Raw genomic sequence first — 102,379 nt, forward strand, 5'->3', positions numbered from 1 at the left:
AAACGCCCGGTTACATTTCGAACCCGGAAGCTAAGCCTTACAGCGCCGATGGTACTGCAGGGGGGACCCTGTGGGAGAGTAGGACACCGCCGAACTCCTTTTAGAGCTCCGGCTCTTGGGCACCAGCCCAAGAGCCGGAGCTTTTTTGCGTTGAGGTAGGGTCAGGGAGCATCGTCGGCACATTTCCCACAGGAGGCTCCCGGGTGGAGGTCCAGGAGACCCGGGTCCAGACGGACCGGGTCCTCACCATCCCCAACATCCTCAGCATGGCGCGGCTCGCTGGGGTGCCGCTCTTCCTGTGGCTGATCCTCAGGCCCGAGTTCGGAGGGCCCAAGAGTGACACCTGGGCGCTGCTGGTACTGGCGCTGAGCGGGATCAGCGACTACCTGGATGGCAAGCTCGCCCGGCGGTGGAACCAGATCAGCAGCCTCGGCCGGCTGCTCGACCCCGCGGCCGACCGCCTCTACATTCTCTCGACTCTGGTCGGCCTCACCTGGCGCGAGATTCTGCCAATCTGGTTGACGGCTGCACTGCTCTTGCGAGAGCTGATGCTCCTGGTGATGGTGGGCATCCTCAGGCGTCACGGTTATCCGCCGCCGCAGGTGAACTTCCTCGGCAAGGCCGCCACCTTCAACCTGATGTACGCGTTCCCGCTGCTCCTGCTCAGTGACGGAACTGGATGGATCTCGTCACTCGCTGCTATTTTCGGATGGGCGTTCGCCGGATGGGGTACAACGCTGTACTGGTGGGCAGGAGTGCTCTACGTGGTACAAGTCCGCCGCCTGGTCCGTGCGGACGCCAAGGCCGACTGAACTCGCCCATTGGCACGGCCGTAGCGGCTCGATGGCCCCCGGCATAAAAGTGCGGGACAATCTGGACGGGTGAAGTCGGCTAGACCGTATCTCTTAAGGAGGACGCTTCCGACATGAAGGCCGTCGTGATGGCCGGAGGCGAAGGCACACGCCTTCGTCCCATGACCTCGAGCATGCCCAAGCCGCTCCTGCCGGTGGTGAACCGGCCGATCATGGAGCACGTGCTGCGGCTGCTCAAAAGGCATGGGCTCAACGAGACCGTCGTCACCGTTCAGTTCCTGGCCTCGCTGGTCAAGAACTACTTCGGTGACGGTGAAGAGCTCGGAATGGAGCTCACCTATGCCAATGAGGAGAAGCCACTCGGTACCGCCGGAAGCGTCAAGAACGCCGAAGAGGCGTTGAAGGACGATGCTTTCCTCGTCATCTCCGGTGATGCCCTGACCGACTTCGACCTCACCGAGCTCATCAACTTCCACAAGGAAAAGGGCGCGCTCGTCACCGTCTGTCTGACCCGCGTGCCCAACCCCCTCGAATTCGGCATCACCATCGTCGACGAGGAAGGCAAGGTCGAGCGCTTCCTGGAGAAGCCGACCTGGGGCCAGGTCTTCTCGGACACCGTGAACACGGGCATCTACGTCATGGAGCCCGAGGTCTTCGACTACGTCGACCCCGATGTGCCCGTGGACTGGTCCGGCGATGTCTTCCCGCAGCTGATGAAGGAAGGCAAGCCGGTCTACGGCTATGTCGCAGAAGGCTACTGGGAGGACGTCGGCACCCACGAGAGCTATGTGAAGGCACAGGCCGACGTCCTGGAGGGCAAGGTCGACGTCGAGATCGACGGCTTCGAGCTCTCCCCGGGCGTATGGGTGGCCGAGGGCGCCGAGGTGCATCCCGACGCCGTTCTCCGTGGTCCGCTGTATATCGGCGACTATGCCAAGGTCGAGGCCGGCGCGGAGATCCGCGAACACTCCGTCGTGGGCTCGAACGTCGTCGTGAAGAGCGGAGCCTTTCTGCACAAGGCCGTTGTGCACGACAACGTGTACGTGGGCCAGCAGAGCAATCTCCGTGGCTGTGTCGTCGGGAAGAACACCGACATCATGCGCGCGGCTCGTATCGAGGACGGCGCGGTCATCGGTGACGAGTGCCTCATCGGCGAGGAATCGATCATTCAGGGGAATGTGCGGGTCTACCCGTTCAAGACCATCGAAGCCGGTGCCTTCGTCAACACCTCGGTCATCTGGGAGTCCCGGGGCCAGGCGCATCTCTTCGGCGCCCGTGGCGTCTCCGGCATCCTCAACGTCGAGATCACCCCGGAACTCGCGGTCCGGCTGGCAGGCGCCTACGCGACGACCCTCAAGAAGGGTTCGACCGTCACCACCGCCCGTGACCACTCCCGCGGCGCGCGGGCACTGAAGCGGGCGGTGATCTCCGCACTGCAGACCAGCGCCATCGACGTACGCGACCTGGAGAACGTACCGCTGCCCGTGGCGCGGCAGCAGACCGCGCGGGGGAGTGCCGGCGGAATCATGATCCGGACCACGCCCGGGGTGCCGGACTCCGTGGACATCATGTTCTTCGACGGCCAGGGTGCGGACCTTTCGCAGGGCAGTCAGCGAAAGCTGGACCGGGTGTTCGCGCGGCAGGAGTACCGGCGGGCGTTCCCCGGCGAGATCGGGGACCTGCACTTCCCCGCCAGCGTCTTCGATTCGTACACCGGTTCACTGCTGCGGAACGTCGACATCACCGGGATCTCCGAGGCCGGGTTGAAGGTCGTCGTGGACGCGTCGAACGGCAGCGCCGGTTTGGTGCTGCCGAGCCTGCTCGGGAAGCTCGGCGTGGACTCCCTGACGATCAACCCGGGGCTCGACGAGTCCAGGCCGACGGAGACGGCGGATGCCCGGCGGTCGGGGCTGGTGCGGCTCGGTGAGATCGTGGCGTCCGCGCGGGCCGCGTTCGGCGTGCGGTTCGACCCGGTGGGTGAGCGGTTGTCCCTCGTCGACGAGAAGGGGCGGATCATCGAGGACGACCGGGCGCTGCTCGTCATGCTCGATCTGGTCGCCGCTGAGCGGCGCAGCGGCCGGGTGGCGCTGCCGGTGACCACCACGCGGATCGGCGAGCAGGTGGCGGCGTACCACGGCACGCAGGTCGAGTGGACGACCACCTCGCCCGACGATCTGACCAGGGTCGGACGCGACGACTCGACGATCTTCGGTGGTGACGGCAAGGGTGCCTTCATCATCCCGGAGTTCAGCAGCGTCTTCGACGGTACGGCGGCCTTCGTACGGCTGATCGGACTGGTCGCACGGACCCAGCTGACGCTCAGCCAGATCGACGCGCGGATTCCGCGGGCGCATGTCCTGAAGCGGGATCTGGCGACCCCGTGGGCCGTCAAGGGGCTGGTGATGCGCAGGGTCGTGGAGGCGGCGGGCGATCGCTTTGTCGACACGACCGACGGTGTCCGGGTCGTCGAGACCGACGGACGCTGGGTGATGGTCCTGCCGGACCCTGCGGAGGCGGTAACGCATCTGTGGGCCGAGGGTCCCGACGACGCGTCCGCGCAGGCCCTGCTGGACGAGTGGTCGGCGGTCGTGGACAGCGCCGGCCGCTGAACCACGCACGCGTGCGTGCCGGACATGTGTCCCCAAGGGGGCCTGTCCGGCACGCCGATGGGGCCATTCGGAGGTAGGGGCCGCGACGTGCGACGATGTGCGGCATGCCGCAGCAGCCCCCCATTCGGAGCACCCCCACGCGCCCGTCGCGCCCGGACGCCTCCATGTCGCTGCTCACCAACGTCATGGACCACAGCCTCGACGACGGGTACGCCGAGGCCGCGGCCCGCAAGATGGCCGCCGGTGACGCCAAGTTGCCCAGGACATTGCGGGCGAGACTGGGGCTGGCCGTCGGCCTGGTGCTCGCCGCTCTCGTGGTCACCGTCGGGGCGGCGCAGGCGCGGGTGGCCGCCCCGGTCGTGGCCAAGGAGCGCGAGGAGCTCATCGACCGTATCGACCGCGAGACCGAGACGGCGGACAAGCTCGAGGAGAGCGTCGACAAGCTGCGTGACGACGTCAGCACCCGGCAGCGCGAGGCTCTCAAGCAGAGTGGTGACACTGGCCAGGCCGATCTCGTTGACATCCTGTCGGGCGCCGTGGAGGTGCACGGCCCCGGCGTCAAACTGGTCGTGAACGACGCCAAGGAAGCCAGCACGGGCGGCGACGGGAACCCGCGTGAGACGTCGGGGTTCTCCGACACCGGGCGGGTGCGCGACCGTGACATGCAGCGGGTCGTGAACGGGCTGTGGGAGTCCGGCGCCGAGGCCGTCTCCGTCAACGGGCAGCGGCTGACCGCGCTGTCGGCGATCAGGGCCGCGGGTGACGCGATACTGGTCGACAACAAGCCGCTGGTTCCGCCCTATACGGTGCTTGCCGTGGGGGACGGGCAGCGGCTGAGCACCAGATTCCAGGACAGTGCCGACGGGCTGTATCTGCACGCCCTGGAAGAGAATTACGGCATCCGGACCGCCATCTCCGTGGAGGACGACCTCCGGCTGCCGGCCGCACCGAGTGTGATCGTACGTACAGCAGAGCCGAGAACTGAGAAGGGCACATCGTGATCGCCGTACTGGGCCTCGTCGTGGGAGTCGTGGCCGGCCTGTTGGTCCGGCCTGAGGTTCCGGCGGTTGTCGAGCCTTATCTGCCGATCGCCGTGGTGGCGGCGCTCGACGCCGTCTTCGGGGGACTGCGGGCCATGCTGGACGGCATCTTCGACGACAAGGTGTTCGTCGTGTCGTTCCTGTCGAACGTGGTCGTGGCCGCGCTGATCGTGTTCCTGGGCGACAAGTTGGGCGTGGGCGCCCAGCTGTCGACGGGTGTCGTCGTCGTGCTCGGCATCCGGATCTTCTCGAACGCCGCGGCGATCCGCCGGCACGTCTTCCGGGCGTGAGGCCGATGAGCGAACCGGAAGAGACGCCCGGAAACAGGTTGCGCAAGGAACTGCCCGAGGAACTGCCGGCGACCTCTCCCGCGGAAGCGGAGGCTCAGGAGCCGGAAGCCGGGCTCACCGGCCGGCAGAGGCTGGTGAACGGGCTGTGGCCGCCGCGTGTGACGCGGGCCCAACTCATCGTCGCGGTACTGCTGTTCGGCCTCGGATTCGGCCTGGCGGTCCAGGTGGCGTCCAACAGCGACAGCGACAGTGCGCTGCGGGGGGCGCGCCAGGAGGATCTCGTACGCATCCTCGATGAACTGGACGACCGTACTCAGCGTCTTGAAGACGAGAAGCAGGGCCTCGAGAAGCAGCGGGACGAGCTGGAGAACAGCTCTGACCAGGCAGAGGAGGCCCGCAAGCAGACGGTCGAGAAGGAGCGGCAACTCGGCATTCTCGCGGGCACCGTGGCCGCGCAGGGGCCGGGCATCACGATGACGATCGAGGACACCAAGGGGACGGTCGAGGCGGACATGCTGCTCGACGCGATCCAGGAACTGCGAGCGGCCGGGGCGGAGGCGATCCAGGTGAACGGCGTACGGGTCGTCGCGGGCACCTATCTGTCGGATTCGGACAAGAGCGTGAGCGTCGACGGGAACAAGATCACCGCGCCGTTTCGTTTCAAGGTCATCGGCAATCCGCAGGACCTCGAACCGGCGCTGAACATCCCTGGAGGTGTGGTGCAGACTCTCGAGAAGGAGCAGGCCACCGTCGCCGTCGAGCGGTCGGACAAGATCGTCGTGGACGCCTTGCGAGCGGTGAAGCGGCCTGACTACGCTCGGTCGTCCTCCCGGTGAACCGGCGGCGCATGGGGGGCAATCGGCCAGGGCATGAGGTTGCGGGGGGTCGGCGCACCGAATGGGTGGTGCGTGGTGGAAACTGTCTGGTGGAAACGGACGTTGTGAGGGTGTCCGGGTCGACCGGTGTGTTCAATCAGGGTTCGTCCTGCCCCACGGGCGGGTCTGTTTCGGTCAAGGGGAATCGCCCGTGAAGTTGTTTGCGAAGTTGTTCGGCAAGAGCGCGCGAGAAGGTGGCGACAACGCGACCGCTCGTCATCGCGCACAGCCCGACGCCGAGGGTCAGCGCCCGCTGTTCCGGGACCAGGTCGCCGGTCAGGGTGGTGACGTTTCCGGAGGTCAGGGCGTGCCGTCTGTTGACCCTGCCCAATCCGGCGGCATAGGTTTCGGGCAGCCGTCAACCTCAAGTACGGGTGGAGGGTTTTCCCCTATGTCGGCCCTGGTGTGTACGAGGTGCGGTAACCGCAACGCGGAGAACAGCCGCTTCTGCTCCAACTGCGGCGCTCCGCTGCGGGCCGGGGCCGTGCCCGAGCGTCCCTCGGAGACGACCTCCACCATCTCCATCTCGGGACTCGAGGCCTACGACTCCGAGGTCACCGGCCAGACGCAGATGCCGGCGCTCTCGCCGGAGGCACAGGCGGCTGTCGACGCGCTTCCGCTGGGCTCCGCGCTCCTGGTGGTGCGCCGCGGGCCGAACTCGGGCAGCCGCTTCCTGCTGGACGGCGAGCTGACCACGGCCGGCCGCCACCCGCAGAGCGACATCTTCCTCGACGACGTCACGGTCTCGCGCCGGCACGTGGAGTTCCGCCGCGGTCAGGACGGCTCGTTCACGGTGTCCGACGTGGGCAGTCTCAACGGCACGTACGTCAACCGTGAGCGGATCGACTCGGTCGCTCTGAACAACGGCGACGAGGTGCAGATCGGCAAGTACCGGCTGGTGTTCTACGCGAGCCAGCAGGGCTACTGACCCTCCCAGGGAAGGTCCATGCTTCAAACACCGAGCGGCGGTGCCGGACACGGCACCGCCGCCACGGACAGTGGGCTGATGAGCATCGGCACAGTGCTGAACGTGCTGCGCGACGAGTTCCCCGAAGTCACGATCTCCAAGATCCGTTTCCTGGAGTCCGAGGGCCTCATCGAGCCGCAGCGGACCCCCTCCGGGTACCGCAAGTTCAGCAACCGGGACGTCGAGCGCCTCGGCCACGTCCTGAGGATGCAGCGGGACCACTATCTGCCGCTCAAGGTGATCCGGGAGCACCTGGACGCCATGGAGCGCGGCGAGGCCGTCGCCCTGCCCACAGTGGGCCGCCAGCGGGACGGAGAAACGGTCCTGGAGGTCTCCGAGGGCCCCACCGTGGCCCGGATCGGCCGGGCCGAGCTGCTCGCCGCCGCCGAGATCGACGAGCCGCAGCTGGCGGAGTGGGAGGCGTACGGCCTCATCACGCCGCTGCCGGACGGGGCCTACGACGCCGAGGCGGTGACGGTGGCGGCACTTGTCGTGGAGCTCGGGCGGTTCGGGATCGAGCCGCGGCATCTGCGCGCGATGAAGGCGGCCGCCGACCGTGAGGCCGGCCTTGTGGACCAGGTGGTGGCCCCGCTGAAGCGCCACCGCAACCCGCAGACCCGCGCACACGCCGAAGCCCGCGCCAAGGAACTCGCGGGGCTGACCGTGAAGCTGCACGCGGCACTTGTGCAGACCGCGCTCGGCGTGCGCCTGCCCTGAGGGTGCCGGGGGCCGGATCGTCACCCGTTTCCTGCCCGACTACCCAAACGTCCCGGGCACGGCCTAGGGTTGCTGTGTGAACGAGCTCGATGTCGTAGGTGTCCGGGTCGAAATGCCCTCCAACCAACCGATCGTGCTCCTGCGTGAAGTGGGAGGCGACCGCTACCTCCCCATCTGGATCGGGCCGGGGGAGGCGACGGCCATCGCCTTCGCGCAGCAGGGCATGGCCCCCGCACGACCGCTGACCCACGACCTGTTCAAGGACGTGCTGGAGGCGGTCGGCCAGGAGCTCACCGAAGTGCGCATCACGGACCTGCGTGAGGGCGTCTTCTACGCGGAGCTGGTCTTCGCCAGCGGGGTCGAGGTGAGCGCGCGGCCGTCCGACGCCATAGCGCTGGCCCTGCGCACCGGGACGCCCATCTACGGCAGCGACGGAGTGCTCGACGACGCCGGTATCGCCATTCCGGACGAGCAGGAGGACGAGGTGGAGAAGTTCCGCGAGTTCCTCGACCAGATCTCCCCCGAGGACTTCGGCACCAGCAGTCAGTGAGACGGATGCGACCGAGCCGGCGGATCAGTGGTCCGTGACGGCTCGGCCGTGTCCGGTCGTCACGGAAATGCCGGCATTTGCCACCGGCGCGTGAGAGCGTCCTGCGGCCCGTTCGGAGCGCAACCCGCTAGCCTTTCCCCGCGGTGGGGCACGGGAAACCACTCCTAGGGTGATTATCACTCGGCGTGCCGAGTGTGGCGATCGTTGACGCACCCCTGGTGACTGCCTACCGTCGAGAAGGCAGGTCAAGGACGGAGGTCGGCGTGAGAAGCAGCGGCGACGGTACGGCTGGGGGTGCCCCCGGACGGAGTCTCGGGGCAAGCGGTCCGTACCCTCCCCCAAGCTCTCAACTGCGTTCGAGTTGGGGGGATCCCCATCACGGCAGCCCGTTTCAGGGCAGCGCGGCCGATCACGCTCCGCAGCGACCGGCGGCCGTGCCGAGCAGCGGAGGGGCGACGTCCATGGCGTCCGAGGAGATCGGCTATCGCGGCCCTACGGCCTGTGCGGCGGCCGGCATCACCTACCGGCAACTCGACTACTGGGCGCGCACCGGGCTCGTGGAGCCGAGCGTGCGGCCTGCTCACGGGTCGGGGACGCAGCGGCTCTACAGCTTCCGGGACGTCGTCGTCCTGAAGATCGTCAAGCGGTTCCTCGACACCGGTGTGTCGCTGCAGAACATCCGCACCACGGTCCAGCACCTGCGTGAGCGCGGTTTCCAGGACCTGGAGCGCATGACGCTCATGAGCGACGGGGCCACGGTCTACGAGTGCACCTCGCCCGACGAGGTGCACGCGCTGCTCCAGGGCGGCCAGGGGATCTTCGGGATCGCCGTGGGCGTGGTGTGGCGGGATGTCGAGAGCGCCCTGTCGCAGCTGCACGGGGAGCGCATCGACACCGGCGAGACGCTCATCGGACACAACCCGGCGGACGAGCTGGCCAGGCGCCGGAACCGGGCGGTCTGACGTCTGCCCCGCTCGCATCGGCGGTGCATTGTCAGTGGCGTAGGGCAGCATCGGACATGTGAGAAAAGCGCCCACGATCCTGCATCTCGACATGGATGCCTTCTACGCCTCGGCGGAGCAGGCATCCAAGCCGAGTCTGCGCGGGAAGGCGGTCGTCGTGGGCGGGCTGGGGCCGCGCGGTGTGGTGGCCACCGCGTCCTACGAGGCCCGGGTGTTCGGGGTGCATTCGGCGATGCCCATGGCCCAGGCGAGACGGCTCGCGCCGAACGCCGCGTATCTCGTGCCGCGCTTCGGGTTCTACAAGGCGATCAGCGAGCAGGTGATGGCGCTGCTGCGGGCGTTGTCGCCGCTGGTGGAGCCACTGAGCCTGGACGAGGCGTTCGTCGATCTGGAGGCCGGTGGAGCGGCCTGGGACGAGGCGTCGGCGCGGCTGGTCGGGGCGAAGCTGCGGGCCGACATACGGGCCGGGACAGGCCTCACGGGGTCGGTGGGGCTGGCCGCGTCCAAGATGCTCGCGAAGATCGCTTCCGAGCAGGCCAAGCCGGACGGGCTGGTGGCGATCGAGCCGGGCACCGAGCGGGCGCTGCTCGGGCCGATGTCGGTGCGGACCCTGCCCGGGGTGGGGCCGGCCACCGGGGACCATCTGCGGCGGGCCGGGATCCATACCGTCGACGAGATCGTCGAGGCGGGGGAGGACGAGCTCGTACGGCTGCTCGGGAAGGCACATGGCCACGGCCTGTACGCCATGGCGCTGGCGCGGGACGAGCGGGCCGTGGTGGCGGAGCGGGAGACGAAGTCGGTGTCGGTGGAGGACACGTACGACGTGGACATCCATGACCGGGTTCGGGTGGGGCTCGAGGTGCAGCGGTTGGCGGACCGGTGTGTGCGCAGGTTGCGGGAGGCCGGTCTGTCGGGGCGGACCATCGTGCTGAAGGTGCGGCGGTACGACTTCTCGACGCTGACGCGGTCCGAGACCCTGCGGGGGCCCACGGATGATCCTGCGGTGGTGAAGGAGGCCGCCCTGCGGTTGCTGGAGGGCGTGGACTCGACGGGGGGTGTGCGGTTGCTGGGGGTGGGGGTTTCCGGGCTTGCCGACTTCACTCAGGAGGATCTGTTCGCCCAGGCGGCGGGGGAGGCAGCGGATCCGGGGGGCGAGGAGGTGGCTGATGACGTTCCAGTCGAGGAGCGGGACGTGGTGGTCGAGCGGCGGTGGGTCGCCGGACATGACGTGCGGCATGCCGAGTACGGGCACGGGTGGGTGCAGGGGAGCGGGCTGGGGAGGGTGACCGTGCGGTTCGAGACGCCGGATTCGGAGCCGGGGCGCGTGCGGACGTTCCGTGTCGATGATCCTCGGCTTGAGCCGGCCGAGCCGTTGCCGTTGGTCGAAGTGACGGGTTCACGTCCGCAACACGCATGACGGGTTCGTTGGCGGGCGCGGATGGCCCCAGTGGGGCTGACCGCCGTCGGTGGCCGACGGGGCCGCGGTGAGGCGGTGAAAGGGGTCAGGCCTCCGCGTCTCCCGTGCCGGCCAGCTTGCCGAAGTCCCGGTCCGGGAACGGGGGTGGGGCCGCCAGGTCGAGGCCGTAGTGGTGGTAGAGCTGGAGTTCCTGCTCGGGGGAGAGGTGGCGGCCCACGCCGAAGTCGGGGGCGTCCTTGATGAGGCTGCGGTCGAAGGGGACGTGCAGGGCGCCGTCGACCAGCTCGCTCGGCTCCAGGGGGACGAAGGCGTCCCGGGAGAAGAGGCCGGTGCGTATGGCAGCCCACTCCGGCACGCCCGTCGCGTCGTCGAGGTAGACCTCGTCGACGGTGCCGATCTTGGTGCCGTTGCGGTCGAACGCCTTGCGGCCGATCAGGTTGCGCGGATCGATGTCGGTCTGCACGGGCCCTCCACTTGGTCGCAACTCATCCGAAGCGGTCGTAAGCACTACGAAAGAGCACATCGGGGTGTGCGGCCACTCGAAGACCCGTGCGGCGACCTCGCTGGTAGGCTTGCCAGCGGCTGCTGATCCCGTGCGGGAGAGTCCTCCGGAACCATCGGAGGCGCCGAAGGAGCAAATCCTCCCCGGAATCTCTCAGGCTCACGTACCGCACGGACGAGGTCACTCTGGAAAGCAGGGCGGGTGTCGACGGCTTCCGCTCTCACCGACGGTGAAAGCCGGCGGCCTTCGGGCGGCCGGTGAAGCTCTCAGGTCGAGATGACAGAGGGGGAGGCCGTCGGGGTACCCGTGCCGGGGTACCCCTCGAAGGTCGCGTCAGACCAGGAGGCCTCCGCAATGACCGCCCACCGCATTCCGCTCTCCGAGCTCGAACAGGGAATTCCCTTCGAGCAGCGCCACATCGGCCCTGACCACGAGGCTTGCGCCAAGATGCTCGCGCAGGTCGGCTACGGCTCGCTGGACGAGCTCACGGCCGCCGCCGTGCCCGATGTGATCAAGAACGCCGATGCGCTGGAACTGCCCGGTGCGCGCACCGAGGCCGAGGTGCTGGCCGAGCTGCGGTCGCTGGCCGACCGGAACCAGGTGCTCGACTCCATGATCGGGCTCGGGTACTACGGCACCTTCACTCCGCCCGTCATCCTCCGTAACGTCATGGAGAACCCGGCGTGGTACACGGCCTACACGCCGTACCAGCCGGAGATCTCGCAGGGACGGCTCGAGGCTCTGCTCAACTTCCAGACCATGGTGGCCGACCTCACCGGGCTGCCGACCTCCGGTGCCTCGCTGCTCGACGAGGGGACCGCGGCGGCCGAGGCCATGGCACTGTCCCGCCGGATGGGGAAGAACAAGAAGGGCCTCTTCCTCGTCGACGCCGACGCGCTGCCGCAGACCATCGCCGTGATCCGGACCCGCGCCGAGCCGACCGGTCTGGAGGTCGTCGTCGCCGACCTCAGCAACGGGATCCCGGCCGAGGTCGCCGCACGTGAGATCAACGGGGTGCTCGTCCAGTACCCCGGCGCCTCCGGGGTCGTACGGGACATCAAGCCGCTCATCGACCAGGCTCACGAGCTCGGCGCGCTCGTGACCGTGGCCGCCGATCTGCTCGCGCTGACCCTGCTGAAGTCGCCGGGCGAGCTCGGGGCGGACATCGCGGTCGGGACCACGCAGCGGTTCGGCGTGCCGATGGGATTCGGCGGGCCGCACGCCGGATACATGGCCGTCCAGGAGAAGTTCGCCAGGAGCCTGCCCGGGCGGCTCGTGGGCGTGTCCGTGGACGCCGACGGCAACAAGGCCTACCGGCTCGCGCTGCAGACGCGTGAGCAGCACATCCGCCGGGAGAAGGCGACCAGCAACATCTGCACCGCGCAGGTGCTGCTCGCGGTCATGGCCGGGATGTACGCCGTGTACCACGGGCCCGACGGGCTGAAGGGCATCGCGCGGCGGACGCACCGGTACGCGAACATCCTCGCCGCGGGGCTGACGGCCGGCGGGGTCGAGGTCGTGCACGGGTCCTACTTCGACACGCTGACCGTGCGGGTGCCGGCGAAGGCCGCCGAGATCGTGGCCGCGGCGCGGCGGAACGGCGTCAACCTCCACCTCGTCGACGCCGACCACGTGTCCATCGCGTGTGACGAGACCACCGCGCGGGCCCAGCTGAGTGCCGTGTGGAACGCCTTCGGGGTCGAGGCCGACATCGAGACGCTGGACGCGGCCACCGCGGAGGCGCTGCCGGACGCGCTGCTGCGCGGCGACGCCGTCCTCACCCACCCCGTCTTCCACCAGCACCGCTCCGAGACCGCGATGCTGCGCTACCTGCGCAGGCTGGCCGACCGGGACTACGCGCTGGACCGCGGCATGATCCCGCTGGGCTCCTGCACCATGAAGCTCAACGCGACCACGGAGATGGAGCCGGTCACCTGGCCCGAGTTCGGGCAGCTGCACCCCTTCGCGCCCGCCGAGCAGGCGCAGGGCTACCTCACGCTCATCCGCGAGCTGGAGGAACAGCTCGCGGAGGTCACCGGGTACGACAAGGTGTCGCTGCAGCCCAACGCCGGGTCGCAGGGCGAACTGGCCGGGCTGCTCGCCGTACGCGGGTACCACCGGGCCAACGGTGACGAGCAGCGGACCGTGTGTCTGATCCCGTCGTCCGCGCACGGGACCAATGCCGCCAGTGCCGTGATGGCGGGCATGAAGGTCGTCGTCGTCAAGACCGCCGAGGACGGTGAGATCGATGTCGAGGACCTGCGGGCCAAGATCGAGCAGTACCGCGACGAGCTGTCGGTGCTGATGATCACGTACCCCTCGACGCACGGGGTGTTCGAGGAGCACGTCGCCGACATCTGCGCGCAGGTGCACGAGGCGGGCGGGCAGGTCTACGTCGACGGGGCCAACCTCAACGCTCTGGTGGGGCTGGCCAAGCCGGGGCACTTCGGCGGTGACGTCTCCCACCTGAACCTGCACAAGACCTTCTGCATCCCGCACGGGGGCGGCGGTCCGGGCGTCGGCCCGGTCGGCGTACGGGCGCACCTGGCGCCGTACCTGCCGAACCACCCGATGCAGCCCGCGGCCGGCCCGGAGACGGGCGTGGGGCCCATCTCGGCCGCTCCCTGGGGCTCCGCGGGCATTCTGCCGATCTCCTGGGCGTACGTCCGGCTCATGGGCGGTGAGGGGCTCAAGCGGGCCACGCAGGTGGCGGTGCTCTCCGCCAACTACATCGCCAAGCGGCTCGAGCCGCATTACCCCGTGCTCTACACCGGCCCCGGCGGGCTGGTCGCGCACGAGTGCATCATCGACCTGCGGCCGCTGACCAAGGCGACCGGGGTCAGCGTCGACGACGTGGCCAAGCGGCTCATCGACTACGGCTTCCACGCGCCGACCATGTCGTTCCCGGTCGCCGGGACCCTGATGATCGAGCCGACGGAGTCCGAGGACCTGACCGAACTCGACCGGTTCTGCGAGGCGATGATCGCCATTCGTGGGGAGATCGAGAAGGTCGGCACCGGGGAGTGGGCGGCCGACGACAACCCGCTGCGCAACGCCCCGCACACCGCCGGTGCGCTGGGCGGCGAGTGGGAGCACGCGTACACGCGCGAGGAGGCCGTGTTCCCGGCCGGGGTGTCGGTCGCGGACAAGTACTGGCCGCCGGTGCGGCGGATCGACCAGGCCTTCGGTGACCGGAACCTGGTGTGTTCGTGCCCGCCGCTGGACGCGTACGAGGACTGACCCGATGCGATGAGGGCCCCGTTTCGGCGGGGCCCTTTTTCGTTGTGGTGGGGTCTACTCCTTCGCCAGTGACACCTCGGTCGACTTGATGAGGGCGACGACGGGGGTGCCGACGGCCAGGGCGAGGTCCGTCGCGGAGTCCGCGGTGATCGCGGAGGTGAACTCGCCGCCCTCGACGGCGATCTTCACCGTGGCCATGGCGGCGCCGGTGGCCACGGCGGTGACCGTGCCCGGGAGCTGGTTGCGGATGGACAGGCCCCGGACCGGGGCGGTGGCGAGGGAGACCTCCGTCGACTTCACCAGGGCGCGCACGGCAGAACCCTGGGCGAGGCCGAGATCCTCCACGGCATCGAGGGTGATCGCGGCCGTGAGGTCCTGCCCACCGTCGAGGCGGATCTTGACCGTCGCCATGGCCTCGCCCCGGGTGACGGTGGTGACGGTGCCGGGGAGCTGGTTGCGGATGCTCAGGATCATGGGCATCAACTTAGGGCTGTACGCGGCGCATGTCGGGTATGTGCGGGTCAGCCGGTGTGGACGCGGGGACGGCGGGCGCGGTCGGGTTCCGCCTCGCGCAGGACCTCCCGGGTGACGGGGGCGACCTCGCCCTGGCCGAAGAGGAAGAAGCGCAGGAACTGGTGGAAGGGGCTGCCCTCGGTCCATTCGAAGTAGATGTGGGGGGTGCAGCCGGTGATGTCGCGGACATGCAGGAGGAGGGCGGCCAGGGCGTTCGGGATGGAGGAGGACTCCAGGGTCAGGACGCGGTAGCGGCCGTGCAGGACCTCCCCGCGGACGGTCAGGCCCGCCTCGAACTCGGAGGGGTCCAGGACGGTGACCTCGACGAAGACGAAGTCCTCGCCGGCAATGTCGTTGTCGGCCCGGATCTGTTCGACCTTGTCGCGGTATTCGGCCTGGTCACGCTGGTCGGGTTCGTTGGCGATGAAGCGGATCTTGCGGCTGGCGACGTCCCGGATGAAACGTTCCGCCATAGTGTCCAGCCGCACGCTGGTCACGCGCAGCTCGAAGGCACGGGCCAGCCGGGAGAGCAGGGAGACGAGGATGATGCCGGCGATGAAGCAGGCGCCGATCTTGACGCCGTCGGGGCGTTCGATGACGTTCGCGACGGTGACGTAGAGGAAGACCGCCGAGATGACCGCGAAGCCGATCGTCCAGCCCCGCTGGCCGGCCTTGCGGGCCGCGATGGTCACCGCGATTGCCGCGGAGCTGATGAGGACCAGGACGCCGGTGGCGTAGGCGCCGCCCTGGGCGTCGACGTCGGCATCGAAGATCCAGGTGACCAGGAAGCCGATGAGGGTGAAGACGATGACCATGGGGCGTACGGCGCGGGCCCAGTGCGGGGCCATGCCGTAGCGGGGCAGGTAGCGGGGCATCAGGTTGAGCAGGCCGGCCATCGCGGAGGCACCGGCGAACCACAGGATGGCGATGGTCGAGATGTCGTAGACCGTGCCGAAGACGCCGCCCAGGTAGTCGTGGGCGAGGTACGCGAGGGCGCGGCCGTTGGCCTGGCCGCCCGACTCGAACTCCTTCTCCGGGATCAGGAGGGTGGTGATGAAGCTGGTGGCGATCAGGAAGACGCTCATGATCAGGGCGGCGGCGGTGAGCAGTTTCTTGGTGTCGCGGATCCGGCCGGTCGGACGCTCCTCGGTGTCGCCGGCCTCGCCCTTGACGTGCGGCATGACGGCGACGCCGGTCTCGAATCCGGACAGGCCGAGCGCGAGCTTGGGGAAGACGAGCAGGGCCACGCCGACCATGGCGAACACGTTGCCGTGCTCGGCGGTCAGGGCGCTGGACCAGTCCGTGATCACATGCCCTGCTGTGATGACGTGCCACAGACCGACCGCGACCACCACGACGTTGAGACCGAGATACAGGCCGACCAGGGCGACCGCGACACCGATCGCCTCCAGGAACCCCTTGAGGAAGACCGCGCCGAGCAGGGCGACCAGGACGAGGGTGATCAGCATCTTCTGGTCGTGCAGGGCGCCGGTCAGATGGGGGTTCTCGATCAGGTGGGTCGAGGCGTCCGCCGCGGACAGCGTGATGGTGATCAGGAAGTCGGTGGCGGCGAAGCCGAGCAGGGTCAGGACGAAGAGCTTGCCCTGCCAGAAGGACAGCAGGCGCTCCAGCATCGCGATGGAGCCCTCGCCGTGGGGGCTCTCCTCGGCCACGCGGCGGTAGACCGGCAGGGCGCCGGCCAGGGTGACCAGGACGAGCACGATGGTGGCGACGGGGGAGAGGAGGCCGGCCGCGAGGGCGGCGATGCCGGGCTGGTAGCCGAGGGTGGAGAAGTAGTCGACGCCGGTCAGGCACATCACCCGGTACCAGGACTGGCCCTGGTGCGGGGGTTCGGGCTGGGCGTGCGGGCCCGTGTGGCCGCCGCCCTTGCCCATGTCGGACAGACCCTCCAGCATCCACGCACGCAGACGACCGGAGGGAGGGTCTTCGGTGAGGGCCATCGGCGGTGCTCCTGGGGTGCTGCTCGGCTCGGATCCGGCCGCCCGTCTGACGGCGGGAACAGCGTAAGCGGAGAGTGACGTTCGGGCCTCTGGCTGGAGGGCCTACGGGCGTCAAACTTCCGTTAAGACTCGGGTCGTGGGGTCCGGCGGCGGGTGATCAGCCAGATGAGGGGGACGCGCGTTCCCGCGCGAGCCGTGTGGGTGGGACGGCGGCGGTGGACACGCAGAGTCATGGCGGGGCCGGGGAATTACGGCGGGCGCGAAGGCGTGGAGGGGCTGCATGAACCCGGGCCCGAAACCTGGCAGCGCCGAGAGTCCGGGACGGCGACGTCGGCGCGCACGGACGGCGACGCCGCCGCGCACGGACGGGGACGTCACTGCCGGTCACCCCGGCCCCTAGCCGGTGCAAGAGTTCTGGGCCCAGGTGATGCCGTCCGTGGGGAATCTTCGCGCGGAGGGCTTCGTAATGTTCGCCCGTGCTACCGAATGTTTCGGCTGTTTGGGCGGGTCGGATGGCGTCAGATGTGCGGCGCCCCGGCCATCGGAGGTTACCCCCGGCCGGGTGTGCTGCGGGCCGATCCGGTCCTTGTCACGGGCTCGGTGCGTGGTCGTCGCGGGGTGCCCGCGCCCGGATGTCCCGGCGCCGGAGGGAGTCCCGTGAAGCGCCGCGGATCGGCGCCCGCACGGCAAGTGTTCGTACGGCAAGCGGTCCTGTTCTCCGAAGCAAGCCCGTCCGGGGGTGAGTTGGCGACTCGATCCGCGAACATTCCCCCCGCACAGGGGGTTGCCACCGTTCCGTAGCTGTCTCTAGGGTGCGGCAGCAGCGAAGCTTTCTGGATCTATTCCGAAACTTTCGGACCGCAGGACGGACAAGGACGGCTCCGTCCCGTACTCAAGGAGCGCATCATGGGCGACCCGGCACTGTCCCGCCGTGGCTTTCTGGCGGCGTCCGCCGCGGCCGGTCTGGGCATGACGACACTGACCGGCTGTGGCGGCGACTCGGACGGAGGATCGTCCGACGGGACGACCACGGTGGAGTGGTGGAACATCTCCACCACCGAGCCGTCGAAGAGTGTCTGGGCGGCCCTCGCCAAGAAGTTCGAGGCTGCGAACCCCAAGGTCAAGATAAAGATCGTTCAGCTGGAGAACGACGCCTACAAGTCGAAGATGACGGCGCTGACCGCCTCCGGGAAGCTCCCCGACATCTTCCACACCTGGGGCGGCGGCGTCCTGAAGCAGCAGGTCGACGCGGGGCTCGTCGAGGACCTGACCGACCGGACCAAGCCGTGGGCCGACGGTCTGCTGAAGGTCACCAAGGAGCCGTACATCCTCGACGACAAGGTCTACGGCATTCCTTTCGACATGGGCATGATCGGCTTCTGGTACAACAAGAAGCTCTTCCAGCAGGCCGGTGTCAGCGAGCCCCCCACCACCTGGGGCGGCTTCCTGGAGGCCGTGAGCAAGCTGAAGGCGAAGAACATCACGCCCATCGCCCTGGCCGGCAAGGAGAAGTGGCCCGGCATGTACTACTGGGCCTACCTCGCGATGCGCACCGCCGGTATCGACGCCCTCCAGAAGGCCAGCGAGGACAAGGACTTCACCGGCGCCGGGTTCGTCGAGGCCGGCCGGCACCTCAAGGAACTCGTCGCCCTCCAGCCCTTCCAGAAGGGCTTCCTCAACGCCGCCTACTCCACGCCCACCGGCCAGGCGGCGGCCGTCGGCAACGGCAAGGCGGCCATGGAACTCATGGGCCAGTGGGCCCCGTCCGTGGAGGCCGACTCGGGCAAGGGGCTCGGTAACGACCTGGGCTTCTTCCCCTTCCCCGCGGTCGAGGGCGGCAAGGGCGCCATCACCGAGGTGTTCGGCGGCGGCGGCGGACACGCCCTGCGCCGGGGTGCCCCGCAGGCGGCGGTCGACTTCCTGAAGTTCTTCGCCTCCGAGGCGACCGAGCTGGAACTGGTCAAGAAGACCAGCGTCCTTCCCGTGCTCCCGAACGCGGAGAAGGCCATGACCGACCCCAACCTCAAGCTCGTGCAGGCCCAGTTGAAGGCCGCCACCGGCTTCCAGCTCTATCTCGACCAGGCGTACGCGCCCGCCGTGGGCCAGGAGGTCAACGACAGCGTGGCCGCGCTGATCGCCGGCTCCAAGTCCCCGGAACAGGTCGCCCAGTCGATCACGCAGACGGCGAAGGAAGAGCAGTAGCCCGAGATGACCTCCACGTTCCTCGCAGACAAGCGGAGCGGTCCGGGCACCGAACTCCCGCCCCCGGAATCGGTCAGGGCCCGGGGGCGGGGCCGTCGGCGCGTACTGCACTGGCTCACCGCGGTCGGCTTCCAACTGCCCGCGCTGGTCCTGTTCATCGGCATGGTCCTGCTGCCGATGCTGTTCGCGCTGTACGCCGCGTTCTTCCGCTGGGGCGGCTTCGGCATGCCCTCCGACTACGTCGGCATGGACAACTTCACGGATCTCTTCGACAACCCGGTCTTCCTGGGCGACCTGTGGCGCTGCCTGGTCCTGGTCGTGCTGTCCCTCGCGTTCCAGCTGCCGTTCGCGCTCGCCATGGCGGTCCTGCTCAACCAGAAGCTGCGCGGCAGAGCCGTCTACCGGATGCTGTTCTTCGCCCCCTACGTCCTGTCCGAGGCGATCACCGGCGTGCTGTTCAGCATGGTCTTCGCCCCGGACTCCGGTCTCGCCGACCACATCTTCGGCGCGGTCGGCCTGGACGGCTTGGGCGGGCTGTGGTTCGCCGATCCCTCCTACGTCATGGCGACGCTCTTCCTGGTCATGATGTGGAAGTACTTCGGCTTCCACATGATGCTCTACCTGGCCGGACTCCAGTCCATCCCAAGGGAGTTGACCGAGGCGGCCCTCATCGACGGCGCCAGTCCCTGGCAGCGTTTCCGCAACGTCACCCTGCCGCTCCTCGCGCCCACCCTGCGGATCAGCGTCTTCCTGTCCGTCATCGGTTCCATCCAGCTCTTCGACCTGGTGTGGGTGGTCACCCAGGGCGGCCCCGACCACCACTCCGAGACCATGGCCGTGACCATGTTCCAGTACGGCTTCAAGCGCTACCAGGTCGGCTACGCGAGCGCGATCAGCGTGGTCATGTTCGGCATCTGCCTCGTCTTCGCCCTCGCCTACCAGCGGTTCGTGCTCCGCCGCGACCTCGAAGGGGCCACCACGACGATGAGGGGGGACGGCCGATGACCGCCCGCAACAGCACCGCTCGGACCCTGCCCCTGCACCTGGTCCTCATCGCCGTCGGCGCGGTGATGGTCGTACCCCTCGTGTACGCGGTCCTCTCTGGGTTCAAGTCCACCGACGAGCTCTCCAGCAACCCCTTCGGACTGCCGAAGCACTGGCGGACCGGCAATTACACCGACATTCTCGCCGGCTCGGACTTCTGGCGGCTGCTCGGCAGCAGCACCCTGATCGCGGTCGGTACGACCGTGCTGGTGGTCGCCGCGTCCGCGCTGGCCGCGTTCTCCTTCGCGCGGTTCGCCTTCCGCGGCCGGGAGGCGCTGTTCACGCTCTTCACGATGGGGCTGATGTTCCCCTTCGCGGTGGCGGTGCTCCCGCTGTTCCTGCTCCTGCGCTCACTCGGTCTGCTGGACAACCCACTGGGCGTGATCCTTCCGCAGGCCGCCTTCGGACTGCCGATGACGATCATCATCCTGCGGGCCTTCTTCCGGGAGATCCCCGGTGAGCTGGAGGAGGCGGCCACCCTCGACGGGTGCAGCCCCTTCGGCTTCTTCTGGCGGGTGCTGCTGCCCATGGCACGGCCCGCGCTCGGCACGGTCTCGGTGCTCGCCGTCGTCACCAGCTGGAACAACTTCATGCTGCCGCTGCTGGTGTTCACCGACAACACCTGGTGGACGCTGCCCATCGGCGTGCAGCAGTTCCAGGGCCAGTACTCCGCGGAGTACGCCCGTGTCTTCGCCTATCTCGTCCTGGCGATGGTTCCCGCCCTCGCCTTCTACTCGGTCGCCGAGCGCCAGCTCGTCGGCGGCCTCACCGCGGGCGCGACGAAGGGATGACCCCGGCGCCCTCGACAGTACGGCTCACACCCACCCGCACGTGAGGAGTCGCACCACATGCGCAAGAACCGTCTCAGACTCGCCGGAGCCCTCGCGGCCGTCCTGGTCGCCGCGGGCATCGCCACCGGGCCCGCCGCCCAGGCCCACGGCAAGCCGCAGACCCTCGCCGACCTCGCCCAGCGTCACGGCCGCTACTTCGGCAGTGCCACCGACAACCCCGAGCTCGTCGACGAGCCGTACAAGAAGATCCTCGGCAGCGAGTTCGACCAGATCACGCCCGGCAACGGCATGAAGTGGTACGCCACCGAACCCCAGCAGGGCGTCTTCGACTGGACCGCGGGCGACGAGATCGTCAACCTCGCCCGCGCGCACCACCAGAAGGTGCGCGGCCACACCCTCGTCTGGCACAGCCAGCTGCCCGACTGGATCACCTCGCGGGAGTGGACGGCGGCCGAGCTGAGGCCCGTACTGAAGAAGCACATCCAGACCGAGGTACGGCACTACCGGGGCAAGGTGTTCGCCTGGGACGTCGTCAACGAGGCCTTCAACGAGGACGGCACCTACCGGGAGAGCGTCTTCTACAAGACCCTCGGCCCCGGTTACATCGCCGACGCCCTGCGCTGGGCCCGCCAGGCCGACCCCAAGGTCAAGCTCTACCTCAACGACTACAACATCGAGGGCGTGGGCCCGAAGAGCGACGCCTACTACAACCTGGCCAAGCAGCTGAAGGCGCAGGGCGTCCCGCTCGACGGCATCGGCCTCCAGGCCCATCTGGCGCTCCAGTATGGCTATCCGACCACGCTGGAGGACAACCTGCGCCGCTTCTCCAAGCTGGGCCTCGACACCGCGCTCACCGAGGTCGACATCCGGATGATCCTGCCCGCGACCGAGGAGAAGCTGGCCCAACAGGCCGACTGGTACGCCGACGTGACCGACGCGTGCCTCGCGGTGCGACGGTGCGTCGGCATCACCATCTGGGACTACACCGACAAGTATTCCTGGATCCCGGCGTTCTTCGACGGCGAGGGCGCCGCGCTGCCCTGGGACGAGCAGTTCCAGCCGAAGCCGGCGTACTACGCGATCCGGGCGGCGCTGAAGTAGGGGGCGGGTGGCTGCGGCGTCTCCGCTGTCCTGCCGGGGCGCCGCCGCCGACTCGGACTGACGGTCCGAGGAGGAGCGCAGGGACCCGGGCTGCGCCCAGCCGGCCGGGCGGGGTTCGCTGGATGGGGGAGTGCCTGGGTGCCGGGCGAGCCGGTGCGTGGCGATGCCCTCCGCACGGGTTCTGGGCTCGGTCCGGGTGGGTTGCGGGGGAGTCGTTCGTTCGCAGCTCCCCTCGGTCGGCAATCGTTCTGGCTCGGCCTGATCGGGTTGGGTAAGAGCCGGACGCTCGCGCCGCTTGGGCGGGAGGGGGCGTTTTGCCCTGTCCCGGTCAGGCGGAGTGGGAACCGTCCGCTGGCTTCCGGCGGCGGGAGACGTGCATTCTGGCTCGGGCCGGTCGGGCTGCGCGGCAAGTGTCTGCCTGTGGCGGCTCCGGGGGAGCCGATCGTTCTGGCCTGGCCGGGAAAGGCCGCGCCAGAAAAGCCTGCCCGTCCCAAGTCGGCGGGGGCCGATCCGTCTGGTCCGGTCGGGCTGCGCCGGAAGTGCCCGCTGCCGCGGCTCGGAGGGAGCCGATCGTTCTGGCCTGGCCCGGAAAGGCCGCGCCAGAAATACCTGTCCGGCCCAGGTCGGTGGGGGCCGAGCGTTCTCGCCTGGTCCGGTCAGGCCGGGCGAGGTCGGCCGTCCGCACCCACTCGGCGGGAGCCGGCCGCCGTATTGGGCTCGCCCTCTGGATGGCTTGGCGGATCGGTCGGGTACCGCTTCAGCTGCCCGGTGTGTGATGGACCGTCGTCGGCGGGGCCGCTTCGCGCGGGTGGGTGTGGCGGTGTCGGGGGGGCATCACCCTGGGCCGTTGGGCAGTGGCCGGTGGTGTCGTGTTCGACCGCACCATCAGAGGCGCGTCCGCGCTGCCGGCCCGGTCCCGGGTTCCAACGCCGTGCGACCCCACCGCCAGTTCGCTCCGGTCTCGCGCACGATGAGTCCCAGGAGTACCTCGCGGGCCGGTTCGGGGACTCTGCCGGCATGTCAGGCCGTGGCCGGTGGGGCCGTGCTGGAGCGGATCACCAGCTCGGTGCCCAGTTCCACGCGGGGTGAGTGGGGGTGTTCGGCGCGGGCCAGTTCGAGGACTGTGCGGGCGGCCAGCTTGCCCATGTCGGCGAGAGGTTGGCGCACGGTCGTCAGCGGGGGTGCCGACCAGCGGACTTCCGGAAGGTCGTCGAAACCCACCACGCTCATGTCCTCCGGCACCCGCAGACCCCGCCTCCTCAGCGCCTCGATCGCGCCGAGGGCCATCTGGTCGCTGGCCGCGAACACGGCGGTCGGCGGGTCGGGCAGGTCGAGGAGCTTCTCGCACCCCGCGAAACCGGACTCCGGGTGGAAGTCGCCCGGCACGACCAGCGCCTCGTCGAGGGTGAGCCCGGCGCCTTCGAGGGCCGCGCGGTAGCCGTCGAGGCGGGCCCGGGAGCACAGCAGCCTCGGCGGTCCTGCGATCAGGCCGATCCTGCGGTGGCCCAGCGACAGCAGGTGTTCGGTGGCCGCGAGCCCTCCCGACCAGTTGGCGGCGCCGATGGTCGGGGCGTCCAGCGCGGGTGAGCCGGCCGGGTCGACGACCACCAACGGGACGCCGAGCGCGCGCAGTTCGTCATGGAGGACCGTGTCCAGCGCCGAGGTGACCAGGATGACCCCGCCGGAGGCGCGGGCGCGCAGGTTGCGCATCCACTCGCGGGCGTCGCCCGAGCGGCCGTGGATCGCGGAGACCACCGTGCCGACGCCCTCCGCGTGGGCGACCTCCTCGACCCCGCGGATGATCTCCACGGCCCAGGGGCTGTCGAGGTCGTTGAAGACCAGGTCGAGCAGGGCGACACGGGCGCCGGGGGCCGGGGGACGCTTCCGGTAGCCGTAGCGCTGGAGCAGTTCCTCGATCCGGGCGCGGGTGTGCGGGGACACGTCCGACCGGCCGTTGACCACCCGGGACACCGTCGGCACCGAGACTCCGGCCTGCCGGGCGATCTCCGTGATGGTGACTCTGGCCCGGGGCTCGGCGCCGGCCTCGCCTGCTGTCACTTGCCCACCTCCGCGTCGGAGCCTCGAAAGCGTCGAGCTCGAAACTTCCAGGAGTCTTCCGGAAAAGTGGCCCCATACACAAGGCGTCACAGCGAGTGATCGCCGAGGAACATGCGTCGGGGCCGGTGCGCAGACGGTGCTGCGAGCCGGCCCCTCAAGGTCTCCGGACGGTACGCGGCCCGCCCGGGCGTGCTCAGGCGGCCGTGGCCCCCGCGAGCGGGCGGTGCGGGGCGATGACCCGACCGTCGGGCAGGAGCTCACCGGTGTCCTCGAAGAGCAGAACGCCGTTGCACAACAGGCTCCAGCCCTGCTCCGGGTGGTGCGCCACGAGGCGGGCGGATTCCCGGTCGGCGGAGTCGGCTGTCGGACACGGTGACTGGTGCTGGCACATTGGTGGGATCTTTCGCTGTGTTGTGGTCATGACGTCCCCCGTCGTGATTACTCAGTCTGAACCCAGTGTTGCCCTACGGGCGCCAATCCGCAGGTATTTCGCATCACCACTTCTTCACAGGTTGGAGACGCATCACCCAGCCGGACGGTTCATCTCAACCACACTGTCCCTTCGGATGGTTGGAGGGGGCCGGAAAGGGCTAGTCCACCTGGATCGAGTCCCGCGTTCGGCTCGTCCGAGCCATTGTGCGCTCGTACGAGCAAATGCTTTCCGAGTGATGCTTGCGGATTTTCTACGGCCGCAATGGCGCCCCGTACAGAGTCGTACCCCGCTACCCGGAATTCCGGGGCGGGGTACGAGCGTCCGGGGCGAGGTTTCAAGCGGGCGAGCCGAGCAGCGGGGCCGGGGTCACCCGATGGGTCAGGACCGGGAGCAGTTCGTCGGCCCGGTGCGGACGGTGGGCCGCGATGCCGGGCGGGGCCGGCGCCAGCGGGACGAGCAGGTCGGTGGCGGCGAGGCGGCCCGTGCCGGCGTCCGCCGCGCAGTCGCCGTGCAGCCACAGCGCGAGCATGTACAGGCCCGGGATGGACAGCAGGCGCGGTTGGTAGGACTGCTGCATCACCTCCGCCTGACGCAGCGCGCGCTCGGTGGACGCGATGTAGGGGCCCTCGAAGAAGTGCGAGAAGGCCCAGCCGTCCGGGGTGAGCATGGTCTCCGCCGCGGCCACCGAGCGCTCGCCGCAGCGGATCAGGAAACGCCACCCGGTCAGCCTGGTGGCGGTGCCGTCCAGGACGTGCACGGGCAGGGGGAGCTCGGGTGTGACGGGTCCCTGGGCGCGCAACAGGGAAGGGGTCCGGGCCTCGCGGACCGCGGTGGGCGAGGCGAGTGCGGTGAGGACGGAGCGAAGTGCGGGTGCGGGAGCCGGAGGGACATGCAGCGGCATGGTGGGTCGCCTCTCATTCGACAGGCACGGTGGCACGAGGGCGGGGGCGGACGACGCTGTCAGCTCACGGGTCAGAGAGGCGGGGGCCGGGGTCCGGTGACGCAGGTGCGGGTGAGGACTGCCGTACGTCACCCGACGGCAGGATCCAGGACCGCGGGTGCCAACCCTCTGCCTTGTTCGCGGAGTTTATACGACATGTGTTGAGATGGTGTTTCGGCTAGCCGTTTCCGCTGTATCGGGCAAGGAGCCATTCGGTCGGCGATACGCGGGAATCATCCCGATACCGCGGCTGCTTCGCGGCGGTGACCTCGGGGAAGGTGCGGGAAGCGGTCGGCCAATTCTCGTCGGCGTTTTTCACGAGTTCTTCGGGGCACTCGAAACTGCTGACGGCCCCATGCCGAGTGAATGTGCCACCGGTCACATCCAACAGGGTAACGGGTCCGGGGACCCGGCGGGACGTTACCGATCGTTCCGGCGGGGCATCATCCCACCTGACTCATGACGCGACGAGGAAGGACCCTTCCATGGGGGAGAAGGTCGTGGCAGGCCAGTTCGACCTGTCCGATCGCCAGCGCTACCGCGACAAGCTCCGCACTTGCCTGACGGGGCTGGAGCGGCTTCTGGCGGAGCAGCGGTTCGATGGTCCCAAGAACCTGATGGGGCTGGAGATCGAATTGAATCTGGTCGGCACCGACGGTATGCCGAGAATGCTGAATGGAGAGGTCCTCGCACGCATCGCAAGCCGAGATTTCCAAACAGAACTCGCCATGTTCAACCTGGAAGTCAACATAGCCCCACACCGGCTGGGCGGCAGGGTATTCGACCGGCTGGCGGAGGAACTCCGTACTTCGCTGGCATATGCCGACCGTAAAGCGGGCGAGCTCGACGCCGGAATCGTGATGATCGGCATTCTGCCGACCCTCGACCGGGACGACGTCGTCTCCTCCAACCTGTCCGACGTCGACCGCTACACCCTGCTCAACGACCAGATCGTGGCCGCGCGCGGTGAGGACTTCGTCCTCGACATCGAGGGGGTGGAACGCCTCACCTGCACCTCGAAGTCCATCGCCCCGGAGGCCGCCTGCACCTCCGTGCAGCTGCACCTCCAGGTGACCCCGGGGCGCTTCGCCGACGTGTGGAACGCCGCGCAGGCGGTGGCCGGGGTGCAGATAGCCGTCGGCGCCAACTCGCCCTTCCTGTTCGGCCGTGAGCTGTGGAGCGAGTCCCGGCCGCCGCTCTTCCAGCAGTCCACGGACACCCGCCCGCCGGAGCTCCAGGCTCAGGGCGTGCGGCCGCGCACCTGGTTCGGGGAACGGTGGATCTCCTCGGCGTACGACCTCTTCGAGGAGAACCTGCGCTACTTCCCGGCCCTGCTGCCGATCTGTGACGACGAGGACCCGCTGAAGGTGCTCGACGAGGGCGGCGTGCCCTCGCTCGCCGAACTCGTCCTGCACAACGGCACGGTGTACCGCTGGAACCGGCCCGTATACGACATCGCCGACGGTGTCCCGCACCTGCGCGTCGAGAACCGTGTGCTGCCCGCCGGCCCCACCATCACCGACGTCGTCGCCAACGCGGCCTTCTACTACGGCCTCGTTCGCGCCCTCGCCGAGGAGCCGCGGCCGGTGTGGACCCGGTTGCCCTTCGAGGCGGCCGCGGCCAACTTCGACGCCGCCTGCCGGCACGGCATCGACGCGCGCATGGTCTGGCCCCGGCGCGGTCGGCACGGCGGCACGGTCGAGGTCGACGCGGTGAGCCTCGTACGCGAGGAACTGCTGCCGCTGGCCGAGGCGGGGCTCGCGGCGTGGGGCGTCGAGCCCGCCGACCGGGACCTGTATCTCGGGGTGATCGAGGAGCGATGCCGGCGCCGGGCCAACGGGGCGTCCTGGCAGGCGGCGACGTTCCACCGGGCACTGGAGGCGGGACTGTCGCGGGACGCGGCGCTGGCGGCCACGACGCGGCGGTACGGCGAGCTGATGCGCCAGGGGGAGCCGGTGCACACCTGGCCGGTGGGGCTGCCGGAGCCGGTGCCGCTGGGGTGAGGGCCGCCGCGGCGGGCGCAGTCAGCCGCTGCCGCCCCGGGCACCCGCGGCCACGATCGCCTTCAGGATCACCGTGTGGATCTGGGCCGGGTCGTTGACCTGCTGACCGGACCCGCCGGTGGCCTCGGCGAGCTGCTCGGCTTCCGCGCGGTCGGCGTCGGGGCCCACCGCGATCACGATGAGCGGGACCGGGCGTGCGGGGTTGGAGAGTTTCTCCAGTTGGGAGACCAGCGCCCCGCGCGAGATGCTGCCGGGGTCCTGATTGACGCCGTCGGTCAGTACCACCAGCGCGTTGAACTTTCCCTCGGCGTACGAGCCGGTCGCCTCCTTGTACGCGGCGAGCGTGGTGTCGTACAACCCCGTCGCGCCGCCCGGCACCGGTTCCAGGCCGCCGAAGGCCGCCGACAGCCGCTCTCGTTGGGTGCCGCCCGCCGCCGTGCTGTCGCCGAGTCGGTCGGTCGGCACGAGGATCTTGTAGTCCTTGTCGCCGTCGAGCTTGGTGGAGAACTCCCACAGGCCGATCTCGTCCTCCTGGGTGAAGGTGGCGAGGGCCTGGAGGAGGGACGCCTTGGTCACGTCCATCCGGGAGCGGCCGGTGCCCGGCACGGCCTCCGACATGGAGGAGGACGCGTCCACGACCGTGGTGATCCGCGCGCTCTGCACGGTGATCGTCCAGGTGCCGAGCGCCTCCTGGAGCGCTGTCGCGGAGGGGGCCTCACCGGCCTCCGCCGTGTACGGCTGCGGCACCTTGCCCCCGGCCTTCGCGACGAGTGAGGCCGACACCTGGTCGCCGGAGGTCCTGAATCCCCGGTCCGTCAGCAGTTGCGCTTGCTCCGGCTTGCGCAGATACGTCATGAAGCGGATCGCGGCCCGGCTCTCGTCAGTGCTCAACCGTGTCTGGTCGACGAGCGCGTACGGGTAGTCCAGCCGCGGGGAACCGTCCTTCGGGTAGAAGAAGTCCAGACCGTCCCCGGACTCCGCCGAGGAGTTGTACGCGAAGGCCGCCTGCTCGGACAGGACCAGCGCCTGGTTGCGCTTGGGGTTGCCCTGCTCGGTGCCCGAGGAGTCCCGCGGCAGCGTCTCCACGAGCTGGCCGTCGCTGTCGGAGATGCGCTGCGAGAGCGACTTCATCATCGCCGCGGCCTGCGTCGCCCCGCCCTCGACCCGGCCCGCCGCACTGCTGAGCCGGGTCAGGGCGAGCAGCCCGGACGCGCTGCGCGCGGGGTCGGCGGCGCCCAGCTTGAGCGAGTCGTCCCGCAGGGTGGCGCCCGCCAGTTCGAGCCAGCCGTACGTCTTCTTCGGCCAGCCCAGCGACTTCGCGGCGGCCGGCACCATCGCCATCCCGACCGGACTGGAGGCCACGTTGCCGACGCGGGCCACCTTCGTCGCGCCCGCGTCCGCGGAGATCTGGTCCAGCCACACGCCCGAGTCCGGCACCCACACCTGCGCACCGGGGTCCTTGCCGGCCGCGAGCGTGTCCCTGACCTTGTACGACTCGCGCGCGGTCACCGAGATGTCGACGCAGCGCCCGTCGGAGGTGAGGTTCTCGTCGCCGGCCCGCTCGGCCGCGGCGCGCAGCGCGGGGGCCACGTCGGGGGAGGCGGCGACCTCGATCCGTACCGCCTCGTCCCGGCAGGAGGAGCCGAAGGAGAACAGACCGCCCTGGACGGCGGCGGCCGTACCGCCGGCGACGGTCAGGACGAGCACCGTCGCGACGGCCACCGTGCGGCGGCGCGCACGTGGGCGGGGGTCGCTGCCGCCCGCCCCATACTGATCGGGCAAGCTGTGACGTCCCATGACGGTGGTGCCCTCCCCTGATGCTCGTGCCGGCACAGCCGTGTACGGCAGGAAGGAGGGAGGTACGCCCCCGTACGGCGTCCGTCCCCCCGACGGCCATGCGCACGATCTTCGTTATTTCTTTCGAAGGACCCTAGCGGGGCGGCGATGGGCATGAGGCTGGATTACTCAACTGGAGGCAGGTGTGCAGGCGGAGGAAGGGGCAGTGGCCGATTCTTTTCCGCAGAGGGCGCTCTCACGGAAGTTCTTCCGTGACGAGACGCTGCTCGTTCTGGGGCTTTCGCTCGGTGCGAGCGGTGTGTCCGCGCTGATCAGTTTTGTCGGATCGGTCACCAAACCGGGGGGTCTCAAGGACCAGGCGGCGACCCTCAACGCCTCGGCCGCGCCCGGCCGCCCCTGGCTGGATCTCGCCTGGCAGCTCTTCGGGATCGCGTCGGCCCTGGTGCCCGTTCTCCTGGTCGCGCACTTCCTGCTGCGCGAGGGACAGAGCCTGAGGACCCTCGGCTTCGACCGGACCCGGCCCGGGCCCGACCTCGCCCGCGGGGCCGGGATCGCGGCCATGATCGGCAGCACCGGAATCGCGTTCTACCTGGCCGCACGGGGACTGGGCTTCAACCTCACCGTGGTGCCCGAGGCGCTGCCCGACGTGTGGTGGAAGTACCCCGTGCTGATCCTCTCGGCGATGCAGAACGCGATCCTGGAAGAGGTGATCGTCGTCGGCTATCTGCTGCGCCGGCTCCACCAGTTGGGCTGGACCCCGGGCACCGCCCTGGTGGCCAGTTCCGTACTGCGCGGCAGCTACCACCTCTACCAGGGCATCGGCGGCTTCATCGGCAACATGGTCATGGGCGTGGTGTTCGTGTACCTGTACCGGCGGTGGGGCCGGGTGGGCCCCCTGGTGGTGGCGCATTCCCTGCTCGACATCGGGGCGTTCGTGGGATACGCGCTGCTCGCGGGCAAGGTGGGCTGGCTGCCCACGGCGTGAAGCCCTTGGGGCGTGAAGCCCTTGGTCAGACGAGCAGCTCGCCCTCGATGACCGTGACCGCGCGGCCCGTCAGCAGAGTGCGCTCACCGCGCAGCGCGGTGCGGATCCGGCCGGAGCGGGGCGAGGCCTGCAGTCCGGTGAGATCGGTACGGCCGAGCCGCTGCGACCAGTAGGGCGCCAGGGCCGTGTGCGCGCTGCCGGTGACCGGGTCCTCGTCGATGCCGACGTTCGGGAAGAAGCAGCGGGAGACGAAGTCGTAGCCCAGGTCCGGGTTCTCGGCTCGGGCGGTGGCGATGACGCCGCGCTCGGAGTAGGCGGCCAGGGCCTTGAGGTCGGGTCGCAGGGCGTGCACGGTCTTCTCGTCGGCCAGTTCCAGCAGCAGGTCACCGATGTTCGGCCCGGTGTCGAAGGCGGTCAGCGGCTCGGCACCCAGCGCCTCGGCGACACCCTCGGGAAGTGCGACCTGGGTCAGCGGGGCGGTCGGGAAGTCCAGGGTGATCGAGCCGTCCTCGCCGGGTGTGGCGATGAGGACCCCGCTGCGGGTGGCGAAGCGCACCGGGCCCCGGTGGGCACCGGTGCTGGACAGGACGTGGGCCGTGGCGAGCGTCGCGTGCCCGCACATGTTCACCTCGGTGGCGGGTGTGAACCACCGCAGCGCCCAGTCGGCCCCGGCGTCTGCGGGGAGCCGGTGGGCGAAGGCCGTCTCGGCATGGTTCACCTCCAGGGCGATGTTCTGGAGCCGGTCGTCGTCCGGGAAGGCGTCGTCCAGGAGCAGGACCCCGGCCGGGTTGCCGGCGAACGGGCGGTCGGTGAAGGCGTCGACGATTCGGATACGCATGCGCTGACGGTACGGCGTGATCTTGCGCTCGGGACAAGGCCAATCGCGGGCCGCTGGACCGATTTCCCGGAGACTGCGCCGACCGTCCGTCCGGCGTCGACGAGGGGAGTGGCGCTCCGCCCATTGCGCTCTCGTCGATGAGGACTCATTATCAGGAATCCTGTTTGTTTAAACTTGTAGCGATGGGTGCTCAGTCATGCTTTTCAGCCCCGGAATCCAGGCCAGGGGGATCCAGCTCCTGCTCGGCCGTGTGATGTCCCGCGTACACGACGACCTGCGCTTCACCGACATCCCGGCGCGTACCGAGACGCTCCGGGTGCAGACCGGTGCCGGGCCGGTGACGTGCACCGTCTACCGCCCGCCCGTCACCACCGAGACCCCCGCCCCGGTGTACGTCAACTTCCACGGCGGCGGCTTCGTGGTGGCCCGCCCCGAGCAGGACGACCACATCTGCCGCTACATCGCCGCCACGGCCGGCTGTGTCGTGATCAACGTCGACTACGCGGTCGCACCGCAGCGGCCGTACCCCGTACCCGTCACCCAGGCCTACGACGTCACCGCGTGGGTCGCCGAGAACGGCGCCGCCGGCGGCTGGGACGGTTCGCGGCTCGCCGTGGGCGGACACAGTGCCGGGGCCAATCTCACCGCGGCTGTCTGCCTGCTGGCCCGGGATCGCGGCACCTTCACGCCCCGCCTCCAGATTCTGGACTCGGCACTGCTGGACCAGGTCGCCGACCCGGCCACCAAACGGTCCCTCATCGCCAAGCCGCTGCTCGGCCCGCGGCTCATGCGGATCTTCACCGCCGCCTACGTCCCCGACCCCGCGGACCGCGCCCACCCCCACGCCTCGCCCGCCCTTGCCGACGATCTCACCGGACTTCCCCCCGCCCTGGTCATCACCGCGGAGAACGACCGCCTGCGCGACGAGGGGGACGCCTACGCCAAGGCGCTGGAGGCCGCCGGCGTCCCGGTCACCCACCGCGTCTTCGAGGGTGTCGACCACTACTTCACCCACACGGGCCCGGTGGCGGCCGGAAGGGAAGCCATCGACCTGATGGCCACCGCGTTGGGCGCTGCCTTGGGGTGAGGTCCTGTCTCAACGATTCGTTCGGTCGCTGCTGCACCCTGGCTGATGGGAGAGGGTGCATGCGTCCTGTCCTGGCGCTTGCGACGCCCAAGTCGTCCAGGTAGTCGCTCCCGGTAGCGGGCGCGCACGGCCTCACGCCCCGCGAAGCTCGGGGGGAAGCCGGGTGAGGGGTGCGTCCCGCGCCGGCCGACGCCGAGCGACCTAGGGGCGCATCCTCGACAGCGCCCGGGAGCTGTTCGCCGAGACGGGTTTCAAGCGCACCACCATTCGCGCCGTGGCGACCGCGGCGAGTGTCGATCCGGCTCTGGTCATGCAGTACTCGGCTCGAAGCGGGAGCGGTTCAGCCAAGCCGTGCAGGCGTTGCCCGCCCCGCTGACGGCCGCTGATGCCGACGAGCTCGTCGATCAGCTGCCGGCCTTGCTCGGCCTCAAGCGAGGCGGCCATCCCGAGGGCGCGCCGGCGATGAGGCGATCGATGCTCACCGACCAGGGCTGTCGATACGTCCGTGCCGTTCTCGGTCGGCAGATCGGCAGCGTCGGTGCCGCCGCATTTGCTGGGCTTGACCATCGGCCACCAGCTCCTCGGCCTGGCCGCGCTTCGTGACGCTCCTGCGGATCACATCGCCGCGTTGCTCCGCCCGGCCGTGAATGTGAGCGCGCTGCACTCAAGGCCTTGTCATGCGATCGGTTCCGATATATCGTTGACGCATCGCGACAGATCAACGATGGATGGAGTGATTGCTATGCGTTCCCACGGATTCGAGCGTGGACATGGTGGAGCCGGTCGTCGGGGCCGTGGTGGTCCCGAGAGCCTGCGAGGTGCCTTCGGGCCCTTCGGGCCGGGCGGTCCCGGTGGCCCCGGCTTCGGAGGGCCGGGCTTCGGCCCCGGGCCCTGGGGGCCGAGGGGGCGGGGCGGACCCCGGGGGAGGGCGCGGCGCGGAGACGTGCGCGCCTCGATCCTGGCGCTGCTCAAGGACCGGCCGATGCACGGTTACGAGATGATCCAGGAGATCGCCGAGCGCAGTGGCGGGGCGTGGAAGCCCAGCCCCGGCTCGGTGTACCCCACCCTTCAGTTGCTGGAGGACGAGGGGCTGATCGCCAGTGCGACCGAGGGCGGCAAGAAGCTGTTCTCGCTCACCGAGGCGGGCCGTACCGCGGCCGAGGAGGGCCCCGAGGCGCCCTGGGAGGAAGCCTCCCGCGGGATCGACTTCGAGGCACTCGGCGAGATCCGGCAGGCCGGCTTCGGTCTGATGGAAGCCTTCGGGCAGGTCTGGAAGACCGGCAGCAAGGAACAGCGCGAGAAGGCGGTGGCCGTCATCAACGAGGCCCGCAAGAAGCTGTACCTCATCCTCGCCGACGAGGGCTGAGACGAGCCCCCGGACGGGGGCCGGCAGCCGTACGGCGATCAGAAGGCGCCCCGTGGAGCGATCCGCGGGGCGCCTTCGTGCGCTCGGCGGGCGCCTGCGCGGCACTCACCCGTGCGTTGGTGCGGCGCTCACACCACCAGTCCGGCAAGCTTTCGCAGCGACTCGTTCAGTGCGGCGGTCCCCGAGTCCTTCAGCTTGCCCGCCATCAGGGAGACGGCTGCGCCCGTGAACTCACCGTCGATGCGGACCGTGGTGGCGTCGCCGTCGGGCGTCAGGGTGTAGCGCGTGGCCACGCTCACCGCCATCGGCCCCTTGCCCCGGATGGCGAACAGCCGGGCCGGCTCCACCTGGTCGATGGTCCACTCGACCTCGGCGGGGAAACCCATCAGCTTCATGTTCTCCTGGAAGGTCCCGCCCGGTTCGAGGACCGTCGGGCCGCCCTTGGGGAAGCTGGTGTGGGTCGCGTTCCACTCGCCGTACGCGGACCAGTCGGTGAGCTGGGCCCAGACCTTCTCCGCGGGTGCCGGGATGCGTGCCTCCGCGCTGATTTCCGCCATGCGGCCACCTCTTCGTATCGGTCTGTGGTGTCGCGGAAAGTAGCCGCAGCGAGCCCAACATTCAATACTGATGAACCGTCAGGAAGTGGAGTGTGGAGCCATGTTCAAAGGGGGCGTTCAGTCCACCCGCCGTATCACCGCCGCCTCGAACAGGTCCCACGCGCGCGGGAACGCGCTCTCGTCGTGACAGTGCCACGCCTCCCAGAACAGGTCGGCGAGCAGTGCGTCCTCCGGGGCGTACACCCGGTACACGTACTGCTTGCCGTCCACGGCCGGCAGCACCACCAGCCAGCTCCTGCCCTCCACGCCTGTGTGGGACGAATGACGTCGTGGGGCGGTTGCACCAGGGGTGCACGACAAGGCGGCGCGCGCCCACCGGGACACAAACGCCTGATGTCATCCGCAAGGAGGAGATCCCGGCTCCGCCGTCCGCTCTCCGTGGGACGCGAAGATGCTTCCCCTCGGGGATGTCAGGAAGCGGTGGGACTGATGGGGTGGGGATGTGCACCCCCGTATCCCCCGGCAGTCGGCCCGCGAACAGAGCGGCCAGCCGCCGGCCCGTCCGGACGGCGATGTCAGGCTCAGCGCGGAACTGGCAGCGGTGGTGTCCGGCGCCCGCAGGCGCGCGCTCAGGGACGGGGACCGGCAGATCGACACGGCCCATCTGCTGCACTCGCTGCTGGACGCCGACGCCGAGGCGTACGCCGTCCTCGACGCGGAACCCCAGCTGCCACGGCTCCTCGGGTATCTCGTGCAGCGCAGCATCGGCTACGGACTGCGCTGGCAGGGCACCGTCGAGGACTCCGGCGCAGTGCCTGTCGTGACGGCGGCCGAGGGCTTCTCACCGCTCGCCGCGGGCGCCATGGACCACGCCTGCGCCCGGGCCGAGCACCGCGCCGACGGACCCGCCCGCGGGATGGACCTGCTCGCGGCGATCCTGGCGGACCCCGAGTCCCGGGCCGTCGAGGTGCTGACCCGTGCGGGAATCGACGCGCGGGCCGTGTCCGCGCGGATCGACGGCCGCCTGCCCGGAGGGCTGTGGGGCGACCCGCCGCGGTCCAGCCGCTGAGACAGGAGTCAACGGGGGTGACGCTCATGTCGTGCCCTGTCATCATGGGTCGGTGCATACGTCTGAGAGCAGCAGGGCCGGTGGCGGCAAGGGAGTCGGGCTCGGTCTCGCGCTGGTGTCCGCACTCGCCTTCGGCGGATCCGGGGTCGCGGCCAAGCCGTTGATCGAGGCGGGTCTCGATCCGCTCCACGTGGTGTGGCTGCGCGTGGCGGGCGCCGCCCTGGTGATGCTGCCGCTCGCCGTCCGCCACCGCGCGCTCCTGCGCAGCCGTCCCGCCCTGCTCGCCGGCTTCGGACTGCTCGGCGTGGCGGGCGTCCAGGCCTTCTACTTCGCCTCGATCTCCCGCATCCCGGTCGGTGTGGCCCTGCTCGTCGAGTACCTCGCCCCGGCCCTGGTGCTCGGGTGGGTGCGGTTCGTGCAGCGACGGCCGGTCACCCGTGCCGCCGCGCTCGGTGTGGTCCTCGCGGTCGGCGGGCTCGCCTGTGTCGTCGAGGTCTGGTCGGGCCTGAGCTTCGACGCCCTCGGACTGCTCCTCGCGCTCGGCGCCGCCTGCTGCCAGGTCGGCTACTTCGTCCTGTCCGACCAGGGCAGCGACTCCGGGGACCAGGCCCCCGACCCGCTCGGTGTGATCGCGTACGGCCTCCTCGTCGGCACCGTCGTCCTGACCGCCGTGGCCCACCCGTGGACCATGGACTTCTCCGTCCTCGCGCAGCGCGCCGGCATGAACGGCACCCCGGTCGCGGCCGGACTGCTGCTCGGCTGGATCGTGCTGATCGCCACCGTCCTCGCCTACGTCACCGGCGTGGTCTCGGTACGCAGGCTCTCGCCCGCGATAGCCGGAGTGGTGGCCTGTCTCGAAGCGGTCGTCGCGACCGTCCTCGCCTGGGTGCTGCTCGGCGAGCACCTCTCGGCCCCGCAGATCGTGGGCGGCGCGATCGTCCTCCTCGGCGCCTTCATCGCGCAGTCCTCGACCCCGGCCAAGGGTTCCGCGGAGCCGGTCGCGGGCGGCGGCGCCGAAAGTCGGTTGTCCGCCCGGGAGAACGCCGCCTAGGCTCCCGGACCATGCATACGCGCACGCTCATCGTCTCTCCGCCGGCCGCCTGAGGCGGGCCCTCCGGAGACCATGCCCGGCCATGCAGCCGGGCTGAACGGTGCTGCCCGCAGACGAAGTCCGCGGACCCCGCCACCGAGCGGGCGTCCTCTTCCGAACTTCCGCGCCTCGGCGCGACTGCGGAGAGAACACGTGTCGCATGCTTCCTCAGGCCTGCCCGTCGGGCGAGGCCTCGTCTACCTGATCGTCGCCGGTGTCACCTGGGGCACCGCGGGAGCGGTCGCCGCCCTGGTCTACCGGACCAGTGACCTGGGCCCGGTGTCCCTGTCCTTCTGGCGCTGCGCGGCCGGCCTGGCGGTGCTGCTCGCGGTCCGACCCGTACGGCCGCGCGCGCGTACGGCCGTCTCGGAACCGCTGGGGCGCAGGGCCCTGCGGGTCGGCGCGTCGGGCGTCGGGCTCGCGGTGTTCCAGACCGCCTACTTCGCCGCCGTACGGTTCACCGGGCTCGCCGTGGCCACCGTCGTCACCCTCGGCGCCGGTCCCGTGCTCATCGCGCTCGGGGCACGCCTCACTCTCGGGGAGCGGCTCGGGCGGGGCGGAGCCGTCGCCGTCGCCGGAGCACTCGCCGGACTCGCTGTGCTGACGCTGGGCGGTGCGGAGGCCTCCGTACACCCCCTGGGTGTGCTGCTCGGGCTGCTCTCGGCGGCCGGCTGCTGTGTGATGACCCTGATCACCCGCGCTGCCCGGGCGGAGTCCGCCGGGACGTCCGTGGCGGTGTTCGCGGTCACCAGCATCTGTCTGCTGCCCCTCGCGCTGGCCGAAGGGCTGCTTCCGCACACGGCCCGCCCCGCCCTGCTGCTGTGCCTGCTGGCCTACCTGGCGACCGTCCCGACGGCACTCGCCTACGGCCTCTACTTCGCGGCCGCCGCGGTCGTCCGCTCCACCACCGTCGCCGTGATCATGCTGCTCGAACCGGTGAGCGCGGCGGTGCTGGCCGTCGTGGTGTTCGGCGAGCGCCTGACCCCGGCCGTCCTCCTCGGCACCCTGCTGATGCTGGGCGCGGTCGGGGGACTCGCGGTGACGGAGGCGCGCGCGGCCGCCTGACGGGCGAAGGGGCCCTTCTCCGTGAAGGGCCCCATTCTCAGCCTCAGGCGCGCTGCCGCCGCAGCAGATGCTCGCGCGCCGCCGCGTCCCCGGGACCGCCCCGGTCCGCGAGCCCGTCCGCGATCCGCTCCCGGACCTCGGCGGTTCTCTTGCCGGCGTACTTGAACTTCGCCCGCACACCGGTCACTTCGAGCCGCAGCCCGCGGATCCCCGACAGCATTCGCCCGTACGGAACCTCGCCCACCGCCACCCGTGCGGAGCCGCCCTCCGGCTGGAAGTGGCCGACCTGGTGGTTCAGGAGTACGGCCTTCTCTGCCGGGTCGTCCACCACGTGCGCCCGGCAGCGCAGTTGGACCGCCGCGTAGAAACTCGTGGGTGTGCCGTGCTCGGCCGGGCCGCCCGGGTCGGCCTGCCACGGACCCGGGACGTACGCGTAGTCGTCGACGACGCTCAGCAGACAGTCCGGACTCGCCTCCAGCGCACCCCACAGCGGGTTCGGCCGCGCGAGGTGGGTGAGGGCCTCGCCCCGCGAGGGGTCGTAGACGAAGTGCAGCGGCTGGACGAACGGCGGCTCGCCCTCGGGGCCGTTGACGGCGAGCTGCCCGAAGTCGTGGACGGCGAGCCACTGCTGCCACTCGGCGTCGTCACGGGCCGCGTCCCAGGGGTGGATCAGCATCACAGCACCGCCAGGTAGTCCGGGACCTCGGTGCCGGGGTCCAGGTCTCCGTCGGCGACCGGGGTGCCGTAGCCCTTGCGCAGCGGGACCACGCCGGCCCAGTGGGGCAGGGCGAGGTCCTCGGGCTCGTCGTTGACGCCGCCGGTGCGGAGCTTGGCGGAGACCTCGTCGAGGTCCAGGCGGATGACGGCGGTGGCGGCCAGCTCCTTCTTGTTCGCCGGGCGGGAGTCGCGAGCCCGCCCGGGGACCACATGGTCGACCAGCGCGTCGAGGGCGAGGCGCTTCTCCTCGGGGTCCGTGACGTCGTACGCGAGGCCGTGCACCACCACCGACCGGTAGTTCATCGAGTGGTGGAAGGCCGAGCGGGCCAGGATCAGCGCGTCGACATGCGTGACCGTCAGGCACACCGCCAGGCCGGGGTCTGCCTCGCCGGTCATCCGCAGCGGGCGCGAACCCGTCGAGCCGTGGACGTAGAGCCGCTCGCCCACCCGGCCGTACAGCGTGGGCAGCACGACCGGGGCGCCGTCCCGGACGAAGCCGAGATGGCAGACGTACCCCTCGTCGAGTATCGAGTGCACCAGTTCCCTGTCGTACGAGGCCCGGCCGGGGGAGCGGGTCGGGATGGTGCGGTCGGTCGGCGCGTAGGCGGTCGGCTCCGGCGTGGTCGCTGCGGTCCCCTGCATTGCGTTCTCCATTGCACTAGTGCATAATCTGCTTTGTGCTAGGAGAATATCGGATCGAAGGGCGACGCGCAGCGGAGATTGCGGCGAGCGTCGAGCGCGCGGTGGGTTCCGGTGAGCTGGAGCCCGGCCAACTGCTCCCGCCCATGCGGGAGTTGGCGACCGAGCTCGGCGTGAATCCCAACACCGTCGCGGCCGCGTACCGCACCCTGCGTGAGCGCGGGGTCATCGAGACCGCCGGGCGCAGGGGCAGCCGGGTCCGGTCGAAGCCGGCGACCACGGGCCGCGACTACATCCGGGTGGACGTACCGGAGGGCGTGCGGGACGTGGCGAACGGCAACCCGGACCCGGCGCTGCTCCCCCTGCTGGCGCCGGCCTTCGCGGCGGCCGCCGAACGGGGCGACCGGGAGCCGGTCCTGTACGGAGAGGTGACCGTGGACCCCGAACTGGCCCGCCTGGCACGGAAGTCGCTGGATGCGGACGGCGTCCCGGGCGGCCCGCTCGCCGTGGCCTCCGGATCCCTCGACGTGATCGAGCGCGTCCTGGCCGCCCACCTCAAGCCGGGCGACACGGTCGCCGTGGAGGACCCCGGCTGGGGCAGCCTCCTCGACCTGGTCCCGGCACTCGGTCTGCGCATCGCCCCGGTGGGCGTGGACGACGAGGGGCCGCGGGCCGCAGGCGTACGCCGCGCCCTGGAGTCGGGCGCCCGAGCCCTGATCGTCACCGACCGGGCCCAGAATCCGACCGGCGCCTCGGTGACCGCCACGCGCGCGCGTGCCCTTCGCGCGGTCCTGGAGGACCACCCGGACACCCTCCTCATCGAGGACGACCACGGCCACGGCATCGTCGACCTTCCCCTGCATCCGCTGGCCGCAGTCACCCGCCACTGGGCCTTCGTGCGCTCGGTGGCCAAGGCATACGGCCCCGATCTGCGCCTGGCCGTCCTCACCGGCGACGAGGTCACAGTCGACCGCGTCCACGGCCGTCACCGCCTGGGCCCCGGCTGGGTCAGCCGCGTCACCCAGCGGGCGGTGGTGCACCTGTGGGCGGACGGCGTCCTGGACACGGCGGAGGTGGCGGCCGCCTACCGTGAGCGCCGCGACCGGCTGATCGACGCGCTCGCCGAACGCGGAGTCGAGGCCCACGGCCGCAGCGGCCTCAACGTATGGATCCCGGTCCCGGACGAGACGGGTGCGGTCTCCCGCCTCCTGCACGCAGGCTGGGCGGTGGCCCCGGGCGCCCGCTTCAGGATGGGCGCACCGCAGGGAATCCGGGTGACCGTGGCGACCATGACGGCAGCCGAGGTCACCCCCTTGGCGGACGCGATCGCGAGGGCCTTGGGCCCCTCACCTGCCCGGAATTACGTGTAAGGGGAGGGTGAGCCACCTTCAGGGGCGCGGGGAACTGCGCGACCAGCCACAACGAACCCGCGGCCGCCACCGATCCGCACCCCCCACCTCGCTAGGCACCCCGCCGCACCTGAGTCAACGCGGCCCCCGCGAGAACGACCACCGCCCCCACCGGCGTCGACCAACTCACCGACTCCCCGAGCACCGCGATCCCCGCCCCCGTGGCGATGACCGGAATGAAGTACATGACCATCTGCGCGGTCGTCGGCCCCACCTCCGCCACCAGCCCGTACTGCAGGAGCACGGCCAGTCCCGTACCGAGCGCACCCAGGCCGGCGACGGCAAGCAGGGGAAGCACCTCGATGTGCGTCGGTATCCCGGCGAACAACGGCGTGACGACCGCCAGCTGAAGCGTGGCCAGCAACAACTGCGCCCCCGTCAGGGATATGTGGGAGTACCCCACCCCGGCCAGGGTCCGGCGCACGTAGATCCACCCGACCGGATAGCTGAGCGAGGCCAGCAGCGCCATGGCCGTCCCCCTGGCGTCCAGCCCGCTGAACCCCTGCCAGGCGCCGAGAACCGTCAGCACCCCCAGAAACCCGAGGCCGAGCCCGGCGACACGCACGCGCGTGGGCCGGTCCTCGGACAGTGCGACGAGGGACAGAACCATCCCCCACAACGGCGAGGTCGCATTGCAGATCCCCGCCAGCGTGGACGGGATCGTCAGCTCCGCGTAGGCGAAGAGCGAGAACGGCAGCGCGTTCAGCAGGAGACCCGCGACCGCCAGATGCCCCCACGTGCGCACCCCGCGAGGGAACCGCTCCCGCTTCACCACCATCGCCGCCGCGAGCACCAGCGTCCCGAACACCAGCCGTCCGAGCGTCACCTGGAAAGGCGCGTACGCCTCGGTGCCCACCTTGATGAGCAGAAAGCTGAACCCCCAGATCAGGGAGAGCACGCCGAAGCGCAGACGCCAGTCCAGGGCGGGGCGGCGGGAGGCCCGAACCGGGGCTTCGGTGACGGTCGCGGTGGTCATGCCGACCACGATCCAGCACACGATCTCGTAGCACAAGCGAGTTTTTTAGCGAGATATCTCGTAGCATTGCTTACATGTTGAACCTGGAGCGCCTGCGCACCCTCGACGCCCTCGCCCGGCACGGCTCGGTCAGCGGCGCCGCCGAGGGCCTGCACATCACGACCTCGGCCGTCTCGCAGCAGATGTCCAAGCTGGAGCGCGAGGTCGGCCAGCAGCTCCTCGCCAAGAACGGCCGGGGGGTGCGGCTCACCGACGCCGGCCGGCTCCTCGCCGACCACGCGGCCCGCATCCTGTCCCAGGTCGAGCTCGCCCAGTCCGACCTGGAGGCCCAGCGCGGCCAGGTGGTGGGGGAGTTGAGGCTCGCCGCGTTCCCGACAGCGGTGCGCGGACTGTTCCCGGCCGCGATCAGCGCTCTGCGCTCGGCGCATCCGGGCCTGCGGATCGGCTCGCGCGAGATGGATCCGGAAGCCGCGGTCCTCGCCGTGATCCGCGGTGACTTCGACCTCGCGGTCGTCCTGGACTGGTACAACAAGCCGCTGCCCATGCCGGAGGGGCTGGTGAAGGCCTCGATCGTCGACGACACGGCCGACGTGGCGATGCCCGTGACCCACCAGCACGCGCAGCGCGGCGAGGTCGATCTGGAGGACTTCGCCGACGACGACTGGATCACCTGGGGCGAGGGCGAGTTCTGCGACGAGTGGCTGATGCACACCCTGCGTTCCAAGGGCATCGAACCGCGCGTCGCGCACCGCGCGGAGGAGCACCCGACCCAGCTCGCCCTGGTGGGCGCCGGACTCGGTGTGTGCGTGGCGCCCCGGCTCGGGCGCGGGCCGGTCCCGGAGGGCGTGCGGACCGTGCCCGTACGGCAGTCGGTCAGCCGGCACATCTACGCCGTGTGGCGCGCGGACGCCGACCGCCGCCCGTCGATCCGGGCGGCGGTCGAGGCGCTGAAGTCGGCGGCGGAGAAAGCCGTTTGAGTCCGTCCGGCGGAGCGAGTCGACGGCGAGGCCCCCCGTTGAGACGTCCTCGCCGTCGGGCCCCGTCCGCCGGACGGCCTACGCGGGGCCCAGCTTGCGGAAGTCCCAGGAGACGATCTTCTCCGGGGTCAGCCGTATCCACGCGTGCCGTCCGTCGTGCGGCATCTCCTCCAGGCGGAAGTTCTTGCGGGCGAACAGCGTTTCGGGGACGTCGAGTTCGGCGCGGAGCTCGCCGGTGCGCGGCGCCTCGCCCACGAAGTCCACGGTCCCGGACAGCTCGACACCCTGCAAGTCGTCGTACTCCTCGCCCGTGTCGACCACGATCGCTACCCGGGGATCGCGGCGCAGGTCGGTCCAGCGCTTGCTTTTCACCACGGAGTACAACCACATCGAGGTGCCGTCCCAGGCGAACCAGAGCGTGCTCACATGCGGAGCGCCATCGGCGGAAACCGTGGCGACCCGGCAGGTGCGCTGGCTGGTGAGGAACTCGTCCAGCTCGCCCGGCGTCATCATGATCTTCCGGCCCCGACGCTGAGTGACGGTCATACGTCCCCCTCTTTCTCTCACGTCGTGTCAGAGGAGAGATCCTCTGACATCACGTCAGAAAAGGATGGGTCGTCTTCCGTCCCCACGCAATGGTGACTACTGTCACCGGCTCCGGACCACCGGCGACGAGGAGCCACCGTGCCGTCGTACGAACGACTCAGCGAACTGCTCGATCCCGAAGCCACCGTACTGCTCACCGTCGAGTGCCAGCAGGGCGTCGTCGGACCGGACAGCGCCCTGCCCGAACTCGCCCGGGCGGCACGGACCTCGGGCGCACTGGCCAACGTCGCCCGACTGGTCGCCGCCGCGCACGGCAGCGGGGTCCAGGTGATCCACGCGATCGCCGAACGCCGTCCGGACGGACGCGGCGCCAACCGCAACGCCCGCCTCTTCCACGCCGCCGAACGCCTGCCCGTCCAGCAGCTGTCCGGGACCACCGCGGTGCGGGTCGCGGCCCCGATCGAGGTGCGCGAGGAGGACTTCGTCGTACGACGGCTGCACGGACTGTCGCCGATCCAGGGCACCGAGGTCGACGCGCTGCTGCGCAACCTCGGCTGCCGCACCCTGGTCGTGACCGGGGTCTCCGCCAACGTGGCGGTCCCCAACGCCGTCTTCGACGCGGTGAACCGCGGCTACCGCGCCGTGGTGGTGACGGACGCCATCGCAGGGGTGCCCTCCGACTACACCCCGGCGATGATCCGTCACACGCTCGCCCTCGTCGCCACCCTCGCGACCACGGACGAGGTGCTGGCCGGCTTTCGGCACACCCGGCGCACACCGGTCACGCCAGCGTGATCGAGTCCCCGCTCACGGTGATCTGCTCGGCCGGCAGCGCCTTGGTCGCGGGCCCCTTCTTGACGCTGCCGTCCTCGACCGAGAACTCGCTGTTGTGGCACGGACAGTGGATGACGCCGTTGGCCACGCTGCCCACCGCGCAGCCCGCGTGCGTGCACTTGGACGAGAAGGCCTTGTAGGTGCCCGCCGCCGGCTGGGTCACCACGACACCCTGGTCCTTGAAGATCTTCCCGCCGCCCTCGGGGATGTCGGAGGTCTTCGCCAGGACGGTGCCGCCGGAGCCACTGCCGGAGCTCGAGCTCGAACCCCCACCGCTCGCATTCGCACCCGCCTGGGTGCTCGCGGAGGAGTCGGAGGAATCGTCGCCCGATCCGCACGCGGTCAGCGCGACGGCGAGTCCCGCCGCGCCCACCGCGGCCACGACGGTACGGCGAGCAGGAGCCGGAACGGGATGGGGCAGTTCGCTGGTCATGCTGACATTCCTTCCAACGCGGACGTGGTGGAGCTGTCCATGGGTACGGTCGCCCGACTCGGGGTGTTCAGACGATGTCGAGATCTAAACGCGTTCGAGACCAGCGCCGGGTAAAGCGGAGCTATCGCTTCGCTGTCGGCCAGTAACCTGGGGCGATGCTCAAGGAAGCCATCGCGACCCGCTACATCACGCCCCTGCGTGAGGGTGGCTCGCTGCCGGGGCTCGTCGAGGCCGACGACCACGGGACGTACGTCATCAAGTTCACCGGGGCAGGCCAGGGCCGCAAGACGCTGGTCGCCGAGGTGGTGGCCGGGGAACTCGCCCGCCGGCTCGGCTTCCGGGTGCCACGGCTGCTGACGCTCGACCTCGACCCGGACCTGGGGCTCGGCGAGCCCGACGAGCGGGTGCAGGAGCTCCTCAAGTCCAGCGGCGGCACCAACCTCGGCATGGACTTCCTCTCCGGAGCGCTCGGCTTCGACCCGCTCGCCTTCCCGGTGGACGCCGAGGAGGCCGGCCGGATCGTCTGGTTCGACGCGCTGGTCAACAACGTCGACCGCTCCTGGCGCAACCCCAACCTGCTGTGGTGGCGGCGCGAGGTGTGGCTCATCGACCACGGCGCGACCATGATCTGGCAGCACAACTGGCCCGGCGCCGAGAAGTCCGCCGCCCGCCCCTACGACGCCTCGGACCACGTCCTCAAGCCCTTCGCGCCGGATGTCGCCGCTGCCGCCGCCGAACTGGCCCCCCGGGTCACCGAGGACCTGCTCGCCGAGGTCACCGCCGAGATCCCGGACGCCTGGCTGGCGGACGAGCCCGGTTTCGAGTCGCCGGACGAACTCCGACGGACCTACGCACGGCCGCTGCTCGCGCGCGCGGCCGTCGTCCACCAGCGGATCGAGGGGATCAAGTGACCGAGCGCCACATCATCAGGGGCGGCCGCACCGACGACCGCGAGGTCTTCGAGTACGCCCTGCTGCGGGTCGTCCCCCGGATCGAACGCGGCGAGGGCATCAACGCCGGGGTGCTCGTGTACTGCCGCGCCAAGGCCTACGTCGGCGTGCGCACCCACCTCGACGAGGCCCGGCTGCGAGCGCTCGACCCGCACGCGGACGTGGCCGGCGTGCGGGCCGCGCTCCAGGCCGTCGAAGGGGTCTGCGCCGGGGGAGCGGCGGCCGGGCAGGCAGCGCGCGACGACGCCGGACGGCGCTTCCGCTGGCTGATCGCGCCCCGCTCCACCGTCGTCCAGCCGGGCCCCGTGCACACCGGGCTCACCACCGATCCGGCCGCCGAGCCGGAGCGTCTGCTCGAGCTGCTGGTCAGGTAATGGATCACACCCCGCTCGTGTGACGTTGACACCGCGTGCCATGGCTTCTAGCGTCACGGGTGCTGAAGGTACTAAGCGGTCGCTCACTGAATGGGCCGTACCTTCTCAGGTCGTTTTCCCCAGATCGATTCTCAAGGGCGATTTCTCAAGGGCGAGGAGAACCAGCAATGTCCACCACTGAGCAGCGGGTAGCCGTGGTCACGGGCGCCGCGCGCGGCATCGGCGCGGCCACCGCCGTACGACTGGCGGCCGAGGGCCGCGCGGTCGCCGTGATCGATCTCGACGAGGCCGCCTGCAAGGACACCGTGGAGAAGATCACCGCGGCCGGCGGCCGGGCGATCGCGGTCGGCGCGGACGTCTCCGACGAGGCCCAGGTGCAGGCCGCCATCGCGCGCGTGGCCGAGGAGCTCGGCGCGCCGACGATCCTCGTGAACAACGCGGGCGTGCTCCGCGACAACCTGCTGTTCAAGATGAGCGTCTCCGACTGGGACACCGTCCTGAACGTGCACCTCAGGGGCTCCTTCCTGGTGACCAAGGCCGTCCAGAAGCACATGGTGGACGCGGGCTTCGGCCGGATCGTGAACCTGTCGTCGTCCTCGGCGCTCGGCAACCGCGGCCAGGCCAACTACTCCGCCGCCAAGGCCGGACTCCAGGGCTTCACCAAGACCCTCGCCATCGAGCTCGGCAAGTTCGGCATCACCGCCAACGCCGTCGCCCCCGGCTTCATCGCCACCGACATGACCGCCGCGACCGCCGAGCGCGTCGGCATGGGCTTCGAGGAGTTCAAGGCCGCGGCCGCCACCCAGATCCCGGTCGCGCGCGTGGGCGAGCCCGACGACATCGCCAACGCCATCGCCTTCTTCACGGGCGAGGCGGCCGGCTTCGTCTCCGGCCAGGTGCTGTACGTCGCCGGCGGACCGCTGAACTAGGGAAACGGGACCATGACTTCGCAACTCCCCGAGCTTTCGGGCAAGGTCGCGCTCATCACGGGCGCCAGCCGCGGTATCGGCTTCGGCGTCGCCGAGGCGCTCGTCGCGCGCGGTGACCGGGTGGTCATCACCGGTCGCACCGAGGACGCGCTCAAGGAGGCCGTCGAGCAGCTCGGCGCCGAGCGCGCCGTCTACGTCGCCGGCAAGGCGCACGACGAGGAACACCAGGCCGTCGCCGTCGAGCGGGCCATGGAGGCCTTCGGCCGGGTCGACTACCTGATCAACAACGCCGGCACCAACCCGGTGTTCGGTCCCATCGCCGACCTCGACCTGAACGTGGCGCGCAAGGTCTTCGAGACCAACGTGATCTCCGCGCTCGGCTTCGCCCAGAGGACCTGGCACGCCTGGCAGAAGGACAACGGCGGCGCGATCGTCAACATCGCCTCCGTCGCGGGCATCGCGCCCTCGCCCTTCATCGCCGCGTACGGCGTCAGCAAGGCCGCGATGATCAACCTCACCCAGCAGCTCGCGCACGAGTTCGCCCCCAAGGTGCGGGTCAACGCGATCGCCCCGGCCGTGGTGAAGACCAAGTTCGCGCAGGCCCTGTACGAGGGCCGGGAGGAGGAGGCCGCCGCGTCCTACCCGCTGGCCCGGCTCGGCGTGCCCTCCGACATCGGCGGCGCCGCGGCCTTCCTCACCTCGGCGCAGTCCGACTGGGTCACCGGCCAGACGCTCGTCGTCGACGGCGGCATCTTCCTCAACGCCGGCGTGGGCTGACCCTCGTCGCCTCGGCACGGGCGCCCGTTGACACCTACGGCGCCCGTGTCGACGCACAAAAGCCTCACAGCGGCCTTACAGGGTCATCACCGGTGAGATGATCTAGCCGCCTGTGACCGAACCGGTTGAGTGTGCGTGGTGCTGCGGTATGTTTTGCCGACTCTCGGCACGGCATTTCGAGGAGCAAGCGCGTGTTCAAGCGGAACCGATACCTGCCGCCTCTCGCGGCGCTCGTGTCCATATCCACGGTGGCCGGCTGCGGTGTGTTCTCCTCGGACTCCTCCGACAGCGGGAAGGCGATCGTCGTGGGCACCACCAGCGCCCCGGCCACCCTGGACCCCGCGGCCTCGTGGGACAACTCCTGGGAGCTGTTCCGCAACGTCTACCAGACGCTCCTGAACTACTCGCCCGGGGTGTCCGACCCCGAGCCCGACGCCGCCGAGCGCTGTGAGTTCACGGACGCGACCAGCACCGTGTACAGCTGCACGCTGCGCGAGGGCCTGAAGTTCTCCAACGGGCACACCCTGGACGCCAAGGCCGTCAAGTACTCGATCGACCGGATCAAGAAGATCAACGTCAACGGCGGCCCCGCCGGTCTGCTGGGCACGCTCTCCCGGGTGCAGACGAAGGGCGACCGCGAGGTCGTCTTCCACCTCAGCCAGCCCGACGCCACCTTCCCCCTCGTGCTCACCACGCCGGCCATGTCGATCGTGGACCCCGCGGAGTACTCCGCGAACTCGATCCGCAAGGACGGGAAGATCAGCGGCTCGGGGCCCTACAGCCTCGACTCCTACCAGGAGGGCGAGAAGGCCGAGCTCGTCCGCAACGACAACTACAAGGGCATAGCGGACCTCAAGAACAAGTCCGTCACCATCCGCTACTTCCAGCAGTCGGACGAGATGGTCAAGGCCCTCAAGGACAAGGAGATCTCGGTCGTGTACCGGGGTCTCGGCGCCTCCGACACCGTGGACATCGAGGTCAACCAGCAGAAGGAGGGGCTCCAGCTCGTCGAGAACCCCACCACCGAGATCAGTTACCTGGTGTTCAACCCCAGCGACCCGTGGTCCGCGAAGCCCGCGGTCCGCAAGGCCGTCGCCCAGATCGTCGACCGTCCGGCGCTCGTGCACTACGTCTACAAGGACACCGTCGAGCCGCTGTACTCCATGGTCCCGGCCGGACTCACCGGCCACACCACGGGCTTCTTCGACGACTTCGGAGACCCCAGCGTGGCCAAGGCCAGGAAGTTCCTCAAGGAAGCGGGGATCACCGAGCGCGTCCCGCTGACCCTCTGGTACACCAGCGACCGCTACGGCTCGACGACCAAGCCCGCCTTCCAGGAGCTCAAGCGGCAGCTGGAGGCCTCCGGTCTCTTCACGATCACGCTCAAGAGCCGCCCGTGGAAGACCTACGTCGAGGGCTACCAGAACGGCGAGTACCCGGTGTTCGGGCGCGGCTGGTTCCCCGACTTCCACGACGCCGACAACTTCATCGCGCCCTTCGTGGGCAAGCAGAACGCGCTCGGCACCCCGTACGACGCCCCCGAGATCACCGGCAAGCTGCTCCCGGAGTCGCGCGCGGAGAGCGACCGCGGGGCCGTCGCGCCGCAGATCAAGGAAGCCCAGCAGGTCTTCGTGAACGACGCACGGCTGGTGCCGCTGTGGCAGGGCAAGCAGTACGTGGCCGCCAACGAGGAGATCGGCGGCCTCGAGAAGGTCATCGACCCGGCGACCATGATGACGATGTGGGAGCTGTACTGGAAGACCAGCTGGTAGCAGCGGTTGTCAGTGGGCGCCTGTAGGTTCTGAAGCCTGCAAGTGACCGCACATCGTGAGGAATTGACGTGACCGACATCGCCATGCTGCCCGAGTCCTGGCGCGGGGTTCTGGGCGACGAGCTGCAGCAGCCGTACTTCAAGGAGCTGACGGACTTCGTCGAGGACGAGCGGGCGAGGGGTCCCGTCTACCCGCCGCGCGAGGAGGTCTTCGCCGCGCTCGACGCGACGCCGTACGACCGGGTGAAGGTCCTGATCCTCGGTCAGGACCCGTACCACGGCGAGGGCCAGGGACACGGGCTGTGCTTCTCGGTCCGCCCGGGCGTCCGGACCCCGCCCTCCCTCCGGAACATCTACAAGGAGATGAAGGAGGAGCTGGGCCTCGAGATCCCGGACAACGGCTACCTCATGCCGTGGGCCCGCCAGGGCGTCCTGCTGCTCAACGCGGTGCTCACGGTCCGTGCCGGCGAGGCCAACTCGCACAAGGGCAAGGGCTGGGAGAAGTTCACCGACGCGGTGATCCGCGCGGTGGCCGAGCGGCCCGACCCCGCGGTCTTCGTGCTGTGGGGCAACTACGCGCAGAAGAAGCTCCCCCTGATCGACGAGAGCCGGCACGTGGTGGTCAAGGGCGCGCACCCCTCCCCGCTGTCGGCGAAGAAGTTCTTCGGCTCCCGCCCGTTCACGCAGATCAACGAGGCGATCGCCCAGCAGGGCCACGAGCCCGTGGACTGGACGATCCCGCACCTCGGCTGACCCCGCCACCGGCGACCGGTCCGGTGCCGCACCTGACCGGCCCGGTCCCGCCTGACCGGGATTGTCAGTGGCGGCGGCTAGCGTCGGGAGGGACAGCGACGAGGGTCGGCCAGGGGCATGGAGGACGCGTGACGGAGCGACAGGAGCGGACGGCGCCGGATGCCGTGATGACACGGATCGGGCAGGTCGTCATGCTGTGTCACGCGGGGGACCGGGAGGAGGCCCGCCACCGCTTTCTGGCCCTGTGGGCGGAGATCGGTGAGGACGGCGACCCGCTGCACCGCTGCACCCTGGCCCACTACATGGCCGACGCCCAGGACGACCCCTGCGACGAACTCGCCTGGGATCTCAGGGCGTTGACGGCCGCCGAGGAGCTCACCGACGACCGGCCGGCCCGGCACGAGAGCGCGCTCGCCGTGCGCGCCCTGTATCCCACGCTGCACCTCAATCTGGCCGCCGACTATGTGCGGCTCGCCCGCGCGGACGCCGCCCGCACCCATCTGCGCCGGGCCCGCAGGGCGGCGGACGCCCTGGGGGAGGACAGCTACAGCGACGGTGTGCGGGCGGCGATCAGCAGACTGGAGCTGCGACTCGGCGACGGCGGATCCGGCGGTCACGGACGGTGGGGGCCGCCGCGGCAGCGGCCCTGAGACCCAGGGGTCTCAACGCCCGTAGGTCTGCTCGCAGATGACCGTCTGCGGGCTGCCCTCCTGCCAGCGGCCGTACTTCCTGCCGAGCGCGCAGACATCCTTCGCACCCTTGGGAACCGACTTGGGGACCGACCTGGCCACGTCCGGGATCTCGACGCGTGGCTGCCGGTGGTGCGAGGGGCCCCGGTGCCACGGCTCCGGATGGGCCCGCCGCCCGGGTCGCTCGGGGTGCGCCGGATGCGCGTGGGCCGGCTGTCGGTCCCGCGGCTGCGCGGGGGCCGCCGCGGTCCCCGGGGCCCTGTCGCGAGGCGCGGTTCTCCCCGGCTTCGAGGACGGGGACGGGGACGGGTCGATCATGGACAGCGCCTCCTGGGCCGGGGCCTGCACGATCTGCGGCTCCGCCCGACCGTCCGGACGGGCGTCCACCGGCCCCGGCAGCTGCGACGGCGCCGTCGTCGGCGGCGGCCCGGACACGGGTGGACGCTGGACGGTCACACAGCCGGTGAGGGCCGAGACAGCCACGGTGACCAGGAGCGTTGCGGTAGTCGTGGTTCGATGCACCCGCGTCACTCTGCTGGTTCGGGCGACCTCGGCGACAGCGGACGAGCGGAGGTTGCCCCGCACGGGTGATCTCCGTCCCCGTACGGCGTGCTCCCGCCTCCCGGTGCTGACGTCAGTCGCCGGTGGCGCCGTCGATGCGCTCGCGGATCAGGTCGGCGTGCCCGTTGTGACGGGCGTACTCCTCGATCATGTGGGTGTAGAGCCAGCGCAGGTTGAACCGCTCGCCGGTGCGGCGGTGCTTGCCCACGGTGACGTCGTCCAGGCCGAAGCGGGCCGCGTTCTCCCGGCTCCTGTCGATCTCGGCCTGCCAGGTGCCGTACGCCTCCTGCCAGGTGTCGGCCTCGGTGAGACGGAACTCGCCGTCCGGGTCGGCCTCGGTGTAGTAGATCGGCCCCGCGTCCTCGTCGGTCAGGACCCGGCGGAACCAGCTGCGCTCCACCTCCGCCATGTGCCGTACCAGGCCCATCAGGGACAGCGTGGACGGCTCCACCGAGGCGGTCCTCAGCTGGGCGTCGGTCAGTCCCTCGCACTTCCAGGCGAGGGTGCTCCGGTGGTACTCCAGCCAGCCCTCCAGCATGCTGCGTTCGTCGGCGGTGGTCGCGGGTTCGGGGCGCTGAGTCGTCATGCTCGCATCCTGACCCACCTCACCCCTCACCACCAGCGAATTCCCGGGCGCCGGCCGGGTCCCGCCGCGGCCGCCGTATGCTTCCGGCAAGGCCCTGGCCGGACAACCTGGAGGAGTCCACGTGAAGGTCGGCTGCATCGGACTCGGTGACATCGCGCAGAAGGCGTATCTGCCGGTGCTCGGCGGTCGGCCCGACGTCGAACTGCATGTGCAAACGCGGACGCCGGCCACCCTGACCCGGGTCGCCGACGGGCTCCACCTGCCCGCGGGACAACGGCACCGGGACCTCGACTCGCTGCTCGCCCAGGACCTCGACGCCGCGTTCGTGCACGCGCCGACGATCGTGCACCCCGAGATCGTCGCGCGGTTGCTGGAGGCGGGCGTACCGACCTTCGTCGACAAGCCACTCGCCTACGAACTCGCCGACTCCGAACGGCTGGTGGCGCTCGCCGAGCAGCGGAACGTGAGTCTGGCCGTCGGGTTCAACCGGCGGTTCGCCCCCGGGTACGCGCAGTGCGCCGACCATCCGCGCGAGCTGATCCTCATGCAGAAGAACCGGATCGGGCTCCCGGAGGAGCCGCGCGCGATGATCCTCGACGACTTCATCCACGTCGTGGACACCCTGCGCTTCCTGGTGCCGGGGCCGGTCGACGACGTCACGGTACGCGCGCGGGTGGCGGGCGGCCTGCTGCACCACGTCGTGCTCCAGCTCACCGGGGACGGCTTCACCGCGCTCGGGGTGATGAACCGGCTCAGCGGCTCGGCCGAGGAGATCCTGGAGGTGTCCGGGCAGGACACCAAGCGGCAGGTGCTCAACCTCGCCGAGGTGATCGACCACAAGGGCCAGCCGACCGTGCGCAGGCGCGGCGACTGGGTGCCGGTGGCCCGGCAGCGCGGCATCGAGCAGGCGGTGCTCGCCTTCCTCGACGCCGTGCGCGCGGGGAAGGTGCTCAGCGCCCGGGACGCGCTGGCGACCCATGAGCTGTGCGAGCGGGTGGTACAAGCGGTTCTGGAGCGGTCCGCCTGAGCCGGAGCGCGCGCAGGCCGTCGGTGGCGCACCATGCCAGGAGGATCAGCAGGGCCGCGTGCACGGTCCAGTCCCCGAAGCGGACGTACGGCGTCGTGCCGGTCGCCAGCGGTACGTCGTACACGCGGGAGGCGCCGGCATCGGTGCCGAGCCACCGGCCCACGCGCCGGCCGCTCGCGTCGTACACGGCGGAGACGCCGGTCAGGGTCGAGTGCACCATCGGGCGGCCCGTCTCGGCGGCGCGCAGGGCGGCGAGCGAGGCGTGCTGTTCGGGGGCCCAGCTCTGCTGGAAGGACGAGGTCGACGACTGGGCGATCAGCACCTGGGCGCCGTCCTCGGCGAGATGACGGCTCATGTCGGGGAACGCCGACTCGAAGCACACCATCGGGCCGACCTTCAGCCCGTGGCCGACGTCCATCACGACCTGCTCGGAGCCGTGCCTGCGGTTCTCGCCCGCCGCCTTGCCGACCGAGGTGGCCCAGCCGAGCAGCGAGCGGGCCGGGATGTACTCGCCGAAGGGGACCAGCCGCATCTTGTCGTAGCGGTCACCGGTGAGCCCCCCGGGGCCGACCAGCACGGAACTCTTGTAGATGCCGGGCTTGTCGGAGCGGCGGGCGTCCACGTTGACGAGGATGTCGGCGCCGGTCTCCTCGGAGAGCGCCGCGATCCGCTTCGCCAGGTCGGGCCGGTCCCCGAGGTCGAAGCCGACACTGCTCTCGCCCCAGACGACGAGATCGACGTCCTGCGCGGCGAGGTCGCGGGTCAGCTGCTCCTCGCGGGCGAAGCGCCGGTCCGGGCCGTCGACGACACCGGGCTGGACGACGGCGATCCGTGTGCTGCCCCCCGTGTCGGGGCGCGGTGACCACATCCAGGCCGCCGAGGCCACCGCGGCCGCGGTGACCAGGCCCGCCACCGCGGGGACCCGGGACGCACGGACCGTCACCAGGACGGCGACCGCCACATTGACGGCCACGAGCAGGAAGCTGATCAGCCACACCCCGCCCACCGAGGCCAGCCGCAGCGCCGGTGCGACCTCCCACTGGCTGGCACCGAGCACGCCCCAGGGGCCGCCGAGCCCCTGCCAGGAGCGGATGAGCTCGATGCCGAGCCAGCCCGACGGCAGTACGGCCAGGGCGGCGGCGATCCGGCCGCGTGAGGGCGTCCCGGCCAGGAAGTGCCGGACCAGCGCGCCCCACGGCGCCCACAGCGCGCCGAGCAGGGCGCCGATGACGAAGATGAACACGCTCAGGGTCGGCAGCAGCCAGTGGTGCATGCCCACCATGAACCCGAAACCGCCGGCCCAGCCGTCGAACGCCGCCCGTTTCGCCGTGGGCGCCGAGCGGATCAGCGCGATCCACGGGACGAGGGCGACATAGGCGAACCGCCACAGGGACGGTGCCGGGAAGGCGAGGAGGGGGAGGGCGCCTGCCAGCGCGGCGACGACGGAGCGTCGCCAGGGGGAGGCAAGCCAGTGGCCGAACGTGTTCATACGGCGCCTCCTACCCCGTGTGGGTCCCGGTGCTGCGTGCGGTTGACCACCCGAGGGCGTCGGCTCAGTTGATCACAGGTGCGGGCCGGGGGTCCGGCAGACGCCGCCACTTCTCCCGCACCACGACCTCGCGCAGCCGCCAGCCGTCGTCCGTGCGCAGCAGGGCGAAGGCGTAGCGGCCGCCGCAGACGAAGTCGGGGGCGGTGGCGGAGGTGTCGCCGGCGAGGCGCATGGGGTTGATGTAGTCGGCCTGGACGCGGGCCGTGTCGGGGTCCTGGTTCACGACGCCGAACCGGATGCGGCGGTTGACGATCAGATGCTGGCGCATCGAGAACAGCCGCAGGCTCTCCGCGAGCCATGCGGCGACGTCGTGCGCGTCCCCCTCGATCCCGCCCGCCGAGCGGTAGTCGGCCCGCCCGTCGGCGGTGAACAGTCCCCGGTACGCCTCCCAGTCGCCGTCGTCCACGGCCACGGCGTAGTCGGTGACGAGTGCGTCCACGGCCAGCCGGTCCATCACGGTCGCGAGCTCTACACGCTGCGTCATCGGCTCAGTGTTGGGCATGGGGCGGGCCGCGCCAAGGGGCGTGCGGTGACATTCGGAGGGCGGGGCGGGGGCGGCCGGGGATCGCCGGAACGGGCGGTCAGCCGTCGGCCAGGACGTCGACCGGCCAGGCGGCCGAGTGCGGGCCGAACCTGTTCTCGGCCGCGAGGGCGACCAGGCGGGCGTTGCGCGCCTCGGCCTCGGGGCCGTCGGGCACGTGGTAGTCGTGGCCCGCACGGGCGGAACTGGTCTGTACGGCCGTGGCGGCCGGAGCCCGCCTGCGGACGTACCGGTCCAGCGCCTCGGGCACCTCGTCCGGTGCCGTGCCGGTGAGGCAGTCGCCGAGCACGGCCGCGTCCATGATGGCCTGGGCCGCGCCCTGGGCCTGGAAGGGCACCATCGCGTGGGCGCTGTCGCCGAGGAGGGTGACCCGGCCGACGTTCCAGCGGGGGAGCGGGGCGCGGGTGTGGATGCCGTACCGGAAGACCTGGCCCGCGCGGTCGAGGACGGTCAGCAGCCGGGGGTCCCAGCCGGCGAAGGTGCGCAGCTGCTCGCCGGGTTCCGCCCGCGCGGTCCACGACTCCTGGGCCGCCCGGTCCGTCACGAACACGGCCACGAAGTTGAGGAGTTCACCGCCGCGCAGCCAGTAGTGGACCACGTGGCGGTCCGGGCCGAGCCAGCCGGCGTACTCCGGGAGGTCCAGGTCGGCGACCTCGGCGGCGGGGAGCAGGGCCCGGTAGGCGGCGGTGTGCGAGAACACCGCCTCGTCCGCGCCGAAGAGCCACCGGCGGGCGGCGGAGCGGATGCCGTCGGCGGCCACGACCAGGTCGGCGTCCAGGCGTTCCCCGCTCGCCGTGGTCACGTGGGCCGCCCTGTCGTCCTGGTCGATCCCGACGACGGCGGTGTCCAGGCGGAGCGCATCGGGCGGTACGGCGGTGACGAGTGCACGTTGGAGATCGGCCCGGTGGAGCTGGAGGTACGGCGCTCCGAACTCCTCCTCGGCCTCCCTGCCGATGACATAGCGGCAGATCTCGGAGCCGTCGGACCAGGTGCGGAAGCTGATGTGGGCCGGGCGCGTGGCGTGTTCCGCGACGGCGTCGAGCAGGTCGAGGCGGCGAAGTACACGGGTGGCGTTGGGGGCGAGCTGGATGCCGGCGCCGATCTCGTTGAGCCGCCGCGACTGCTCGACGAGGGTCACGTCATGGCCGGCCCGGCGCAGGCTCAGCGTGGCGGTCAGTCCTCCGATGCCCGCGCCCACGACGATCGCTCTCATGGCATGACCTCACTTCGAGGGAGACTCGACGGTGGGTCCGGGCAGGCTACCGGAGGCAACCCCGGGGCCGTACAAGGAGTTTCGGCCTCCGTGCGGCTCAGGCCGCCTCGATGATGTCGGCGCGGATCGCGGCCGCCCACTCGACCACCAGCTGTTCGTACTCCGCGCGCTCCTGGGAGGACAGGGTGCCGCCGGCGCGCATCCACAGCGCCCGGATCTGCTCGTTCACCTCGGCGGCGGAGCGCACGGAACCAGGGGTCAGGGAATCGGGGGACATGCGGACAAGCCTAGGCGCAAGCACTGACAGTGCGCTACCGGACGGCTACACAGAAGGTATGCGATGCGTCACGGGTTTTGGGGCGGGTGCGCGGGTCAGCCGGCCGACTCCGCCGCGTGGGGGCTCAGGGCGCCCGTCATCGACCCGACGATGACGCTGCTGCTCAACGCGATCAAGGCGACCGCGAAGGGCGGCATCGGCAAACTCAGGCAGCCAAACCGGGGCAAGGCGGTGTGCTACGAGCCGTGGCCGGCGCTGAAGCGGGAGACGTGCCACCCTGACATCCGGGCTGCCGTGCTCGCCACCGTCCGGGTCGGCATGTACCGCAAGCTGATGAGAACCGCCGCCGCGGCCGGCCGCTACCCGGTCGCGATCGGCACCGACGCCATCGTCTACCGCTCTGCCGGCCCAAGTTCGCTGGACTTCCTGCCGTACGCGGACGAGGGCAAGCCCACGCCCGGCACGTTCCGGCTCGGGGTGCTCTGAAGCGAGTCCTGGGTGCCTACGTGAGCTCAAAGCGCACGTCGTCGCTTTCGCGGAGGATGTAGACGGTGTCCGTGTCGGTCGGGACGGCGCCGAACCTCGGTATGGGCGGCCCGCGCGCAGAGCCACCCGTGCGCACGACAGCCGCCCGCGCCGGTGGACCCGGCACGGGCGGCTGAGGTGCGCTCTGCGGCGGAGCGTCACCGTACGTCGAACCGGTCGACGACCAGCCAGCTGCCTCCCGTCTTGGTCAGGGTGAGGGTGTGCCGTTCGAGCGGCAGGCCGCTGACGGAGTACACGATCTGTTGGGCCTGGCGGCTCGCGGAGGACGCGTCGACAGTGCCCTGGGAGGCCCCGTCGAGAGAGACCGCGATCGTGCCCTCGTCGGATGCGGATGGGGGCGTTGGAGTCGGCGGTGTCCCACAGCACGCCGGCCTGGTTGTCGATGTAGCCGGCCGTGGAGGGCAGCGTCCAGGTGGTGTACGCGAACGTCAGGCCCTGGAAGGTGATGTCGTGCGCGGGCGTGATCGCGTCCGGCACGACGGTGAAGCCGTCGAGGACCATGTACGTCCCGCCGGTCTTGACCAGCTTGATGGTGTGCCGGCCCTTGGCGAGGCCGCTGACGGAGGCGACGACCTGCTGGGCGAGGCGCGAGGAGGCTGCGGCGGACACGCTCTGGACCTTGGTGCCGTCGACGTAGACGTCGATGCCGCCCTCGTCGCTGTTGGTCTCCGACAGCACGTCGATCCCGGTACCGGTGAAGGTGTAGCTCACCGAGTCGCCGTTGGCCTGCGTGGTGTGCACGTCGTCGTAGAGGTCGCCCAGCGAACGCCCACTGGAGCGGCTCCAGGAACCGGTGTACGTGATGGCCGGGTCCGTGTCGTTGACCGGGGTGAGGTGGCCGGGAGTGCCTTTCACGTTCAGCAGCGTCTCGGTGGTGGGCAGTTCCACGTCGGCGGTGCTGAGGTTCTCACCGCTGCGCGGCTTGTAGTACAGCCGGCCTGCCGAGCTGTCCAGATAGAACTCGCCCGGCGAGTCGAGCAGCTGGTACGCGTTCTCCACGAAGCTGATCGCGCTCAGCTTCGGCAGTCCGGCGCCGTTGAACGGGAACTGCCGGTTGGGCACCGAGGTGTTGTTGTTCGCGAAGCACGTCGGGTCGACATTGAGGCTGGACCCGCCATTACTGGGCGCGGTGATGCTCGCCAGCGGGCAGCGCATCTGCTTCCACGCGTTGTTGTCGACGACCTCCACGGAGGAGGCGTTGGTGAAGGAGGCGTAGGAGGAGTCGCTGGTGGTGAAGCTGGGCCCGGAGAGGGTGAAGCCCGACGGGTTCAGCGGACCACGTGCACGCTGGGCCCGCACACCGTCGACGAACAGTTGTCGGCTCTGTGTGCCGGCCGGCACGGAGGCGCGGTAGATGCCCTTCGAACTGTCCGGGAACGGCGGCAACCAGTACTGCAACGGTGCCTGTCCAAGCCCGCGCCCGCACCGCTACCTGACCCTCAGCCAAAGACCTGTACAACCACGGCACTTGAAGCCGCCTGGTTTCAGCCTGCGAAGGTTTCTGCCCGCGGATCTTGCGAGAAGTATTGACGTCATTCATGGGATGTCTAGCATTCTCCCGATCGACTCTTCGGCCACTGTTTGATATCTCGAACAGTCGGAGTTCCGTCACACCGGCAACCGGGCAGCCCTTGACGGCCGAACCGGTGTCGCTTGCCCAGGGATGACGAGGTCCTTATGCGCAGACGTAGTTTCAGCCGCAGACGTCCGTCGGTGGTGTTCGCCGCCGTGGTCGCGGCCCTGGCCGCGTTCGCGGCGCTGCTTGTGGCCGGCCCGGCTCAGGCGGCCACCACCAGCGCCGTGCGCGGTGTTGATTCTGGCAAGTGTCTCGATGTGTCGGGCTTCAGCCAGACCGACGGCGCGAACGTGCAGATCTGGGACTGCCACGGTGGGATCAACCAGCAGTGGACGTTGACGGACAGCAGCCAGTTGACCGTGTACGGCAACACGTGCCTGGATGTCCGGGGCGGCGCCACCACGGCCGGGACCCCGGTGCAGATCTGGACGTGCAACGGCAGCGACAACCAGCAGTGGCGGGTGAACCCCGACGGCACGATCGTCGGCGTGCGGTCCGGGCTGTGCCTGGAGGTCTCGGGCTGGGGCAAGGTCAACGGCACGGAGGTGCGGCTCTGGTCGTGCACCGGCGGCGCCAACCAGAAGTGGACCGGTCTGTCAGGGGCGAACAACGTGTGTGCTCTTCCGTCGACGTACCACTGGACATCGACCGGCCCGCTGGCGGAGCCGAAGGCGGGGTGGGCCTCGCTCAAGGACTTCACCAGCGTCGTCTACAACGGCAAGCACGTCGTCTATGCCACGTCGCACAACAACCTCGCCGGTAACGACGGCCGCTGGGGATTGGCGACCTTCAGCCCCTTCACGAACTGGTCCGACATGGCCACCGCCACCCAGACCACGATCCCCTTCGACGGCATCGCGCCGACGCTGTTCTACTTCGCCCCGAAGAACCTCTGGGTGCTCGCCTACAACGGGGCTTGGCCATACAGCTTCGGCTACCGCACCTCGAGCGACCCCACCGACCCCAACGGCTGGTCCGCGCAGCAGGAGCTGTTCACGGGCACCCTCCCGAAGGGTGGCCCCCTCGATGTGACCCTCATCGGCGACAACACGAACATGTACATGTTCTTCGCCGACGACGAGGGCGGCATCTACCGCGCCAACATGCCCATCGGCAACTTCCCGGGCACCTTCGGTTCGTTCACGAAGATCATGAGCGACACGCCGCTCAACCTGTTCGAGGCGCCGGAGGTCTACAAGGTCCAGGGTCAGAACCAGTACCTCATGATCGTCGAGGCCCAGAATTACACAGGGTACGGTCGCTACTTCCGCGCGTTCACGGCCACCAGCCTCGACGGCACGTGGACACCGCAGGCGGGGGCCGACACCGTGACCAGCCCCTTCGCCGGCAGTGCCAACAGCGGCGCGACCTGGACCAGGGACATCAGCCACGGCGATCTGGTTCGCACCAACCCCGACCAGACCAAGACCATCGACCCTTGCAATCTGCAGTTCCTCTACCAGGGGCGCGACCCCAGCACCGACGGCGGGGACTACGGCCTCCTGCCGTACCGGCCGGGGGTACTGACACTGCAGCGCTAACCGGCGGCGTGACGCAGGTCCTGCTATTCCTGACGTTCGCGGGCAACGACGTGCGCCGAACCGGATGAGCGCCACAGCGAGCGAACAGGAACGGATGGATGTGGAGCGGCGGGCTCGGTGCAAGGCCGAGCCCGCCCGTGCGCGCGGAGACCCCGGATGGCGGCGGCCTCGTCCTGGTCGACCGAGGATGTCCTGTTCCTGGAACGGCTCTCGGCCCCCAACGCGGTGATCAACTACACCCGCATCGCTGGGCGTCTGTCCCTGCACGCATCCTCCAGCGGACTGGTGCTGCTGGCCTACGGCCCCACATCCCTGAAGGAAGCTGTCCTTTCGGGCCCGTTGATCGCCTACACGTCGGCCACTCCGGCCGCGCCCGCCCGGTTGCGTGAGGTCCTGGCCGAAGTCCGGCAGCAGGGATACGCCTATTGCCCCGGATACGTCCATCAAGAGGCTCTCGGAATCGCCGCTCCGGTACGCGGAGCCGAGGGTGCGGTGGTCGCGGCGCCGTCGGTCATCGTGCCCAACGAGTCGAGCGCTCATGCCGTCGTTCCCGTGGTCCGGAGTGCGGCCGGCGCGGCGGCCCTGGAGCACGAGCTCCACGGCCGCGCGCCGGATGAGGTCCTCACGACCAACGGGGACATGAGGGAAGTCGCCCCTACGTTGCGGACGCACACGCCCTAAGAGGGCGTATCTCGCCTCCCCGGTGGGAGACAAGTGGGAGATGATCATGGCGTGGTGCTGCATTCAGGCGCTAGGAAATGCTGGATAGCGCTACCTGCGCGGCCCTGGTTCAGCCGCCGATTTCGCCCGCGTGCGGGCTCAGCGCGCCCATGCTGACCAGCACAATCACCACCACACCGAGGGCGATGCGGTACCAGACGAAGGGCATGAAGCTCTTGGTCGAGATGTATTTCATGAACCAGGCGATGACCACGTAACCGACCACGAAGGCGATCACCGTGGCGAAGATCGTGGGACCCCAGGAGACGTGGTCGCTCTCCAGCGCGTCCTTCAACTCGAAGAGACCGGAGGCCAGTACGGCGGGGACGGCGAGGAGGAAGGAGTAGCGGGCCGCGGACTCGCGGCGGTAGCCCATGAAGAGGCCGCCGCTGATGGTGGCGCCGGAGCGGGAGACCCCGGGGACGAGGGCCATGGACTGGCACAGGCCGAAGATCAGGCCGTCCTTGACGCCGAGGTCCTCAAGTCCCTTGCGCTGCTTGGGCGCGCGGTGCCGCCCGCCGGTCTCGTCACGTGCCGCCAGCCGGTCGGCGACGCCGATGACGATGCCGACGACGATCAACATCGTGGCGGTGATGCGCAGATCGCGGAACGGCCCCTCGATCTGGTCCTTGAACAGCAGCCCCAGCACCCCGATGGGGATGGATCCGACGATCACCAGCCAGCCCATCTGCGCGTCGTGGTCGCTGCGCAGCTCCTTCTTGACGAGGGAACGGCTCCATGTCGAGATGATCCGCCCGATGTCCTTGCGGAAGTAGATCAGCACGGCGGCCTCGGTGCCGATCTGGGTGATCGCGGTGAAGGCCGCCCCGGGGTCCTTCCAGCCCGAGAAGGCCGCGGTCAGGCGCAGATGCGCGCTGGAGGAGACGGGAAGGAACTCGGTCAGCCCCTGGACGAGTCCGAGGATGAGTGATTCGAACCAAGACATGAAGTTACGGCGTCCAAGTGCTGGTCGTGTGAAGGGAGTCGGGCGCGCCACATCACCGGGCGCGGTGATCGGGGTGCGAGGGCAGCGTAACGCCCGGCGGTGACGGCCCGGCCAGGGGGGCGGGCCCGCCGGGGCCCGCGGCCGGTGGCGCCTACGCGGCCGTCGGGCCCGTCACCGTCCAGCCGGGAGCCTGTGGGTGGGAGGTCAGGTCCTCGTGCAGCACCGTGGTGCCGCAGGCGGAGCAGACGACGACGGGCTCCAGTTCATGGCCGCAGCTGTGCTCCAGGACCATGGGCCGGTCGTCGTCCTCGCGCAGGTGCCGGTCGCCCCACGCCATGAGCGTCAGCAGCACCGGCTCCAGTTCGAGCCCCGCCTGTGTGGGCCGGTACTCGAAGCGCTGCGGCCGCTCGCTGTAGACCCGCTTGGTCAGGATCCCGGCGTCCACGAGCCGGCGCAGCCGGGTGGCCAGGATGTCGCGCGGGGCCCCGATGTTGCGTACGAGCTGGTCGAAGCGGCCGTTGCCCAGGCAGACCTCCCGCAGCACCAGCAGGGAGTACTTCTCGCCCACCAGCGTCAGGGCGTCGGCGATCGAGCAGGGGCGCGGGTCCTTGGTGGCGGCCATACGCCCAGTCTAGGTGAGGGTTTGTTTTTCCAACTCACCGAGCTATGGTGAGTTTGGATTTCCTACTCACTGGTAGCCGTGGAGGCCCACAGCATGCGTGACGCAGTGATCGTCGAAGCCGTACGCACTCCCATGGGCAAGGGCAAGCCAGGCGGCGCCCTCGCGCACGTGCATCCCGTAGAACTCCTCGCCCACACCCTTCGCGCCCTCGTGGAGCGCTCCGGCGTCGACCCGGCGCTCATCGACGACGTCATCGGCGGCACCGTCGACCAGGTCGGCGAGCAGGCCATGAACACCACCCGCTACGCGGCCCTGTCGGCCGGCTTTCCGGAGACGGTCCCGGCGACCACCGTGGACCGCCAGTGCGGCTCCTCGCAGCAGGCCGTGCACTTCGCCGCGCAGGGCGTGATCGCGGGCGCGTACGACATCGTCGTCGCCTGCGGGGTCGAGTCGATGAGCCGCGTGCCGATGTGGTCGAACGTGCCCGAGGGCAAGGACCCCTTCGGCCCAGGCATCGCCGAGCGCTACAAGGACGGCCTGGTCCCGCAGGGCATCAGCGCCGAACTCATCGCCGCCAAGTGGTCGATCGGCCGCGAACAGATGGACGCCTTCGCCGTCTCCTCGCACCAGAAGGCCGCGGCGGCCTGGGAAAAGGGCCTCTTCGATGCCGAAGTGGCCCCCTTGGACGGGGTCTCCCGCGACGAGTGCGTCCGCCCGGGCAGCACGCCCGAGATCCTCGCCGGCCTCAAGCCCGCCTACTACGACCCGAACTTCGCCGAACGCTTCCCGCAGCTCGAGTGGAACGTCACGGCGGGCAACGCCAGCCCGATCAACGACGGCGCCTCGGCGGTCCTCATCACGTCGGGCGAGACCGCCGAACACCTGGGCCTGCGCCCCCTGGCCCGGCTGCACAGCTTCGCCGTCACCGGCTCCGACCCCGTCCTCATGCTCACCGGCGTCATCCCGGCCACCGAGCAGGTCCTGCGCCGGGCCCGCCTCACCCTCGACGACATCGACCTGTTCGAGGTCAACGAGGCGTTCTCCAGCGTGGTCCTGGCCTGGCAGCAGGAGACGAGCGCGGACCCGGCCAAGGTCAACGTCCACGGCGGGGCCATAGCGATCGGCCACCCCCTGGGCGCGAGCGGCACCCGTCTGACGACGACTCTGGTCCACGCGATGCGCGAACGCGGGGCCCGTTACGCCCTGCAGACGATGTGTGAGGCGGGCGGACTGGCCAACGCGATGGTTCTGGAAAGCGTGTGACCGGCGTGATCGGCGGGTGACCGGAGCGCGTCAGGGGCGCCGCAGATGATGCCGCTTGCGCCACGCCACCACCGCACCCGCAAGCCCCGGCAGGGCGATCGCGGCCATGGCGATCAGGAACGCCGGCGAGGTCGGGGCGGAAGCCCGCGCCCCGGCCACCACGTACGCGGCGGTGTTCGGAATCGACCCGAGCGCCGTCGCGGCGAGGAACGGCACATATCCCATACGGGACACGGAGGCGCAGTAGTTGGCCGCCCAGAAGGGCACCCCGGGAAACAGCCGCGCCACCAGCATCGAGCGGAAGCCGTGCCGGCTGAGCTGCCCGTCCGCCGCCTTCAGCCACCGGCCCCGCAGCAACGGCCGCAGCGCGTCCTGCCCGAGCACCCGGCCCAGACCGAACGCGATGCCGGCCCCGAGCACCGTCCCGGCGAGCGCCGAGGCGAGTCCGAGCTGGGACCCGAAGAGCGCGCCGGCGGCGAGATTGAGCAGCGGCCGCGGCACGAACGCCACTGTGCACAGTCCGTACGCCACCCCGAACACGACCGCGGCCGCGACCCCGCCGAGCTGGGGCGGCCAGCCGTCGGAGAGCAGTCTCTGGGGCTCGAAGAGCAGCACCGTGGACGCGGCGCCCGCGAGCAGCGCGACGAGCAGGGAGAGCCGGAACCACGGGGACAGCAGCGCTCTCGTGCAGCGGGCGGTGAGACGCACCGGAGCGGGGACGGGGAGAGCGAACTCCGTGGCGATGGCCGGGGGAGTGGCCGTGGCGGTGCCCCCAGAGCGGGTGGTGGCATCGAGCATCCAGTGACGGTAACCGACATGGATGTGTGATCGCCGTATGGATGCCGCCGCTCGCGTGGACGGGCGGCCACAAAAACCGTTCGACGTGGGACGACACGTCGGACATGATCTGCGTCATGTTCCGGTACGCCTTCGCTCTCGCAGCATCCGCAGTCGCGGATGCGCCGAAGGCTGCCGTTCCCGTGTTCCTGGCCGCCGCAGACGGCGCCCGAAGCTGACCCTTCCCGGATCGTCCGGCGGACCCCGCAGGGGGAGGGTCGGCAAGTCCTTGGGGTCCCCGTTCTTCCGCGAACACGAAGAGGCTTCGAGGTACAGCCATGTCCAAGACCGCTTACGTGCGCACCAAGCCGCACCTGAACATCGGCACGATGGGCCACGTCGACCACGGCAAGACCACCCTGACCGCCGCCATCACCAAGGTCCTGTCCGAGCGCGGCAGCGGCACGTTCGTGCCGTTCGACCGCATCGACCGCGCCCCGGAGGAGGCCGCGCGCGGGATCACCATCAACATCGCGCACGTCGAGTACGAGACCGACACCCGGCACTACGCGCACGTGGACATGCCGGGCCACGCCGACTACGTCAAGAACATGGTCACCGGGGCCGCGCAGCTCGACGGGGCGATCCTCGTCGTGTCCGCGCTCGACGGGATCATGCCGCAGACCGCCGAACACGTGCTGCTCGCGCGGCAGGTGGGCGTCGACCACGTGGTGGTCGCCCTCAACAAGGCGGACGCGGCCGACGAGGAACTGGTCGAGCTCGTCGAGCTGGAGGTCCGTGAACTGCTCACCGCGCACGGCTACGGCGGCGACGCCGTGCCCGTCGTACGGGTCTCCGGGCTCAAGGCCCTGGAGGGGGACCCGCGCTGGACGGCGTCGATCGAGGCGCTGCTCGACGCGGTGGACACGTACGTGCCCATCCCCGAAAGGTATCTGGACGCCCCGTTCCTGATGCCCGTCGAGAACGTGCTGACCATCACCGGCCGGGGGACCGTGGTGACCGGCGCGGTCGAGCGGGGCACCGTGCGGGTCGGTGACCGGGTCGACGTGCTCGGGGCCGCCGTGGAGACGGTGGTGACCGGGGTCGAGACCTTCGGCAAGCCGATGGAAGAGGCGCAGGCCGGGGACAACGTGGCGTTGCTGCTGCGGGGCGTTCCCCGGGACGCGGTCCGGCGGGGGCATGTCGTGGCCGCGCCCGGCAGTGTGGTGCCGAGCCGTCGCTTCACCGCGCAGGTGTATGTGCTGTCGGCGCGTGAGGGTGGGCGTACGACGCCCGTCTCCACGGGGTATCGGCCGCAGTTCTACATCCGTACGGCGGATGTCGTGGGGGACGTGGACCTCGGTGAGGTCGCTGTCGCGCGGCCGGGGGAGAAGGTCGTCATGACGGTGGAGTTGGGCCGGGACGTGCCTCTTGAGCCCGGGCTCGGGTTCGCCATCCGTGAGGGTGGGCGGACCGTGGGGGCGGGGACCGTCACTGCCCTTGGGTGAGGGGGGTTTCGGTTCGTGGGGGACTGCGCGGTCGTTGTGGCTGGTCGCGCAGTTCCCCGCGCCCCTGAGGGGCGCTGCGGCACAGGCACAATGTACAGATGACCGAGTCCCTGCCCGTCGCCCGTGCCGTCGATCACGGGTTCGCCAAGCTGATGCCTGATGTCGATCGGGAGCGGGCCTGGTTGTTGACCGTGGACGGGGCTCCGCAGTCGTACGTCGATCTCGACGAGCCGACGTATCTGGAGTTCGAGTACGCGCAGCGGCTCGGACACGTTCTGGACGGCCTGGGGGAGGCGGGGCGGGCGCTGGACGTCGTACATCTCGGTGGGGGTGCGCTGACGCTGCCGCGGTATCTGGCCGCCACCCGGCCGGGCTCCCGGCAGGACGTCGTCGAGGCCGACCGGGCTCTGCTGGAGCTGGTGGTCGAGCATCTGCCGCTTCCCGAGGGGGCCGGGATCGCGCTGCACGCGGCCGATGCCCGAGTCTGGCTGGAAAACGCCCCCGCTGACTGTGCCGACGTGCTGGTCGCCGACGTCTTCGGAGGGTCGCGGGTCCCGGCGCACCTGACGTCCCTGGAGTACGCCCGCGAGGTCGCGCGCGTGCTCCGGGGCGACGGTGTCTATCTCGCGAACCTCGCCGACGCGGCGCCCTTCGCCTTTCTGCGGTCCCAACTCGCGAACTTCGCCGAGGTGTTCGAGGAGCTCGTGCTGATCGCCGAACCGGCGGTGCTGCGCGGGCGGCGGTTCGGGAACGCGGTGCTCGTCGCCGCGCGGCTGCCTCTCGACACGGCGGCTCTGGCACGGCGTACGGCGGCCGACGCCTTCCCCGCCCGGGTCGAACACGGCGCCGGGCTGCGGACGTTCATCGGTGCGGCACGGCCGGTGCGGGACACGGAGGCCGTGGCGTCACCCGAGCCCCCCGACGGAGCGTTCGGTATCGGCTGAGTCGGTCACGGCGACCTGTGCGACCCGCTTGGTGCTCCGGCGCAGGTTCCGGACGTCGGGTACGAACAGGACGGCTGCCGTGACCGCCGCGATCAGGCCCGAGCAGCCCCACAGGGCCGCGGAGCGTCCGAACGCCGACTCCGCCGGGCCCGCCAGCGCGGCCGCGAGCGGCACGAGGGCCACCGAGCCGAACCAGTCGTAGGCCGAGACCCGGGAGAGCTTGTCTTCCGGTATCTCCTGGTGCAGGGCGGTCATCCAGGAGACACCGAACACCTCGACGGTCGCGCCGGCCACGAACATCGCCGTGCACAGAAGAGGCACCGAGACCGGTACGGCCAGCGCGGCGGACGGCAGCGCCAACGGGAACACGCACAGGATGCCCACGAACAGCAGCCGCTGCGGCTTCCACCGGGTCATGAGGAGGGCGCCGACGACCGTGCCGGCGCCGAAGAAGCCGAGGGCCACGCCCCAGGGGCCCGCGCCGCCCAGGTCGTCGCGGGCGACGAGGGGGCCGTAGACCGCGTCGGCGGCGCCCAGAACGGCGTTGGCGAGGGAGAACTGCACGACGATGGCCCACAGCCACGGCCTGCCCGAGACCTCCCGCCAGCCGTCGCGGAGGTCGGCGAGCACGCCGGCCCCCGGTGGGCGGGCCGGGATGTGACTGACGTCCAGGAAGGAGCGCAGCGAACCGGCGACCGCGAACGCCACGGCGTCCCCCGCGAGCACCCAGCCGGGGCCGACCGCGGCGACCATCGCCCCGCCGAGCGCGGCGCCGCCCAGCGCCGCGCCCTGCATCGCCATCCGGAACACCGCGAAGGCCCGGCCGGCCTGTTCGCCGCTCACCGAGGACAGCAGCATGCCCTCGGCCGCCGGGCTGAAGAACGCCTGGCCCGTTCCGCCGAGCGCGGTGAGCAGCATCATCTGCCACAGCCGGGGTTCACCGGTCAGGACGAGGACGGCGAACGCGGCCTGGGACAGACAGTTGAGGGTGTTGGCCGCGACCATCACGCGGTGCCGGGGCACGCGGTCCGCCACGGCGCCGCCGATCAGCAGGAACACCACCAGCGGGAGCGTGCGCGCGGCGGCCACCAGGCCCACGTCACCGCTGTCGCCGCCCGCCTCCAGGACGGCGAACGCGGCGGCGATGAGGGCGCCGTTGCTGCCGAGGTTGGTCACGAACGCGGCGGCGGTCAGCAGGCCGTAGTTGCGGCTCGCCCAGGCGGGTCTGCGGGCGCGGGAGGAGTCGGCGGAGGGGGTCACCGGGCGACTATCGCCGCCGGGGTGGCGACTTGCCAAACCCTTTGAGGGGCGGATCGGGATGCGGCACCGCGCGCAAGGAGACGTCGATCACTGGTCCCGGCCCTGGTCAGCGCGATCTACTCGTGGGTAACCTCGCGGACATGAGCGCAGACCAGATGTCCGTCGGTGAGATGCTCGCCGTCACCGTGCCCATGGTCCGGACCCTGAACCTCGAGTTCCTGGAGACCGGCCCGGAGAAGGTCGTGGTCGCCCTGCCCGACCAGGGGGAGTTCCACAACCACGTGGGCGGACCGCACGCCGGGGCGATGTTCACGCTCGGCGAGTCGGCCAGTGGGGCGGTCGTCCTGGCCGCGTTCGGCGACCAGCTCTCGCGCGCGGTACCGCTCGCCGTCCACGCGGAGATCGCCTACCGCAAGCTCGCGATGGGCCCGGTGACCGCCACGGCGACCCTGGGCCGCCCGGCCTCCGACATCGTCGCCCAGCTCGACGCGGGCGAGCGCCCCGAGTTCCCGGTCACCATCGAGATCCGCCGCGCGGACGGGGCGGTCACGGGTGAGATGACGGTGGTGTGGACACTGCGGCCCAACGGCTGAGTCCGGGGAACTCGCCGGGCGTGGCCCGGGGCGCCGGAGGGTGTGGCAGGGCGGGGGCCCGGCCTCGCCCTGCCTCCCTCGCTCAAGCCGCCCACCGTCGCCCCCGTCCGAGCCCCTCTCCCCGCTCCAGCTCCGCCACGAACCCCTTGAGCCAGTCGATGAACTCCGGGCCCAGGTCGGTGCGGGTGCAGGCCAGGCGGACCACCGTGCGGAGGTAGTCCGCCCTGTCGCCGGTGTCGTAGCGGAGGCCGTCGAAGACGACGCCGTGGACGGTGCCGCCGGTCGCGAGGGTGTGGAGGGCGTCGGTGAGCTGGATCTCGCCGCCGCGGCCCGGCGGGGTGCGGTCCAGGACGCCGAAGACCGCGGGGTCGAGGACATAGCGGCCGATGACCGCGTAGGCGCTGGGGGCATTCTCGGGGGAGGGCTTCTCCACGAGGCCGGTCACCCGGACCACGCCCTCCTCCTCCGTCGGCTCCACCGCCGCGCAGCCGTAGAGGTGGATCTGCTCGCGCGGCACCTCCATGAGGGCGACCACGCTCCCGGCGTACCGTTCGCGGACGTCGAGCATCGTGCTGAGCAGGGTCTCGCGCGGGTCGATCAGGTCGTCGCCGAGCAGGACGGCGAACGGCTGGTCGCCGACGTGGCGGCGGGCGCACAGCACCGCGTGGCCGAGACCGAGCGGCTCGCCCTGACGGATGTGGTGGATGTCGGCCAGGCGCGCGGGATCGCGTACGGCGTCGAGCCGTACCGAGTCGCCCTTGGCCGCGAGGGCCTGCTCCAGTTCGAAGGCGCTGTCGAAGTGGTCCTCGATGGCCCGCTTGTGGCGGCCGGTGACCATCAGGATGTCCTCGAGCCCGGCCGCGGCGGCCTCCTCGACGACGTACTGGATGGCCGGCTTGTCGACGACCGGGAGCATCTCCTTCGGCGTCGCCTTGGTCGCCGGCAGGAACCTGGTGCCGAGCCCGGCGGCCGGGACGACCGCCTTGCGGACCGTGCGGGCGGGGGCGGTGGTGTCGGTCGTGTGGGGAACGATCATGCGGGCCATGCTGCGTCAGCGAGATGAGAACGCACCGTAAGACGCCTGGGAGCCCGCTGTGGACCTGGCCGGGAGCGGGAGACGTATATTTCGAATAAGGGTGCGGCTACCGGCGGTAACATTTCTGAACTCGCTTCTTTTTGAACATGGGTCACTCCATGTTCTTGTTTGCTGTACGTAAATTGTGCGAAGGTGATCGCCCCCCCGAAGGCCGGGTCACATCTGACGCGGCATAGGTATGCACCAATCAGGCGCCTGCTTTCCGAGGACCGCATATTCCATGCGGTCCTGCGGCTTGGAAGGAATTGGTCCCGTGCAATCCGCTTACCCCCCACGACCCCCTTACCCCCCACGCCCCGGATCGAGTCCGGCGGAGTCCGACCGCGATCTCCTGGCCCGGCTGGGAGAGAACAGCGTGGACGGCCATGCCGTCGCGCTGCTGATGGCGCGGCACTGGCAGGCGACCTACGAGTACTCGGTCATCTGCCTCGCCTCCTGGTCGGGTTCGGCCTCGATGGCGGCCGCGGCCGCATTTCACCGCGTGCTCGACCGGGCGGGTGATGGTGCACTGCGGCCCCAACTTCTCGTCGCGGTGAGGGAGTTCGTCAAGGAGTGGGCCGCGGACGACGAAATATCCGCCGTGCTGCCGGAACTTCGCAAGACGATCGGTGGCCGTGGTCTCCGTGCGGCGAGGTCCGTCACCCCAGAAAGGCGATTGCTCGCCGAGCGCGCATTCCGGGCACTTCCCGGTGCTTCTCAATGCCTGTTGTGGCATGCCGAAGTCGAGGCCGAACCCATATCCGTACCGGCCGGTCTACTGGGTGTGGACGCCTCCCGGGCGGCGACCGCCCTCGAGCAGGCGCGCGAGCAATTCCGCACCGGGTGCGTCCGTGCCCACCGGGAACTGGCGCCCACCAGTGAATGCCGTTTCTACAACCGACTCCTGGATGTACCGATTCGTCGGGGCGGGGGGCTTCTGCCCGATGTCCGCAAACATCTGACGGAATGCCGGTACTGCCGTCACGCCGCCGAACAGCTCAGCCATTTCGAGGGCGGTCTCGAGGTGCTGCTCGCCGAGACGGTCCTCGGCTGGGGCGCCCACCGCTATCTCGACTCCCGGCCCGCGCGTGCCGCCGAGCCTCCGGCCGCGGCCCAGCCCGGCTCGGCCCGTACGAAGCCCGGCGGGCGCCACCGCCCCGTCCCGGCAGGCCTGCGCGCCCAGCCGCGCAAGAGCGCCCGGGCCGTTCTCGTGGGCGCCGGTCTGACCTCCCTGGCCCTGCTCGCGACGGTACTGGTCACCAAGGGCTGGTCCGACGACGGCGGTGTCCCCACGACCGGCGTCACCTGGGGCGCGGTGAGCGGCAACACCGTGCTGCCGAGCCCGTCGGCGGCCTCGCAGAGCGTCGGATCCCCGTCCACGGCGTCCATGGGCAACCCCGTCGCGGTGGGCCACGGCAGGCTCCGCAACGCCGACGCCGGCCTGTGCCTCGACACCCACGACGCTCGGATCGCGAACGGTGCGAAGGCCGTGCTGGCCCAGTGCTCCTCCGCCGGGTCCCAGCAGTGGACGTACCAGGAGGACGGACTGCTGCGCAGCGCGGCCGACCCCGGGCTCTGCCTCGACTCGGACGCCGAGAAGCGGTCGGTCGTGGTCGCGGACTGCCTGACCCGCACGGGAGAGCTCCGCTACGACCTCACCGTGCGCGGCGAACTGTTGCTGCGCCGCGGGAAGGGGCTCCTGGTCGCGCCCGGCAAGCCCGGCGAGGGGGAGGCCGTCGTGCTCGCCGAGCGGAGCGGTTCGAAGGGGCAGCGCTGGCTGCTGGAGTCCGCCGACGAGAGCGCGCCCGCCCAGCAGGGCACCGGGTCGCCGCAGGACACCGAGCCGGTACGCCCCTCCGGGGGGCCCGGCGGGGATCCGGGCGCGCCTTCTCTCGCCCCGGCGTCGCCTCCCGGTTCCGACGCCGACCGCGACGGGAGTCCCGGCCGGTCGCCGGACCCGCAAGGAACCCCGCGCGAGCAGTACGGGACACGGGTGGCCCAGGTCGACCACAGCGATGCCCAGTCGGCCCTTCCGCCGCTCCCTGCCGCACCGGTCGAGCAGGCCGGATCGGCGGCGGGCGCGGTCGTGGACACCGTGACCTCGGTGACGGCACCCGGTGCATCGGCCCTTGGCGTACTCGTCGCCGGTATGGGGCGGGGCGTCGGCCGCTGAGCCGGTGATCCGGACGCCGGCTCTCGTGAACCGGTAGGCTGCCCCGGCGTGCGTCGGCAGTTGGCGCGCGCCGGGAACGCGACTCAGGAGGAACCGGCGTTGCACGTCCAGGAATGGCTCGACACCGTGCCCCCGGCTGCCGTCTACGCCCTGGTGGCCCTGGTCATCGGCCTGGAGAGCCTGGGCATTCCGCTGCCGGGCGAGATCATCCTGGTCTCCGCCGCGCTGCTGTCCTCGCAGCACGCGGGGATCAACCCCCTCGTGCTCGGCGCGTGCGCCAGCGCCGGGGCGGTGATCGGTGACTCCATCGGCTATGCGATCGGACGCAAGGGCGGCCGGCCGTTGCTCACCTGGCTGGGCGACAGGTTCCCGAGACACTTCAGCGAGGGCCATGTCGCCACGGCGGAGCGGTCCTTCGAGAAGTGGGGCATGTGGGCGGTGTTCTTCGGCCGCTTCGTCGCCCTGCTGAGGATCTTCGCCGGGCCGCTCGCCGGTGTGCTGCGGATGCCGTACTGGAAGTTCCTGACCGCCAACGTGCTGGGCGGCATCGTCTGGGCGGGCGGTACGACGGCGGTCATCTACTACGTCGGGATCGTCGCCGAGTCCTGGCTGAAGAAGTTCTCCTGGCTCGGACTGGTGCTGGCCGTGCTGATCGGACTGACCTCGATGCTGGTGCTGAAGCGCAAGGCGAAGAAGGCGACGGCACAGATGCAGGCGGCCGAACCGGAGACCGTCCCGGCCGCCGACTGACCCTACGGTGCCTCGTGCACCTCGCTGTGGGCCTTGGACAGGTCCGCGTAGAGCGTTCCGTTCAGGGTGACCCCCTGACGCTCCTCCTCCGTCAGCTCCCGGCGCACCTTCGCCGGCACGCCCGCCACCAGCGAACCGGGCGGGACCCGCATGCCCTGCGGTACCAGTGCCTGGGCCGCCACCAGGGAACCCGCCCCGATCACCGCGCCGTTGAGCACCGTCGCGCCCATGCCGATCAGGCAGTCGTCCTCGACCGTCGCGCCGTGGACGACGGCGTTGTGCCCCACCGACACCCGCTCGCCGATCGTCACCGGGAACCCGGGGTCGGCGTGCAGGGTGCAGTTGTCCTGGATGTTGCTCTGGGCGCCGACTGAGATGCGTTCTACGTCGCCGCGGGCCACCGCGCCGTACCAGAGGCTCGCCCCCGCCTGGAGCGTCACCTCCCCGATCACCGACGCGGTGGGCGCCACGAAGGCCTCCCCGTCGATCTTCGGTTCTCTTCCGCCGATGCCCGTGATCAACGCCTTGTGCGCCATTTCGCCTCCTGGTTCCTGATGTCCCCGAACCGTACGCCACCCGGTGGGGCGTAGATCACAAGCCCTCGGGCTCATGCGGGCGGTGTGTGCTCAGTACGGTGAGGTCGTGCCGAAGAGTAAGAACACGTTCTCATCCTGGCGGGGCCGTCTCGTACAGCGTGCCGTGCACTCGGGCTGGGCCTGGGTGCAGCGCACGGGCTCCGTCACCGCCGAGCGCCCGGGGCGCTTCCGCTTCGGCGCGCTGGGGGCGCACACCCGGCTGGCGTTTCCGCTCGGCACGGTGTTCGGTGAGCCGTGGATCCACGTCGGTTCCCACTGCATCGTCGGCGAGCAGGTCACCCTGACCGCCGGCCTGATGCCCGACCTCGACCTGGGCCCCGAGCCCATCCTGCGCATCGGCGACGGGGTCGTGCTCGGGCGCGGCAGCCACGTCATCGCCGACACCACGGTCACCATCGGCAGCGACTGCTACTTCGGGCCGTACGTCTATGTCACGTCCACGAATCACTCCTACGACGATCCGCACGAGCCCATCGGCAAGCAGTGGCCGCGGATGGAGGCGGTGGAGATCGGGCCGGGGTGCTGGATCGGAACCGGGGCGGTGATTCTGCCGGGGGCGCGGATCGGACGGAACGTCGTGGTCGCCGCCGGGGCCGTGGTCCGGGGTGTGGTGCCGGACCACGCCGTGGTGGCGGGGGCGCCCGCCCGGGTCGTACGCCGATGGACCGCCGAGGACGGCTGGCAGCCACCGCTCAGGACCCCGGCCCCGGTGCCGATACCCGAGGGAGCCACGGCGGAACAGCTCAACGCCCTGGCCGGCCTGGACGAGGAGACAGCGGCGAAGCTCGCCGAACTGACCGAGGACGGGGCGAAGCGACTGGCGGGGCTGGACTGAGGGGGCGTCGTGCTCGGTCGGCTGTCGTGAGTGGGGGGCCAGGCTCGTGCCCGCCGTGGGGTCGGCAGGCAGGCGGGCGGCCGTTCCGGCCAGGCCGCGCCCGTGCGCGCCGTAGGGGCATCGGGTGGGCGGGGCGGCTCGGCGCGGTGCGCAGACAGCCCGGTTGCGAGGGGCGGAGTGGTGCCGGCCAGGGCCTGGCTCGCGGCCGCCGTTGGGCCCGGCCGTGGGGTCAACGCGCGGGCGGCCGGTTGGGTGGACGTGGTGCCGGGTCGGTCTGTTGCGAAGAGCAGGGTGCTGCCAGGGTCGGGCCCACGCGCGCCGTTGGGGCATCGGGTGGGCGGGGCGGTTCGACGTGGTGCGAAGTGGGGCCGACCGTGGCCCGGCCCGCGGCCGTCGCCCCGCCGGGGGTCAGCAGGCGTGGTGCAGGGTCAGCCCGTCGCGAGGAGCAGGGTGCCGATCAGGGCCAGGCCCGCGCCTGCCGCCTGGAGGGTGCGGAGGCGTTCGCTGAGGAAGCCACGGGCGGCCAGGGCCGTGACCACCGGGTAGAGCGAGGCGAGGACGGCGGCCACGGTGACCGGGCCGTGCTGTGCGGCCACCGCGTACGTGCCGTTCGCCGCCACGTCCGCGAGGCCGACGAAGGCGAGCGCGGGGAGGGACGGCCAGGGAAAGCCGGTGGCCGGGAGGGCGGGGACGCCCCGTCGCACCGAGACGTACAGCGCGGCGCCCCCTGCCGCCACGCTGACCATGCGCTGCACGAACAGGGCCAGGAACAGACCGGTCACGGTCGTGGACGCCTCCGCGATCAGGGCGAACACCGTGCCGAAGCCGAGCGCCGCGATCAGGGTGAGGACGATCGCCCGGCGTTGCACCGGAGCTCCGCGCAGCTGTGGGCCGCCCGCCAGGACCACTCCGGTGACGGCCACCGCGATGCCCGCGATCTGCACCGGCCCGGGACGCTCGCCGAGGAGGAGGCCGAGGCCGACCGGGACCGCCACGCTCAGCGTGCCCAGCGGGGAGACGACCCCCATCGGGCCCAGCGCGAGCGCCTTGTAGAAGCAGATCAGGGCGACCGGGCCGGCCAGCCCCGCGGCGAACGCGAACCACAGCCGGGGACCCGCCTCGCTCCAGCCGCCCGTCGCCACCACGATCGCCCCGAGCACTCCCGCCGCGATCGCCTGCGAGACCACCACCACCGTGAGCGCCGGGAGCCGCCGGGTCAGCACCCCGCCGCCGAAGTCGGCCAGGCCCCACAACAGGCTGGTGGCCAGGGCGAAGAATGCTGTCACGGCTCGCCTCGCAGTACAGTTCGGTGAACGATCGGGTGCACCCCACCGTAGTTCATTCAGTTGCACTGTGTCATACAGAATATTGGACGTGATGTGTCGGACCTCGACCTGCTGACCCAGTCCCTGGCGCGCAACGTCAAGCGCTGGCGGACCGAGCGCGGCTTCACCCTGGACACCCTCGCCGCCCGGGCCGGGGTCAGCCGGGGCATGCTGATCCAGATCGAGCAGGCCCGCACCAACCCCAGCCTCGGCACGGTCGTGAAGATCGGCGACGCCCTCGGCATCAGCATCACCACGCTCCTCGACTACGAGCAGGGCCCGAAGGTGCGGATCGTCCCGCCCGAGCAGGTGGTGCGGCTGTGGAGCACGGACGCGGGCAGCTGGAGCCGGCTGCTCGCGGGCGCGGACGCCCCCGGCCCGCTGGAGATGTGGCAGTGGCGGATGATGCCGGGCGAGAGCAGCAGGTCGGACCCGCACCCCGCCGGGACGGTCGAGATCCTGCATGTCACGGAGGGCGAGATGACCCTGACCGTCGACGGCGTCGAGCACCGGATCCCCGCCGGGGTCAGCGTCACCTTCGAGGCCAACGCCGAGCACGTGTACGCCAATCAGGGCGACGTGCCCGCCCAGTGGATGCTGGCGGTCTCGGTACCAGGCGTGTCCTGAGCGGCTGTTAGCGTGCCGTCATGGACGCACCCATCGGACACTTCGACCACGCCACCCCCGCCCCCGCCGCCCTCGACGAGCTGATCCGCCCGGTCGCCGACGCCGTACGCCACTGGAGCGGCAGCGTCCCCGCCGAGCAGCTCGTGTACGTCGACACCGACCCGCAGTGGGCCGACACCGCGGTCTTCGTGGAGCACTACGGCCGGGAGCTCCTGGAGCAGTCGGCGAACTGTGTGGTGGTGGCCGGCAAGCGCGGCGGCGAGACCACCCTCGCCGCGTGCGTGGTGCTGTCCACCACCCGGGTCGACGTCAACGGGGCCGTCCGCCGCCAACTCGGCGCCCGCAAGGCGTCGTTCGCCTCGATGGACACGGCGACGGGGGAGACCGGCATGGAGTACGGCGGCATCACCCCGGTCGGACTCCCCGCCGACTGGCCGCTGTTGATCGACTCGGCGGTGGTCGACCTGCCGTACGTCCTGGTCGGCAGCGGGCGTCGGCGCGGGAAGCTGCTCGTGCCGGGCAAGGCGTTCGCGGAGCTCCCGGGAGCCGTGGTGCTGGAGGGGCTCGGCCTCGCCTGACCAGGTGAGCTTCGCCTGACCTCAGGCCGGGGCGGTGTGGTGGGCGAGGGCGTGATGCGGGTCCGCCTCGCCCGGGGCCGGGTCCGGATCGGCGTGCACCAGGGCTGCCGTGAGGCGGGGCACCGCGTGCAGCAGAGCGTGCTCGGCCGCCACGGCGACCGCGTGCGACTGACGTACCGTCATCTCCCCGTCCACCACGACCGCCACCTCCGCGCGCAGCCGGTGCCCGATCCAGCGCAGCCTCAACTCGCCCACCGCGCGCACCCCTTCGACTTCCCGCAGCGCGCCCTCGGCCCGGTCCACGAGATCCGGGTCGACGGCGTCGAGCACCCGCCGGAACACCTCGCGCGCCGCGTCCCGCAGGACCAGTGCGATCGCGGCCGTGATCGCCAACCCCACGATCGGGTCGGCGAGTTGCCAGCCCAGGGCCGAGCCGCCGGCCCCGACGAGCACGGCCAGTGAGGTGAACCCGTCGGTGCGGGCGTGCAGTCCGTCCGCCACCAGCGCCGCCGAGCCGATGTCCCGGCCCACCCGGATGCGGTAGCGGGCGACCCACTCGTTGCCCGCGAAGCCCACCAGCGCGGCCGCGGCGACCGCCGGGACGTGCGCCACCGGGCGCGGATCGAGCAGCCGGTCGATCGCCACCCACCCCGCGAAGGCCGCGCTCGCGGCGATCGTCAGCACGATCACGATGCCCGCGAGATCCTCGGCTCGTCCGTAGCCGTACGTGAAACGGCGGGTGGCCGCACGCCGGCCCAGCACGAAGGCGATGCCCAGCGGTACGGCGGTCAGCGCGTCCGCCGCGTTGTGCACCGTGTCGCCGAGCAGCGCGACGGACCCGGACACGGCGACGACGGCCGCCTGCGCCAGGGCCGTGACTCCCAGCACCGCCAGCGAGACCCACAGGGCGCGCATGCCGCGGGCGGAGGACTCCAGGGCGGAGTCGAGCTTGTCGGCGGTCTCGTGGGAGTGGGGGGTGAGGAGATGGGCGAGGCGGTGGCGGAGACCGCGCCGGTGTTCATGGGCGTGGTGATGGTGATGCCCGTGGTCGTGGTCGCTCACGTGGTGCCCCTTCCGATGTGCGCCGGTGGTGGACGTACCGCGCCCACGGAGCCATTATGTGCGTATGAGCGCACGCATGCACCTATCAACTGCACACGATGCGCACCCGCGCACCCCCGGCGAGGAGCAGTTCGCGCTCGCCGCCGAGATCCTCGCCCTGCTCGGCGACCGCACCCGCCTCACCCTGCTGCACGCTCTGACCGGGGGAGAAGCCGATGTCACGACGCTCACGGAGGCCTGCGGGGCGGCCCGGCCCGCCGTCAGTCAGCACCTGGCGCGGCTCAGGCTGGCCGGGCTGGTGAACACGCGGAAGGAGGGGCGCCGGGTGATCTACACCCTGCGCGACGGCCATCTGCGCCGGCTCGTCGACGAGGCCCTGAACGTGGCCGACCACCGGCTCAGCGACCGGCCGGTGCACGACTGAGGGATCAGTACGCGGCCGCCGTACCGAGGTACTGCTCCGCGAAGGCGGCGGCCGCCACGGGTGAGGTGAACAGGCGGCGGAGGCGGGCGAAGGTGGTGCCCGCGCGGTACTCGTCGCCCGACGAGGTGCCGTGGAAGACCTCGGAGAGCCACTGGGAGAACTCCTGGTAGTCCCACACGCGCCGCAGACAGGCCTCCGAGTAGCCGTCGAGGCCGCTCCCGTCGCCCTTGCCGAGGTAGGCGACGAGCGCGTCGCCGAGCAGGAAGGCGTCGTGCAGGGCGAGGTTCATGCCCTTCGCCGCTATGGGCGCGGTGAGGTGGGCGGAGTCCCCCGCGAGGAAGAGGCGGCCGAACGTCATCGGCTCGACCACGTAGTCGTGCATGTCGAGGACGCGCTTCTCGATCAGCCGGCCCTCGGTCAGCGGCGGGGTGCCGTCCGCGCCCAGGCGTTGCTGGAGTTCGGCCCAGACGCGGTCGTGGGGCCAGTTCTCGGGGTCGTCGCCGGGCGGGCACTCCAGGTAGTAGCGGGTGACCTCGGGGCTGCGGGCCATGTGCCCGGCGAAACCGTTCGGGTGGATGCCGAACAGGACGCAGTCGGAGGACGGCGGCGCCTCGGCGAGCAGCGCCAGCCAGCCGATGCCGTAGTCGTGGCGGGCGATGTCCGTGGTCCCGGGCAGGACCGTGCGGGTCACCCCGCGGGCCCCGTCGCAGCCGGCCACGAACTCGCACTCGACCAGGTGCTGTTCACCCGTGCCATCGGTGTACGACACGGACGGCCGGGGCGTCTCCAGGTCGTGCAGCCGGATGTCCTGCACGCCGAAGCGGATCTCGCCGCCGCGTACGTCGGCGTACTCGCGGACCAGGTCCGTGACCAACAGAGGCTGCGGGTAGACGAAGTGGTGCTGTCCCGTCAGCTCGCCGTACGCGAAGCGGAAGCGCTCGCCGGCGAAGCGGAACTCGCACTCGGTGTGCAACCGGGCGCGCTCCAGCAGGGTGTCGGCGAGACCGCGCCGCTGCAGACCCCGTACCGCCCACTCCTCGATGACGCCCGCGCGCGGCCGCTGCTCGATGAACGCGCGGGTCTCCACCTCCAGGACGAGGCAGTCCACGCCCGCGGCCCGCAGGATGTTGCCGACCGTCAGCCCGGCGGGCCCGGCACCGACTATCACGACGGGAAAGCGCTGTGGCGCACCGGAGTTGGCGTCTGAGGTCACTCGGTCATTATGTCGGCGCCCCGGCGCCTGCCGGGATTTCGGTGATGCGGCGGAGGGCTCAGCCCAGGCGGGGGATCTCGATCGCCGGGCACCTGTCCATGACCATGTCGAGGCCGGCGGCGCGGGTGCGGTCGTAGGCCGCCTCGTCGATGACGTCCAGCTGGAACCACACGGCCTTCGCGCCCTTCGCCACGGCCTCGTCGGCCACCGCTCCGGCGAGGTCGGCGTTCAGGAACACGTCGACCACGTCCACGTCGAAGGGGATGTCCGCGAGGGAGGCGTATCCCCGCTCACCGTGCACGGTCTCCGCCTTGGGGTGGACCGGCACGATCCGCTTGCCGTAGCGCTGGAGGACCGCGGCGACACCGTAGGCCGCGCGCCGCTGGTTCGACGACAGGCCCACGACGGCCCAGGTGTCGCCGGTTTCGGTGAGGATCTTGCGGATCGTCGCTGGGTCGCCGTACACGTCGGATCTCCTGGAGAAGGGGGAACTGTGCCATGCAAGGCAACACCGGCCGCCGGCCGGGTCTTCCCGGTCGGGGCCCCTACTCCGCCCTCGGCACCGGTGGGTCCGATTCCATAACCATGTCCGGAATACCGGCCAGTCACCTGCGCGCGGCCCGCCACCCGCCTACGCTCGCCCCGTGCTGCGCATCACAGACGCCCGAACCGGCCGGCCCGTAGACGCCGTCCCCGCCCGCAGGGGCCTGACCCGAGTCGAAGCCCATGTGCCGGGCCACGACGCCTCCGCCCTCCGCACCCTGCTCGTCGCCGACCTCCTCGTCCGAGCCCTGGAAATCGGCGGGACGCCCGTGTGGGCGCTGCTCACCGGCGACCGCGGACAGGCGGAGCTGCAGGCGGGCGCCGCCGCCCTGGGCATCCGGCCCTTCGAGGACCGCCGGGACGTCGGCCCCGGCTGGGGAGAGTCCCAGGCCGTCCATGTGGTGGGGGAGGGCGGCGCGGCTCCGGACGGGGTCCGGATCACCGTCGCGCCCGTCGAGACACCGGACGTCCCGCACGGCGCCGACCCCGCCGAGGTCCGCCTCGCCCTGCTCACCCCGCCCCGGAGCACGCCCGCACGGCTCGACGAGGCGGCCCTGTCCGAGGCCCGCGGCATCCTCCTGCGCTGGCGCCGGGCCGTCGCCGCCTGGGCCCGGCATCCGTCCCGGCCCGTCCCCGACGAGGTGCGCGGACGGCTCCGTACCGCCTGGGAGGACGACCTGGACGTACCCGAGGTGCTGCGCGTGCTGCGCTGGGTCGAGGAGTCGGAGCTGCCGGAGGGCGCCCGCTTCGAGACCTACGCCTACGCAGACCGGCTGCTCGGTCTCGAGCTCACCCGTGACCTGGGATCACCGGTATGACCGAGCGCACCGGAGCGGGGCCGCCACGCCGTCTGGTCGTGCTGAGACACGCCAAGTCCGCCTGGCCCGAGGGTGTCGCCGACCATGAACGCCCCCTCGGGCCCCGCGGCCGCCGGGACGCGCCGGAGGCGGGCCGTGTCCTCGCCGCCTCCGGCCTGCTGCCCGACCTCGCCCTGTGCTCCACCGCCGTACGCGCCCGGCACACCTGGGAACTGGCGTCCGCCCAGTGGGACGCCCCACCGCCGGTACGGCTCGACCCCGAGCTGTACGGAGCCGACGTCCCGGAGTTGCTGGCCGCCGTGCACGGGACGCCTCCCGAGGTCGCGACCCTGCTCCTCGTCGGACACAACCCCGGCCTGGAGGACCTAGTCCTCACCCTGGCCGGGGACGGCGTCGACGACGCGCTGGACGAGGTACGGGTGAAGTTCCCGACCTCGGCGATCGCGGTGCTGGCCTGGCGCGGCACGTCCTGGCGGGCCCTGGAGCCGGGGACGGCACTGCTCACGTCCGTCATGGTGCCCCGGGGGAGGATGCGATGAGCCGGCCCGCCGGGGCGTGCTCACCGACGGATTAGGCTGACCGGATGCAGGACGAGTACCGCACAGTGGCCCGCGCGGGTGTGCACGAGACCGAGGTCAACCGCTCGCGCTTCCTGTGCGCCCTCGCCCCGGCGGCCACCGAGCAGGAGGCCCAGGACTTCGTCGCCTCCGTCCGCAAGGCGCAAGCCGACGCCACCCACAACTGCTACGCGTACGTCATCGGCGCCGACGCCGCGATCCAGAAGGCGAGTGACGACGGAGAACCCGGCGGCACCGCGGGCGTCCCCATGCTCCAGATGCTGCTGCGCCGCGACATGCGGTACGTCGTCGCCGTCGTCACCCGCTACTACGGCGGCGTCAAGCTCGGCGCGGGCGGGCTGATCAGGGCGTACGGCGGTGCGGTCGGTGAGGCCCTGGACGCCGTGGGCACCCTCACCCGCCGCCGGTTCCGCCTCGCCACGGTGACCGTCGACCACCAGCGCGCGGGCAAGGTGCAGAACGACCTGCGCTCGACCGGACGCGAGGTGCGGGACGTGCGGTACGGCGAGGCGGTCACGATCGAGATCGGCCTGCCGGACGCGGACGTGGAGGCGTTCCGGGGATGGCTCGCCGACGCAACTGCGGGGACCGCCCGGTTCGAACTGGGCGGGGAGGCCTACGGGGACGCGTGAGCGGGGTCGGCGAGGGGTCCGGTGCGACTGAGGCCATCGCGGGCTCCCAGCCCTCGCTCGTCCGCTCCGCCTCCTTGACGATGCCCGCCTCCCGCCTGTTAGTGAACTCACCGAAGGCCGTACGGCACAGGGTGATCTGCTTGTTCGACGCGAAGAGCCCGAGCCGCTTCGCGGACTGTTCCACCCACAAGATCCTCCGGATCTGCGCGCGCCAGGGTGTCCCCATCCTCGCCCACATGGCCTACATCGGTGCGGGCGACTGCGTCACCATCGCCAAGTGCCGTCCGCCCAACGGCGAACTCACCCTGACCGAGTGGACGGAGAGCCGGGCCCTGTCCGCGGCCCGGGCACCTGTCGAACGAGGCATGGCACGGCTGAAGTCCTGGCAGATCTTCCGCAGATCCCGCATCAGTCCCGACCGCATAAGCGTCATCACCAAGGCCGTCCTCACCCTGGAGAGGCAACGCTGAAAACGCTCAGTGTCAAACGCCGATCGGCGCCGACATCTGGACAGACACGTCTTGCGTGGCGGCGGCCTTGAGTGCATCGGCCGTACGAGCGTCCGCCGGATGGAACATCTCCAGAGACAGTTCCGCCACGGTGATGTCCGTAGCCGCCCCGAACGTGGTGACCGTGCTGAAGAGGCGTAGTTCCGTGTCGTGCTTGTGGACGATCAGACACGACAGGACCTCCTCATCACTGCCGCCGTCCCCGTCGGAGCCCGGTAGGTGCGGGTAGTTGGCCACCTCGTCGTAGAGCTTCCGCAGCTTCTCACTGCCGCTGTTGACCATCTGGCGGTGCAGACGGGCAAGCATCTGGGCGCGCATCTCCGCCTTGTTGACCACGTATTGGGAGAGTCCCTGAGGATGCAGGGCCAGCCGCATGAGGTTGATCGGTGGCGTCAGCAATTCGGGAGAAGCTCCGGCCATGAGCCGGCGGGCGGCGTCGTTCATGGCCACCACCGTCTCGTGCACGTTGAACACCAGAGCCGGATAGGGCTCGTGGGCCCTCAGCAGGCGGTCGATCGATGACTTGACCGCGCTGAGCCGGGGCGTCCCGAGCGGGCTCTCCTGGTACTGAGGCGCGTAACCGGCCGCCACCAGTAGCCTGTTGCGCTGCCTGACCGGCACTTCAAGGTGTTCGGAAAGTCGGAGTACCAGATCACGGCTGGGCTTGGCCCTTCCGTTCTCGATGAAGCTGAGGTGTCGTGCAGAGACCTCAGCACGCGAAGCGAGTTCGAGCTGACTGAGCTTGCGCCGACGACGCCAGTTACGCACTAACTCGCCGAGCTCTGCTGCCGATGATGCGTCCATGGGGATCACTCTTGGAATGATAAGCAACAGAGCTCGGTCCCGCAGCCGGGCCCAGCCTTCCGTCAGACGATCTGCTCGAGTCTCGCCACCAGTTGCCCCGGACCGGGCATGGCGTGCATCTCCTTCCGCACATCGGCGGCGGCATCTCGCAGGGCGTCGTCGTGGAGCAGGGCGTCAACAGCCGCTTTGGTCACGTCGTCGATACGGGCGGACACGCCGGCTCCTCGTGCAGCCACTGCGTCGGCGTTGACGTCACGGTCGGAGCCGTCCGGCAGCAGGATCTGCGGCAGACCGGCGTCCAGTGCAGCGAGGGTGGTGCCCGAACCGCCGTGATGGATGATCCCTGCGGCAGTACGCAGCAGCAGGTTCAAAGGGACCCACCCCTCAACGCGGACATTGTCCGGTACGGGGCCGAGATCGGTGATGTCCGAGTTTCCAAGCGCCATGACGAATTCGGCGTCCAGGTCGCCGACCAGCTCCGCTATGCGCTTCACACGGTCGAGCCCGCCGAGCCCGGGGGCGGTTGTGCCCAGGGTGACCGCGATGCGGGGGCGGCGGGGTGGCTCCAACAGCCAGCGGGGCACATGGCTTCCGCCGTTGTACGGCAGATAGCGCATCGGCCAGCCCGAGGGCAGATGACCGACGAGACTCGGTGGTGCGATGTCGATGGAGTGCATCCGAGTCGGCAGATCCACACCGTGCCGGTCGAAGCATTCAGCCGTCAGGTCACGTAGCCGCGGGCCGTAACCGTCGGTTCGGAAGAGACCGTAGCCGTGTTCCACGGCGGGGATCCCGAGCTTGGCCGCACCAACGAGGCCACCGACGGTGAGAGCGGAGTAGACGACGACGTCGGGCCGCCACTCCTCGGCCACCCGGACGTAGGCATCCATCATCGCCGGTTGGTCATTCATCATCTGTGCGTAGTAGGGCAGAGAGTCCGCGAAGTCCGTGAACCTGGCTGTGGCGAATTCGGCGAACATCTCGGGATGCCGGGCGACCGTCGTTTTCACGATGTCAACCAATGTGAGACCGGGACACATGTCGGCAACCGCCAGACCTGCCTCGCGAACGGCGAGGCCGTCGCCTCCTGTGGCCACGAGCACCTCGTGGCCGGCCAGTCGCAACGCCCAGGCGAGCGGCACGGCAGGAAAAACATGCCCTATCCCGGGCGAGGCAGCGATGAGCACACGCATGATGAGTTACCTCCTCGGAGCATTTTGACTGGCAGGCGTATTATCAAGCCCATTAGCCGGCAGGTAATAGCCGTGAGTCATCAGCGGAACGTCAGGAAAGCGTCAGCGATATTTGAATCCGTGAGGGGCGACACGGCAGGACGAAATGTATAAGGGTGTTTCCGCCCTGGACAAAGGGGGATGTCACACGAGATCGCTCAGTGCTTCCCGAAGCGACCGCTCGGTGTGATCGGCTGAAGCGTCCCGCAGACGAAGGCAGGCGTCCGCGACTGTTGGCGACCCGCCCTGGGTCAGGAATTTCGCACGGACCAGCCTGGCGTGGTCCCGACGAGTCTCCGGTCCGGCGGCGCCCAAGGGGATGTCACGCCGCGTGCTGTACGTGTGGCCGTCCCGCATGCGCACCATGACCTGGGCGGGCGTCGACTTGGTGGATGTCGTGAAGCTCGGCACGGGTTCGGCCTTCGCATCGAGCAGATCAGCGAGCTGATCGCCGCCGAACTGCTTCAGCCAGGTACGGCCCGCCGACCCCGCCTGGCGCAGCGCTTCCCCGAACGGAGCATCGCTCCGCAGCAGAGCGCGGGTCATCTCGGGGTCGTGCTTCAGCTGTACGCGTTCGGCCAGCCGCCAGCGTCGCGCGTCCTGCACGGACGGGGCCGAGAAGTCGTCCACAGTGAGAGCGCCTTCCAACAGGGCCGTGGCCACCGTGTAGGGGGCGGACAGCAACAGAGCACTGAGCGGGGCCTCGGGACTGCCGGCGTAGGGCGCGGCATGTTGGTCGGCGAACACGGTGTAGTAGCTGGCGGTCACGGTCACCTCTTCGATGTCCTGCTCGCGCAGTGGGCCGTGGGCGCGGTGCAGGTCCAGAGCACAGTCGACGGCGGAGTCGATTCCCGGCCCACCCGGCCGCACTTTGAACGACAGTGTCTCGGTGTGCCAGCGACGCCCCAGCTCCTGGGTGACTGCGCCAGCCAGGGGCACTGTGGCGAAGTGACGCAGGAATCCGTCGGGATGTTCGAGGATGTCCCGGGCGCCGTGCAGCCCCGCGTACGCGGCGTCGCAGGCGTCCATGGCGGCCCGTACCGCGGCAAGGGCGTGGACGAGCTTGGCGTCACTGCCGATGAAGCCGGGGAACAACGTCCAGGGCGGCAAGGTGTAAGCGATACCAAACGCGTCGACCCATGCGGCAGCGGGTGCCGATTCCGCGCGCAGTCGCCCGGCGATGCCGCCGGCGAGGTGGGTGTGCACGGCGACCTGCCCTCGAAAGCGGCCGAGCGTCGCTGCGGCGGTAATCCGGGCGGCACACTCGTTGGCAGCGACGACGGCCGTCAGGAGTCCCGCACCGTCGAGCAGACCGGCCAGGGCGTAGGCCACCGGTACCGCGACCGTGGAGTTGGAGAGATGGCCGGCGTACGCGGTGTCGTCGAAGTTGAGCCATGACCCCAGCGCAGCCAGTACGCAGGCCGTCTGCCGGGGGTCGGACGCCAGTGGCGAGCCGTACGCGCGGACCAGGCGTTGACCTGAGGGATGGCGCAACCCCGCCCGGATGGCGGCGAGTTGCGAGAGAATCTGGCTCTGGGCAAGGGCCAGCACGTGATCGGGCACGTCGTCGGGCCGCAAAGTCGCGGCCCAGGCCGACAGTTCCTCAGTCGCCGACATGTGAGACCTTCCCGGAGAGCGTCGGCAGGATCCCCTCGAGCAGTTCGATGGTGACGCGCGCGCCGGTGGCGGGACGCAGTTCGCCGTCGTGCTCGAACAGCAGCGGGTTGCCGTCCGTACGTTCGACCACCACTTCGCGTCCTCGGGCGTAGGCGCTGCCCGGCTGTTCGACATGCAGGCCGTGGCGCAGTAGTTCCGGCAGAACCGCTGGGTCCGCCGAGTCGCCGAGCACACAGACGTCGAGCAGGCCGTCGTCCGGTTCCGCGTGCGGCAGCAGGTCGTACTGCCATGCCCGGTATCGTCCGCCGCCCACGTTGACGAGCATCGTCTTCCCGTGCTGGATCTCGACACCGTCGACAAGGACCCGGCCTTGGTACGGCGTGTGGGTCAGCGCCGACCGCTCCACCGCGGCCTGGTACCGGGCGCGTCCGGTTGCCTCGATGCCGCGGGCCAAGAGCAGGACGTCCGCCACCAGACCGGACCCCGCCCCGAGCAGGATCAGCTCACCGGTCTCCACAACTCGGGCCATGTCCAGGTGGCGGACCATGATGCGGGGCTGGGCGAGAGCGGCCCGGAGGATCTCCTGCCAGGGGCGGTCGCCCCACAGGTTGCGATAGTTGGAGTTACCCGTACCGAGCGGGACCACGAAGAGCGCCGGGCGGTTCTCGGCACGGTCGGCGGCGCCCACGATCTGCCGTGCCGTCCAGTGTGCCGTCCCGTCTCCACCCACGCTCACGACGAGGTCGGCTCGCGCGAGGCCTTCGACGACGCGGCCTTCCACGCTTTCCTGCCGCTCACGCCCGACCCATTGCACGGTCACCGCGTCGCAGTGGCGGGCACACACATCCAGGACTTCGAGTACACGGTCCGATGTGACGGCTCCGGCAGCGGAGTTGGCGATGATCAGGACGGAGCTCGCTCTGGCGCGGCTTGCCGTCATCCTGCCCCCTGGGATCGCTTGGGTCACCGGCCCGTCCGGCATTGAACGGGAATGAGGGAAGGGTGGCAGATGCGGCTGACTCCTCACTGACGCGGCGGCCCGAGATATTACCTGGGGGGTAATCGACATGAACTGTGGTCGGCGGGCAGTCTTGAATGACCCTGGAAGGCCCACGCCCGACAGGGTCGGCATTTCGCCTGTATCAAACATTCCAGGGAGAGACCCACATGAGTACCGGAGGTGCGCCCGCCGAGGTGTCCCCCAATTCCGGGGACAGCAACGCGGATTCGAAGCGCTGGTGGTCGCTCACCACTGTTCTGCTTTCGACCTTCATGGCCCAGCTCGACAACACCGTCGTGAATGTGGCGCTTCCTTCGATCGGTCAGGATCTGAATCTGCAGATCTCCGGGATCGAATGGATTATCAGCTCCTACATGCTGGTGTTTTCGGCGTTGCTCCTTCTCGGCGGCCGGCTAGCCGACCTCCTCGGCACCCGGCGCGTGCTGATGATCGGCATCATCGTGTTCACGATCGCGTCGCTCTTCGCCGGTCTCGCGGACTCGTTCGGCATGCTGATGGCCGGCCGGGCCGTACAGGGAGTGGGCGCGGCACTGTCCACCCCGGCGACGCTCATGATCATTCTGACGACCTTCAAGGACGATCGTGAACGCGGCAAGGCGATCGGTCTGTGGGGAGCGGTGATCGCGCTGTCGTTCGCGTTCGGTCCCATTGTCGGCGGGGTGCTCACCCGCTACATCGACTGGGGTTGGATCTTCTTCATCAATGTCCCGATCGGCGTTGCTGCCGTCGCGATCGGTCTGTGGTCGATCGACAAGAACGCGGGCGTCACACAGTCGCGGCGGCTGGACACGCCTGGACTGATCAGTTCGGGTGTCGTGCTGTTCGGCCTGACGTACGCGCTCATCGAGGGGCCAAAGGAAGGGTGGACGACGACCCCGATCCTCGCGTCCTTCGCAGCGGTCGTGCTGGCACTGATCGTCTTCTGCTTGGTCGAGACACGTTTCCGGGACCCGATGTTCGACCTGACGCTGTTCCGCAACGGCACCTTCACCTGGGGTACGGCGGCGCTCGTCCTGTGGGGCTGCGGCATGATGGGCGTCTTCGCCTACACGTCGCTGTACCTGCAGAACGTGCTGGACTTCTCACCCATCCTGGCCGGTGCCGTCTTCGTCCCGCTGGCCGTTGTCATGGCCGTCGTGGCCACGATCTCGGGCAAGCTCGCCGAGAAGTTCGGGGTGCTGCGCACTGTCCTGGTCGGCTTCGTCGTCGCTGCCGTCGGCCTGGCCCTGCTGGCCGTCCCGGACGAACACGCCAGTACCTGGGACCTCCAGGTCGCCCTCATTCTGGTCGGACTCGGTGCCGGAGCTGTGACTCCACTGCAGACCGCCGTGGCCGGCGCGCTGCCGGTGACGAAGGTCGGAGTCGCCAGTGGTGTGCTCAACGCCTTCCGCGAGATGTCGGCACTGTGTGGTGTGACGGTGCTCGGCGCGGTGGTCAGCTCGGTCACGGCCGGGCGCATCGAGTCCGGCGACGGGCCCAAGATCGCCTATCTGTCCGGCTACCACAGTGGCGTACTGATCGCCTCGGCGCTCATCTTCGCCGGCGCGGTCACCGCACTGCTCGCACTCCGTCCGGGCCGGGCAGCGGTCGACGCCGCCGAGACCGAGCCCGCGCCGCAGGAGTCGATGGCACCGGCCGAGGGCTGACCCGGACTCCCTGACCAGACGGCCGGTCCTGAGCAAGGGACATCCCCCGCCTTCTCAGGGGAGGTCGGCGGCACAGGGGGGCGCAACGGGCCCGCAGGACATCCTGCGGGCCCGTTGTCATGTGGCAGGGGGCGCGTCTGGACGGGAGTGAGGGACCTCTGGGGCGTCCGCCCGAGTACCCCCGACCACGGCAGGCGCGGTGTGTGCGGCTGGGCCGGCGCGACCGGCGGACGCCCGCCGCGGAGAGCGGCCGACGCCTGCGAGCCGAAAGCCGGCCCTCGTGGCCACGACTCGCTCGGGGAGGAGTCGTGGCCACGGGGGCCGGTCAGTAAGCGTTTTCAGTGCGGCCACTGACCGAGTGACGGGGGCGGTGTGAGGTCGGGGTGCGCAACGGACAGGGCTCCCGTGCCGTTGAGGGAGGTGTTCGACATCTCAACTCCGCGGCACAGGAGCCCTGTTGGTTCCGTATCCTGCCGCACTCGACCTGCCTCACGCCTTGGTCTTGTGGGTCACGATGCTCATCGTCACCCGTGAGGGTGACCGGCGGTGCAAACTTTCGCCGCACCGCCGTGCACTGGTCGCACTCGTGTACCTGCGTCGCCATGACACCCCCGCCCGTATCGCCAGAGCCTTCGGGATATCCGTCGGCACCGCCCACGCCTACGTCACCGCGGTCACCGGTCTGCTCGCCGAGCAGGTGCCGGGCCTGTTGAAGACGCTGCGCGTGCACACGACCCGGACTTCGTCCTCCTGGACGGCACGCTCGCCGAGTGCGACCGCGTCGGCGACGGCACGGCCGATTACTCCTCGAAACACAAGCGGCACGGGGTGAACGTGCAGGTCGTCACGGACCCGGCCGGTGAGATTCTGTGGTTGTCGTCGGCTTTGCCGGGCCGGACCCACGATCTGACAGCCGCCCGCACCCACAAGATCCTCCGGATCTGCGCGCGCACGGGTGTCCCCATCCTCGCCGACATGGCCTACATCGGCGCGGGCGACTGCGTCACCATCGCCAAGCGCCGTCCGCCCAACGGCGAACTCACCCTGACCGAGTGGACGGAGAGCCGGGCCCTGTCCGCGGCCCGGGCACCTGTCGAACGAGGCATGGCACGGCTGAAGTCCTGGCAGATCTTCCGCAGATCCCGCATCAGTCCCGACCGCATAAGCGTCATCACCAAGGCCGTCCTCACCCTGGAGAAGCAACGCTGAAAACGCTCAGTGGTCGCCTCGGTACCCGGCGGCTGTCGACCGTCGGGAAGTCGTCAGGCGGACATACGGAGTTCCTGGGTGAGGATCGCCTGCTCGGTCCGGCGCAGTTCGATGGAGGGTTCTATACCCAGTTCCTCCGAGAGCCTGGACCACATCTCGCGGTAGGACGACAGGGCTTCGGCCTGCCGGCCACAGCGGTACAGGGCAATCATCAACTGGGCGCAGAACCGCTCCTGGAGGGGGTTCTCGGCGTGCTTCTCACGCAGTTCGCCCAGGATGCCGGCATGGTTGCCGCGGGCCAGTTCGTTCTCGAAGAGGAGTTCCAGGGCGCGGATGCGGTACTCCTCGTACCGCGCCGCTGCGGCGCGGCAGATGGGGCCGCTGGCCTCTCCGCCGAACACAGGGCCACGCCACTGGGCCAGCGCCGCACGCAGCATGTCGACGACCTCGCACGGCCTGTTGTCTGCCGCCTGCGCCCGCGTCACCGCTGCTACGAAGGAGGACGCATCCAACTCATCCTCGTCAACGACGAGTTGGTAGCCATAGGGATGACCGATCAGCCGGGAGGACTCCCGGCCCCGTTCCAGGTTTGCCAGCTTCTTCCTTAATCGGCTCACCAGCGCCTGAAGGGCGTTGACCACGCCGCTGGGCGGCACTTCGCCCCACAGCTCGTCGATCAGGGCGTCCACCGAAACAGTTTTCCCTTCACTCACCAGGAGAACGTGCATGAGGGTCCGCTGCAGTTCACTTCTGAACGTTGCACGATTACCACATTCGGCCCGTATCTCCAGACCGCCCAGGAGAAGGAATTGCACAATGCCCCCGCCGTCCATTCGATCGCGAATACACCACTAATGCCAGAGACTGGATCGCACGTTCGATTGCACTCATCAAGAAACTATAACGGTGCCCGTCGAGAGGTCAAGCGCATTAATCGCCCGTTACCCGGACACTATGTTATGCATCCTGACCAAAAAATTGCGCAGGGGTGGCGAAAAGTAGTCGAAGCACAGGTGCCGGACCCTGCCGCCACCAAGGTATTGGTGGCGGCAGGGTCCGGCGGGTGCTGCGCGGGGCTTCTCGTCAGACCGGTACGACGTCGAAGAATTGGTAGTCCGAGCGGATTCGTCCTTGCTTGTCGACGATGATGAAGTCGACGCCGGCCATGCTCACTTCACCGCTCTCGGGATCCACCAGCTCCCATCCGAACCGCACGGCGTCATGGTTCGCATCGGGTGCCGCGTCGTGCCGGAGGCGGAACGTCAGCCCCTTGGCGCCGTAGTGACCAAAGGCGTCAGTCACCCCTGCCAAGATCGCGTCGTGCCCGCTGAGCACAGCCTGCGGAAAAACGTATTCACCATCCTCGGCCCACAGCTCCTGAATACGCTTTCGCCGGACCTCGGCGTCCTTTTCGTTCCAGGTCGCGATGTAGTTTTCGGCCAGTCGGCGGAAGTCCTCCATGGGTCCCTTCTATCGTTCGGGGAAAGCTTGACGATGCAATCGTCACCGACTGCCGTCGTCCCGGACAATTACTTGGGAGGTAATAAACATGCGGGCTCAGGCGGAGGCGAAGGCGAGGACCGCGTTCTGCCCACCGAACCCGAAGGAGTTGCTGAGCGCGAGGTCGACTCGCCGGACAGTGGGATCCGTGGCCACGGCGAGATCGATCTCGGGGTCCAGATTCTTGAGGTTGGCCGTGGGCGGCACGAGACCCCGCTCGATGGTGAGCACGGTGAACGCCGCCTCCACCGCCCCGGCCGCGCCCAGAAGATGCCCTGTCGCCCCCTTGGTGGAGGTCACGAGCGTGGAGCCGGGCAAGAGCCGGCGCAGCATCCGGGCTTCCGCGAGATCGTTCAACGGAGTGGAGGTACCGTGCGCGTTGATGTGCTCGACATCCCCTGGGCAGGCTCCGGCGTCGGCGAGCGCGACGCGCATCGCGGCGCCGAAACCGACGCCTTCGGGATGCGGCGCGGTGATGTGGCGGGCGTCCGCGCTCGCGCCGTAGCCCACCAGCCGAGCCCTGACCCGGGCCCCTCTGGCCCGGGCGTCGGCCAGGCGTTCCAATACCAGGACACCGCTGCCCTCTCCAGCGACGAAGCCGTCCCGCTCCGCGTCGAAGGGACGGGATGCCGAAGGTGGGTCGTCATCCCTGGTCGAGAGTGCGCCCATCTGTGCGAACCCGGCCATGACCAGGGGCGTGATCATGGCCTCGCTGCCGCCCGCCAAGACGACGTCGCAGCGTCCGAGCAGCAGCAGATCACGCGCGGTACCGATGGCCGTGGCGCCCGAGGCGCAGGCGGTGGCCACGACCAGGTTCGGGCCGGTGGCGCCGAACTCGATCGCTGTCTGACCGGCCATCATGTTCGGCAACTGCATCGGCAGCAGCAGGGGCGATACCCTGCCTGGCCCCTCGTCACGCAGAACGTCGTGCTGCGCCTCGACCGTGGCCGGCCCGCCGTCGGCGCAGCCGAGTACCACGCCCACCCTGGCGCCGTCCCAGGTCTGCGGGTCGAGGTCAGCGTCGTGGAGGGCTTCTCTGGCGGCGACCAGCACGAACTGTGTGAATCGATCGAGTCGATGGGCCTTGCGGCCGCCGAGCAGCCGGTCGGGGTCGAAGCCCGGGACTCGAGCCGACATGCGCACCGGACCGCCCTCCAGTTCTGGATCATATGCGGCCGCAGACCTGCCCTCGCTGACGGCCGCCCAACTGGGGCCGGTTCCGATACCACCCGGAGTCACGAGCCCCAGCCCAGTGACAGCGATGTCGGACGGGGACATCAGACCTCCGCTTTCCTGCTCTCGACCAGCCGAACCATGTCACCGATCGAGGTGGTCTCCATCAGCTCGTCGTCGCTCACGTTCACGCCGAGTTCCTTCTCCAGCAGCAGTGACAGCTCGACCACCGCCAGAGAGTCCAGTTCGACGTCCTCCCTGGTGGCCTCGAGAGTGATCCGATCCGGGTCCACCTTGAGTTTGCCGACCAGGATGTCCTTCAGGGTTTCGAACATGGGACGGTCCTTTCGTTGAGTCGATCGGATGGATGAAGCCGCACGCATGCCGGGAACCGGCACCTCGGTCCCGGGTCGGTCCGGCGCGGTGACCGGGCCCAGGCGTGGCCAGTGCACCGTCGTGGCACCCCAGGCCAGACCGCCGCCGAACGCGGTGAGCAGCACGCGCATCCCCTCGGTCAGTTCGCCCTCCGCTGCGGCCTGGGCCAGTAGGAGCGGGACGGATGCCGCGGCGGTGTTGCCCACCTGCTCGATGTTGCTGAGCCTGCGCTCGGGGGGCACTCCCAGTTCATCGGCGACCGTGCCCAGGATGCGGGCGTTGGCCTGGTGGGCAGCCAGCTTGTCCAGGTCATCCACCTGCCAACCGGCGCGAATGAGCGCGTCGCGGCTCACCGCGGTCATCCGATCCACCGCGTGCCGGTAGGTCTCCCGGCCTCGCATACGGAAGAACCTGTCGCCCGGAGCGGGTGCGACGCCGGCCGACGGCTGCCGTGACCCCCCGGCGGGGACCTGGATCAGATGTCGGTGCTCGCCGTCACTGCCCAGAACCACCGGGCCCACCGCGCCTGGTTCCTCGGGCTCGCCGGCCCGCAGGACCACGGCGCCGGCGCCGTCCGCGAAGATCACGGCAACCCCTCGGTCCTCCGGATCGACGATCGTGGTGAACGCGTCGGCTCCGACGAGCAGGACGCGTTTGGCGGTGCCCGCGGCGATAAGTCCCGCGGAGACGGCGAGGCCGTAGAGAAAGCCGCTGCACACGGCTGATATGTCGAAGGCGGCCACGGCCCCGAGTCCCAGTCTGGCCGCCACGTCCGGAGCCGTGGCCGGACACGGGTGGTCGGGCGTGGTCGTGGCGAGCACCAGGGCATCGGCTTCGCCTGCTCCAGACGACTCCAGTGCCCTTCGTCCGGCCTCCACCGCAAGATCGGAGGTGGCGGTGTCGGGCGACACCACATGGCGGCTGGCGATTCCGGTCCGTGACCTGATCCACTCGTCTGAGGTGTCCAGCCGGGCCGTCAGGTCGGCGTTCGTCACGAGGTTGGGGGGCACGTAACCACCCAGTCCGGCGATCACTGCGGCTCTCATGCCGCGCCCCGTGCACCGCCGGTGATGAGTTCGACCGGCAGCCCCATGTAGGCCATGCGAGCCTCGGCCATCTCGTCCGTCCACTGCTCAGCCATGTCGTACCGCTGCTCCGGCGTGGTGTCGATCATGCGGACACCCGGCCAGATCTCGTAGTCCCCGATCAGGTCCGCGTGGCGCGTCATGCCTGTCTGGAAGAGCTCCTCTCGCTGGATCACGAACTCGCGGTCCGGCACCTCCTCCCAGAGCCGGCGTCCGGCGTCCAGGACCTCGGCGAGCCTGGGCCGGTACTCCGGATGGCGCACCAGATGGTTCTTGAGGATGGTGGACGCGACGGTCAGATGGCGGATCTCGTCGATCGCGGTGCCCCGGGAGATCTCGCCCGTGGCCGGCGACAGCGGGGTCCACTTGCGCTCGCTCAGTTCCGCGGCCGGGGCCAGGACCCCTTCGATCACGATGGCGAAGACGGCCACGCCGCCGGGGAAGTCGGCCTGGTCCCGGATGATGTCGAGGGTGAACTTCTCGACCGGGTCCAGGACCCGGCGTCGATAGTCGGCCGCCATGGCCTCGATGTCGGCCAGCAGAGTGTCCCCCGGCATGCCGAGCTCGACCAGGTGGTTGCGGAAGACCCGGGCGTGCCGGGCCTCGTCGATGAGCTGTGTGGCGTAGAACTCCAGTTCGGGAACGCCGGGAGCGTTCGCCACGTAGTGGGCGAGCAGGCGCGTGGCGATCTCCTCGGACAGTCCGCGAAAGCCGAACTCCAGGACCAGCGCCTCCCGCAGGGGCCCGGGGGTACGCAGGAAATCCGGGACCTCGGCGTCGCGATGGTGTCCCGTCTCACCTCGGTCCTTCAAGGTGCCCTGGGCGACCTGGGTGATCCAGTAGGCTAGATCGCAGGTGTCCGGCCCGAGCATCAGCTCCTTGGCTCCGTCGAGCAGTCCAGGGGCGGCATCCCAGTCCGCCTCACGCGCCGTGGCCGTTCCTGTTGTCTCCTGTGTCATCCCATTCTCTTTCCGATGCTTCAAGTGCTTCTCGGCCCGCAGTGCGCTCACGCCGTGTCCTGTACGGCAAGCGCCTCGTCCCGGAGCAGGGGGTTCGCTTCCGGCTCCGAGCACGGAGGTTCCAGGGCTGCCGTGAAGAGATCGCCGGCGAAGCTGAGCAGCGGCTCGCCCTCCGCGGAGTCGGCCCGTACCACCTGGCCGAGGAGGACCTCGTGGTCCCCGACGACAGCGCACCCGGCGACGCGGCAGGAGTAGTGCCCCAGGGCTCCCTCCAGGAGGGGAGCCGCCGTGTAGTCGTCACGCCGCCATGGCAGGCTCGCGAACTGGGCCTCGCCGTCGGGGCGACGTCCGTCGGCGAACCAGCGGGCAGCGTCGGCCTGACGGCCGCTCAGCACGTTCACCGAGAACCGGCCCTCGGCCATGGCGAGGCCGACGAGGATGGAGTTGGCCTTCAAGCTGGCTGCCAGCAGGAGCGGGCTGTGCGAGACGGTGGCCGCGGTGGAGACGGTCGTGCCGTGCACCCTGCCTTCATGATGGACCGTCAGCACGGATACCGCGCTCGCCAGTTGACGCAGCGACCTGCGTCGGCTCGCGTTCATCGCCGCGTTGCCGTCGCCACGTGCTCCCGCCCGGCCCGGTGCCTGTTGGCGGCGGGAATGTGCCCGACGGGGATCGGATCCATGAGGTGGCCCACCGGCTTGGGATGCTTCACGCCCAGGTCGTCGAGGATGTTGAGGTAGCCCGGTTGCCGTACGGGTTCGAAGGGCAGGGCGAAGGACTTCATGAAGTTTCCGAACAGACCCCGGTCGCCGAAGAGATGGAAGGGCAGGGCGAGCAGCGCCCACTCGGGTCCGGCCACCCAGCACCACACCGCTGCCACGGCACCCTGGGTGATCAGGCTGTGCATGACGTTGTAGAGGACGTAGTAGGCCTTGGGTATCGGTTCACCCTTGCTGCGCCGGAAGGCGATGGCGCCCGGGATGTAGCCGATCAGGTCGATGTAGAAGAAGAGGGCGATGAAGGGGATCCAGCGGATCTCACCCAGGTTGGCGATGATCAGTCCCGTGCTGACGGCGAAGCCCACGAGGTACTCCGCGCGGTGCAGCGAGAAGGTTCGTGGCGTCTCGAACGGGTTTGCCTGGTCCATGCTGAACTCCTAGGCAGAAGTGGGTATTCCGGGAGGCGTCTCGTCCTTGGCTCCGAGGGGGAGGTCGGTGGCCAGTTCGGTCCGGGGGAACATGCCGGTGAGGGTCCAGGCGACGGTCTCCGTGATCACGCGTTCGGCGATCGGATCGAGGATTCCTTCGAGGCTCGGAATGCCGAAGTCGAAGTCGCAGACGAAGGTCACCCGGACGTCAGGGCCGTCCTGCCGCACCTCCCAGGTGCCGGAGAAGCTGTCGAAGTCGCCGTCGGCCTGCTCGAAGTGGACCTCGCCCCGACCGGGTTCGAAACGCTCGTGTTCGGTCCAGCGCAGCAGACCGCTGCGGAAGTGCAGTTCCCAGGACGAAGAGCCCTCCGTTGCGGGGTACCCCGTGTGCACCACCGCGGATTCCACATGCGGAGCGAGCTCCGCGTAGCGGTCCCACCGCACCACCTGTGCGAATACCTCCTCGGCGCGCTCGGTGCGCACCAGAGCCCTCAGTTCGACGCGTCGCACCGTCACCTACCGCCTTCCGGCATCGTGGCCGCCCGTCCGACGAGGTCGCGGGTCGCCCGGTCGAGCGAGTCGATCAGGCGGTCCACTTCGCGATCGGTCAGGGTGGCAGGAGGAGTGAACCTGACCACGGAACTGCCGTTCATCGAGTGGTTGGCCACGACTCCGTGGTTGAAGAGTTCGATCAAAAGCTCACCGGCGAGACCCGCCTCGACGAGTTCCACGCCGATGAGCAGGCCCTGCCCCCGGACATCGACCACGAGGTCGGGGATGTTGCGGTGCACCACCTCGGAGATGGCGGGCAGCAGCCGCTCGCCGAGTTCCCTGGCCCGGGCCACGAGTTGCTCCTCATGGACCGCCCGAAGCGCTCCCTGCACACCTGCCATCAGCAGGGGCTGACCCGAGAAGGTCGAAGTGTGCACGTAGGGGTCCTTGTCGAAGGGACGGAACGCCTCCTGGGTGGCGACCGCGGCGGAGACCGGGACCACACCGCCGCCGAGGGCCTTGCCGACCAGCAGGACATCGGGCCGGATGCCGGCGAGGTCGGCCCCCCACCACTCGCCCAGCCTGCCCATTCCGGTCTGCACCTCGTCGAGGACCAGGAATCCGCCGTACTCGCGCACGATGTGCTCGACCTGCCGCAGATAGCCGTTCGGTGGCAGGATCACCCCGCCCTCGCCCTGGACGGGTTCGATGATCACGCAGACTTCGCCGGGGTGCGCGGCCAGTTCGGCCCGGAGAGCCTCGGCGTCCCCGAACGGCAGGTGCACGACGTCCGGCAACAACGGCCGGAAGGGCTGCTGGTACACGTCCTTGGCGGTGGCCGAGAGCGCGCCGAGGGTCTTGCCGTGGTAGCCGCCCCGCAGGGACACGATTCGGCGGCGTCCGTGTGCCCGGGCCAGTTTGAGTCCGGTCTCCACAGCCTCGGCGCCTGAGAGAGCAAAGTGCACCCGGTCCAGGCCCTCGGGGGTGACGGCGACCAGTGCCTCGGCGGCCGCGGCCACTGTCGGCTCCAGCAGGATGCGTGTCGCCACGGGGTGGGTGTGTAGCTGGCGCTGCACGGCCTCCACCACCAGGGGATGCCGGGCGCCCATGATGAAGACGCCGTAGCCACCGCAGTTCAGGAAGGATTCTCCGTCGCTCGTCGACAGCCAGGCTCCCTGGGACTCGACTTCCATATGGCTGCCGAAGAGTTCGGCGAGGGTGGCCCGACCCTTGCTGAGATGGGCCCGGTAGAGCGACAGGGTTTTCTGTTCGGTCAGTTGCCGGTCCTGCTCCGGCGCTTGAACGATCGCGGTCATACAGGCGGCTCCTTGTCGTACGCCGGGTGTTCAGGAGAGTTCGAGGTGTCCTCCGCCGGTGTACTGGACCAGTGCCTCGGCGCTGGCCGTACAGGACGGGGGGTGAAAGGCCAGCGGCTGCACCGAGGCGGCCAGCCTGGCGTGGTCGGCGGAGCGGACGAAGTCCAGGCCGCCGAGCAGTTCGAGGGCCTGACGGGTGGCATCGTTCAGTGCCGTCTGGGCGGCGAAGCGAGCGGTGAGCGCGCGGAACACCGCTTCCTCACCGTCCAGCCCGTCGCGTACGTCGCGAGCGGCGGCTTCGATCAGGTGGTACGCGGACTCCGTCCGCACGACGATGTCCGCCCGCTCCCGAGCACTGCCGCGGCCGCTTTCCAGAACCGCCGCGGTGAGCGCTGCGGCGGCTCCGGTGTAGCCGGCCGAGATCAGCAGCTCGAACCAGACGAAGCCGGCGGTCTGGAGATCGTCGAGCCGGAGCGGGTCCTCAGCGCTGGTGCGTACGACGAGGTCCTCGGCCACAAAGACGTCGTCCAGGCACACTTCGTCGCTCTCCGCCGCCGCGAGGACATCATTGCCCCAGAACGGGCGGACGGACAGGCCGGGGGTCGGCACCTGTACCAGTGCCACCGCCAGTTCGGGCTCGCCACCGGCCTGGGGCACGGCGATGCTGGCGGTCAGCAGATTCATCGAACGAGACAGGCTGCAGGGCTTCTTCGAGCCGCTCAGCCGGAATCCGCCGTCCACCGGGCGAGCGGTCACCGAGGGAGCCAGAATGTTCTGCTGAGTGCGACCCTCGGCCCAGCCGGAAGCCATGAGCTGCTGCTCCGACACCACACTGCTCAGCACCTTGCGCTGCGCCGAGGTGAGCCGGCCTGGTTGCGTGGCGAGGCTGTACAGCATCGCGACGGTGAAATGGTGCATGGTCACCGCAGCGGCGAGGGACGGCGACAGCGATCCCAGAGCACGCTGCACCTGTACGGCCTCGACCGGATCGGCACCGAGCCCGCCGAACTTCGTGGGCACGAGGAGGCCGACCCCGCCGTGTTCGCGCAGCAGGTCGATGACAGGGCTGCCCGGCGCCTCGCGGTCAGCGTACGGAATCTCGGTCAGGGCCTTGATAAGACCGGGATGGAACCGTTCGCAGGTGTCGCGGGCCAGGTCCAGTGAACGCACTGATCACACCTCCAGTGTCAGGAGCCGAAGACGGCGTCGCGGGGGCTGACGTCGTGGGCGATGCTCACGCCCTGGATGTGCGAGGTCTTGAGCATCGGGTAGTTGGCTTCGCCGAAGACCCCGCCGGTCAGACCGGTGCCGCCATGGCTGGGCAGATACGGCAGGAAGCCGATGTGCGAGTCGTTGACCTTCAACAGACCGCCGTTGACGACACGCTGCACGAATGCGTCGACGACCGAGGAGGATCGCGACCACAGCGAGTTGCGCAATCCGTACTGGTTGGCGTTGACGAAGTCGATCAGGCTGTCGAGCAGTTCGTCATCCGTCTCAGGTTCGGGAACGACAATGGGCAGCAACGGGAAGAAGGTCTCCTCCCGGACGATGTCGTACTGACGGGCTCCCGTGAGTCCGTTCACCCGTACGACGGTCGGCTCCAGGAAGACCCCCGTGTCGGACGGGGTACCGTCGAGTTCGATGCGGCGACCGCCGGTCACGAGTTCGCCGCCGAGATCGAGCGCCTGACGCAGCAGGGCGAAGAATCGTTCGCTGCGACGCACCGGAGACAGCAGTACCTCCTCGTCCTCGGGGTACCCCGGACGCACGGCGGCCGCCTGTGCGGCCACCTCGGCGATCAGGGCTTCGGCCGCCTCGGGATGAACCACGACGTAATTGGGCACCATGCAGATCTGACCGGAGCCGTAGAACGACTCACAGATCGCCTCTGCGGCCTTGACGACGTCGGCGTCCTTCCAGACGATGATGCCGTCGTTCCCCGCCAGTTCCAGGATGGGTTTCTTGCCCCTGGCCACGCATTTCTCCTGCAGGCGAAGGCCCTCCTGGCTGCCCCCGATGTAGAAGATGTCGTGGATCAAAGGGCTTTCGAGCCAACGGTTCACCGTCTGACCGGGGTTGCTGCACACCGCGTTGAGCACACCAGGCGGTGCACCCGCCTCCACCAGCAGTGGGGCGATCAGTTCTCGGACGACGAACATGGTGCTCAACGCGATGCTGCGGGGCGCTCTGACCACCACGGCGTTACCTGCCATCAGGGCCAGAACCGACAGGGCCGCACTTGGGGCGGGCGCGTTCTGCGGGGGGTTGAAGGCCACTACCCCGTCCGGCTGCCGGCGGACGATCAGCCGACGGCCCCCGTGCCGGAACTCGGTGTGCATCCGCTGCCGGTACCAGTCCAGGCTCTCCTCGCTGTACACCTGAGTGAGGCAACTGAGTTCCCATCGGGCGAGCTTCACGGGGTGGCCCTCGGCGACGAGCAGGCCGATCAACTCTTCTTCCCTGCGTGCCAGTTCCTCTCTGAAGCGGGAACCGACGCGCATCCGTCGCTCCAGCGGCACGGCGGCCCAGGCCGCAGCAGCAGCCGCCGCCGACTCCGTGGCCAGGTCGATGCCGCTGTCGCCGGCCACCGCGCAGCGGCCCACCACATACGGGTGGGCGGCCGCCTCCTCGTCATGGTCGTTCTGTTCCAAGGCGCGTTTGAGACTGACGCTGGTGAAGACGTCCTCCAGCAGTGAGCGGGAGCTCACCGTGTAGACCCAGCCCTCTCCGTCGACGTCCTTTCCGGCGATGTACAGCTTGTAGCTGTACAACGGCTTGTCCTGACCATCGACCATGGCGAGCCTTTCGGTTCAGAGCACGGTTGCATCGTTAAGCCCATCGGATCCTGGCAATTGCTTCTGACCCATGGCTGACCGTCCGCTGACGGTCCCTCGCCGTACGTCTTTGGGCATAGCAAAAGAATGGTCGTGGAGTTCCACGACCATTCATGTGGCGGAGAGGGCAGGATTCGAACCTGCGTAGGCTTTCACACCCGACCCGGACTGAAGATCCGAGCCCCCGATAAGCCACTCCGGGCACCTCTCCCTGCTTCCGGCTCCGACCCTCCGGTGCCGTTCACAGGAAGATACTGGCAGACCTCCCTGACATCCCGCTGATGCTCTGCTGACTCGTTCGCCAGTCTCCTGATCCCCCTTCCGGTAGCGCCGCCAGGGGTGTTCTACTTTCGCTTGTCCATCCATCCGGACAGAACGCCGCGAGGAAGGAGACGTGGTGTCCTTAAAAACGACCTCACACTTATCGGTCCTGGAGGCCGTCCGTCGGCACACGCAAGCCGACAACCCCAGCGCTTTTCTGGCCCTGAACCGCGGAAACGACGTCTTCACCGTGCCCGGCACCGACGGTGTGATCATCTATCGGCGGACCGGTCGGTTTCTTGTGCAATTCGGCGGTCCCTTCTGCACCGTCGACGCGTACGAAAACCTGCTGGAGCGCTTCGTGGCACACGCCCGCGAGGAGAACCTCACGCTGGTCGCGGTGCAGCTCCAACGCCCCGATGCCACCGCCTACGCCGAGCACGGGTTCACGGTCAATCAGATCGGCGCCTCCTGGGCCGTCCGCATACCGGAATTCACCCTGCGAGGCACCCGGTTCATGCAGCTGCGGAACAAGATCTCCCGCGCGCACCGCAACGGCCTGGTCGTGGCAGAGGTGGACGCCGAGCGCTGGTACGAGGCCCTGGGGGACATCGACCAGGCCTGGTTGTCCGGCAAGGGGGAGGAGGCACGTCCGCTGGAGTTCCTGGTCGGTGAGTACGGCGGCCCGGCGCAGGAACACCGCCGGCTGTTTCTCGGCACGATCGAGGGGCGCCCGGTCAGCTACATCTCGTATTCCCCCGTGTTCGGCAGCCGTGCGGGCTGGATGCACGACCTGAGCAGACGTGTGCCGGGCGGTTCACCCGGCCTGATGGAGGCCATCAACGCAACCGCCATCGAGACGTTCCGCAGCGAGGGAACCGAGTGGCTGCACTTCGGGTTCACCCCGTTCACCGGCCTGGCGCCAGAGAACGAAATACCCGGACACAGCAGGGCCTTCCAGTGGCTGATGCACTTCCTCTGGGAGCACGGGGCAGCCCTCTACCCTGCGCAGACCCAGCTCTCGTACAAGGAGAAATGGGCGCCGGACACAGTGCTTCCTGAGTACGTGGCATTCCATGGCGGAGCATCGTTGAGCTCGTTCGCACACATCTTCCGTGCGTGTAACGCCTTCTGATTCCGACAGAGAGCAGGGAGATTTCCATGACCGACCAGCAGCCCAGCGCTGCCGAGTTGCAGCAGGCCGTCGTCGGATCTCTTATGGCAGTCATCGCGGCACCTGACGAGTCGGATACGGCCCGACAGGCACAGGACGCGTTGACCGCATTGGAGGACTGGCTGACCGCGGCCGAGCATGCACCGCAGAGCTGACCGGTCAGCGAATCGTCAGCCTGGCGTAATCAGCCCTGGATACGCTGATTTCGCCGCACGCCGGTAATTCCGACATGCCGTCCCGAAGACCCCTGGGGGAGCCTCCGTTGAACGCACTCGAAAGGCTAGCGAGACACGCGGGAAAGGAACTCGAAGAGGCATCCCCCATCGAAGTTCTGCGGTGGACGGCCGACACCTTCGGCAGGCGTTTCTGCGTGACCTCGTCGATGGAGGACGCGGTGGTCGCCCACCTGGCGTCCCGGGTCCTCAAGGGCGACGCCCCAGTCGATGTCGTCTTCCTCGACACCGGCTACCACTTCGAGGAGACCATCGGCACCCGGGACGCGGTCGAGGCCGTGATGGACGTCAACGTCATCACGCTGACCCCGCGCCAGACGGTCGCCGAGCAGGACGCCGAGTACGGGCCGAAGCTGCACGACCGCGACCCCGACCTGTGCTGCAAACTGCGCAAGGTCGAGCCGCTGGAGGCAGGGCTGGAACGTTACGACGCGTGGGTCACCGGGCTCCGGCGTACTGACTCTCCGGCCCGGGCGTACACCCCGGTGGTCGGCTGGGACGAGAGGCGCCAGAAGGTCAAGATCTCTCCGATCGCCCGCTGGACCCAGGACGACGTGGACGCGTACGTCAGCGAGCACGGCGTCCTGACCAACCCGTTGCTGATGGACGGCTACGCGTCCGTCGGCTGCGCCCCCTGCACCCGCCGTGTCCTGGAGGGCGAGGACGCGCGCGCCGGCCGCTGGGCGGGCCGCGCGAAGACCGAGTGCGGGCTGCACGGATGACCGGGGTGCTTGTGCCGACCAGTCACCTGGACGCGCTGGAGTCCGAGGCCGTGCACATCTTCCGTGAGGTGGCGGGCGAGTTCGAGCGGCCGGTGATCCTGTTCTCCGGCGGCAAGGACTCCATCGTCATGCT

General features: G+C 69.8%; 100 protein-coding genes, 1 tRNA gene, 1 rRNA gene, 5 pseudogenes and 1 riboswitch. Of the genes and pseudogenes, 58 read left to right on the top strand and 49 right to left on the bottom strand.

Annotated features, from left to right (window positions below):
- From rrf to ACGFWE_RS41480, 11 genes and pseudogenes are all read left to right on the top strand, one after another.
- A 5S ribosomal RNA gene (gene rrf / locus ACGFWE_RS41430) occupies nucleotides 1–95 on the top strand; the annotation flags it as partial.
- A 108-nt stretch (nucleotides 96–203) separates the two neighbouring features.
- The gene (locus ACGFWE_RS41435) at nucleotides 204–812 is read left to right on the top strand and encodes a CDP-alcohol phosphatidyltransferase family protein (protein WP_352392108.1); all 609 of its coding nucleotides are present in this window, start codon (nucleotides 204–206) and stop codon (nucleotides 810–812) included.
- Nucleotides 813–925: 113 nt separating this feature from the next.
- Nucleotides 926–3,421 (top strand): mannose-1-phosphate guanyltransferase, encoded by a 2,496-nt coding sequence (locus ACGFWE_RS41440; protein WP_352392107.1) that lies wholly within the window; start codon nucleotides 926–928, stop codon nucleotides 3,419–3,421.
- A gap of 95 nt (nucleotides 3,422–3,516) precedes the next feature.
- Nucleotides 3,517–4,422 carry a DUF881 domain-containing protein gene (locus ACGFWE_RS41445; protein WP_352392106.1) on the top strand — a complete coding sequence of 302 codons (906 nt, stop codon included), beginning with the start codon at nucleotides 3,517–3,519 and terminating at the stop codon, nucleotides 4,420–4,422.
- Nucleotides 4,419–4,751 carry a small basic family protein gene (locus ACGFWE_RS41450; RefSeq protein ID WP_003988855.1) on the top strand — a complete coding sequence of 111 codons (333 nt, stop codon included), beginning with the start codon at nucleotides 4,419–4,421 and terminating at the stop codon, nucleotides 4,749–4,751. The genes ACGFWE_RS41445 and ACGFWE_RS41450 overlap by 4 nt, the downstream gene beginning before the upstream one ends.
- 5 nt (nucleotides 4,752–4,756) lie before the next feature.
- On the top strand, nucleotides 4,757–5,587 hold the full coding sequence (locus ACGFWE_RS41455; RefSeq protein WP_352392105.1) for a DUF881 domain-containing protein: 831 nt from the start codon (nucleotides 4,757–4,759) through the stop codon (nucleotides 5,585–5,587).
- Between the two features lie 61 nt (nucleotides 5,588–5,648).
- Complete coding sequence (locus ACGFWE_RS41460; RefSeq protein WP_352392104.1) at nucleotides 5,649–6,554, top strand: FHA domain-containing protein; 906 nt, start codon at nucleotides 5,649–5,651, stop codon at nucleotides 6,552–6,554.
- An 18-nt stretch (nucleotides 6,555–6,572) separates the two neighbouring features.
- Nucleotides 6,573–7,310 (top strand): MerR family transcriptional regulator, encoded by a 738-nt coding sequence (locus ACGFWE_RS41465; protein WP_007380579.1) that lies wholly within the window; start codon nucleotides 6,573–6,575, stop codon nucleotides 7,308–7,310.
- A gap of 76 nt (nucleotides 7,311–7,386) precedes the next feature.
- A complete protein-coding gene (locus ACGFWE_RS41470) occupies nucleotides 7,387–7,860 on the top strand; it encodes a bifunctional nuclease family protein (RefSeq protein ID WP_004002801.1) in 474 nt (157 codons plus the stop codon).
- A 263-nt stretch (nucleotides 7,861–8,123) separates the two neighbouring features.
- Nucleotides 8,124–8,822, top strand: coding sequence for a MerR family transcriptional regulator (locus ACGFWE_RS41475; RefSeq protein WP_352392103.1), 699 nt, complete (start codon nucleotides 8,124–8,126; stop codon nucleotides 8,820–8,822).
- A 58-nt stretch (nucleotides 8,823–8,880) separates the two neighbouring features.
- A pseudogene (locus ACGFWE_RS41480) lies at nucleotides 8,881–10,409 on the top strand (DNA polymerase IV).
- Here ACGFWE_RS41480 and ACGFWE_RS41485 read toward each other — a convergent pair.
- Nucleotides 10,325–10,702 (bottom strand): PRC-barrel domain-containing protein, encoded by a 378-nt coding sequence (locus tag ACGFWE_RS41485; protein ID WP_352392101.1) that lies wholly within the window; start codon nucleotides 10,700–10,702, stop codon nucleotides 10,325–10,327. The pseudogene ACGFWE_RS41480 and the gene ACGFWE_RS41485 sit on opposite strands and share 85 nt — an antisense overlap.
- Nucleotides 10,703–10,825: 123 nt before the next feature.
- A riboswitch (glycine riboswitch) is annotated at nucleotides 10,826–10,920 on the top strand.
- A gap of 175 nt (nucleotides 10,921–11,095) precedes the next feature.
- On the opposite strand from ACGFWE_RS41485, the gene gcvP reads away from it, so the two are divergent.
- Nucleotides 11,096–13,981, top strand: coding sequence for an aminomethyl-transferring glycine dehydrogenase (gene gcvP, locus ACGFWE_RS41490; RefSeq protein ID WP_393605683.1), 2,886 nt, complete (start codon nucleotides 11,096–11,098; stop codon nucleotides 13,979–13,981).
- Between the two features lie 54 nt (nucleotides 13,982–14,035).
- On the opposite strand, the gene ACGFWE_RS41495 is transcribed toward gcvP, so the two are convergent.
- The gene (locus tag ACGFWE_RS41495; RefSeq protein WP_393605685.1) at nucleotides 14,036–14,455 is read right to left on the bottom strand and encodes a molybdopterin-binding protein; all 420 of its coding nucleotides are present in this window, start codon (nucleotides 14,453–14,455) and stop codon (nucleotides 14,036–14,038) included.
- 47 nt (nucleotides 14,456–14,502) lie between these two features.
- Nucleotides 14,503–16,455, bottom strand: a complete 1,953-nt coding sequence (locus tag ACGFWE_RS41500; RefSeq protein ID WP_352392098.1) for an amino acid transporter — start codon at nucleotides 16,453–16,455, stop codon at nucleotides 14,503–14,505.
- A gap of 906 nt (nucleotides 16,456–17,361) precedes the next feature.
- On the opposite strand from ACGFWE_RS41500, the gene ACGFWE_RS41505 reads away from it, so the two are divergent.
- From ACGFWE_RS41505 to ACGFWE_RS41520, 4 genes are read left to right on the top strand one after another with little or no spacing between them, the layout of a single operon-like run.
- A complete protein-coding gene (locus tag ACGFWE_RS41505) occupies nucleotides 17,362–18,657 on the top strand; it encodes an extracellular solute-binding protein (protein WP_352392097.1) in 1,296 nt (431 codons plus the stop codon).
- A 6-nt stretch (nucleotides 18,658–18,663) separates the two neighbouring features.
- Entirely contained in the window at nucleotides 18,664–19,662 is a 999-nt protein-coding gene (locus ACGFWE_RS41510) for a sugar ABC transporter permease (protein WP_352392096.1), read from the top strand.
- Nucleotides 19,659–20,492 (top strand): carbohydrate ABC transporter permease, encoded by an 834-nt coding sequence (locus ACGFWE_RS41515; RefSeq protein ID WP_393605688.1) that lies wholly within the window; start codon nucleotides 19,659–19,661, stop codon nucleotides 20,490–20,492. The genes ACGFWE_RS41510 and ACGFWE_RS41515 overlap by 4 nt, the downstream gene beginning before the upstream one ends.
- 57 nt (nucleotides 20,493–20,549) lie before the next feature.
- Nucleotides 20,550–21,593, top strand: a complete 1,044-nt coding sequence (locus ACGFWE_RS41520) for an endo-1,4-beta-xylanase (RefSeq protein WP_393605690.1) — start codon at nucleotides 20,550–20,552, stop codon at nucleotides 21,591–21,593.
- A gap of 1,020 nt (nucleotides 21,594–22,613) precedes the next feature.
- On the opposite strand, the gene ACGFWE_RS41525 is transcribed toward ACGFWE_RS41520, so the two are convergent.
- From ACGFWE_RS41525 to ACGFWE_RS41535, 3 genes are all read right to left on the bottom strand, one after another.
- Nucleotides 22,614–23,651 (bottom strand): LacI family DNA-binding transcriptional regulator, encoded by a 1,038-nt coding sequence (locus tag ACGFWE_RS41525; RefSeq protein ID WP_352392093.1) that lies wholly within the window; start codon nucleotides 23,649–23,651, stop codon nucleotides 22,614–22,616.
- A gap of 193 nt (nucleotides 23,652–23,844) precedes the next feature.
- Nucleotides 23,845–24,042, bottom strand: coding sequence for a DUF5999 family protein (locus tag ACGFWE_RS41530; RefSeq protein WP_352392092.1), 198 nt, complete (start codon nucleotides 24,040–24,042; stop codon nucleotides 23,845–23,847).
- A 376-nt stretch (nucleotides 24,043–24,418) separates the two neighbouring features.
- A complete protein-coding gene (locus ACGFWE_RS41535) occupies nucleotides 24,419–24,985 on the bottom strand; it encodes a hypothetical protein (RefSeq protein WP_352392091.1) in 567 nt (188 codons plus the stop codon).
- Nucleotides 24,986–25,509: 524 nt separating this feature from the next.
- On the opposite strand from ACGFWE_RS41535, the gene ACGFWE_RS41540 reads away from it, so the two are divergent.
- The gene (locus ACGFWE_RS41540) at nucleotides 25,510–27,027 is read left to right on the top strand and encodes a glutamate-cysteine ligase family protein (RefSeq protein WP_393605692.1); all 1,518 of its coding nucleotides are present in this window, start codon (nucleotides 25,510–25,512) and stop codon (nucleotides 27,025–27,027) included.
- 21 nt (nucleotides 27,028–27,048) lie between these two features.
- Here the strand turns inward: ACGFWE_RS41540 and ACGFWE_RS41545 are convergent, their stop codons facing one another.
- The gene (locus tag ACGFWE_RS41545) at nucleotides 27,049–28,824 is read right to left on the bottom strand and encodes a substrate-binding and VWA domain-containing protein (RefSeq protein ID WP_393605694.1); all 1,776 of its coding nucleotides are present in this window, start codon (nucleotides 28,822–28,824) and stop codon (nucleotides 27,049–27,051) included.
- 184 nt (nucleotides 28,825–29,008) lie between these two features.
- On the opposite strand from ACGFWE_RS41545, the gene ACGFWE_RS41550 reads away from it, so the two are divergent.
- Nucleotides 29,009–29,809 carry a CPBP family intramembrane glutamic endopeptidase gene (locus ACGFWE_RS41550; RefSeq protein WP_393605696.1) on the top strand — a complete coding sequence of 267 codons (801 nt, stop codon included), beginning with the start codon at nucleotides 29,009–29,011 and terminating at the stop codon, nucleotides 29,807–29,809.
- A gap of 25 nt (nucleotides 29,810–29,834) precedes the next feature.
- Here the strand turns inward: ACGFWE_RS41550 and ACGFWE_RS41555 are convergent, their stop codons facing one another.
- On the bottom strand, nucleotides 29,835–30,647 hold the full coding sequence (locus ACGFWE_RS41555; protein ID WP_393605698.1) for a PhzF family phenazine biosynthesis protein: 813 nt from the start codon (nucleotides 30,645–30,647) through the stop codon (nucleotides 29,835–29,837).
- A 196-nt stretch (nucleotides 30,648–30,843) separates the two neighbouring features.
- On the opposite strand from ACGFWE_RS41555, the gene ACGFWE_RS41560 reads away from it, so the two are divergent.
- The 3 genes from ACGFWE_RS41560 to ACGFWE_RS41570 all read left to right on the top strand — a co-directional run bounded on the left by ACGFWE_RS41560 (nucleotide 30,844) and on the right by ACGFWE_RS41570 (nucleotide 33,100).
- The gene (locus ACGFWE_RS41560) at nucleotides 30,844–31,734 is read left to right on the top strand and encodes an alpha/beta hydrolase (RefSeq protein WP_393605700.1); all 891 of its coding nucleotides are present in this window, start codon (nucleotides 30,844–30,846) and stop codon (nucleotides 31,732–31,734) included.
- A 232-nt stretch (nucleotides 31,735–31,966) separates the two neighbouring features.
- Nucleotides 31,967–32,110, top strand: coding sequence for a hypothetical protein (locus ACGFWE_RS41565; RefSeq protein WP_393605777.1), 144 nt, complete (start codon nucleotides 31,967–31,969; stop codon nucleotides 32,108–32,110).
- Between the two features lie 366 nt (nucleotides 32,111–32,476).
- Entirely contained in the window at nucleotides 32,477–33,100 is a 624-nt protein-coding gene (locus ACGFWE_RS41570; RefSeq protein WP_352392085.1) for a PadR family transcriptional regulator, read from the top strand.
- A 128-nt stretch (nucleotides 33,101–33,228) separates the two neighbouring features.
- Here the strand turns inward: ACGFWE_RS41570 and ACGFWE_RS41575 are convergent, their stop codons facing one another.
- Nucleotides 33,229–33,657 (bottom strand): SRPBCC family protein, encoded by a 429-nt coding sequence (locus ACGFWE_RS41575; protein WP_352392084.1) that lies wholly within the window; start codon nucleotides 33,655–33,657, stop codon nucleotides 33,229–33,231.
- A 117-nt stretch (nucleotides 33,658–33,774) separates the two neighbouring features.
- Nucleotides 33,775–33,963: a hypothetical protein gene (locus tag ACGFWE_RS41580; protein ID WP_352392112.1), complete on the bottom strand. Its 189-nt coding sequence runs from the start codon at nucleotides 33,961–33,963 to the stop codon at nucleotides 33,775–33,777.
- Nucleotides 33,964–34,159: 196 nt separating this feature from the next.
- On the opposite strand from ACGFWE_RS41580, the gene ACGFWE_RS41585 reads away from it, so the two are divergent.
- From ACGFWE_RS41585 to ACGFWE_RS41595, 3 genes are all read left to right on the top strand, one after another.
- Nucleotides 34,160–34,726 carry a Clp protease N-terminal domain-containing protein gene (locus ACGFWE_RS41585; RefSeq protein ID WP_352392083.1) on the top strand — a complete coding sequence of 189 codons (567 nt, stop codon included), beginning with the start codon at nucleotides 34,160–34,162 and terminating at the stop codon, nucleotides 34,724–34,726.
- Between the two features lie 52 nt (nucleotides 34,727–34,778).
- Complete coding sequence (locus tag ACGFWE_RS41590) at nucleotides 34,779–35,777, top strand: EamA family transporter (protein WP_352392082.1); 999 nt, start codon at nucleotides 34,779–34,781, stop codon at nucleotides 35,775–35,777.
- A gap of 192 nt (nucleotides 35,778–35,969) precedes the next feature.
- Nucleotides 35,970–36,881: a DMT family transporter gene (locus ACGFWE_RS41595; RefSeq protein WP_393605703.1), complete on the top strand. Its 912-nt coding sequence runs from the start codon at nucleotides 35,970–35,972 to the stop codon at nucleotides 36,879–36,881.
- Between the two features lie 43 nt (nucleotides 36,882–36,924).
- Here the strand turns inward: ACGFWE_RS41595 and ACGFWE_RS41600 are convergent, their stop codons facing one another.
- Nucleotides 36,925–37,557 carry an FMN-binding negative transcriptional regulator gene (locus ACGFWE_RS41600; protein WP_352392080.1) on the bottom strand — a complete coding sequence of 211 codons (633 nt, stop codon included), beginning with the start codon at nucleotides 37,555–37,557 and terminating at the stop codon, nucleotides 36,925–36,927.
- Nucleotides 37,557–38,240: a pyridoxamine 5'-phosphate oxidase family protein gene (locus ACGFWE_RS41605; protein ID WP_393605706.1), complete on the bottom strand. Its 684-nt coding sequence runs from the start codon at nucleotides 38,238–38,240 to the stop codon at nucleotides 37,557–37,559. Before ACGFWE_RS41605 ends, ACGFWE_RS41600 begins: the two co-directional genes overlap by 1 nt.
- Before the next feature lie 35 nt (nucleotides 38,241–38,275).
- Between ACGFWE_RS41605 and ACGFWE_RS41610 the strand changes: the two genes are divergently transcribed.
- Nucleotides 38,276–39,607 (top strand): aminotransferase class I/II-fold pyridoxal phosphate-dependent enzyme, encoded by a 1,332-nt coding sequence (locus ACGFWE_RS41610; protein WP_393605708.1) that lies wholly within the window; start codon nucleotides 38,276–38,278, stop codon nucleotides 39,605–39,607.
- A 91-nt stretch (nucleotides 39,608–39,698) separates the two neighbouring features.
- Here the strand turns inward: ACGFWE_RS41610 and ACGFWE_RS41615 are convergent, their stop codons facing one another.
- Nucleotides 39,699–40,622 carry a DMT family transporter gene (locus ACGFWE_RS41615; RefSeq protein WP_393605710.1) on the bottom strand — a complete coding sequence of 308 codons (924 nt, stop codon included), beginning with the start codon at nucleotides 40,620–40,622 and terminating at the stop codon, nucleotides 39,699–39,701.
- A 74-nt stretch (nucleotides 40,623–40,696) separates the two neighbouring features.
- Between ACGFWE_RS41615 and ACGFWE_RS41620 the strand changes: the two genes are divergently transcribed.
- Nucleotides 40,697–41,599 carry a LysR substrate-binding domain-containing protein gene (locus ACGFWE_RS41620; RefSeq protein ID WP_352392076.1) on the top strand — a complete coding sequence of 301 codons (903 nt, stop codon included), beginning with the start codon at nucleotides 40,697–40,699 and terminating at the stop codon, nucleotides 41,597–41,599.
- A 78-nt stretch (nucleotides 41,600–41,677) separates the two neighbouring features.
- Here ACGFWE_RS41620 and ACGFWE_RS41625 read toward each other — a convergent pair whose 3' ends face one another.
- Nucleotides 41,678–42,145, bottom strand: coding sequence for a pyridoxamine 5'-phosphate oxidase family protein (locus ACGFWE_RS41625; protein WP_352392075.1), 468 nt, complete (start codon nucleotides 42,143–42,145; stop codon nucleotides 41,678–41,680).
- Nucleotides 42,146–42,283: 138 nt separating this feature from the next.
- Here ACGFWE_RS41625 and ACGFWE_RS41630 point away from each other — a divergent pair, with 138 nt between their 5' ends.
- Entirely contained in the window at nucleotides 42,284–42,940 is a 657-nt protein-coding gene (locus tag ACGFWE_RS41630) for a cysteine hydrolase (protein ID WP_352392074.1), read from the top strand.
- Here ACGFWE_RS41630 and ACGFWE_RS41635 read toward each other — a convergent pair.
- A complete protein-coding gene (locus tag ACGFWE_RS41635; protein ID WP_352392073.1) occupies nucleotides 42,927–43,412 on the bottom strand; it encodes a Rieske (2Fe-2S) protein in 486 nt (161 codons plus the stop codon). The two genes, ACGFWE_RS41630 and ACGFWE_RS41635, sit on opposite strands and share 14 nt — an antisense overlap.
- Nucleotides 43,413–43,567: 155 nt before the next feature.
- Here ACGFWE_RS41635 and ACGFWE_RS41640 point away from each other — a divergent pair, with 155 nt between their 5' ends.
- The 7 genes from ACGFWE_RS41640 to ACGFWE_RS41670 all read left to right on the top strand — a co-directional run bounded on the left by ACGFWE_RS41640 (nucleotide 43,568) and on the right by ACGFWE_RS41670 (nucleotide 49,616).
- Entirely contained in the window at nucleotides 43,568–44,323 is a 756-nt protein-coding gene (locus ACGFWE_RS41640; RefSeq protein WP_352392072.1) for a HipA family kinase, read from the top strand.
- Nucleotides 44,320–44,736, top strand: a complete 417-nt coding sequence (locus ACGFWE_RS41645) for a DUF3037 domain-containing protein (protein WP_393605713.1) — start codon at nucleotides 44,320–44,322, stop codon at nucleotides 44,734–44,736. The genes ACGFWE_RS41640 and ACGFWE_RS41645 overlap by 4 nt, the downstream gene beginning before the upstream one ends.
- A gap of 167 nt (nucleotides 44,737–44,903) precedes the next feature.
- Nucleotides 44,904–45,665 (top strand): 3-oxoacyl-ACP reductase FabG, encoded by a 762-nt coding sequence (gene fabG / locus ACGFWE_RS41650; protein WP_352392070.1) that lies wholly within the window; start codon nucleotides 44,904–44,906, stop codon nucleotides 45,663–45,665.
- A gap of 12 nt (nucleotides 45,666–45,677) precedes the next feature.
- Nucleotides 45,678–46,442, top strand: coding sequence for an SDR family oxidoreductase (locus ACGFWE_RS41655; protein WP_352392069.1), 765 nt, complete (start codon nucleotides 45,678–45,680; stop codon nucleotides 46,440–46,442).
- 191 nt (nucleotides 46,443–46,633) lie between these two features.
- Nucleotides 46,634–48,214 carry an ABC transporter substrate-binding protein gene (locus ACGFWE_RS41660; protein ID WP_352392068.1) on the top strand — a complete coding sequence of 527 codons (1,581 nt, stop codon included), beginning with the start codon at nucleotides 46,634–46,636 and terminating at the stop codon, nucleotides 48,212–48,214.
- A 68-nt stretch (nucleotides 48,215–48,282) separates the two neighbouring features.
- Nucleotides 48,283–48,966 carry a uracil-DNA glycosylase gene (gene ung, locus ACGFWE_RS41665; RefSeq protein WP_352392067.1) on the top strand — a complete coding sequence of 228 codons (684 nt, stop codon included), beginning with the start codon at nucleotides 48,283–48,285 and terminating at the stop codon, nucleotides 48,964–48,966.
- Between the two features lie 128 nt (nucleotides 48,967–49,094).
- Nucleotides 49,095–49,616, top strand: a complete 522-nt coding sequence (locus tag ACGFWE_RS41670; protein ID WP_352392066.1) for a hypothetical protein — start codon at nucleotides 49,095–49,097, stop codon at nucleotides 49,614–49,616.
- Between the two features lie 12 nt (nucleotides 49,617–49,628).
- Here the strand turns inward: ACGFWE_RS41670 and ACGFWE_RS41675 are convergent, their stop codons facing one another.
- A complete protein-coding gene (locus tag ACGFWE_RS41675; protein ID WP_352392065.1) occupies nucleotides 49,629–50,138 on the bottom strand; it encodes a hypothetical protein in 510 nt (169 codons plus the stop codon).
- Between the two features lie 151 nt (nucleotides 50,139–50,289).
- Nucleotides 50,290–50,802: a DinB family protein gene (locus ACGFWE_RS41680; RefSeq protein ID WP_352392064.1), complete on the bottom strand. Its 513-nt coding sequence runs from the start codon at nucleotides 50,800–50,802 to the stop codon at nucleotides 50,290–50,292.
- Between the two features lie 121 nt (nucleotides 50,803–50,923).
- On the opposite strand from ACGFWE_RS41680, the gene ACGFWE_RS41685 reads away from it, so the two are divergent.
- Nucleotides 50,924–51,829 (top strand): Gfo/Idh/MocA family oxidoreductase, encoded by a 906-nt coding sequence (locus ACGFWE_RS41685; RefSeq protein WP_352392063.1) that lies wholly within the window; start codon nucleotides 50,924–50,926, stop codon nucleotides 51,827–51,829.
- Here the strand turns inward: ACGFWE_RS41685 and lnt are convergent.
- From lnt to ACGFWE_RS41710, 5 genes are all read right to left on the bottom strand, one after another.
- Complete coding sequence (gene lnt / locus ACGFWE_RS41690) at nucleotides 51,753–53,318, bottom strand: apolipoprotein N-acyltransferase (protein ID WP_393605717.1); 1,566 nt, start codon at nucleotides 53,316–53,318, stop codon at nucleotides 51,753–51,755. The two genes, ACGFWE_RS41685 and lnt, sit on opposite strands and share 77 nt — an antisense overlap.
- A gap of 64 nt (nucleotides 53,319–53,382) precedes the next feature.
- A complete protein-coding gene (locus ACGFWE_RS41695) occupies nucleotides 53,383–53,862 on the bottom strand; it encodes a nuclear transport factor 2 family protein (protein ID WP_352392061.1) in 480 nt (159 codons plus the stop codon).
- Between the two features lie 97 nt (nucleotides 53,863–53,959).
- Nucleotides 53,960–55,132 carry an FAD-dependent monooxygenase gene (locus tag ACGFWE_RS41700; RefSeq protein WP_393605719.1) on the bottom strand — a complete coding sequence of 391 codons (1,173 nt, stop codon included), beginning with the start codon at nucleotides 55,130–55,132 and terminating at the stop codon, nucleotides 53,960–53,962.
- A gap of 97 nt (nucleotides 55,133–55,229) precedes the next feature.
- Entirely contained in the window at nucleotides 55,230–55,409 is a 180-nt protein-coding gene (locus ACGFWE_RS41705; protein ID WP_352392059.1) for a hypothetical protein, read from the bottom strand.
- 45 nt (nucleotides 55,410–55,454) lie between these two features.
- Nucleotides 55,455–57,296: a hypothetical protein gene (locus ACGFWE_RS41710; protein ID WP_393605721.1), complete on the bottom strand. Its 1,842-nt coding sequence runs from the start codon at nucleotides 57,294–57,296 to the stop codon at nucleotides 55,455–55,457.
- 336 nt (nucleotides 57,297–57,632) lie between these two features.
- On the opposite strand from ACGFWE_RS41710, the gene ACGFWE_RS41715 reads away from it, so the two are divergent.
- Both ACGFWE_RS41715 and ACGFWE_RS41720 read left to right on the top strand, forming a co-directional pair.
- Nucleotides 57,633–59,072: a non-reducing end alpha-L-arabinofuranosidase family hydrolase gene (locus tag ACGFWE_RS41715; RefSeq protein WP_393605723.1), complete on the top strand. Its 1,440-nt coding sequence runs from the start codon at nucleotides 57,633–57,635 to the stop codon at nucleotides 59,070–59,072.
- Nucleotides 59,073–59,228: 156 nt separating this feature from the next.
- Nucleotides 59,229–59,753, top strand: a complete 525-nt coding sequence (locus ACGFWE_RS41720; RefSeq protein WP_393605725.1) for an IclR family transcriptional regulator C-terminal domain-containing protein — start codon at nucleotides 59,229–59,231, stop codon at nucleotides 59,751–59,753.
- Between the two features lie 109 nt (nucleotides 59,754–59,862).
- On the opposite strand, the gene ACGFWE_RS41725 is transcribed toward ACGFWE_RS41720, so the two are convergent.
- Both ACGFWE_RS41725 and ACGFWE_RS41730 read right to left on the bottom strand, forming a co-directional pair.
- Nucleotides 59,863–60,738, bottom strand: coding sequence for an undecaprenyl-diphosphate phosphatase (locus ACGFWE_RS41725; RefSeq protein WP_352387088.1), 876 nt, complete (start codon nucleotides 60,736–60,738; stop codon nucleotides 59,863–59,865).
- 151 nt (nucleotides 60,739–60,889) lie between these two features.
- Nucleotides 60,890–61,360, bottom strand: coding sequence for a winged helix-turn-helix transcriptional regulator (locus tag ACGFWE_RS41730; protein ID WP_352387087.1), 471 nt, complete (start codon nucleotides 61,358–61,360; stop codon nucleotides 60,890–60,892).
- 93 nt (nucleotides 61,361–61,453) lie between these two features.
- Between ACGFWE_RS41730 and ACGFWE_RS41735 the strand changes: the two genes are divergently transcribed.
- The gene (locus tag ACGFWE_RS41735; protein WP_393605727.1) at nucleotides 61,454–62,623 is read left to right on the top strand and encodes a thiolase family protein; all 1,170 of its coding nucleotides are present in this window, start codon (nucleotides 61,454–61,456) and stop codon (nucleotides 62,621–62,623) included.
- A gap of 30 nt (nucleotides 62,624–62,653) precedes the next feature.
- On the opposite strand, the gene ACGFWE_RS41740 is transcribed toward ACGFWE_RS41735, so the two are convergent.
- Nucleotides 62,654–63,421, bottom strand: a complete 768-nt coding sequence (locus ACGFWE_RS41740) for a TVP38/TMEM64 family protein (RefSeq protein ID WP_352387083.1) — start codon at nucleotides 63,419–63,421, stop codon at nucleotides 62,654–62,656.
- A 26-nt stretch (nucleotides 63,422–63,447) separates the two neighbouring features.
- On the opposite strand from ACGFWE_RS41740, the gene ACGFWE_RS41745 reads away from it, so the two are divergent.
- The 3 genes from ACGFWE_RS41745 to ACGFWE_RS41755 all read left to right on the top strand — a co-directional run bounded on the left by ACGFWE_RS41745 (nucleotide 63,448) and on the right by ACGFWE_RS41755 (nucleotide 65,852).
- The gene (locus ACGFWE_RS41745) at nucleotides 63,448–63,639 is read left to right on the top strand and encodes a hypothetical protein (protein ID WP_352387153.1); all 192 of its coding nucleotides are present in this window, start codon (nucleotides 63,448–63,450) and stop codon (nucleotides 63,637–63,639) included.
- A 99-nt stretch (nucleotides 63,640–63,738) separates the two neighbouring features.
- Complete coding sequence (tuf, locus tag ACGFWE_RS41750; protein WP_352387082.1) at nucleotides 63,739–64,908, top strand: elongation factor Tu; 1,170 nt, start codon at nucleotides 63,739–63,741, stop codon at nucleotides 64,906–64,908.
- Between the two features lie 98 nt (nucleotides 64,909–65,006).
- The gene (locus ACGFWE_RS41755) at nucleotides 65,007–65,852 is read left to right on the top strand and encodes a fused MFS/spermidine synthase (RefSeq protein ID WP_352387080.1); all 846 of its coding nucleotides are present in this window, start codon (nucleotides 65,007–65,009) and stop codon (nucleotides 65,850–65,852) included.
- Here the strand turns inward: ACGFWE_RS41755 and ACGFWE_RS41760 are convergent.
- Nucleotides 65,814–67,112, bottom strand: a complete 1,299-nt coding sequence (locus ACGFWE_RS41760; RefSeq protein ID WP_393605729.1) for an MFS transporter — start codon at nucleotides 67,110–67,112, stop codon at nucleotides 65,814–65,816. The two genes, ACGFWE_RS41755 and ACGFWE_RS41760, sit on opposite strands and share 39 nt — an antisense overlap.
- Before the next feature lie 155 nt (nucleotides 67,113–67,267).
- Here ACGFWE_RS41760 and ACGFWE_RS41765 point away from each other — a divergent pair, with 155 nt between their 5' ends.
- Complete coding sequence (locus ACGFWE_RS41765) at nucleotides 67,268–67,705, top strand: DUF4442 domain-containing protein (protein ID WP_393605779.1); 438 nt, start codon at nucleotides 67,268–67,270, stop codon at nucleotides 67,703–67,705.
- Nucleotides 67,706–67,787: 82 nt separating this feature from the next.
- Here ACGFWE_RS41765 and galU read toward each other — a convergent pair whose 3' ends face one another.
- Entirely contained in the window at nucleotides 67,788–68,741 is a 954-nt protein-coding gene (gene galU / locus ACGFWE_RS41770; RefSeq protein WP_393605730.1) for a UTP--glucose-1-phosphate uridylyltransferase GalU, read from the bottom strand.
- A 415-nt stretch (nucleotides 68,742–69,156) separates the two neighbouring features.
- On the opposite strand from galU, the gene ACGFWE_RS41775 reads away from it, so the two are divergent.
- A complete protein-coding gene (locus tag ACGFWE_RS41775) occupies nucleotides 69,157–70,953 on the top strand; it encodes an RICIN domain-containing protein (protein WP_393605731.1) in 1,797 nt (598 codons plus the stop codon).
- Between the two features lie 99 nt (nucleotides 70,954–71,052).
- Complete coding sequence (locus ACGFWE_RS41780; protein WP_393605781.1) at nucleotides 71,053–71,703, top strand: DedA family protein; 651 nt, start codon at nucleotides 71,053–71,055, stop codon at nucleotides 71,701–71,703.
- A gap of 2 nt (nucleotides 71,704–71,705) precedes the next feature.
- Here the strand turns inward: ACGFWE_RS41780 and ACGFWE_RS41785 are convergent, their stop codons facing one another.
- Nucleotides 71,706–72,239, bottom strand: a complete 534-nt coding sequence (locus ACGFWE_RS41785) for a gamma carbonic anhydrase family protein (RefSeq protein ID WP_393605732.1) — start codon at nucleotides 72,237–72,239, stop codon at nucleotides 71,706–71,708.
- 106 nt (nucleotides 72,240–72,345) lie between these two features.
- Between ACGFWE_RS41785 and ACGFWE_RS41790 the strand changes: the two genes are divergently transcribed.
- A complete protein-coding gene (locus ACGFWE_RS41790) occupies nucleotides 72,346–73,134 on the top strand; it encodes an acyltransferase (RefSeq protein ID WP_352387071.1) in 789 nt (262 codons plus the stop codon).
- 428 nt (nucleotides 73,135–73,562) lie between these two features.
- Here the strand turns inward: ACGFWE_RS41790 and ACGFWE_RS41795 are convergent, their stop codons facing one another.
- A complete protein-coding gene (locus ACGFWE_RS41795; protein ID WP_393605733.1) occupies nucleotides 73,563–74,420 on the bottom strand; it encodes an EamA family transporter in 858 nt (285 codons plus the stop codon).
- 93 nt (nucleotides 74,421–74,513) lie between these two features.
- Here ACGFWE_RS41795 and ACGFWE_RS41800 point away from each other — a divergent pair, with 93 nt between their 5' ends.
- Together ACGFWE_RS41800 and ACGFWE_RS41805 are read left to right on the top strand one after the other, a co-directional pair.
- Entirely contained in the window at nucleotides 74,514–75,086 is a 573-nt protein-coding gene (locus ACGFWE_RS41800) for an XRE family transcriptional regulator (protein ID WP_352387067.1), read from the top strand.
- Between the two features lie 20 nt (nucleotides 75,087–75,106).
- Entirely contained in the window at nucleotides 75,107–75,664 is a 558-nt protein-coding gene (locus tag ACGFWE_RS41805) for a YbaK/EbsC family protein (RefSeq protein ID WP_393605735.1), read from the top strand.
- Between the two features lie 21 nt (nucleotides 75,665–75,685).
- Here the strand turns inward: ACGFWE_RS41805 and ACGFWE_RS41810 are convergent, their stop codons facing one another.
- On the bottom strand, nucleotides 75,686–76,726 hold the full coding sequence (locus ACGFWE_RS41810; protein ID WP_393605737.1) for a cation diffusion facilitator family transporter: 1,041 nt from the start codon (nucleotides 76,724–76,726) through the stop codon (nucleotides 75,686–75,688).
- Nucleotides 76,727–76,790: 64 nt separating this feature from the next.
- Between ACGFWE_RS41810 and ACGFWE_RS41815 the strand changes: the two genes are divergently transcribed.
- On the top strand, nucleotides 76,791–77,150 hold the full coding sequence (locus ACGFWE_RS41815; protein WP_352387062.1) for a metalloregulator ArsR/SmtB family transcription factor: 360 nt from the start codon (nucleotides 76,791–76,793) through the stop codon (nucleotides 77,148–77,150).
- Nucleotides 77,151–77,154: 4 nt separating this feature from the next.
- On the opposite strand, the gene ACGFWE_RS41820 is transcribed toward ACGFWE_RS41815, so the two are convergent.
- Nucleotides 77,155–78,363, bottom strand: coding sequence for a 4-hydroxybenzoate 3-monooxygenase (locus ACGFWE_RS41820; RefSeq protein ID WP_393605739.1), 1,209 nt, complete (start codon nucleotides 78,361–78,363; stop codon nucleotides 77,155–77,157).
- Nucleotides 78,364–78,421: 58 nt separating this feature from the next.
- Nucleotides 78,422–78,829 (bottom strand): CoA-binding protein, encoded by a 408-nt coding sequence (locus ACGFWE_RS41825; RefSeq protein WP_352387059.1) that lies wholly within the window; start codon nucleotides 78,827–78,829, stop codon nucleotides 78,422–78,424.
- 178 nt (nucleotides 78,830–79,007) lie between these two features.
- On the opposite strand from ACGFWE_RS41825, the gene ACGFWE_RS41830 reads away from it, so the two are divergent.
- From ACGFWE_RS41830 to ACGFWE_RS41845, 4 genes and pseudogenes are all read left to right on the top strand, one after another.
- Entirely contained in the window at nucleotides 79,008–79,724 is a 717-nt protein-coding gene (locus ACGFWE_RS41830; protein ID WP_393605741.1) for a hypothetical protein, read from the top strand.
- Nucleotides 79,721–80,263 (top strand): histidine phosphatase family protein, encoded by a 543-nt coding sequence (locus ACGFWE_RS41835; protein ID WP_352387055.1) that lies wholly within the window; start codon nucleotides 79,721–79,723, stop codon nucleotides 80,261–80,263. Before ACGFWE_RS41830 ends, ACGFWE_RS41835 begins: the two co-directional genes overlap by 4 nt.
- A 44-nt stretch (nucleotides 80,264–80,307) precedes the next feature.
- The gene (locus tag ACGFWE_RS41840; RefSeq protein WP_393605743.1) at nucleotides 80,308–80,934 is read left to right on the top strand and encodes a YigZ family protein; all 627 of its coding nucleotides are present in this window, start codon (nucleotides 80,308–80,310) and stop codon (nucleotides 80,932–80,934) included.
- Nucleotides 80,935–81,116: 182 nt separating this feature from the next.
- Nucleotides 81,117–81,404, top strand: a pseudogene (locus ACGFWE_RS41845) (transposase family protein); the annotation flags it as partial.
- Nucleotides 81,405–81,416: 12 nt separating this feature from the next.
- On the opposite strand, the gene ACGFWE_RS41850 reads toward ACGFWE_RS41845, so the two are convergent.
- The 4 genes from ACGFWE_RS41850 to ACGFWE_RS41865 form a co-directional block, all read right to left on the bottom strand.
- A complete protein-coding gene (locus tag ACGFWE_RS41850; protein ID WP_393605782.1) occupies nucleotides 81,417–82,247 on the bottom strand; it encodes a helix-turn-helix domain-containing protein in 831 nt (276 codons plus the stop codon).
- A gap of 62 nt (nucleotides 82,248–82,309) precedes the next feature.
- Entirely contained in the window at nucleotides 82,310–83,440 is a 1,131-nt protein-coding gene (locus tag ACGFWE_RS41855; protein ID WP_393605745.1) for a nucleotide disphospho-sugar-binding domain-containing protein, read from the bottom strand.
- 183 nt (nucleotides 83,441–83,623) lie between these two features.
- Complete coding sequence (locus tag ACGFWE_RS41860; protein ID WP_393605747.1) at nucleotides 83,624–85,096, bottom strand: MmgE/PrpD family protein; 1,473 nt, start codon at nucleotides 85,094–85,096, stop codon at nucleotides 83,624–83,626.
- Nucleotides 85,083–86,036 carry a diacylglycerol/lipid kinase family protein gene (locus ACGFWE_RS41865; protein WP_393605749.1) on the bottom strand — a complete coding sequence of 318 codons (954 nt, stop codon included), beginning with the start codon at nucleotides 86,034–86,036 and terminating at the stop codon, nucleotides 85,083–85,085. Before ACGFWE_RS41865 ends, ACGFWE_RS41860 begins: the two co-directional genes overlap by 14 nt.
- Before the next feature lie 155 nt (nucleotides 86,037–86,191).
- Between ACGFWE_RS41865 and ACGFWE_RS41870 the strand changes: the two genes are divergently transcribed.
- Both ACGFWE_RS41870 and ACGFWE_RS41875 read left to right on the top strand, forming a co-directional pair.
- Complete coding sequence (locus ACGFWE_RS41870; RefSeq protein ID WP_393605751.1) at nucleotides 86,192–87,763, top strand: MFS transporter; 1,572 nt, start codon at nucleotides 86,192–86,194, stop codon at nucleotides 87,761–87,763.
- Between the two features lie 457 nt (nucleotides 87,764–88,220).
- A pseudogene (locus tag ACGFWE_RS41875) lies at nucleotides 88,221–88,972 on the top strand (transposase family protein).
- Between the two features lie 53 nt (nucleotides 88,973–89,025).
- On the opposite strand, the gene ACGFWE_RS41880 reads toward ACGFWE_RS41875, so the two are convergent.
- From ACGFWE_RS41880 to ACGFWE_RS41940, 13 genes and pseudogenes are all read right to left on the bottom strand, one after another.
- Complete coding sequence (locus tag ACGFWE_RS41880) at nucleotides 89,026–89,805, bottom strand: BTAD domain-containing putative transcriptional regulator (RefSeq protein WP_393605753.1); 780 nt, start codon at nucleotides 89,803–89,805, stop codon at nucleotides 89,026–89,028.
- 250 nt (nucleotides 89,806–90,055) lie between these two features.
- Entirely contained in the window at nucleotides 90,056–90,433 is a 378-nt protein-coding gene (locus ACGFWE_RS41885) for a nuclear transport factor 2 family protein (protein WP_393605754.1), read from the bottom strand.
- A 96-nt stretch (nucleotides 90,434–90,529) separates the two neighbouring features.
- Complete coding sequence (locus tag ACGFWE_RS41890; RefSeq protein ID WP_393605756.1) at nucleotides 90,530–91,750, bottom strand: beta-ketoacyl-[acyl-carrier-protein] synthase family protein; 1,221 nt, start codon at nucleotides 91,748–91,750, stop codon at nucleotides 90,530–90,532.
- Nucleotides 91,750–92,028 (bottom strand): acyl carrier protein, encoded by a 279-nt coding sequence (locus ACGFWE_RS41895; RefSeq protein WP_393605784.1) that lies wholly within the window; start codon nucleotides 92,026–92,028, stop codon nucleotides 91,750–91,752. The genes ACGFWE_RS41890 and ACGFWE_RS41895 overlap by 1 nt, the downstream gene beginning before the upstream one ends.
- A 51-nt stretch (nucleotides 92,029–92,079) precedes the next feature.
- A pseudogene (locus tag ACGFWE_RS41900) lies at nucleotides 92,080–93,066 on the bottom strand (beta-ketoacyl-ACP synthase III); the annotation flags it as partial.
- On the bottom strand, nucleotides 93,063–94,064 hold the full coding sequence (locus tag ACGFWE_RS41905; RefSeq protein WP_393605758.1) for a VlmB-like protein: 1,002 nt from the start codon (nucleotides 94,062–94,064) through the stop codon (nucleotides 93,063–93,065). The pseudogene ACGFWE_RS41900 and the gene ACGFWE_RS41905, both read right to left, overlap by 4 nt.
- A 47-nt stretch (nucleotides 94,065–94,111) precedes the next feature.
- Complete coding sequence (locus tag ACGFWE_RS41910; protein ID WP_393605760.1) at nucleotides 94,112–94,663, bottom strand: flavin reductase family protein; 552 nt, start codon at nucleotides 94,661–94,663, stop codon at nucleotides 94,112–94,114.
- A complete protein-coding gene (locus ACGFWE_RS41915) occupies nucleotides 94,660–95,211 on the bottom strand; it encodes a hypothetical protein (RefSeq protein WP_393605762.1) in 552 nt (183 codons plus the stop codon). Before ACGFWE_RS41915 ends, ACGFWE_RS41910 begins: the two co-directional genes overlap by 4 nt.
- 9 nt (nucleotides 95,212–95,220) lie before the next feature.
- The gene (locus ACGFWE_RS41920; protein ID WP_393605764.1) at nucleotides 95,221–95,727 is read right to left on the bottom strand and encodes a type II toxin-antitoxin system RatA family toxin; all 507 of its coding nucleotides are present in this window, start codon (nucleotides 95,725–95,727) and stop codon (nucleotides 95,221–95,223) included.
- Nucleotides 95,724–97,019 (bottom strand): aspartate aminotransferase family protein, encoded by a 1,296-nt coding sequence (locus ACGFWE_RS41925; RefSeq protein ID WP_393605766.1) that lies wholly within the window; start codon nucleotides 97,017–97,019, stop codon nucleotides 95,724–95,726. Before ACGFWE_RS41925 ends, ACGFWE_RS41920 begins: the two co-directional genes overlap by 4 nt.
- A gap of 30 nt (nucleotides 97,020–97,049) precedes the next feature.
- Complete coding sequence (locus ACGFWE_RS41930; RefSeq protein WP_393605768.1) at nucleotides 97,050–98,189, bottom strand: acyl-CoA dehydrogenase family protein; 1,140 nt, start codon at nucleotides 98,187–98,189, stop codon at nucleotides 97,050–97,052.
- Between the two features lie 17 nt (nucleotides 98,190–98,206).
- Nucleotides 98,207–99,817, bottom strand: coding sequence for an aldehyde dehydrogenase family protein (locus ACGFWE_RS41935; RefSeq protein ID WP_393605770.1), 1,611 nt, complete (start codon nucleotides 99,815–99,817; stop codon nucleotides 98,207–98,209).
- A gap of 155 nt (nucleotides 99,818–99,972) precedes the next feature.
- Nucleotides 99,973–100,067 (bottom strand) — tRNA-Glu (locus ACGFWE_RS41940).
- Nucleotides 100,068–100,250: 183 nt separating this feature from the next.
- Between ACGFWE_RS41940 and ACGFWE_RS41945 the strand changes: the two genes are divergently transcribed.
- The 4 genes and pseudogenes from ACGFWE_RS41945 to ACGFWE_RS41960 all read left to right on the top strand — a co-directional run.
- On the top strand, nucleotides 100,251–101,252 hold the full coding sequence (locus tag ACGFWE_RS41945; protein ID WP_393605771.1) for a bifunctional lysylphosphatidylglycerol flippase/synthetase MprF: 1,002 nt from the start codon (nucleotides 100,251–100,253) through the stop codon (nucleotides 101,250–101,252).
- Nucleotides 101,253–101,278: 26 nt separating this feature from the next.
- Nucleotides 101,279–101,446 (top strand): hypothetical protein, encoded by a 168-nt coding sequence (locus ACGFWE_RS41950; RefSeq protein ID WP_393605773.1) that lies wholly within the window; start codon nucleotides 101,279–101,281, stop codon nucleotides 101,444–101,446.
- Nucleotides 101,447–101,553: 107 nt separating this feature from the next.
- Entirely contained in the window at nucleotides 101,554–102,246 is a 693-nt protein-coding gene (locus tag ACGFWE_RS41955) for a phosphoadenylyl-sulfate reductase (protein ID WP_393605775.1), read from the top strand.
- Nucleotides 102,243–102,379: pseudogene (locus tag ACGFWE_RS41960) on the top strand (sulfate adenylyltransferase small subunit); the annotation flags it as partial. The gene ACGFWE_RS41955 and the pseudogene ACGFWE_RS41960, both read left to right, overlap by 4 nt.

The organism is Streptomyces sp. NPDC048523 (assembly GCF_043199815.1).
In the GTDB taxonomy this organism is placed as follows: Bacteria; Actinomycetota; Actinomycetes; order Streptomycetales; family Streptomycetaceae; genus Streptomyces.

What these genes read in the sequence shown, in the direction of transcription:
- ACGFWE_RS41440 (WP_352392107.1), top strand. Translation starts at nt 926, where the DNA reads ATGAAGGCCGTCGTGATGGCCGGAGGCGAAGGCACACGCCTTCGTCCC.
- ACGFWE_RS41445 (WP_352392106.1), top strand. Translation starts at nt 3,517, where the DNA reads ATGTGCGGCATGCCGCAGCAGCCCCCCATTCGGAGCACCCCCACGCGC.
- ACGFWE_RS41455 (WP_352392105.1), top strand. Translation starts at nt 4,757, where the DNA reads ATGAGCGAACCGGAAGAGACGCCCGGAAACAGGTTGCGCAAGGAACTG.
- ACGFWE_RS41460 (WP_352392104.1), top strand. Translation starts at nt 5,649, where the DNA reads ATGGGTGGTGCGTGGTGGAAACTGTCTGGTGGAAACGGACGTTGTGAG.
- ACGFWE_RS41465 (WP_007380579.1), top strand. Translation starts at nt 6,573, where the DNA reads ATGCTTCAAACACCGAGCGGCGGTGCCGGACACGGCACCGCCGCCACG.
- gcvP (WP_393605683.1), top strand. Translation starts at nt 11,096, where the DNA reads ATGACCGCCCACCGCATTCCGCTCTCCGAGCTCGAACAGGGAATTCCC.
- ACGFWE_RS41495 (WP_393605685.1), bottom strand. Translation starts at nt 14,455, where the DNA reads ATGATCCTGAGCATCCGCAACCAGCTCCCCGGCACCGTCACCACCGTC.
- ACGFWE_RS41500 (WP_352392098.1), bottom strand. Translation starts at nt 16,455, where the DNA reads ATGGCCCTCACCGAAGACCCTCCCTCCGGTCGTCTGCGTGCGTGGATG.
- ACGFWE_RS41505 (WP_352392097.1), top strand. Translation starts at nt 17,362, where the DNA reads ATGGGCGACCCGGCACTGTCCCGCCGTGGCTTTCTGGCGGCGTCCGCC.
- ACGFWE_RS41510 (WP_352392096.1), top strand. Translation starts at nt 18,664, where the DNA reads ATGACCTCCACGTTCCTCGCAGACAAGCGGAGCGGTCCGGGCACCGAA.
- ACGFWE_RS41515 (WP_393605688.1), top strand. Translation starts at nt 19,659, where the DNA reads ATGACCGCCCGCAACAGCACCGCTCGGACCCTGCCCCTGCACCTGGTC.
- ACGFWE_RS41520 (WP_393605690.1), top strand. Translation starts at nt 20,550, where the DNA reads ATGCGCAAGAACCGTCTCAGACTCGCCGGAGCCCTCGCGGCCGTCCTG.
- ACGFWE_RS41530 (WP_352392092.1), bottom strand. Translation starts at nt 24,042, where the DNA reads ATGTGCCAGCACCAGTCACCGTGTCCGACAGCCGACTCCGCCGACCGG.
- ACGFWE_RS41535 (WP_352392091.1), bottom strand. Translation starts at nt 24,985, where the DNA reads ATGCCGCTGCATGTCCCTCCGGCTCCCGCACCCGCACTTCGCTCCGTC.
- ACGFWE_RS41540 (WP_393605692.1), top strand. Translation starts at nt 25,510, where the DNA reads ATGGGGGAGAAGGTCGTGGCAGGCCAGTTCGACCTGTCCGATCGCCAG.
- ACGFWE_RS41545 (WP_393605694.1), bottom strand. Translation starts at nt 28,824, where the DNA reads ATGGGACGTCACAGCTTGCCCGATCAGTATGGGGCGGGCGGCAGCGAC.
- ACGFWE_RS41555 (WP_393605698.1), bottom strand. Translation starts at nt 30,647, where the DNA reads ATGCGTATCCGAATCGTCGACGCCTTCACCGACCGCCCGTTCGCCGGC.
- ACGFWE_RS41560 (WP_393605700.1), top strand. Translation starts at nt 30,844, where the DNA reads ATGCTTTTCAGCCCCGGAATCCAGGCCAGGGGGATCCAGCTCCTGCTC.
- ACGFWE_RS41570 (WP_352392085.1), top strand. Translation starts at nt 32,477, where the DNA reads ATGCGTTCCCACGGATTCGAGCGTGGACATGGTGGAGCCGGTCGTCGG.
- ACGFWE_RS41575 (WP_352392084.1), bottom strand. Translation starts at nt 33,657, where the DNA reads ATGGCGGAAATCAGCGCGGAGGCACGCATCCCGGCACCCGCGGAGAAG.
- ACGFWE_RS41600 (WP_352392080.1), bottom strand. Translation starts at nt 37,557, where the DNA reads ATGCTGATCCACCCCTGGGACGCGGCCCGTGACGACGCCGAGTGGCAG.
- ACGFWE_RS41605 (WP_393605706.1), bottom strand. Translation starts at nt 38,240, where the DNA reads ATGCAGGGGACCGCAGCGACCACGCCGGAGCCGACCGCCTACGCGCCG.
- ACGFWE_RS41615 (WP_393605710.1), bottom strand. Translation starts at nt 40,622, where the DNA reads ATGACCACCGCGACCGTCACCGAAGCCCCGGTTCGGGCCTCCCGCCGC.
- ACGFWE_RS41620 (WP_352392076.1), top strand. Translation starts at nt 40,697, where the DNA reads ATGTTGAACCTGGAGCGCCTGCGCACCCTCGACGCCCTCGCCCGGCAC.
- ACGFWE_RS41625 (WP_352392075.1), bottom strand. Translation starts at nt 42,145, where the DNA reads ATGACCGTCACTCAGCGTCGGGGCCGGAAGATCATGATGACGCCGGGC.
- ACGFWE_RS41635 (WP_352392073.1), bottom strand. Translation starts at nt 43,412, where the DNA reads ATGACCAGCGAACTGCCCCATCCCGTTCCGGCTCCTGCTCGCCGTACC.
- ACGFWE_RS41640 (WP_352392072.1), top strand. Translation starts at nt 43,568, where the DNA reads ATGCTCAAGGAAGCCATCGCGACCCGCTACATCACGCCCCTGCGTGAG.
- fabG (WP_352392070.1), top strand. Translation starts at nt 44,904, where the DNA reads ATGTCCACCACTGAGCAGCGGGTAGCCGTGGTCACGGGCGCCGCGCGC.
- ACGFWE_RS41655 (WP_352392069.1), top strand. Translation starts at nt 45,678, where the DNA reads ATGACTTCGCAACTCCCCGAGCTTTCGGGCAAGGTCGCGCTCATCACG.
- ACGFWE_RS41680 (WP_352392064.1), bottom strand. Translation starts at nt 50,802, where the DNA reads ATGACGACTCAGCGCCCCGAACCCGCGACCACCGCCGACGAACGCAGC.
- lnt (WP_393605717.1), bottom strand. Translation starts at nt 53,318, where the DNA reads ATGAACACGTTCGGCCACTGGCTTGCCTCCCCCTGGCGACGCTCCGTC.
- ACGFWE_RS41695 (WP_352392061.1), bottom strand. Translation starts at nt 53,862, where the DNA reads ATGACGCAGCGTGTAGAGCTCGCGACCGTGATGGACCGGCTGGCCGTG.
- ACGFWE_RS41700 (WP_393605719.1), bottom strand. Translation starts at nt 55,132, where the DNA reads ATGAGAGCGATCGTCGTGGGCGCGGGCATCGGAGGACTGACCGCCACG.
- ACGFWE_RS41705 (WP_352392059.1), bottom strand. Translation starts at nt 55,409, where the DNA reads ATGTCCCCCGATTCCCTGACCCCTGGTTCCGTGCGCTCCGCCGCCGAG.
- ACGFWE_RS41715 (WP_393605723.1), top strand. Translation starts at nt 57,633, where the DNA reads ATGCGCAGACGTAGTTTCAGCCGCAGACGTCCGTCGGTGGTGTTCGCC.
- ACGFWE_RS41720 (WP_393605725.1), top strand. Translation starts at nt 59,229, where the DNA reads ATGGCGGCGGCCTCGTCCTGGTCGACCGAGGATGTCCTGTTCCTGGAA.
- ACGFWE_RS41725 (WP_352387088.1), bottom strand. Translation starts at nt 60,738, where the DNA reads ATGTCTTGGTTCGAATCACTCATCCTCGGACTCGTCCAGGGGCTGACC.
- ACGFWE_RS41730 (WP_352387087.1), bottom strand. Translation starts at nt 61,360, where the DNA reads ATGGCCGCCACCAAGGACCCGCGCCCCTGCTCGATCGCCGACGCCCTG.
- ACGFWE_RS41735 (WP_393605727.1), top strand. Translation starts at nt 61,454, where the DNA reads ATGCGTGACGCAGTGATCGTCGAAGCCGTACGCACTCCCATGGGCAAG.
- ACGFWE_RS41740 (WP_352387083.1), bottom strand. Translation starts at nt 63,421, where the DNA reads ATGCTCGATGCCACCACCCGCTCTGGGGGCACCGCCACGGCCACTCCC.
- tuf (WP_352387082.1), top strand. Translation starts at nt 63,739, where the DNA reads ATGTCCAAGACCGCTTACGTGCGCACCAAGCCGCACCTGAACATCGGC.
- ACGFWE_RS41755 (WP_352387080.1), top strand. Translation starts at nt 65,007, where the DNA reads ATGACCGAGTCCCTGCCCGTCGCCCGTGCCGTCGATCACGGGTTCGCC.
- ACGFWE_RS41765 (WP_393605779.1), top strand. Translation starts at nt 67,268, where the DNA reads ATGTCCGTCGGTGAGATGCTCGCCGTCACCGTGCCCATGGTCCGGACC.
- galU (WP_393605730.1), bottom strand. Translation starts at nt 68,741, where the DNA reads ATGATCGTTCCCCACACGACCGACACCACCGCCCCCGCCCGCACGGTC.
- ACGFWE_RS41785 (WP_393605732.1), bottom strand. Translation starts at nt 72,239, where the DNA reads ATGGCGCACAAGGCGTTGATCACGGGCATCGGCGGAAGAGAACCGAAG.
- ACGFWE_RS41805 (WP_393605735.1), top strand. Translation starts at nt 75,107, where the DNA reads ATGGACGCACCCATCGGACACTTCGACCACGCCACCCCCGCCCCCGCC.
- ACGFWE_RS41815 (WP_352387062.1), top strand. Translation starts at nt 76,791, where the DNA reads ATGAGCGCACGCATGCACCTATCAACTGCACACGATGCGCACCCGCGC.
- ACGFWE_RS41835 (WP_352387055.1), top strand. Translation starts at nt 79,721, where the DNA reads ATGACCGAGCGCACCGGAGCGGGGCCGCCACGCCGTCTGGTCGTGCTG.
- ACGFWE_RS41840 (WP_393605743.1), top strand. Translation starts at nt 80,308, where the DNA reads ATGCAGGACGAGTACCGCACAGTGGCCCGCGCGGGTGTGCACGAGACC.
- ACGFWE_RS41850 (WP_393605782.1), bottom strand. Translation starts at nt 82,247, where the DNA reads ATGGACGCATCATCGGCAGCAGAGCTCGGCGAGTTAGTGCGTAACTGG.
- ACGFWE_RS41855 (WP_393605745.1), bottom strand. Translation starts at nt 83,440, where the DNA reads ATGCGTGTGCTCATCGCTGCCTCGCCCGGGATAGGGCATGTTTTTCCT.
- ACGFWE_RS41860 (WP_393605747.1), bottom strand. Translation starts at nt 85,096, where the DNA reads ATGTCGGCGACTGAGGAACTGTCGGCCTGGGCCGCGACTTTGCGGCCC.
- ACGFWE_RS41865 (WP_393605749.1), bottom strand. Translation starts at nt 86,036, where the DNA reads ATGACGGCAAGCCGCGCCAGAGCGAGCTCCGTCCTGATCATCGCCAAC.
- ACGFWE_RS41870 (WP_393605751.1), top strand. Translation starts at nt 86,192, where the DNA reads ATGACCCTGGAAGGCCCACGCCCGACAGGGTCGGCATTTCGCCTGTAT.
- ACGFWE_RS41880 (WP_393605753.1), bottom strand. Translation starts at nt 89,805, where the DNA reads ATGGACGGCGGGGGCATTGTGCAATTCCTTCTCCTGGGCGGTCTGGAG.
- ACGFWE_RS41885 (WP_393605754.1), bottom strand. Translation starts at nt 90,433, where the DNA reads ATGGAGGACTTCCGCCGACTGGCCGAAAACTACATCGCGACCTGGAAC.
- ACGFWE_RS41890 (WP_393605756.1), bottom strand. Translation starts at nt 91,750, where the DNA reads ATGTCCCCGTCCGACATCGCTGTCACTGGGCTGGGGCTCGTGACTCCG.
- ACGFWE_RS41895 (WP_393605784.1), bottom strand. Translation starts at nt 92,028, where the DNA reads ATGCGTGCGGCTTCATCCATCCGATCGACTCAACGAAAGGACCGTCCC.
- ACGFWE_RS41905 (WP_393605758.1), bottom strand. Translation starts at nt 94,064, where the DNA reads ATGACACAGGAGACAACAGGAACGGCCACGGCGCGTGAGGCGGACTGG.
- ACGFWE_RS41910 (WP_393605760.1), bottom strand. Translation starts at nt 94,663, where the DNA reads ATGAACGCGAGCCGACGCAGGTCGCTGCGTCAACTGGCGAGCGCGGTA.
- ACGFWE_RS41915 (WP_393605762.1), bottom strand. Translation starts at nt 95,211, where the DNA reads ATGGACCAGGCAAACCCGTTCGAGACGCCACGAACCTTCTCGCTGCAC.
- ACGFWE_RS41925 (WP_393605766.1), bottom strand. Translation starts at nt 97,019, where the DNA reads ATGACCGCGATCGTTCAAGCGCCGGAGCAGGACCGGCAACTGACCGAA.
- ACGFWE_RS41935 (WP_393605770.1), bottom strand. Translation starts at nt 99,817, where the DNA reads ATGGTCGATGGTCAGGACAAGCCGTTGTACAGCTACAAGCTGTACATC.
- ACGFWE_RS41950 (WP_393605773.1), top strand. Translation starts at nt 101,279, where the DNA reads ATGACCGACCAGCAGCCCAGCGCTGCCGAGTTGCAGCAGGCCGTCGTC.